The organism is Hathewaya limosa (assembly GCF_030815255.1).
Lineage (GTDB): Bacteria > Bacillota > Clostridia > Clostridiales > Clostridiaceae > Hathewaya > Hathewaya limosa.
This window is the reverse complement of the sequence record NZ_JAUSWN010000004.1, coordinates 57,672-145,066: the sequence shown is the minus strand read 5'-3', so window position 1 is coordinate 145,066 and position 87,395 is coordinate 57,672. Positions and strand designations below refer to the sequence as shown.

The 87,395-nt window shown below is 28.0% G+C and carries 92 protein-coding genes and 1 riboswitch (1 of these 93 only partly in view); of the genes, 5 read left to right on the top strand and 87 right to left on the bottom strand.

The genetic code is table 11. The features are described 5' to 3' along the window. Positions 1-121: 121 nt before the first annotated feature. The 20 genes from QOZ93_RS03770 to pta all read right to left on the bottom strand — a co-directional run bounded on the left by QOZ93_RS03770 (position 122) and on the right by pta (position 17,448). Positions 122-928 carry a ribonuclease HII gene (locus QOZ93_RS03770; protein ID WP_111942704.1) on the bottom strand — a complete coding sequence of 269 codons (807 nt, stop codon included), beginning with the start codon at positions 926-928 and terminating at the stop codon, positions 122-124. A gap of 15 nt (positions 929-943) precedes the next feature. After that, positions 944-1,786, bottom strand: a complete 843-nt coding sequence (gene ylqF, locus QOZ93_RS03765) for a ribosome biogenesis GTPase YlqF (protein ID WP_111942706.1) — start codon at positions 1,784-1,786, stop codon at positions 944-946. 77 nt (positions 1,787-1,863) lie between these two features. Beyond that, positions 1,864-2,208, bottom strand: a complete 345-nt coding sequence (gene rplS / locus QOZ93_RS03760; protein ID WP_111942708.1) for a 50S ribosomal protein L19 — start codon at positions 2,206-2,208, stop codon at positions 1,864-1,866. Between the two features lie 104 nt (positions 2,209-2,312). Then, on the bottom strand, positions 2,313-3,035 hold the full coding sequence (gene trmD / locus QOZ93_RS03755; RefSeq protein WP_111942710.1) for a tRNA (guanosine(37)-N1)-methyltransferase TrmD: 723 nt from the start codon (positions 3,033-3,035) through the stop codon (positions 2,313-2,315). Continuing rightward, positions 3,035-3,529 carry a ribosome maturation factor RimM gene (gene rimM, locus QOZ93_RS03750; protein WP_111942712.1) on the bottom strand — a complete coding sequence of 165 codons (495 nt, stop codon included), beginning with the start codon at positions 3,527-3,529 and terminating at the stop codon, positions 3,035-3,037. The genes trmD and rimM overlap by 1 nt, the downstream gene beginning before the upstream one ends. Before the next feature lie 62 nt (positions 3,530-3,591). Next, positions 3,592-3,819 (bottom strand): KH domain-containing protein, encoded by a 228-nt coding sequence (locus tag QOZ93_RS03745; RefSeq protein WP_111942714.1) that lies wholly within the window; start codon positions 3,817-3,819, stop codon positions 3,592-3,594. Between the two features lie 20 nt (positions 3,820-3,839). Continuing rightward, a complete protein-coding gene (gene rpsP / locus QOZ93_RS03740) occupies positions 3,840-4,085 on the bottom strand; it encodes a 30S ribosomal protein S16 (protein WP_111942716.1) in 246 nt (81 codons plus the stop codon). A 32-nt stretch (positions 4,086-4,117) separates the two neighbouring features. Beyond that, the gene (gene ffh, locus QOZ93_RS03735) at positions 4,118-5,464 is read right to left on the bottom strand and encodes a signal recognition particle protein (RefSeq protein WP_111942718.1); all 1,347 of its coding nucleotides are present in this window, start codon (positions 5,462-5,464) and stop codon (positions 4,118-4,120) included. 9 nt (positions 5,465-5,473) lie between these two features. Beyond that, entirely contained in the window at positions 5,474-5,818 is a 345-nt protein-coding gene (locus QOZ93_RS03730) for a putative DNA-binding protein (protein WP_111942720.1), read from the bottom strand. Between the two features lie 81 nt (positions 5,819-5,899). Further along, positions 5,900-6,805: a signal recognition particle-docking protein FtsY gene (gene ftsY / locus QOZ93_RS03725; protein WP_111942722.1), complete on the bottom strand. Its 906-nt coding sequence runs from the start codon at positions 6,803-6,805 to the stop codon at positions 5,900-5,902. A gap of 15 nt (positions 6,806-6,820) precedes the next feature. Then, a complete protein-coding gene (smc, locus tag QOZ93_RS03720; RefSeq protein ID WP_307355149.1) occupies positions 6,821-10,387 on the bottom strand; it encodes a chromosome segregation protein SMC in 3,567 nt (1,188 codons plus the stop codon). 244 nt (positions 10,388-10,631) lie between these two features. Then, entirely contained in the window at positions 10,632-10,898 is a 267-nt protein-coding gene (locus QOZ93_RS03715) for a stage V sporulation protein S (protein WP_111942726.1), read from the bottom strand. A 41-nt stretch (positions 10,899-10,939) separates the two neighbouring features. Next, positions 10,940-12,058, bottom strand: a complete 1,119-nt coding sequence (locus tag QOZ93_RS03710; protein ID WP_307355148.1) for an elongator complex protein 3 — start codon at positions 12,056-12,058, stop codon at positions 10,940-10,942. Further along, positions 12,051-12,752, bottom strand: coding sequence for a ribonuclease III (gene rnc, locus QOZ93_RS03705; RefSeq protein ID WP_111944387.1), 702 nt, complete (start codon positions 12,750-12,752; stop codon positions 12,051-12,053). Before rnc ends, QOZ93_RS03710 begins: the two co-directional genes overlap by 8 nt. Before the next feature lie 68 nt (positions 12,753-12,820). After that, positions 12,821-13,054 (bottom strand): acyl carrier protein, encoded by a 234-nt coding sequence (gene acpP / locus QOZ93_RS03700; protein ID WP_111942730.1) that lies wholly within the window; start codon positions 13,052-13,054, stop codon positions 12,821-12,823. 146 nt (positions 13,055-13,200) lie between these two features. Then, positions 13,201-14,208, bottom strand: a complete 1,008-nt coding sequence (plsX, locus tag QOZ93_RS03695; RefSeq protein ID WP_111942732.1) for a phosphate acyltransferase PlsX — start codon at positions 14,206-14,208, stop codon at positions 13,201-13,203. A gap of 102 nt (positions 14,209-14,310) precedes the next feature. Further along, the gene (gene rpmF / locus QOZ93_RS03690; RefSeq protein WP_111942734.1) at positions 14,311-14,493 is read right to left on the bottom strand and encodes a 50S ribosomal protein L32; all 183 of its coding nucleotides are present in this window, start codon (positions 14,491-14,493) and stop codon (positions 14,311-14,313) included. Positions 14,494-14,541: 48 nt separating this feature from the next. Further along, a complete protein-coding gene (locus tag QOZ93_RS03685) occupies positions 14,542-15,060 on the bottom strand; it encodes a YceD family protein (RefSeq protein ID WP_307355147.1) in 519 nt (172 codons plus the stop codon). 139 nt (positions 15,061-15,199) lie between these two features. Next, positions 15,200-16,390, bottom strand: coding sequence for an acetate/propionate family kinase (locus QOZ93_RS03680; protein ID WP_111942738.1), 1,191 nt, complete (start codon positions 16,388-16,390; stop codon positions 15,200-15,202). A gap of 53 nt (positions 16,391-16,443) precedes the next feature. Beyond that, positions 16,444-17,448, bottom strand: coding sequence for a phosphate acetyltransferase (gene pta, locus QOZ93_RS03675; protein WP_111942740.1), 1,005 nt, complete (start codon positions 17,446-17,448; stop codon positions 16,444-16,446). A gap of 145 nt (positions 17,449-17,593) precedes the next feature. Here pta and QOZ93_RS03670 point away from each other — a divergent pair, with 145 nt between their 5' ends. Next, on the top strand, positions 17,594-18,802 hold the full coding sequence (locus tag QOZ93_RS03670) for a nucleotidyltransferase (protein WP_307355146.1): 1,209 nt from the start codon (positions 17,594-17,596) through the stop codon (positions 18,800-18,802). Between the two features lie 67 nt (positions 18,803-18,869). Next, positions 18,870-20,000, top strand: coding sequence for a sporulation integral membrane protein YlbJ (ylbJ, locus tag QOZ93_RS03665; protein WP_307355145.1), 1,131 nt, complete (start codon positions 18,870-18,872; stop codon positions 19,998-20,000). Here the strand turns inward: ylbJ and QOZ93_RS03660 are convergent. From QOZ93_RS03660 to QOZ93_RS03635, 6 genes are all read right to left on the bottom strand, one after another. Beyond that, positions 19,993-20,517, bottom strand: a complete 525-nt coding sequence (locus tag QOZ93_RS03660; RefSeq protein WP_111942746.1) for an ATPase — start codon at positions 20,515-20,517, stop codon at positions 19,993-19,995. The genes ylbJ and QOZ93_RS03660 overlap by 8 nt on opposite strands. A 14-nt stretch (positions 20,518-20,531) precedes the next feature. After that, positions 20,532-21,017: a pantetheine-phosphate adenylyltransferase gene (gene coaD, locus QOZ93_RS03655; RefSeq protein WP_111942748.1), complete on the bottom strand. Its 486-nt coding sequence runs from the start codon at positions 21,015-21,017 to the stop codon at positions 20,532-20,534. 1 nt (position 21,018) lies between these two features. After that, a complete protein-coding gene (gene rsmD / locus QOZ93_RS03650) occupies positions 21,019-21,579 on the bottom strand; it encodes a 16S rRNA (guanine(966)-N(2))-methyltransferase RsmD (protein WP_307355144.1) in 561 nt (186 codons plus the stop codon). Positions 21,580-21,649: 70 nt separating this feature from the next. Next, complete coding sequence (gene recG, locus QOZ93_RS03645; protein ID WP_307355143.1) at positions 21,650-23,683, bottom strand: ATP-dependent DNA helicase RecG; 2,034 nt, start codon at positions 23,681-23,683, stop codon at positions 21,650-21,652. Between the two features lie 63 nt (positions 23,684-23,746). After that, positions 23,747-25,390 (bottom strand): DAK2 domain-containing protein, encoded by a 1,644-nt coding sequence (locus tag QOZ93_RS03640; RefSeq protein WP_307355142.1) that lies wholly within the window; start codon positions 25,388-25,390, stop codon positions 23,747-23,749. Positions 25,391-25,403: 13 nt separating this feature from the next. Next, entirely contained in the window at positions 25,404-25,754 is a 351-nt protein-coding gene (locus QOZ93_RS03635) for an Asp23/Gls24 family envelope stress response protein (RefSeq protein ID WP_111942756.1), read from the bottom strand. 194 nt (positions 25,755-25,948) lie between these two features. On the opposite strand from QOZ93_RS03635, the gene rpmB reads away from it, so the two are divergent. Next, positions 25,949-26,137 carry a 50S ribosomal protein L28 gene (rpmB, locus tag QOZ93_RS03630; RefSeq protein WP_111942758.1) on the top strand — a complete coding sequence of 63 codons (189 nt, stop codon included), beginning with the start codon at positions 25,949-25,951 and terminating at the stop codon, positions 26,135-26,137. A 49-nt stretch (positions 26,138-26,186) separates the two neighbouring features. Here rpmB and spoVM read toward each other — a convergent pair whose 3' ends face one another. The 60 genes from spoVM to QOZ93_RS03335 all read right to left on the bottom strand — a co-directional run bounded on the left by spoVM (position 26,187) and on the right by QOZ93_RS03335 (position 85,959). Beyond that, the gene (gene spoVM / locus QOZ93_RS14060; RefSeq protein WP_111944388.1) at positions 26,187-26,258 is read right to left on the bottom strand and encodes a stage V sporulation protein SpoVM; all 72 of its coding nucleotides are present in this window, start codon (positions 26,256-26,258) and stop codon (positions 26,187-26,189) included. Between the two features lie 190 nt (positions 26,259-26,448). Next, complete coding sequence (locus QOZ93_RS03625) at positions 26,449-27,087, bottom strand: thiamine diphosphokinase (RefSeq protein WP_111942760.1); 639 nt, start codon at positions 27,085-27,087, stop codon at positions 26,449-26,451. Further along, entirely contained in the window at positions 27,088-27,738 is a 651-nt protein-coding gene (gene rpe / locus QOZ93_RS03620; protein ID WP_307355141.1) for a ribulose-phosphate 3-epimerase, read from the bottom strand. Positions 27,739-27,740: 2 nt separating this feature from the next. After that, the gene (rsgA, locus tag QOZ93_RS03615; RefSeq protein ID WP_111942764.1) at positions 27,741-28,607 is read right to left on the bottom strand and encodes a ribosome small subunit-dependent GTPase A; all 867 of its coding nucleotides are present in this window, start codon (positions 28,605-28,607) and stop codon (positions 27,741-27,743) included. A gap of 20 nt (positions 28,608-28,627) precedes the next feature. Next, positions 28,628-30,412, bottom strand: a complete 1,785-nt coding sequence (gene pknB, locus QOZ93_RS03610; protein ID WP_307355140.1) for a Stk1 family PASTA domain-containing Ser/Thr kinase — start codon at positions 30,410-30,412, stop codon at positions 28,628-28,630. Further along, the gene (locus QOZ93_RS03605; protein WP_111942768.1) at positions 30,402-31,133 is read right to left on the bottom strand and encodes a Stp1/IreP family PP2C-type Ser/Thr phosphatase; all 732 of its coding nucleotides are present in this window, start codon (positions 31,131-31,133) and stop codon (positions 30,402-30,404) included. The genes pknB and QOZ93_RS03605 overlap by 11 nt, the downstream gene beginning before the upstream one ends. Before the next feature lie 14 nt (positions 31,134-31,147). Further along, positions 31,148-32,182 (bottom strand): dual-specificity RNA methyltransferase RlmN, encoded by a 1,035-nt coding sequence (gene rlmN / locus QOZ93_RS03600; protein WP_307355139.1) that lies wholly within the window; start codon positions 32,180-32,182, stop codon positions 31,148-31,150. Between the two features lie 12 nt (positions 32,183-32,194). Beyond that, a complete protein-coding gene (rsmB, locus tag QOZ93_RS03595) occupies positions 32,195-33,520 on the bottom strand; it encodes a 16S rRNA (cytosine(967)-C(5))-methyltransferase RsmB (RefSeq protein WP_307355138.1) in 1,326 nt (441 codons plus the stop codon). 30 nt (positions 33,521-33,550) lie between these two features. Then, the gene (locus QOZ93_RS03590) at positions 33,551-34,240 is read right to left on the bottom strand and encodes a zinc metallopeptidase (protein ID WP_307355137.1); all 690 of its coding nucleotides are present in this window, start codon (positions 34,238-34,240) and stop codon (positions 33,551-33,553) included. Positions 34,241-34,273: 33 nt separating this feature from the next. Continuing rightward, positions 34,274-35,206, bottom strand: a complete 933-nt coding sequence (fmt, locus tag QOZ93_RS03585) for a methionyl-tRNA formyltransferase (protein ID WP_307355136.1) — start codon at positions 35,204-35,206, stop codon at positions 34,274-34,276. A gap of 16 nt (positions 35,207-35,222) precedes the next feature. Then, complete coding sequence (gene def, locus QOZ93_RS03580; protein WP_307355135.1) at positions 35,223-35,663, bottom strand: peptide deformylase; 441 nt, start codon at positions 35,661-35,663, stop codon at positions 35,223-35,225. Between the two features lie 75 nt (positions 35,664-35,738). After that, the gene (gene priA, locus QOZ93_RS03575) at positions 35,739-37,940 is read right to left on the bottom strand and encodes a primosomal protein N' (RefSeq protein WP_307355134.1); all 2,202 of its coding nucleotides are present in this window, start codon (positions 37,938-37,940) and stop codon (positions 35,739-35,741) included. A 58-nt stretch (positions 37,941-37,998) separates the two neighbouring features. After that, positions 37,999-39,189 carry a bifunctional phosphopantothenoylcysteine decarboxylase/phosphopantothenate--cysteine ligase CoaBC gene (gene coaBC, locus QOZ93_RS03570; RefSeq protein ID WP_307355133.1) on the bottom strand — a complete coding sequence of 397 codons (1,191 nt, stop codon included), beginning with the start codon at positions 39,187-39,189 and terminating at the stop codon, positions 37,999-38,001. 2 nt (positions 39,190-39,191) lie between these two features. After that, positions 39,192-39,416, bottom strand: coding sequence for a DNA-directed RNA polymerase subunit omega (gene rpoZ / locus QOZ93_RS03565; RefSeq protein ID WP_111942782.1), 225 nt, complete (start codon positions 39,414-39,416; stop codon positions 39,192-39,194). Then, complete coding sequence (gene gmk, locus QOZ93_RS03560) at positions 39,409-40,026, bottom strand: guanylate kinase (protein WP_111942784.1); 618 nt, start codon at positions 40,024-40,026, stop codon at positions 39,409-39,411. The genes rpoZ and gmk overlap by 8 nt, the downstream gene beginning before the upstream one ends. Beyond that, positions 40,027-40,299, bottom strand: a complete 273-nt coding sequence (gene remA / locus QOZ93_RS03555) for an extracellular matrix/biofilm regulator RemA (RefSeq protein WP_111942786.1) — start codon at positions 40,297-40,299, stop codon at positions 40,027-40,029. A gap of 19 nt (positions 40,300-40,318) precedes the next feature. After that, complete coding sequence (locus QOZ93_RS03550; RefSeq protein WP_307355132.1) at positions 40,319-41,200, bottom strand: YicC/YloC family endoribonuclease; 882 nt, start codon at positions 41,198-41,200, stop codon at positions 40,319-40,321. 231 nt (positions 41,201-41,431) lie between these two features. Continuing rightward, a complete protein-coding gene (locus tag QOZ93_RS03545; protein WP_307355131.1) occupies positions 41,432-42,790 on the bottom strand; it encodes an NCS2 family permease in 1,359 nt (452 codons plus the stop codon). Positions 42,791-42,886: 96 nt separating this feature from the next. Further along, a riboswitch (purine riboswitch) is annotated at positions 42,887-42,986 on the bottom strand. A gap of 84 nt (positions 42,987-43,070) precedes the next feature. Further along, the gene (locus QOZ93_RS03540) at positions 43,071-44,054 is read right to left on the bottom strand and encodes an asparaginase (protein ID WP_111942792.1); all 984 of its coding nucleotides are present in this window, start codon (positions 44,052-44,054) and stop codon (positions 43,071-43,073) included. 181 nt (positions 44,055-44,235) lie between these two features. Then, on the bottom strand, positions 44,236-45,714 hold the full coding sequence (gene spoIVA, locus QOZ93_RS03535; protein ID WP_111942794.1) for a stage IV sporulation protein A: 1,479 nt from the start codon (positions 45,712-45,714) through the stop codon (positions 44,236-44,238). A gap of 313 nt (positions 45,715-46,027) precedes the next feature. Next, positions 46,028-47,032 (bottom strand): NAD(P)H-dependent glycerol-3-phosphate dehydrogenase, encoded by a 1,005-nt coding sequence (locus tag QOZ93_RS03530; protein WP_307355130.1) that lies wholly within the window; start codon positions 47,030-47,032, stop codon positions 46,028-46,030. After that, on the bottom strand, positions 47,025-48,353 hold the full coding sequence (gene der, locus QOZ93_RS03525) for a ribosome biogenesis GTPase Der (RefSeq protein WP_111942796.1): 1,329 nt from the start codon (positions 48,351-48,353) through the stop codon (positions 47,025-47,027). The genes QOZ93_RS03530 and der overlap by 8 nt, the downstream gene beginning before the upstream one ends. 2 nt (positions 48,354-48,355) lie before the next feature. Next, positions 48,356-49,690: a DUF512 domain-containing protein gene (locus QOZ93_RS03520; protein WP_307355129.1), complete on the bottom strand. Its 1,335-nt coding sequence runs from the start codon at positions 49,688-49,690 to the stop codon at positions 48,356-48,358. Positions 49,691-49,804: 114 nt separating this feature from the next. After that, positions 49,805-50,623 carry a substrate-binding domain-containing protein gene (locus QOZ93_RS03515; RefSeq protein WP_307355128.1) on the bottom strand — a complete coding sequence of 273 codons (819 nt, stop codon included), beginning with the start codon at positions 50,621-50,623 and terminating at the stop codon, positions 49,805-49,807. A 54-nt stretch (positions 50,624-50,677) separates the two neighbouring features. Next, on the bottom strand, positions 50,678-51,334 hold the full coding sequence (phoU, locus tag QOZ93_RS03510) for a phosphate signaling complex protein PhoU (protein ID WP_111944391.1): 657 nt from the start codon (positions 51,332-51,334) through the stop codon (positions 50,678-50,680). A 32-nt stretch (positions 51,335-51,366) separates the two neighbouring features. Next, positions 51,367-52,116, bottom strand: a complete 750-nt coding sequence (gene pstB, locus QOZ93_RS03505) for a phosphate ABC transporter ATP-binding protein PstB (protein WP_307355127.1) — start codon at positions 52,114-52,116, stop codon at positions 51,367-51,369. 19 nt (positions 52,117-52,135) lie between these two features. Beyond that, positions 52,136-53,023 carry a phosphate ABC transporter permease PstA gene (pstA, locus tag QOZ93_RS03500; RefSeq protein ID WP_307355126.1) on the bottom strand — a complete coding sequence of 296 codons (888 nt, stop codon included), beginning with the start codon at positions 53,021-53,023 and terminating at the stop codon, positions 52,136-52,138. Beyond that, a complete protein-coding gene (gene pstC / locus QOZ93_RS03495) occupies positions 53,024-53,914 on the bottom strand; it encodes a phosphate ABC transporter permease subunit PstC (RefSeq protein ID WP_111942806.1) in 891 nt (296 codons plus the stop codon). Positions 53,915-53,937: 23 nt separating this feature from the next. Beyond that, positions 53,938-54,819: a phosphate ABC transporter substrate-binding protein PstS family protein gene (locus QOZ93_RS03490; RefSeq protein WP_111942808.1), complete on the bottom strand. Its 882-nt coding sequence runs from the start codon at positions 54,817-54,819 to the stop codon at positions 53,938-53,940. A 199-nt stretch (positions 54,820-55,018) separates the two neighbouring features. Further along, positions 55,019-56,710 (bottom strand): two-component system histidine kinase PnpS, encoded by a 1,692-nt coding sequence (gene pnpS / locus QOZ93_RS03485; protein WP_307355125.1) that lies wholly within the window; start codon positions 56,708-56,710, stop codon positions 55,019-55,021. A 2-nt stretch (positions 56,711-56,712) separates the two neighbouring features. Further along, complete coding sequence (locus QOZ93_RS03480; RefSeq protein ID WP_307355124.1) at positions 56,713-57,408, bottom strand: response regulator; 696 nt, start codon at positions 57,406-57,408, stop codon at positions 56,713-56,715. Between the two features lie 30 nt (positions 57,409-57,438). Continuing rightward, positions 57,439-58,146: a peptidoglycan editing factor PgeF gene (gene pgeF, locus QOZ93_RS03475; protein WP_307355122.1), complete on the bottom strand. Its 708-nt coding sequence runs from the start codon at positions 58,144-58,146 to the stop codon at positions 57,439-57,441. 171 nt (positions 58,147-58,317) lie between these two features. Then, positions 58,318-58,779 carry a transcriptional regulator NrdR gene (gene nrdR, locus QOZ93_RS03470; protein WP_111942816.1) on the bottom strand — a complete coding sequence of 154 codons (462 nt, stop codon included), beginning with the start codon at positions 58,777-58,779 and terminating at the stop codon, positions 58,318-58,320. A gap of 98 nt (positions 58,780-58,877) precedes the next feature. After that, positions 58,878-59,183 carry a YlmC/YmxH family sporulation protein gene (locus QOZ93_RS03465; protein ID WP_307355121.1) on the bottom strand — a complete coding sequence of 102 codons (306 nt, stop codon included), beginning with the start codon at positions 59,181-59,183 and terminating at the stop codon, positions 58,878-58,880. Between the two features lie 97 nt (positions 59,184-59,280). Continuing rightward, complete coding sequence (sigG, locus tag QOZ93_RS03460; RefSeq protein WP_111942818.1) at positions 59,281-60,054, bottom strand: RNA polymerase sporulation sigma factor SigG; 774 nt, start codon at positions 60,052-60,054, stop codon at positions 59,281-59,283. A gap of 75 nt (positions 60,055-60,129) precedes the next feature. Then, positions 60,130-60,837 (bottom strand): RNA polymerase sporulation sigma factor SigE, encoded by a 708-nt coding sequence (gene sigE / locus QOZ93_RS03455; RefSeq protein ID WP_111942820.1) that lies wholly within the window; start codon positions 60,835-60,837, stop codon positions 60,130-60,132. 17 nt (positions 60,838-60,854) lie between these two features. Beyond that, the gene (spoIIGA, locus tag QOZ93_RS03450; RefSeq protein ID WP_162630395.1) at positions 60,855-61,655 is read right to left on the bottom strand and encodes a sigma-E processing peptidase SpoIIGA; all 801 of its coding nucleotides are present in this window, start codon (positions 61,653-61,655) and stop codon (positions 60,855-60,857) included. 329 nt (positions 61,656-61,984) lie between these two features. After that, complete coding sequence (gene ftsZ / locus QOZ93_RS03445; RefSeq protein WP_111944393.1) at positions 61,985-63,097, bottom strand: cell division protein FtsZ; 1,113 nt, start codon at positions 63,095-63,097, stop codon at positions 61,985-61,987. 32 nt (positions 63,098-63,129) lie between these two features. After that, the gene (ftsA, locus tag QOZ93_RS03440) at positions 63,130-64,392 is read right to left on the bottom strand and encodes a cell division protein FtsA (RefSeq protein WP_307355120.1); all 1,263 of its coding nucleotides are present in this window, start codon (positions 64,390-64,392) and stop codon (positions 63,130-63,132) included. 337 nt (positions 64,393-64,729) lie between these two features. Continuing rightward, on the bottom strand, positions 64,730-65,785 hold the full coding sequence (locus QOZ93_RS03435; RefSeq protein WP_307355119.1) for a type IV pilus twitching motility protein PilT: 1,056 nt from the start codon (positions 65,783-65,785) through the stop codon (positions 64,730-64,732). A gap of 53 nt (positions 65,786-65,838) precedes the next feature. Continuing rightward, positions 65,839-66,543 (bottom strand): RNA polymerase sporulation sigma factor SigK, encoded by a 705-nt coding sequence (gene sigK, locus QOZ93_RS03430; protein WP_307355118.1) that lies wholly within the window; start codon positions 66,541-66,543, stop codon positions 65,839-65,841. Positions 66,544-66,612: 69 nt separating this feature from the next. Beyond that, the gene (locus QOZ93_RS03425; protein WP_307355117.1) at positions 66,613-68,322 is read right to left on the bottom strand and encodes a penicillin-binding transpeptidase domain-containing protein; all 1,710 of its coding nucleotides are present in this window, start codon (positions 68,320-68,322) and stop codon (positions 66,613-66,615) included. 64 nt (positions 68,323-68,386) lie between these two features. Further along, positions 68,387-69,016 carry a uridine kinase gene (gene udk / locus QOZ93_RS03420; RefSeq protein WP_307355116.1) on the bottom strand — a complete coding sequence of 210 codons (630 nt, stop codon included), beginning with the start codon at positions 69,014-69,016 and terminating at the stop codon, positions 68,387-68,389. Beyond that, a complete protein-coding gene (locus tag QOZ93_RS03415; RefSeq protein WP_307355154.1) occupies positions 69,016-70,242 on the bottom strand; it encodes a peptidase U32 family protein in 1,227 nt (408 codons plus the stop codon). The genes udk and QOZ93_RS03415 overlap by 1 nt, the downstream gene beginning before the upstream one ends. 4 nt (positions 70,243-70,246) lie before the next feature. After that, positions 70,247-70,906, bottom strand: coding sequence for an O-methyltransferase (locus QOZ93_RS03410; protein ID WP_307355115.1), 660 nt, complete (start codon positions 70,904-70,906; stop codon positions 70,247-70,249). A 40-nt stretch (positions 70,907-70,946) separates the two neighbouring features. Continuing rightward, on the bottom strand, positions 70,947-72,773 hold the full coding sequence (gene typA, locus QOZ93_RS03405; protein ID WP_307355114.1) for a translational GTPase TypA: 1,827 nt from the start codon (positions 72,771-72,773) through the stop codon (positions 70,947-70,949). A gap of 149 nt (positions 72,774-72,922) precedes the next feature. Then, complete coding sequence (locus QOZ93_RS03400) at positions 72,923-74,590, bottom strand: ribonuclease J (protein ID WP_111942840.1); 1,668 nt, start codon at positions 74,588-74,590, stop codon at positions 72,923-72,925. 57 nt (positions 74,591-74,647) lie between these two features. Beyond that, positions 74,648-75,109 (bottom strand): Fur family transcriptional regulator, encoded by a 462-nt coding sequence (locus QOZ93_RS03395; protein WP_111942842.1) that lies wholly within the window; start codon positions 75,107-75,109, stop codon positions 74,648-74,650. A 150-nt stretch (positions 75,110-75,259) separates the two neighbouring features. Continuing rightward, a complete protein-coding gene (locus tag QOZ93_RS03390) occupies positions 75,260-75,511 on the bottom strand; it encodes a DUF1292 domain-containing protein (protein ID WP_111942844.1) in 252 nt (83 codons plus the stop codon). 51 nt (positions 75,512-75,562) lie between these two features. Next, positions 75,563-75,973 (bottom strand): Holliday junction resolvase RuvX, encoded by a 411-nt coding sequence (ruvX, locus tag QOZ93_RS03385; RefSeq protein ID WP_111942846.1) that lies wholly within the window; start codon positions 75,971-75,973, stop codon positions 75,563-75,565. A 91-nt stretch (positions 75,974-76,064) separates the two neighbouring features. After that, entirely contained in the window at positions 76,065-76,304 is a 240-nt protein-coding gene (locus tag QOZ93_RS03380) for an IreB family regulatory phosphoprotein (RefSeq protein ID WP_111942848.1), read from the bottom strand. 124 nt (positions 76,305-76,428) lie between these two features. Continuing rightward, the gene (gene alaS, locus QOZ93_RS03375) at positions 76,429-79,068 is read right to left on the bottom strand and encodes an alanine--tRNA ligase (RefSeq protein ID WP_307355113.1); all 2,640 of its coding nucleotides are present in this window, start codon (positions 79,066-79,068) and stop codon (positions 76,429-76,431) included. Between the two features lie 152 nt (positions 79,069-79,220). Beyond that, complete coding sequence (locus QOZ93_RS03370; protein WP_307355112.1) at positions 79,221-80,243, bottom strand: AI-2E family transporter; 1,023 nt, start codon at positions 80,241-80,243, stop codon at positions 79,221-79,223. Next, on the bottom strand, positions 80,227-80,721 hold the full coding sequence (locus QOZ93_RS03365) for a PRC-barrel domain-containing protein (protein ID WP_307355111.1): 495 nt from the start codon (positions 80,719-80,721) through the stop codon (positions 80,227-80,229). The genes QOZ93_RS03370 and QOZ93_RS03365 overlap by 17 nt, the downstream gene beginning before the upstream one ends. A gap of 130 nt (positions 80,722-80,851) precedes the next feature. After that, positions 80,852-81,265, bottom strand: a complete 414-nt coding sequence (nifU, locus tag QOZ93_RS03360) for a Fe-S cluster assembly scaffold protein NifU (RefSeq protein ID WP_307355153.1) — start codon at positions 81,263-81,265, stop codon at positions 80,852-80,854. Between the two features lie 60 nt (positions 81,266-81,325). Next, a complete protein-coding gene (gene mnmA, locus QOZ93_RS03355; RefSeq protein ID WP_307355110.1) occupies positions 81,326-82,405 on the bottom strand; it encodes a tRNA 2-thiouridine(34) synthase MnmA in 1,080 nt (359 codons plus the stop codon). 82 nt (positions 82,406-82,487) lie between these two features. After that, a complete protein-coding gene (nifU, locus tag QOZ93_RS03350) occupies positions 82,488-82,913 on the bottom strand; it encodes a Fe-S cluster assembly scaffold protein NifU (RefSeq protein ID WP_307355152.1) in 426 nt (141 codons plus the stop codon). 5 nt (positions 82,914-82,918) lie between these two features. Next, complete coding sequence (nifS, locus tag QOZ93_RS03345; protein ID WP_111942860.1) at positions 82,919-84,103, bottom strand: cysteine desulfurase NifS; 1,185 nt, start codon at positions 84,101-84,103, stop codon at positions 82,919-82,921. Between the two features lie 52 nt (positions 84,104-84,155). Next, the gene (locus tag QOZ93_RS03340; RefSeq protein ID WP_111942862.1) at positions 84,156-84,602 is read right to left on the bottom strand and encodes an RrF2 family transcriptional regulator; all 447 of its coding nucleotides are present in this window, start codon (positions 84,600-84,602) and stop codon (positions 84,156-84,158) included. 94 nt (positions 84,603-84,696) lie between these two features. Beyond that, on the bottom strand, positions 84,697-85,959 hold the full coding sequence (locus QOZ93_RS03335) for a replication-associated recombination protein A (protein WP_111942864.1): 1,263 nt from the start codon (positions 85,957-85,959) through the stop codon (positions 84,697-84,699). Positions 85,960-86,244: 285 nt separating this feature from the next. On the opposite strand from QOZ93_RS03335, the gene QOZ93_RS03330 reads away from it, so the two are divergent. Beyond that, a complete protein-coding gene (locus QOZ93_RS03330) occupies positions 86,245-86,388 on the top strand; it encodes a hypothetical protein (protein ID WP_162630396.1) in 144 nt (47 codons plus the stop codon). A 267-nt stretch (positions 86,389-86,655) separates the two neighbouring features. Then, entirely contained in the window at positions 86,656-87,075 is a 420-nt protein-coding gene (locus QOZ93_RS03325) for a GtrA family protein (RefSeq protein WP_111942866.1), read from the top strand. A gap of 93 nt (positions 87,076-87,168) precedes the next feature. Here QOZ93_RS03325 and QOZ93_RS03320 read toward each other — a convergent pair whose 3' ends face one another. Continuing rightward, on the bottom strand, positions 87,169-87,395 hold the 3' end of the coding sequence (locus tag QOZ93_RS03320) for a DUF3867 domain-containing protein (protein ID WP_111942868.1). 334 nt of this gene lie beyond the right edge of the window; the window shows 227 of its 561 coding nt (coding positions 335-561); the start codon falls outside the window, past its right edge; the stop codon is at positions 87,169-87,171.

The window sequence follows — 87,395 nt, the reverse complement described above, 5'->3', positions numbered from 1 at the left end:
CCAATGGAACTTAAATAAGATGACTCCTGTTCAATACAGAAATCATCTTATCATATAGTCTTTTTTAAAACGTCCTTGACAAAGGGTACATTTTAATATTAAGTTCTTAAGAGTCTTTTTTTCATTCATTTAATTTAGTTAAAAAAGTTTTTCTATGTATAGGACATATACCATATTTTCTTATAGCACTTACATGCTCCTGTGTCCCATATCCAACATTTTTCTTAAAATTATATTGGTGATATTGTTCACTGTATTCTTTCATTAAAGCATCTCTATATACCTTAGCTATAATTGAGGCACATGCTATACTAGCACTTTTGGCATCGCCTTTTATAACATGTTTATTTTCAATAGCATTCCAATTTTTAATTAAATATCCATCACTTAAAACTAAATCTGGCTTTATTTTTAAGCCTTCAACAGCCTTTATAAAAATTTGATTATTACAAAAACCTATACCTTTACTATCAATTTCCTCATTAGACATTTCTGAAATATTGTAATCTATAGCACATCTTTTTATAATTTCACTTAACTCTTCTCTTTTCTCTTCAACTATTTTTTTAGAATCATTAATATACTCTATAACTAAGTTTAAATCTAAAATAACAGCTGCAGCTACTATAGGTCCTGCTAAAGGTCCTCTACCAACCTCATCTACTCCAGCTATATATCTTACATTAAAGGATTTATCAAAGTCATATAATTTTTGTACCCTATTAAGTTCTTTGATATAGTGATCCTTTAATCTAAAAAGCTTTTTATATGTATCCTGTACACCTTTTCTTTCATCCTGTTTTAATATAGTTAATACTCGATTAAATTCTTCGTCATCACAAAAATCTTTTATATTATTTTCATATTTACTACATAATTCTTTAATTTTCTTTATACTTAATGAATTTATTTGGCTTATATCTAACATAAACTTCTTTCCTTTCTATATTCTATCTAAAGAAATTCCACCAAGTCTACCTGCCCTAAATTCATCTAATAACATAATTGCAACTCTATTATAGTCTATGTTGCCACCATGCATTACACATCCACGTTTTTTAGCTATAAGTTCCATATTTTCAAGTGGTGTTTCACACAATTCTTCTATTTTATATCTTTCTTTTAGATTTTTAGGATAATGTTCCTGAAGAGTTTCTATTAATTTTAATGCTAATTCTTCAATATCCATAATTTCATCTTTAATTGCTCCAGTAAAAGCTAAATTTAATGCAACTTGTTCATCTTCAAATTTAGGCCATAATACTCCTGGAGTATCTAATAATTCTATACCCATTTTAGTTTTAATCCATTGATTACTCTTAGTAACCCCTGGTTTATCACCTGTTTTTGCCGTTTTGTTATTTGCCATCTTATTTATAAAAGAAGATTTTCCTACATTAGGTATACCAACTACCATTACTCTTATCACTATATTCTTAAGACCTTTTGAACGTAATCTTTCTAATTTTTGTTCTAATAATAAATTAAGCATTGGTTTAATCTCTCTTAATCCCTTACCAGATAAACTATTTGTTTTTATAACCTTTACGTTTTCCTTACTTAGGCTCTTTATCCATTTATCAGTAATGGCTTCTTCACTTAAATCACTTTTATTTAATAAAATAAGTCTAGGCTTATTTTGACATATATTATCTATATCAGGATTTGCACTAGATTTTATTATTCTTGCATCTCTTATTTCTACTACTGCATCTACTAACTTTAAATTTTCAGTTATAGCCCTTCTTGTTTTAGCCATATGACCAGGATACCAGTTAATTTGCATAAACTTATACTCCTTTATTTCAATTTATAATATATAATTTTTAATATAAAAAAAGGGACTTTAACAGTCCCAATTTATTATAATCTTTCTTTAACTTTTGCAGCCTTACCAACTCTATCTCTAAGGTAGAATAATTTAGCTCTTCTTACTTTACCTCTTCTTGTAACTTCGATTTTTTCGATTACAGGAGAATTCGTTGGGAATGTTTTTTCAACTCCACAGTTATAAGCTACTCTTCTTACAGTGAAAGTTTCTCTAACCCCACCATTTTGTCTCTTAAGAACTGTACCTTCGAAAATTTGGATTCTTTCCTTATTTCCTTCTTTGATTTTGATGTGAACTTTTACAGTATCACCTACACAAAATTCTGGTAGATCATTTCTTAATTGTTCAGCTTCGATTGATTTTATTATTTCTAACATATGTACACCCTCCTTATATATATTTAGACGTTCATAATCGCATTCTGCAACAGAGGACCGCCCGGTATGCACGATTATGATTTTATCACACTATTATTTGCTAATCAAGTATTTTCATTAAATTTTTTTAGAAGTTTTTTATCTTCACCGGAAAGTTCATACTTAAAATATAAATCTTTTCTATACTTTTTAGTGATTTTTAAAGCTTGAACCTTTCTCCATTTTCTTATATTTTCATGATGTCCAGAAAGAAGTATGTCCGGTACCTTTTCTCCTTCAAAGACTTCTGGTCTAGTATATTGAGGATATTCAAGCAATCCATTATAGAAAGATTCATCTTCATAACTTTCAGATGTAGAAAGCACACCAGGAATAAGACGACATATACTATCAACAATAGGAACACATGCTGCCTCTCCTCCTGTTAAAATAAAATCTCCTAAAGAAATTTCTTCATCTATGTATTTTCTTATTCTCTCATCTATTCCTTCATAATGTCCACATAAAAATATAAGTTGATCACTTTGAGCTAATTCCTTTGCTTTTTCATGATTAAATTTATTTCCTCTAGGTCCTAAAAAAATAACTTTCCCTTGGTTACTTTCTTTGACTTTTCTTATACAATCTACAATAGGTTGTGGAGTCATGAGCATACCTGCTCCCCCACCATAGGGATAATCATCAACTTTCCTATGTTTATTTTTAGAAAAATCTCTGATATTATATGTATTAATATATAAAATCCCTTTTTCTCTTCCTCTGTTAATTATACTATGATTAAATACCTCAAAATACTCTGGAAATAAAGTTAAAATATCTATTTTCATTACATCCACTCTTTCACCGGAAGAATAGTTATTTTACTATTTTGTATATCGACTTTTCTAACAACACTTCCTATTGCAGGTATTAAAAGTTCTTTTCCTTCATTTTTAATCCAGTACACATCATTACTGCCTGTTTCAATAACATCAAACATCTTGCCTAAATAAGTTTCTTCTGTATCATAAACTTCACATTGTAGCAAATCTGCAATATAATAATGATCCTCTGGAAGTTTTACAGCATCTTCTCTTCTAATTTTAAGTTGCACATTCTTATATCTTATAGCTTCATCTATAGAATTTATCTTATCAAACTTTAAGATAACTCTATCATTTTGAAGCTTACAACTTTCTATTTTAAATTCTTCATCATTAATTATTACATAATCTAATTTTTTAAACCTTTTTATATCATCAGTTAAAGGAAATACTTTTACTTCACCTTTAATACCATGTGGTTTTGAAATTTGTCCTACAACTAAAAATTCCTTTAGCATTTCTCCACCTCTTTTAAAAAAAATTATAAAATAAGAGTTAGGATCCCCTAACTCTTATGTACTTAAATTATTTCTACAACAACTCTTTTATTTTCTTTTATTGCTGCAGCTTTTACTACAGTTCTTATTGCTTTTGCTATGCGACCTTGTTTACCAATAACTTTTCCCATATCTTCTGGAGATACTTTAAGTTCCAAGATTATTGATTGTTCGCCAGCTACTTCATTTACTTGAACTAAGTCTGGATTATCTACAAGTGATTTGGCTATTACCTCTAATAATTGTTTCATATGAGATACGCCTCCATTTATTATTTGCAGATACCTGCGTTAACAAATAATTTTTTAACTGTGTCTGAAGGTTGAGCACCATTTTGAATCCATTTTGTTGCTTTTTCTTCATCAACTTTAAAAGTCATTGGTTCAGTTGTAGGATTGTAGTATCCGATTTCTTCGATAAATCTACCATCTCTTGGGCATCTTGAATCAGCTACAACAACTCTATAGAAAGGAGCTTTTTTAGCACCCATTCTTTTTAATCTTATTTTAACTGCCATTACATTTCACCTCCTTAAAAATTAAGCTTTATTTAAAAAGGGAGTTTTCCAAAAAGACCTTTTTTGGATTTTTTTTGCATCCCTTTTGCTTTTTTCATCATTTTTCTCATAGTTTCAAAATCTTTAACAAGTTTATTAACCTGTTGAATAGTAGTACCAGATCCATTAGCTATTCTTCTTTTTCTAGATCCTTGAGATAACAGACTAGGATTTTTTCTTTCCTGAACCGTCATAGAGTTTATCATAGACTCTATTTTAGACATTTCTTTTTCACCCTGGCTTAAATCTACTCCCTGTAACTGTTTGGAATTAACCCCTGGTATCATCTCAATTATTTTATTTAATGGTCCTAGCTTTTTCATTTGACCCATCATACTTAAAAAGTCTTCAAAGTCAACATCTTCATTAAGCATTTTATTACCAAGTTGCTTAGCTTCCTCTTCATCTATAGCTTGTTGTGCTTTTTCTATTAAGGATAAAACATCACCCATCCCTAATATTCTTGAGGCCATTCTATCTGGATAAAATATTTCAAGATCAGACATTTTTTCACCAACACCTGCAAACTTAATTGGTTTACCTGTAATTGATTTTATAGAAAGAGCTGCGCCCCCTCTTGTATCGCCATCTAATTTTGTTAAAATTACTCCTGTTACATCTAGTTGTTCATTAAAACTTTCAGCTACATTAACAGCATCCTGTCCTGTCATAGAATCAACTACTAAAAGAATTTCTGATGGTTCTACTTCTTTATTTATATCTTGAAGTTCTCCCATTAATGCCTCATCAATATGAAGTCTTCCAGCTGTATCTATAATAACTACATTATTACCATTTGATTTTGCGTGTTCTAAGGATGCCTTGGCAATATCTACTGGAGACAATTTGTCTCCCATTGTAAATACAGGTATATCTATTTGCTTTCCTACAACCTGTAATTGCTTAATAGCTGCCGGTCTGTATACATCACAAGCTACTAATAAAGGTTTCTTATTCGCTTTTCTAAGATTCAAAGCAAGTTTTCCACACATAGTTGTTTTTCCTGCACCTTGAAGTCCTACAAGCATAATTACGGTTAATCCTTTTGAAGAAAATTCTATTTTACTTTCTTGGCTTCCCATTAAATTAGTAAGCTCATCGTTAACTATTTTTACAACCTGTTGACCAGGTGTTAAACTTTCAAGAACTTCTTCACCCATACACTTATCGGCAACTGTCTTTACAAAACTTTTAACAACTTTATAATTAACATCTGCTTCTAAAAGTGCAAGTTTAACCTCTCTCATAGCCTCTTTTATATCTTTTTCAGTTAACTTTCCTTTTCCCTTAAGCTTTTTAACAGCCTCTTGTAACTTTGAGGATAAACCTTCAAATACCATAGAAACCTCCTAATTTATCTCCTTCAACTCTTTATAAATTTTTTGTACAATATCATTAACCTCTTGATTATCTAAAAAAGTTAATTCTTCTAACAAATCATTTACTTTACTTTTAGTTTGTTCTAAAATATAATTTTTCTTTAAAAGTTGAAGTTTTTCTTCATATTCATATAACAACTTTTCACACCTTTTTATAGTGTCATGTATAGCTTGCCTACTGATGTTACTATTTTCGCCTATCTCGGATAAAGATAAGTCATCATTATAATAATAATCCATCACATTCTTTTGTTTTTCTGTTAATAAATTACCATATATATCAAACAATATAAGTATTTCTGTTCGCTTTTCCATAACATCACCTTAAACACAAAAATAATAATATCAGATTAAAATATATGTGTCAAGTATTTTTCCTTAACACATATATTTTTTTTAAAATAATGCCTCAACAAATGCTTCTGCATTAAATTTTTGTAAGTCTTCCATTCCTTCTCCAACACCAATGTATCTAACTGGTATATTTAAAGATTCTTTGATGGAGATTACTATACCACCTCTTGCAGTACCATCTAATTTAGTCAATATAATTCCATCTATATTACAAACTTCCTTAAACTGCTTAGCTTGTTGTACTGCATTTTGTCCTGTAGTAGAATCTAATACTAAAAGTGTTTCTACATTTTCTGATCCAAATTCCCTATCTATTATTCTATTTATTTTTGCAAGCTCATCCATAAGATTTTTTTTATTATGAAGTCTTCCAGCTGTATCACAAATTACAACTTCTGAATTACGTGCCTTAGCAGCTTGAATACCATCAAAAACTACTGCACCTGGATCAGCCCCTTCTTGATGTTTTACAATATCTACTCCAGCTCTTCCACTCCAAATTTGAAGTTGATCTATTGCTGCTGCTCTAAATGTATCTGCTGCAATAAGTAGAACTTTTTTTCCCTGTTCTTTATAAGAATAAGCTATTTTGCCTATAGAAGTTGTTTTTCCAACTCCATTAACTCCAATTATTAATAACATTTTAGGAAATTTCTCTTCTGTTTCATCGGTATCTTGTAAAATCTCCTTTAATACTTCTTTTAAACAAGGTTTAACTTCAGCAGTATCTTTAATCTTTTTTTCTTTTATTTTTGCTTTTAATTTTTCAATTACTTCTAATGTAGTCTCTACACCAAGATCAGAAGTAATAAGAACTTCTTCTAATTCTTCATACATATCATCATCAATTTTTACAGCTAAATTAAGTACATCTGTTACTTTATCAGCTAAATTATCTCTAGTCTTTGTTAATCCTTCTTTTAGTTTGTCAAAAAATCCTCCAAACATAGGAACACCATCCTTCTAATCATTTTTATGTTTATTTAAATCTACAGAAACTACTTTAGATATTCCTTTCTCTTCCATAGTTATTCCATATAATGCATCACTTACTTCCATAGTTCCTTTTCTATGAGTAATTACTATAAATTGAATTTTATCCGAAAACTTTTTCAAAAAATCTGCATACCTTTTAACATTAGCATCGTCTAAGGCAGCTTCTATTTCATCTAAAATACAAAATGGTGTTGGTTTCATTTTTAAAATTGAAAATAAAAGTGCAATAGCAGATAATCCTTTTTCTCCACCGGACATTAAATTTATATTTTGAAGTTTCTTCCCCGGAGGCTGTACATTTATATCTATTTTACCATCTAATTCATCACCTTCTGATAAAATTAGGGATGCACTTCCACCTTTAAATAATTCTCTAAAAGTTTCATGAAAATATTCATTTAATTTCTCAAAATTTTCTCTAAAAACCTCTTTCATTTTTAAAGTCATCTCTTCAATAACTTTAATTACCTCTTCTCTCGAATTCTCTAAATCAATTTTCTGTTCACTCATAAAGGTATACTTTTCTTTTAGTTCTTTATATTCTTCTATAGCCCCAACATTAACTATGCCTAAAGAACTAATTTTTTCTTTTAATAAAGATATTGTCTTTTTCAAATCAGTATGATCCAAATTTTCTTCTTTATAATCTAAAGCTTCTGCATATGTAATATCATACTCCTCATTAAGCCTATCTATAATACCTTGTTTCTCTGTCTCTAACTTAGTCAAATTTACTACAATTTTATTGACATCTTTTTCAACTTTTTCTTCTTCCATTAAAACTTGCTCAAAATCAGAATTTACCTTTTTTACTTGTTCCTTTAAAGTTATTCTTTCTTGCTCTTTAAGATTAAATCTATCTTCTAAAGAAAAAATTTCTTTATTTAAAGTTTCTAAATCCATTTTAAAGTTTTCTATCTTTTCTTTATATACTTTAATAGCCTCTATATTTTCCTTTTGTTTATGTTCAAATTCTTTTATATTATTCAATTTATCCTGAATAGCTATGTCTAAATTACTTAATAAATTATTTTTATTCTCTACCTTTTCATTTACCTTAGCTAATTCAATTTTATAATTAACTAAAATTTCTTTTTGAGCCTCTATTTTAAAAATAAAATCTTGTAATCCACTTTCTATATTTTGTATTGAAGTATTTAAATCATTTTTTTCTTTATCAAATTCTTCAATTTCTTTTATCAAAAGTTCTTTTTGTCCTTTAAAAAACTTAATTTTAGAAGTTCCATCTGATAAATTTTCTTTTAAAGTCTTAATAGAGTTGTTACATCTTATTTCCTCATCTTTTAGTGAATTTATTTTTTCCTTTAACTTTACAAGATCAATATTTTCTCCATGAATAGTATCCCTTAAATTTAAAGTTTCCTCATCTAAAAAGCTAATATTCTTAGTATGTTGTTCTATAAGCTTTGTTATATCATTTAACTGTTGTTTTATAGTATTAATTTTTTCTTCTGTATCTTTTATTTCCCTTTTTCTACTTATAACATTAGAACTTTTACTATACGTACTTCCCCCTGTAAGAGATCCACCTACATTAAGAACTTCTCCACTTAAAGTAACAATTCTATTACTATAATTTATTCTTTTAGCAATTTTTAAAGCACAATCCATGTTTTCAGCAATAATTACATTACCCAAAACAAATTCTATGGCCTTTTTGAACTTTAAAGGATAATGTATAAGTGAACTTGCTACTCCCATAAATCCATTCATACTTTTTATAGACTCAAATACACTTAAATTCTTGCTTCTAATAATGTTTAAAGGTAAAAATGTCGCTCTCCCTAAATTCTTTTCTTTTAGATACTCTATAAGAATTTTAGCTTCATTCTCATTCTCTGTAATTACATTAGATATAGCTGCACCTAAGGCAATTTCAATAGCTTTTTCATATTTTTCAGGAACATTTATTATTTCACCTAAAACATAAGATTCTTTAACATCTTTAATAAAGTTCTTATTTATATGATCCATTAAATTTTTAACAGCTTTTGTATATCCCTCATGTTGTTTTTCTAAATTTAAAAGCAAATTATACTGTGCCTCTTCTTTGCTTAAATTTATATTTATGCTTTTTTGTTTATTTTCTTCATTTCTAACCTTAGTTCTTAGAATACCAATATTTTTTAGATTTTCTTTTAAAGTATTCTCTAATTGAGATATTTTATTCTTTAAAATTTCACATTGATTTTCTAATTCTAATCTGGTATTATTATTAATTTTTATAATATTAAGGGTATTTTCGAAATTAAATTTTATATCCTCTATTTTTTCTTCTAAAGCCTTTAGTTCCCTTTTAAGATTTTCAACTTCTTGTTGTTTTTTATTTTCGTTTTCATTTAAAACTTTAAGTTTCTGTTTTAATTCACTTGTTTTTAAACTATCTTCTTCTATACTTTTTTGCAGTTTTTCTAAACTTTCATTACCCTTATGTATAGACTCTTCATAAATTAAAAATTCTTTATTTATTTCTTGAATTTCTTTTTCAAGAATTTCTTTTTTTAAAGATAAATTATTTAATTCTTCTTCGTTTCTTTTCTTTTCTTCGGAAAAACTTTCTAAAAAAATATTTAAACTTTTTATCTTTTCTTCTATAAGTTTAATTTGGTTTTGTATATTATTTATTTTTTCTTTAGAATTATAATATTCTTCTCTATTTTCTTTATTAGCAATTTCATATTCTTCTAAAGTTTTATTATATTGTTCTAAAATTTCTTTTAACCTTTGTTTTTTATGTGAATATGTTTTTAGAATCTTTTCTTTACTTATATTATCATTATTTACAAGCTTAATCCTATCATGGATTCTTTCTATGATATCTATAGTTAAAGCTAAATCTTTATTTTTTAATTCTGTAGATAAGGTTAAAAATTCTTTAGCCTTTTCCATCTCTGATTTTAAAGGTTCTAATCTTTCACCATAGGTATTTAATATATCCATAATTCTAATTAAATTTTGTTCCGTACTTTCAAGCTTTCTTTCCGCCTCTTGTTTACGAGTTTTAAATTTAACTATTCCAGCCGCCTCTTCTAAAAGTGATCTTCTTTCCTCTGGTCTACCACTTAATATGGCATCTATCTTGCCTTGTCCAATTATTGAATATCCTTCTTTACCTATACCCGTATCCATAAATAATTCCTGAATATCTTTTAATCTGCATTTAGTATTATTTATAAAGTATTCACTTTCTCCCGAACGATATAGCCTTCTTGTAATTTTTACATCAGAATATTCAACATTTAAATCATGATCATCATTGTTTAAAACAAGAGAAACTTGAGATAATCCAACAGGTTTTCTAAATTCTGTACCTGCAAAAATTACATCTTCCATTTTTGCCCCTCTTAAACTCTTTACACTTTGTTCCCCCAAAACCCATCTTACAGCATCGGAAACATTACTCTTACCACTACCATTAGGGCCAACTACTGAAGTTATGCCTTTTTTAAAATTCAACTCAGTCTTATCTGCAAAAGACTTAAATCCTCTAATTTCTATAGATTTAAGGAACATACACTAATCTCTCCTAAATTTATCTAATTATAACTGAAAGAAAAGTAACCGCTACAAACACTACTAATATAGCTACAGCCATAATTTTTGTAACCTTTTCTCTTTGCTTTTTTCTCATAAAAACAACACCTCGTTTTTGTTAATATATCCATTTTATTAGTTTATTATATTTACATCAAAATATCAAGTAACTTAAATTTATGTATATATAAAAATTAAAAACCGTGCAAACACGGTTTTTAATTTAGCCCTTAGTTGGTTCTACAATAAATTTAATTGCTGTTCTCTCTTCACCATCAATAGCTATTTCTGAAAAAGCCGGAATAGCCACTAAATCAATACCATTGGGTGCTACATATCCTCTCGTAATAGCAATAGCTTTTACTGCTTGATTAACTGCCCCTGCTCCTACAGCTTGAACTTCTGCTGATTGATTTTCTCGTAAAATTGCTGCTAAAGCTCCCGCTACGGATTTAGGCTGAGATTTTGCTGAAACTTTTAATATATCCATGATATACCCCCTATAGAATATTATGGTAATGACTATATATTCTACAAAAGATATTTATTTCCTTCTTTACTCTTTATTTCAAGAAATTTTTTGAACGACATGGTTTTACAAGTTTCCTGGATCTTTATTTTTATTTCATCTTTTTCTACATTGAAATCTTGTATTACTTCTATATTTCCATTGTAATATTTATGATTATATTCATTAAAATAATACTTTTTATTAGAATATAATTTAGAAACATTTTTAGGATTAATGATTATTTGAATTTCTTTTGAATTTATATCCTTTAAAAATTTAAAAATCATTTCATTTAAAAGTGAACTTTCCATAAGCTCTCTAAAAGCCGGATGAAAGGGTCCCGTAACAACCTCTGCCCCTTCATTGATATCTTCTGTAGGTTGAAGTCCTACACGTATAACATTAATATCATTGGATATAAACATACTATATACTATTTTACAAATTTCAATAGTTTCTTTTAAACTATATGGAGTATATTCTCCTTTTTTAAACATAGTTTCCATTGGAGTATCTTTTATAACTAAAGAAGGATATATTCTACAAATGTCTGGTTTTATCTCGCATACTTCCTTAGCCGTCTTAATATCTTTTGCAAAATTATCACATGGAAGTCCTAACATAACTTGTATACCTAAAGTAATATTAAATTCTTTTATAAGATTAGATGCCGTTTTAACAACATCACTTGAATGGCCTCTACCAGAACATTTCAAAACATCATTGTCTAAAGATTGAACACCTAATTCTATTATATCTACACCATATTTTTTTAAAATATTTAGCTCACTAATATCTATATAATCAGGTCTTGTAGATAATCTTATAAAATTAATTTTTTCCTTACATTTATATTCATACGCTACTTCTAATAATTCAATTTGCTTCTCTAGCGGAATGGCTGTGAATGTTCCTCCAAAAAAGGATACTTCTATTACTTTTTCTTCATTGCCATATTTATTTATAGTGTTTAAATATTCTTCTATTATATTTCTACAACTTTTTTTAGTAATTTCTTGTACATTAGAATCTTTAATTTCTTTTTTGCCTGTAATTGTATTTTGATTACAAAAAACACAATTATGAGGACATCCTATATGTGGAACGAAAATTGGAATTATATAATGGCTTCTACTCATTTCTATTCCCCATACTTAAAATTACTTCTTTAGCTGCATTTTGTTCAGCTTCCTTTTTACTATATCCCTTACCTTTTCCTTTAACCTCTCCATTAATACAAACCTCAACATAAAAAGTTGGTCTATGAGGTGGACCTTCACAAGAAATTAAATCGTACACTATAGAAACTTCTCCATTTTTTTGCAGAATTTCTTGTAGCTTAGTTTTATAATCTAATATTATTTCATTACTTATAGCTTTTTTTATAATTTCCATGAAATTATCTAATATAAATTTCTTAGCTACTTCTAATCCCTTATCTAAGTACACGGCTGCAATAATAGCTTCTACACAATCTGCTAAAATTGAATTTCTCGTTCTTCCTCCAGTTTGTTCTTCACCCTTACTCATTATAATAAACTTACCTAAATTCCACTTTTGCGCTATTTCATAAAGAGAAGTCTCACATACAATTGTAGCCCTTATTTTAGTTAGTTCCCCTTCTAACTTATCCTTATAATTTATGAATAAATATTCGGATATAACTAATTCTAAAACAGCATCTCCTAAATACTCTAATCTTTCGTTATAAGCTACATTCTTTCTTTGATTTGCGTAGGAACTATGTGTTAAAGCCGTCCTTAATATAGATCTATCTTTAAATTCGATTGCAATTATTTTTTCTAATTCATTAATTGCATTTTCCTTTTGCATCATAATTTAACTCCTTTTTATTCTTTATTTAAAGAATTTAAGTCCCGCTTATCTGCGCGGGACTTATATTATTCATCTACACGTGATTTTATGTATTCAACAACGTCTGCCACAGTAACAACCTTTTCAGCTGCCTCATCTGGAATTTCTATATCAAATTCTTCTTCTAGAGCCATTATAAATTCAACTACATCTAGTGAATCTGCTCCTAAATCATCAACAAAAGAAGAGTCCATTAAAACTTCATCTTCATTTACACTTAATTGATCAACTATTATCTGTTTAACTTTTTCGAAAATCATACCTTCGCCTCCAATTAATAGCATGGTTTTTAATATTTATAAATAAATATTAATCGTTTTATTTATTTTTAGCAACTATTTTTTTGTATTTTTTATAATTTATTTTATAATTCCTTATATTATATGTAATAATTTAATTTTTATTTCTATTTTTCTTCTAGTTGTTTTAAACTTTCAAGTTCTTCCTTTATTGCATCAACAATTTTATTATCATAAAAAAACTTGGCTTGTTTTATTGCATTTTTAAAAGCTGTTGAATCTGAACTTCCATGTGCTTTTACACATATACCCTTAGTACCTAAAAAAGCCGCTCCACCATATTCTTTATAGTTAAAGTCTTTTTTAAATTTTCTAAATATAGGTTTTAATAAAATTCCTCCTATTTTAGTTCTAAAAGAAGACATTATTCCTTCCTTTAAAACTGAAAAAATAGTACTTGCAACACCTTCATACATTTTTAAAATAGTATTTCCTACAAATCCATCACACACTAAAATATTCGTATCACCTTTTGGTACATCTCTAGGTTCAATATTACCAACAAAATTTAATTCTGTTTCTTTTAATAACTTAAAAGCTTCCTTAGTAAGTTCATTACCCTTTTCTTCTTCTACTCCTATGTTTATAAGTCCTATACTTGGATTGGAAATCTTTAAGACCTTCTCAAAATAAACTTTTCCCATAAGAGCAAATTGAAGTAAATTTTTAGGTTTACAATCTACATTTGCACCTACATCTGTCACCATAAAGGCACCATTCTTTCCTGGCATAACCGGAGCAAAAGCTGGTCTATCTATTCCTCTTATTCTTCCTACAATTAATGTAGCCCCTGTTAAAAATGCACCTGTACTACCTGCAGATACAACTGCATCTGCCTTTCCTTCTCTAACTAAATATAAAGCTTTACATAAAGAAGAATTTTTCTTTTTTCTAATAGCCATAGCAGGATGCTCATTATTAGAAATTATTTCTTCGGCATGTAAGACTTCTATCCTACTTTTATCATAATTATACCTACTCAATTCATTATTTATAAGTTCTTCTTTACCTGTTATTATAATATTAATACCTGAACATTCTAATGCTTCTATACATCCTTTTACAACCTCTTGTGGAGAATTATCCCCACCCATTCCATCTACAGCTATAATCATATAATAACCTCTCTTTTACTTATATTTTTTGTAAAATTATTATATCATATTTTTACAAAAAATATAAACTTAAAAATAAAAGAAAGTCTTTCGACTTTCTTATTATTTATCATCAGATACTACCTTTGTACTATTGTAATATCCACAATTCTTACATACTCTATGAGCTAGTTTGAATTCATGGCATTGAGGACATTCCACTATACCAGGCATGCTAAGCTTAAAGTTTTGAGCTCTTCTTTGATCTCTTCTTCCTTTTGATGTTTTTCTCTTTGGATGAGCCATTAATAAACACCTCCTTAACCTGTGAATGAAGTTTATTATAACTTATTATCATTTTAATAAGCTTTTTAGCTTTGCGAATCTCGGATCAAGCACTTCCTCTTGTTCTTCTTCTTGTTCAAAATTTAAATTACATTTACAAATATTCTCATTCAAATTTATCCCACATGAAGGACATAGGCCTTTGCAAGATTCCTTACATAATCTTTGAATTGGGATGTTTAAAAACAAACTTTCTTCTATAAGTTCATATAAATCTACTGAATTTCCTTCTATCTTTCTTATTTCTTCACTTTCAGGATTTCTTGAATATGTTTCATTTAACTCTAAATGAAATTCTTGTGGAAATTCCTTAAGACATCTTGAACAAGTAAAATTTAAAACAGTATCATACTTAGCTTTAAAGAAAAATTGTTCTCCCTTTCTGCGAAAAGAACCATTTAAACTTATAGGAGACAAATATTTCATATCTTCTCCATCAAACTTCAAACTTTCTTTTTCAATAACTGTATGTACTTCAATTTTATCTTTTTTGCCATTCATTAACTCTATTAAATCAAATTTCATCATACATACCTCTTAGCTATTTATATTGTTAAACAAGAGTTATTATATAAATAATAAGAGAAAAAGTCAAGATTATTTTTTAAATAAAAATTTGGAGCAAAATAAATTTACTCCAAATTATATAATTTTATACTATATAATACTATAGTAAAGCTAAAGTTTCTTTTGCAATCATTAGCTCTTCGTTAGTTGGAATTACAAATACTTTAACCTTTGAATCATCAGCACTTACTTCTACTGCTTTTCCTCTTACATTGTTCTTTTCTTTATCTAATTTAACTCCTAAATATTCCATGTTTTCACAGATTATTTCTCTTGAAGAGATAGAGTTTTCACCAAGACCAGCTGTAAATACGATGCAATCTACACCATTCATTATAGCAGCATAAGCTCCTATATATTGTTTAACTCTGTAGTGGAATACATCTAAAGCAAGTTTTGCTCTGTGATTTCCTTCTTCTGCTGCATTTTCGATATCTCTAAAGTCAGAACTTACACCAGATATTCCTAAAACACCTGATTCTTTGTTCATTAATTTATCTATATCTTCAACTGAAAGATTTTTTTCTTTCATTAGGAATGGAATTATAGCTGGATCTATATCTCCACATCTAGTTCCCATTACTAATCCTTCAAGTGGAGTGAATCCCATTGAAGTATCTATAGATTTACCATTTTTAACAGCAGTTAAACTTGCACCATTTCCTAAGTGACAAGTAATTATTTTTAAATCCTCTATATTTTTACCCATCATTTCAGCTGCAACACCTGATACAAACTTATGAGATGTACCATGCATTCCATATCTTCTTACTGAATTTTCTTCATAAACTTCATATGGAAGAGCATAAATATAAGCTTCTTCTGGCATTGTTTGATGGAATGCAGTATCAAATACAACACTCATTGGAGTATTTGGCATTAATTTTTTACATGCATTAATTCCTATAATATTTGCTGGGTTATGTAGAGGAGCTAATTTAGCACACTCTTCTAAACTTGTCATAACATCATTATTAATTAAAACAGATTTAGCATATTTTTCTCCACCATGAACAACTCTGTGTCCAACAGCTGAAATTTCGCTCATATCACTTATTACACCATATTCTTTATCAGTTAAAGCACCTAATACTAATTCTATAGCTACTTGATGATCTTTCATTGGAGTTTGGATAATATGTTTATCTTTTCCATCTGCTTTGTGAGTTAATATAGAACCTTCTATTCCTATTCTCTCAACTAATCCTTTTGCTAAAGCCTTTTCACTTTCCATATCAATTAATTGATATTTTAATGAAGAACTTCCACAGTTAATAACTAAAATTTTCATTTAATTTCCTCCTACATATAAATCTATATATATTAATATTATTTATAGCTGTATTAATTATGTTGTGCCTGTGCTTGAACTGCAGTTACAGCTACTACATTAACTATATCTTCAGGAGAACATCCACGTGATAAATCATTTATTGGTTTTGCAAATCCTTGATTAATAGGTCCTATTGCCTCTGCTTTAGCAAATCTTTGTACCAATTTATACCCTATGTTTCCTGACTGAAGATCTGGGAATATTAATACATTAGCATTACCTGCTACTTTACTTTCTGGTGCTTTTAAATCAGCTACTTTTTTTACTATAGCCGCATCTAATTGAAGTTCACCATCTATCTCTAAATCTTCTCTTTGTTCCTTCGCAAGTTTTGTAGCAATCTGAACTTTTTCTACTAATTCATGCTTTGCACTTCCCATTGTTGAGAAAGATAACATAGCAACCTTAGGATCTATTCCGCAAAGATTCTTAGCTGTGTCTGCTGTTGATATAGCTATTGATGCTAACTGTCCTGCATCGGGATTTGGATTAACCGCACAATCTGAGAATAATAAGAATCCATCCTCTCCGTATTCACAATTTGGAATACTCATTAAAAAGAAACTAGATACTACTTTTATTCCTGGTGCTGTCTTTACAATTTGAAGTCCTGGTCTTAAAAGATCTCCTGTTGTGTGTATGGCACCTGATACCATACCATCTGCATCTCCAAGTTTAACCATCATAGTTCCAAAATATAAAGGATCTAATACTACATCTTTAGCTTTTTCCAAAGTAATTCCCTTATGTTTTCTTAATTGGTAAAATTCACTTGTATAAGCCTCTAACTTATCTGACTTTTCAGGATCAATTATGTTTATATTTGAAATATCAACTTTTAGTGATTTAGCCTTTTCAATAATATTTTCTTCTTTCCCAATTAATATTACATTTGCAAGACCTTCATTTTTTATTTTTTCACTAGCAATAATTGTTCTCTCTTCGTCACCTTCTGGCAAAACAATTGTTTTTTTATCTTCTTTTGCCATTTTCCAAATTTTATTCATTAATTCCATATCCCTTCCCCCTTTGAGATATATCTTTAATTAGAAAATTATATACACACATTAATAATATAACCTTTTTATTTAATTTATTCAAGTTTTACTTTAATAAAATTTGATTTATAATATATAATAAAGTTTAAAATGAGGTGTTTTAATGAATATAACTGGTATTATTACTGAATATAATCCTTTTCATAAAGGACATTTGTATCATATAAGAAAAACTCGTGAAATAACTTATTGTGATTGTATAGTTTGTGTAATGAGTGGAAATTTTGTTCAACGAGGTACACCTGCTATTTTAGATAAATGGCAAAGGACTGAAATAGCACTTAAAAATGGTGTTGATTTAATTTTAGAACTCCCTATGGCTTATTCCATTTCTTCTGCTGAGTTTTTTTCCTTTGGAGCCATAAGCTTGTTAAATGAATTAAATATAATAAATAATTTATGTTTTGGATCTGAACTTGGAAACTTAAATTTATTAAGTAAAATTGCAGAAATGTTAATAAAAGAACCTATAGAGTTTAAAAATTTTTTATCTTATCATTTAAACGAAGGTTTATCTTATCCTAAAGCTAGAAACAACGCCATCTCAGAATATTTTTATTCATTAAATTATTCTATAGAAAACTTAGATGAAATTTTAAATTCTTCAAATAACATTCTAGCCTTAGAATACTTAAAAAGTTTAATTCGATTAAATAGCAAAATTAAACCTTTTACCATTAAAAGAGAAGGAGGAACATATAATTCTACAGAGCTTTTAAAATTTTCTAGCGCTACTGCCATAAGAAAATATCTTAAATCCAATTTACCTATGTCAGATTTGAAAAATTATTTACCTTATGAAACCTTCAGGACATTAGAAAAATTTTCTAATGATAATTTTGTATTTGAAGATAAAATGATCCCTTATCTAAAATATAAGATTTTATCAAATCCTAAAAGTTTAACTAAATTACCTGATGTTAAAGAAGGTTTAGAAAATAGACTTATAGACGCCATTATAAAAAAGAATTCTTTCCAAGAGATTTTAGAAGAATCTAAAAGTAAACGATATGCACTTACAAGACTTAGTAGAATTTTATGTCAGTATTATGTTGGATTCGATGAATTTGATATAACCACTATGAGAACTTCTAAGGTGCCCTATGCTAGAATATTAGGTTTTAATTCCAAAGGTAGGGAGATACTAAGAGAATTGAAGAAAAACTCTAACATACCACTTATAACAAAATTACCTAAAATCAAAAATAATTTTCTAAATCTAGATATTCAAGGTACAAAAATGTATAGTCTATTAAACAGTTCAACAAAGTATAATGATGATTATTTAAGAATGCCTATTATAATTAAATAATAAGGAATTAATTTGTATAAATTAAAATATACATATTATGTAATCACTTAAAAGGTAGGTTTAAAATTTGAGTAGTAAAAACATAATTGGAGAAAAGAATATAAATAAAAATTCAAACAAAATTTTTATTTTTCTCTTAAGTATTTTAATTGTAAACATATTAATTTTTCCTAAACCATGTATAAATGGTTCTTTAAATGGCTTAAGACTTTTTATTACAGCACTTTTTCCATGCTTATTTCCTTTTTTAGTTATTTGCAATTTAATAGTAGCCTTTAATGGAGCATATATTTATGCAAAACTTTTAGGACCTATTTTATGCAAACCTTTAGGACTTCCATTACAATCTTCTGTAGTTTTAATTTTAAGTGCTCTATGTGGTTACCCAATGGGAGCAAAATATACTGCAGATTTATACGAAGCAAAAATTATAGATTTTAATACTGCAGAAAAACTTTTAAATATAGCCTCTAATGCAAGTCCTCTTTTCATAGTAGGTTCTATTTCTTTAACAATGCTGAAAAATAAATACTTCGGATATATATTACTTTGTTCTAATTATTTATCTTGTTTTTTAATGGGTTTATTACTTAAGGATAAAAGAGATAATAATTATAACTCCAATAATTATTTAAATAGTCATCCTTATATTCCTGTAAAAAACTTCTCTACGGCTTTTTCAAAAAGTGTAGAAGATGCCATTAGTGTAACTTTACGTGTTGGTGGATTTGTTATTATTTTTTCTATGCTTATGGAAATAATAAAAAGCAATACTTTTTTTAGTATCGCTTTTTTAAATAAAGAATTTACTGGGCTAATTAGTTCACTATCTTTAGGTATTTTAGAAATAACTAATGGATGTAATAGTATTTCGTTGTTAAATATACCTATGTTTCTAAAATTAGGTTTTATAAGCTTTTTAATATCTTTTAGTGGCATATGCATAATTCTACAAGTATATTCTTTTCTTTATAAGTTTAATTTTTCTATTAAAAAATATATATTAAGAAAATTTTTTCAAGGTATCTTAAGTTCATTACTTACTATAAGTATTTATTTTATAAGTTTTAATACTTTACCAACCTTTAGTTTAAATCATACAATAAATAATTTAGATTTAATATCCTATGTTCTTATAATAAGCATTTTATTATTAATTCCTATTATCATAAATAAAATAAAAAAATTATTTATTTAACATTCTTTAGTTCTTCTATGTTTTCATTGAGAATGGAGGTAGTTTCCTTTATATAAGAATCAATATTTATAGTGAATTCCTCCATTTCTTTTCTAAGATTTTGGGTAAACTGATCATGATTATACGCTATCTTTTTTTCTGTATCCTGTAAAATTTCTAATGCATAATCTCTAGCCCCATTTTTTATAATCTTAGATTTTTTTTGAGCCTGCATTATCATTTCATTTCCTTTAAGTTGAGCTTCTCTTACATAATCGTGACTTTCAACTCGTCTTTTTGCCATTTCCAAGCTCTCTTTTTTAATACTTTCTGCTTGTTCCTGTGCATCCCTTAAAATTTTTTCTTTTTGTTCGCAAACCCACTGCGCCTTTTTAAATTCATCCGGTAAAAAATTTATAATTTGTTCTATTATATCGGATATTTCTTTTTTATTTACCATAATTTTATTACTCATAGGTATTTTTGATGCTGTATCCAAAACTTCCTGAAGATAATCTAATAATTTTATAACATCCATTTTCAACCCTCTCCTTATTTAGTTTCTTGTATCTTACTTTCAACTATTTCCACAATCTCTTCTGGAACTAGATCTCGTATACATCCCCCAAATTTTGCTACTTGTTTAACTGAAGAAGAACTTAAATAAGAATACTTAGCATTAGTCATCATAAAAACCGTTTCCTTAGTAGGATCTAACTTATTATTCATCAACGCCATCTGAAATTCATATTCAAAGTCTGAAACTGCTCTTAATCCTTTTACTATAACATTAGAATTATGCTTATTCATAAAATTAATTAGTAATCCGTTAAAACTCTCTACTTTAACATTTTCATAAGGTTCTATTACTTTTTTTATTAATTCAACTCTTTCTTGTGCACTGAAAAGTCCTGTTTTATCTGGGTTAACCAATACCCCTACAATCAGTTCATCAAATACCTTTGAGGCACGTTCTATTATATCTAAGTGACCGTTAGTAACAGGGTCAAAGCTCCCTGGATAAACTGCCTTTTTCATTTTATTCCTCCCTGTACTTATAGAAAAGTACTGTAGTATTTCCATATTTTCTTTTATCTACTAATTCTATCTTTTCTCCACCTTCATATATTTCTTCTGAAGAATCTATTTTACATACAATAATCCCATCTCTTTTTAAAGATTCTTGATCTTCAACAATACTTATTGCCGGTGGAATCATTTCTTTAGCATACGGCGGATCTATAAATATTATATCAAACTTTATGCCCTTTTTTCCTAATTTCTTTAAATTTTCGTAAGAATCCCCATTAACACATGTACATATATCTTCAAACTTTAAATTTTGTACGTTTTGAGAAAGATAGGAGAACGTCACCTTATTTCTATCTATAAGATAACATTTTTCTGCCCCTCTACTAGCGGCTTCTATACCTAAGCTACCAGTTCCTGAAAATACATCTACAACAACAGCATCCTGTATATAATTTTGGATTATACTAAAAATAGATTCTTTTACTCTATCTAAAGTTGGTCTTGTAACCGCATCACCTTCTGGTCCTAAAAGTTTTCTTCCTCTTGCTATTCCTGCTATTACTCTCAATTTACTTCCTCCTTTGATTTTAACTCTAATTGGTATTATATTTTTTTACTTAGATAAATTCAATATATTTTTAATTAAAACAAATATAATTAGAAGATTTTTTAATATATTCATCTATGTAATTTTTAAAACTATTATATTTTTCATCTTCACTAACTAAAATTTTCTTAGCTTCTTCATTAGCTACTTGTAATACTTTAACATCTTCTATTGGATCTGAAATTATGAGTTCATTTTCACCATGCTGTTTATACCCAAAAAGTTCACCTGTTCCTCTTAATTTTAAATCTTCTTCCGCAAGTATAAACCCATTATTTGTATTTTGCATAATTTCCATTCTTTTTCGGGTCTTTTCACTTTTAATATTAGCTACTAGTACACAATAAGATTTATGTTCTCCTCTACCAACTCTTCCTCTTAATTGGTGCAATTGTGAAAGTCCAAACCTTTCTGCATTTTCAATTATCATTAACGTTGCATTAGGCACATTAACTCCAACTTCTATTACTGTAGTTGATACCAAGACTTTAACAATACCTTTCTTAAATTCATCCATAATAGTTTCTTTTTCTTTTGCATTCATTTTACCATGTAAAATTCTAACTTCTATATCTTTAAAGTATTTTTTCTTTATCTCTTCATATAACGTAGTTACAGAACTTAAATTCATGTCTTCTACTTCTTCTACTAAAGGACATACTATATAAACTTGTCTTCCATTATTTATTTCTTTTAATGCAAAATTATAGACCCTATCCTTTTCATTTTTAGAAATATAATAAGTTTCAACTGATTTTCTATTTGGTGGTAATTCATCTATAATAGACTTATCTAAATCTCCATAAAAACATAGACTTAAGGTCCTTGGTATAGGAGTGGCGGTCATAACCAACATATCTGCACTTTTACTTTTATTTGAAAGCCTACATCTTTGATTAACTCCAAATCTATGCTGTTCATCTGTAATTATTAACCCTAAATTTTTAAACTCTACATCATCTTCTATTAGTGCGTGAGTTCCTACAACAATATCTATCTCTCCTGCCTTTAATTGTGATTTTATTCTTTCTTTGTTTTTAGGTGTAGTACTACCAACTAAAAGTTCCACATTTAAATTAAAATCTTTTAGCAGCATCGATATTTCTTTTAAATGCTGTTTTGCTAAAATTTCTGTAGGTGCCATCATAAGTGCTTGATGTCCATTCATAACAACATTAAACATAGCTATAATAGCTATTACAGTTTTTCCGCTTCCAACATCACCTTGCACTAATCTATTCATAGGTACCTTTTTGTTTTGATCTACAATAATTTCTCTAATTACCCTACTTTGTGCATTAGTTAATTGAAAAGGTATTTTTTCTTTTAAAACCTTAAGTTCCTTACTTATAGGTATACTAATACCTTCACCACTTTTATATCTTTCTTTTAAAGATAATACTTTTAAAGAATATGTAAATAACTCTTGAAATTTTAATCTGTGTCTAGCTTGTTGTAAATGCTCAAAAGAATCTGGACAATGGATATATCTTAAGGCATTATTTAAATCTATTAATTTATATTTTTCAATAAGTTCCTTCGGAAGATTTTCCTCTACTTTAAAATCACATAATAAATTCGTAATTATCTTATTTAAAAAATTATTAGTTATTTTTCCTTTCAAGGGGTACTTAGCTACTATTTTTTCTGAATCTTGAGAAGAATTTCTTATTAATCTGGGATTTTGAATAAAAATATTTTTTCCTTCAATTTTACATTTTCCCGATATTAAATACGTTCTTCCTATAGAAAAACTATTTTTTACATATGGTTGATTAAACCATATTCCTTTAAATTTCTCCCCATTAGATTCAAATATAATAGAACTCATTATTTTTCCTGTTCTAGTTCTTATATCCCTATTAATTTTAGCTACATTGCCATATATATAAATTTTTTCATCATTTTTACATTGTGATAAATTACTAACAAATCCTATATGCTCATAATCTCTTGGAAAATATAATAAAAGATCTAATACTGTAAAAATTCCAATCTTATTCAATTCTTCACTAGATTTAGGCCCAACACCCTTTACATATTTTACACTATTATCTACATTCACGTTAATTCACTCCTAGTATTTTCACCTTTAAAACACTTCTAAAGAAAAAAAGCCCTAAGGCTTTTATTCTACAGAGACTATAAAATAGTATAAAGGTTGTTTTCCTTCATAACATTGAATATCTAAATCCTCATATTTTTCTTCTAATTTTTCTACAAGTTCTTTAACCTTTGTTTCTTCACAGTCTTCACCATAATATATTGTAATAAGTTCACTGTCCTCATTAACCATTTTATCTAATACATTTTCACATACTTCATAAATGTTATTACCAACCTGTGATATTTTTTCTTGTACTAATCCTAATATATCATCTTTTTTTATTTGCATTCCATCTGCCTCTGTATCTTTGATAGCGTAAGTTACAGAACCAGTTGATACATTGCCAATTACTTCTTCCATATTTTGCAGATTTTCTTCTATAGTATCTTCTTCATTGAATACTGTTAAAGCTGTTATACCCTCAGGTATAGTTTTAGTTGGTAATACATACACTTTTTTATCTGTTAAATCTACAGCTTGTTTTGCTGCCATAATTATGTTTTTATTATTAGGGCATACTATAATATGTTCTGCATTTAAACTTTCTATTTTTTCTAGAATATCTTGAGTACTTGGATTCATAGTTTGACCACCCTCAATTATTCTATCTACACCTAATTCTTCTAAAATAGAAACTATACCTTCACCACGAGCTACAGATATAAATGCATATTTCTTTTGTTCTTCTTCCTTTGGTTGTTCTTCTATGTTTTTATCTACTTCTTTTTCGTCATATATTAAATGTCTATGTTGTTCTCTCATATTATCAATTTTAACTTTTGATAATTCACCTAATTTTAATGCCTTAGATAAAATTAGACCTGGATCGTTTGTATGAATATGAACTTTAACGATATCTTCAAGTCCAACAACGACCATAGAATCTCCATATTTTTCTAAGTCCTTTTTAAATGCTTCTACATCTACATTATTGCATAAAACAAAAAACTCTGTACAATACCCAAATTTAATATCTTTTACATCAATATTGCTTTGAGCTTTATTCTCTACAACTTTAGTTTCTTTAAAATCTTTATTTACTTCTACATCTACTCCAAATTTTAAAGCTTCGTACATACCTTTTATTATTAATAAAAGTCCATAACCTCCCGCATCTACAACCTTAGCTTCTTTTAATTGAGGTAACATTTCTGGTGTTTTATTTAACATTTCTTCTGTATTCTGAATAACTTCTTCAAAAAGTTCGCATAGTTCTGTTTTATTACTATTTACAGCTGCCTCTCCTGCAGTTCTCACTATAGTTAATATAGTTCCTTCAGTCGGTCTCATAACAGCTTTATATGCAAATTTGGCACCTTCTTCAAGTGCTCTTGCTAAATCATCTTTAGAAATTTCATCTTTTTCTTCCAATCCTTTTGCAAAACCTCTTAGAATTTGAGATAAAATTACTCCAGAGTTTCCTCTAGCACCCATTAAAGCACCTCTTGCTAAAACCCTTGCAATATTACCAATAGATTCATCTTTTAATCCTTTAATATCTTCTACTGCAGAACTAAAAGTCATCCACATATTTGTTCCTGTATCACCATCTGGTACTGGGAAAACATTAAGTGCATTTACATGTTCTTTATTTTCCCCTAGTTTATTTGATGCATTTATTATCATATTATAAAAATTATGCCCATCAATTTTTTGATATTTCAATTGTTATACCTCCTTAAACTCTTACACCCTGAACATTAACTGTGATACAAGCAACCTTTAATCCAGTTAGATTTTCTATGGTATATTTAACTTTTTGAATAATGCTATTTGCTATAACAGAAATTTTAATACCGTACTCTACAATAATGAACAATTCTACATTTAATTGATCATCTTTAGTATGGATTTTTACACCTTTATTTAAATTTTCTTTTCTTAACAATTCCCAAAATCCATCTTTTGCATTCTTGGAAGCCATACCAACAACTCCATAACACTCCATTGTTGATAAACCTACTATATTTCCTAAAACTTCATCAGTATAGTGAACTATACCTAATTCAGTAGTTATCTTTCCGTTCATACTTATTCCTCCTTCATTTATACCATATAAATTATTTTATATTATATACCAAATTTATTCAAGGTAATAAATTTTATTATAAGATTATTTAATAATTTTATAATATACTTGCACATTATATACATTTTGTGATAAAATAAATCATGTTTGAACTCATAGATTTCCTATATAGTTTAAAGAGGAGGTGCTTTTACATGTCAAGAGTATGTGAAATATGCAATAAAGGCGTTGTTTATGGTAGACAAAGCAGCCATGCTGAAAATAAAAGTAGTAGAACTTGGGCTCCAAACCTAAAAAAGGTTAAAGCTATAGTTAACGGAACACCAAAAACAATAAAAGTTTGTACTAGTTGTTTACGTTCTGGTAAAGTTGAGCGTGCATAATAATTATAACATATAATATAAAATAAAAATGCAGTTAATAACTGCATTTTTATTTTTTTTGCATAAATAACTTAATTAAATTAGATAAAAACTTAGGTAATTTGATAGTAACTATCTTCATATTTTATCTCCTTTATAATAAATACAATATTATAACAATATTATTTATATGTATTTTAATATTGTATATTCCATATTTTAATAAATATTAAAATTATATTTAAATTAAAACTTTGCTACTAATATTATATGTTATATAAAATTTTAAGTTACAAAAATAAAAACATGACTAAAAAGTCATGTTTTTTTATTTAATCTTTAGGATAAATCAACAATAGATTCCCACTATTAAAAGTTATTTTTATATCTTTATCATTTAAAAACTCATTTGAAACCGTTAACGGTGAACCTGGTTCTAAATTATAATTTTCAAGTTCATATTTAGCCCCTCTTATGGATAAATTACTTACTGTTTCTTTAAAAGCTTGTACAGAAAATAATTTTCCTTTTTCTCCTTTTATAGATAAGCTTTTTTCGCATACCTTAACTTCATTGTTATCATCAACTAATTTTATTTTATATCCCTTCTTATGATAATCAATAAGGAGTCCTAAATTTGCTAAAACATGGTCTAATCTAGTTCCTGTACATCCAAGTAAAATAATTTCATCTATATTTTTTTTAGTAATTTCTTTTATAGCAAGTTCTGTATCTGTAAAGTCTTTTTCAGGATTAAATTTTATAAACTTACATCCTTGATTTGAATAATATTCCTTAACAGATTCTTTAATAGAATCTAAATCTCCCACTATAATACTTGGACATAGTCCATACTTATATGTAACATTAGCTCCACTATCACTTGCGATTAAAACATACTTTCCTTTTAAATTATCCTTTAATAATTCCAAAGAAGGTTCAGTACCTCCTGAAATAATTATACCCTTCATTTATAATAGAGCCTCTCTTAATACCTTTATGTTTTTTTCTATTTCCCCATTTTTAAATACTGCTGAACCTGCAACTACTATATCTGCACCACTTTCACATATTTCTTTTATATTATGGCAGGTAACTCCTCCATCAACTTCTATTAAAAGCTCTTTATTTAAATTTTCACTAAGTTCTCTAAGTTCTTTAATTTTGTTTGTACAATATGATATATATTTTTGTCCACCAAACCCTGGATTTACAGACATAATAAGTACCATATCTAAACTTAGAATTAAATCTTTTATTAAAGATACAGGTGTTCCAGGATTTAATGCAATGGCAGCTTTTACATTTTTAGATTTTATATAATTTATTGTTCTATCAATATGTCTATCTGCTTCATAATGAACTGTTATAATATCAGCTCCTACATTAATAAATTCGTCTATAAATTTTGAAGGTTCTTCAATCATAAGATGAACATCAAATAAAAGATTTGAATAAGATCTTATACTTTTTACCACTGGAATACCAAATGTTATATTAGGAACAAACTTTCCATCCATTACATCAATATGGACTAAATCAGCTCCATATTTTTCAATCTTGTTAACATCTTCTCCTAATTTTGCAAAGTCGGCCGATAATATAGATGGTGCTATTTTCATAACTAATACCTCCTTAAATTTTGTAACTCCTGTAAAAGTCTTATATAAAATTCATATCTATATTTATGAATTTTTCCCTGATCAACTTTTTCTTTAATAACACATCCTGGTTCTTTAAAGTGCATACAGTTTGAAAACTTGCACTCCCCCATAAATTCATTGAACTCTGGAAAACATTCTTTTAATTCTTCTTTTTCTATAAAATCAGTGCTTATAGAGGAAAATCCAGGGGTATCTACCAAGAATCCCCCTTCAAAATCTATAAGTTCTGCATGTCTTGTAGTATGTTTTCCTCTTTTTAATTTTTCACTAATTTCCCCTGTTTCCATATGTTCTTTTCCTATAATACCATTTAAAATAGTAGATTTACCTACTCCTGAAGGGCCACAGAATACAGATATATTGTTTTTTAATTTCTCTTTTATCTTTTCGATTCCAACTCCATTTTTAGCATTTAGATATAAAATATCATAACCTGTAGATTCTAACATATTAAATATTTCACTATATTCTTCCTTATCTACTAAATCCATTTTATTTAAACACAAATTTATCTTTAAACTATTATATTCGCATAAAACCAAAAATCTATTTAAAAGATCTAAATTTATATCTGGATTTTTTAAAGTAAATACTACAAATGCTTGTGTTATATTAGAGACAAAAGGCCTTATAAGTTCACTGGTTCTATCATAAATTTTTTCTATAACAGCACTATCATTTTTTTCTAATTTAATTTCAACCCTATCCCCAACCATAGGAGTATACTTATTAAATCTAAATTTTCCTCTTGCTTTGCAACTATAATATTTATCTTCAACTTTTACTGTATATAATCCACCTACACCTTTTACTATAATTCCTTCCATCTCTCCTCCTACATTTATGCTTATTTTTTATTTTTAAATTCTAAACTTAAATCAAACTTATAATATGTTACATTTACATAAGTACCTTGTTTAACTTCACTATTTTTTTCAAAACTCTGATTTATAATTTTTCCATCTAATTCTTTTTTAGGAGTTGGTACTGTGGTAGTATTTCCTAATTTTAAATTAGCTCCTTTTAAAAGTGCTTGAGCTTCTTGTATCGTTTTATTGGTTAAATCTGGGACTCTTGTAGATTTACTTTCCGGTCCATTACTAACAACAAAATCTACTGAAGAATTTTCCATAACCTTTGTATCAGGTTCAGGATTCTGACTAATTACTTGACCTTTAGGAACTATGTCATTATATTGTTCAGTTACATTACCTACTTGTAACTTCTCACCTTTAATCATTTCTTTAACTTCTTCAAAATTTATACCAACAAAATTCTTTAATACAATTTCTTTTCCTTTTCCCTTACTAATAATAACTTTAACATCAGAATCTTTCTTAACCTTTTCTCCTTCTGATGGATTACTTTTAATTATAGTATCTTTAGGTTTTTCATTTTCTTCTTCGCCTTCAATAACAAAGTTAAGACCTAATGCCTCTATTTTATTTTTTGCCTCATCCTTATTAAGACCTATAATAGTTGGCACTACCACATCTTTCTTTCCCTTTAAGCCTATCATTTTAATCGAGAAAGTTGAAATTATACCTACAATTAAAACCACTAGGGCTATAATGCTCCACTTTATGATTTTAATTTTTTTTCTTTCATCTTTATCTTGATCTTTATCATCTTCTACATCATCATCTAAGTACTCTATATCTTCATCTTCATCATAATCTTCATTTTTTACTTTATCCAAATTATTCACTGGAGTATGTATATTTGTTTTTCCTAGTTGTTCTTCCGTAATAGGATCCATTATTCTTGTAAAATCACCTGTATCATCCATACTACTTACATTGATATCTGTATTTTGATTAAACTGTATCATTTGCATATCTGATATCATTTCTTTTATGGTTTGATACCTTTTATTTGGATCCTTTTCCATAGCTTTTAAAATTAATTTATTCATGCTTTCTGGAATATAAGGATTTAATTGTATTGGTGGAACTACAGATTCCTGTATATGTTTTAAAGCAACTGACACAGGACTATCAGCATCATACGGAACCTTCCCTACTATCATTTCATATAAAACTATACCTAATGAGTATATATCAGTTCTAAAATCTACTACAGATCCTTTTGCCTGTTCTGGTGAGAAATAATGTGCAGATCCTATAATTTTAGTAGTATTTGTTATTGTGGCAGAATTCATTGCTTTTGCTATACCAAAATCTGTTACTTTTACTATTCCATCCTCTGTAACTAAAATATTTTGTGGCTTAATATCTCTATGGATAATGTGATTTTTATGTGCACATTCTAAAGCCCTAGCTATTTGCATTCCTTTATCCAAAGTTTCGTTAAAAGATAACCTTGTTCTATCTCTAATAACTTGCTTTAACGTCTTTCCTGTAACAAGTTCCATTACTATATAATTAATACCATCTTGGGAACCTACATCATATATGCTAACTATATTATTACAAGATAATGCTGCAGCTGCAGTTGCTTCTAATTTAAACTTTTCTACAAATTCATTATCCGTAGAGAATTCTTTTTTTAGTACCTTAATTGCAACATATCTATTAAGAACTCTACATTTAGCTTTAAATACTTCTGACATCCCTCCTTCACCTATTTTTTCTATAATTTCATATCTATTACCTAAGACACTACCTATCATTTTCATCAGCTCCTTTAAAAACAATTACTGATATATTATCTTTACTGCCATTTTTTTTACTAAGTTCTACTAGCCTTTTACATACTTCCTCTTCTGTATAAGAAAGAGTATATTCTAAAATTTCTTCTAATGAAACTACATTAGTAAGTCCATCGGTACATAATAAAATTCTATATACATCATCCACATCAAATTCATAAACATCCACATTTATATTCTCACTTGTGCCTAGAGCTCTAGTTATAATATTTTTGTTAGGATGATTAATAGCCTCTTCTCTCGTTATACTTCCACTATCAATTAATTCTTGAACAAGAGAATGATCCTTAGTTATTTTTTCTATAGTTTTATTTTTCTTAACAATAATACAAGAACTATCACCCACATGAGCAATATAGGCTTTATTTTTATAAATAAGACATACTGTAATAGTAGTTCCCATTCCTTTATACTTATCTTTTTCAATAGAAAGTGTATATACATGTTTATTAGCCTTATCAATTGAATTAACTAATGCGCCCTTAAAATCACATTTAGTATCAACTTGTTTAAAATAATTCATAACATTTTCTACAGCCAAAGTACTAGCAACCTCTCCTGCATTATGTCCACCCATTCCATCAGCAACTACATAAAATCTAAGATTTAAATCTTCAAAATATCCAACTGAATCTTCATTTATCTTTCTATAATTTCCAATATCCGAAATTATACCCACCAATTTAGTAGCCCCCTTTAAACTAATTTTTTGTTTTGAAGATAGCTTCTCCTTAATTGTCCACAGGCAGCATTAATGTCTGAACCCATTTCTCTTCTAACCGTAACTTCAATATTCTTTTTACTTAAAATATCTTTAAATCTTTCAATATTTTTTTTGTCCGCTCTTTTGTATTCTCTTTCCTTAACTTCATTTACTGGAATTAGATTAACATGACATAAAATATTTTTAAGTAAAAAACTTAATTCTTCGGCACATTCTCTAGTATCATTAAAATCCTTAATTAAAGCATACTCAAATGTAATTCTACGTCCAGTTTTACTTATATAATACGTACAAGCTTCTATAATTTCATCTATTGAGTATTTATTAGCTATGGGCATACTTTGTTTTCTTATATTATCATTTGGAGCATGCAATGAAATTGCCAAAGTAATTTGAAGATCTTCATCTGCCAATTGTTTAATTTTAGGTACTAATCCACAAGTAGATAATGTTATATGTCTTTGACCTATATTTAAACTATATTTCTCATTAACAAGTTTTATGAATTTAATTACATTTTCATAGTTATCTAGAGGTTCTCCACTTCCCATTAAAACAATATTAGATATTCTCTCTCCAATTTCTTTTTGAGCTACAAGAATTTGTGATATTATTTCTCCACAATTTAAATCTCTTACTCTACCATCTAAAGTAGATGCACAAAATTTACATCCCATTCTGCATCCAATCTGTGTAGATACACAGATTGAATTTCCATGAGTATATTTCATAACTACTGTTTCAATTAAATTTCCATCATCATATCCAAGTAAAAGTTTCACTGTACCATCTTTTTTAGATACAAACTTTTCTATTACTTTTGGTAATTCTATTTTAAAATTTAATTTTAAATTTTCTTTAGTGTTCTTAGGTAGATTTTTCATATCATCAAAATTACATGCACCTTTATAAAGCCAATCCATAATCTGTTTAGCTCTAAAACTACTTTCTTTGTTGTCTTTCATCCATTTTTGTAGTTCTTCTAAATTATAATCTAATATATTCATTAAATTAATCACCTACTGTTTTCTAATTTTACATAAGAAAAATCCATCCATATATTTATTAGGCAGTATTGTTAAATAGCCTTTTTTATCATAAAGTATATTATCACTTTTTCCTATAAACACTGGTTCAATTTTAAATTCGGGATTTTCTTTTATAAAAGAATTCACAATATCCTCATTTTCCTTTTTATTTAAAGTACAAGTTGAATATATAATTTCTCCTCCTGATTTTACATATCCTGCTGCATTTTGAAGTATGGTATATTGGATTCGAGTTAATTCATTTAATTCTCTTTCCTTTTTATTCCATTTAATTTCAGGTTTTTTTCTTATAATACCAAGTCCTGAACAAGGAACATCAGCTAATACAGCATCAGCCCATTCCTTATATGTTTCATCATATTCTTCTGCATCCTTAATGCTTGCCTTTATAATATCAATGCCCAGTCTTTTTGCATTTTGCTCAATTAACTTTATTTTATGTTCATGAATATCAAAGGCCAAAATCTCACCTTCATTATCCATAATTTCTGCCATATGAGTAGTTTTACCTCCTGGTGCACTACACAAATCCATAACTTTACTTCCCTTTTCTATATCCATTAAAGGTGCAGTTAACATAGCACTTTCATCTTGAACCGTAATAAATCCTTCTCTAAATAGTTTATTTTTTTCAATACTACTTCCTTTTTTTATTATTATGCCTTCAGGACATACATCACTTTCTTCTACGTCATATCCTTCTTGAAATAATTTTTCCAAAGTATCTTCATAATCTCCCTTTAGGGCATTAACTCTTACTGTTAATGCTGGTCTTTCGTTTAATCCTTTTAGAATTTCAATAGCTTGCTTTTCACCATATTGTTCTATAAATAAATTTATCATCCATTTAGGGAATGAATATTGAAGTGCAAGTTTTCCATCAATTGAACCATTAGCCTTTAGTCTTGGTTCTCCTTTTCTCATATAATTTCTTAAAACACCATTTACTAACTTAGATTCTTTAACTCCTCTATGTTTTTTACAAATATTTACTGCTTCATTTACAATTGCAAAATCAGGTATTTTATCTAAGTATTTAAATTGATATATAGATGTTCTAAGTATAGTTAATACATATGAATCTATACTTCCAACACCTTCTCTTAAAAAATAATTTAATATTTCATCTATAAGCCCTTTATATTTTAAAGTTCCATAAACTATTTCCGTTATAAGTGCTTTATCCTCTCTCTTAAAATCATATTTATTTAAATATGTATTTAATGTTATATTTGAATAAGCCTTTTTATATATTACTAAGTTAATAACCTCTATTGCTACTTCTCTACTATTCATAAACACCTCATATTTTTCTTATCTAATTTTTTAATCATTTCTATTATTGCTTATAGCAATTAATCTTAAAAGTTGAGCTATTGCTGTAATTGCTGCCGCTACATATGTTAAAGCTGCTGCCTCTAATACTTTTTTAGCTCCATATAATTCTTCTTTATATAAAATAACTTTCTCATCTAAAATTTTTATGGCTCTTGCTGATGCATTAAATTCTACTGGCAAAGTTATTAATTGGAATATTACTGCTCCTGAAAACAAAACTATTCCTAAAGTTACTAATCCTTTAATACTAAAAAAAAGTCCTAACATAAAAAATATCCAAGATGCACTAGAACCTAAATTAACTATAGGTACTATGGAATTTCTTATTTCCAAAGGCATATACTTATTTTTATGTTGAATTGCATGCCCTGTCTCATGGGCTGCAACTCCAATAGATGCAACTGAATTTCCATAATATACATCCCTTGATAATCTCATAACTCTATCTCTAGGATCATAATGATCTGTTAAGCTCCCTGATACAAGCTCTATTGGAACATCAAATAACCCTTCACTATCTAATAATATTCTTGCCACTTGTGCACCTGTTAAACCACTTTTACTATAAACATTTGAAAAATTTGCAAAGGTACTTTTAACTTTTATTTGTGCATACATAGCTATAATAAAGGCTGGTATTAATATAATCATAGTAGGATCCCAAAAGTAAAAACCCATAAATATCCTTCCTTTCTTATATTTTATTAGATTCTAATCTGTTAAAATAACATCTATATTTATAGAGTTCCCTTTTATATACTCTCCAACATTCATGGCTTTCTTACCTGGAAATTGTATAGATTTAATTAATAAAATATCTTTGCCACATGCAACTTTAATTCCGTCTTTTGAAACCTCCAATATCTTTCCTGGGGTATCATTACATTCTTTATCTATAACTTGGGATGAATAAATTTTCATCATTTTATCTTCATAATAAGTATAAGAAACTGGCCATGGATTTAATCCCCTGATAAAGTCATGTATTTTTTTTGCATCTTGATTCCAGTTAATTTTAGCCATTTCTTTATTTAACATAGATGCATACATTGAAGTTGTTTCGCCTTGTTTTATAGGAGTTATCTCATTTTTAGAAAGTTTATTTAAAGTTTCAATTAAAAGGTTTCCTCCTCTTTCCATTAAAACATCATGTAATTCTCCTGCTGTCATATTATCTTCTATATCTACTTCATCAACTAATAACATATCTCCAGTATCTAGTCCTACATCCATTAACATTGTAGTATTTCCACTTTTGTTCTCTCCATTTATAATTGCCCAATTTAAAGGTGCGGCACCTCTATACTTTGGTAAAAGAGAGGCATGTAAATTTATACATCCATACTTAGGTATATCTAAAACTTCTTTAGTCAAAATTTGCCCAAATGCTACAACTACAATAAAATCTGGTTTTATATCTTTAATAATTTGCTTTACTTCTTCATCCTTTCTTAAGCTCTTAGGTTGATATACAGGTATATCATATTTTAAAGCCATCTCTTTTATTGGAGACATTGAAAGCTTTTTACCTCTACCTTTAGGTTTATCTGGTTGTGTTAAAACCGCTTCTACCTTAAAATTATCTATAAGAGCCTGAAGTGATGGTACAGCAAACTCTGGTGTTCCCATAAAAACTACTTTCATTATTTCTCATTCCTTTCTAGTCTATAATCTTATCTATAAATAAAATTCCGTCTAAATGATCAATCTCATGACAAAAAGCTCTTGCTAAAAGCTCTTCTCCCTCAAAAATAGTTTCTTCTCCTTCTTCATTTAAACCTTTTACCTTTACATAATTGGGTCTTTCAACTCTACCTTGTTCACCTGGAACACTTAAACATCCCTCTATATCAATTTGACTCCCTCTTTTTTCTAGTATTTCTGGATTAATTACTGCAAAAGGTCCTTCCCCTACATCTATTACAATAATTCTTTTTAATATTCCTACTTGAGGAGCTGCAAGTCCTACACCATTTTCTTTATACATAGTTTCTTTCATGTCTCCTATTAGTTGAAGATCCCTAGGTGTAATTTCAGTAACCTGTTTACATTTTTTTCTTAAAACTTCATCGCCATTTATTCTCAAATTTCTTAATGCCATTTATATTCCTCCCATTTTTTCAACTTTTTGTTTATTATATCTAAATATCTAATTCTATTTAATTCCTACTCTTTATTATATAAAGGAATTAGGATTTATATCAATTCCTATTTTTATATTTTTAAAATTATTTTCATTTAAAGTTTTATATACTATATCTTTTACCTTAGATGCAAATTGATTTTTAAAATCTCCCTTAAAAATTATAGTCCATCTAAATTCTTTTTTTAATTTAAATACAGAAGAAGGACTTGGCCCTAACATATTTATTTTATCATATTTTGTCAAAATATCTTTTAAATTTTTCTCTAAAATAGTAACATATTTATAAACATTATCCTTATTCTCTGAACTTATATTAATTAAAAGTATTTTAGAAAAAGGTGGATAATCTAAAGCTTTTCTAAGACATATCTCTTCTTTAAAAAAATCCCTATAATTATTTTCCGATGCATATACAATACTATAATTATCTGGAGAATAAGTTTGGAGGATAACTTCACCTTCTTTTTCTCCTCTTCCAGCTCTCCCTGCAACTTGAGTTATAAGTTGATATGTTTTTTCTGTCGCCCTATAATCAGGATAATTTAAAGATAAATCTGCAGCTAATACCCCAACTAAAGTTACATTTTCAAAGTCTAAACCTTTTGCTATCATTTGAGTTCCTATTAAAATATCTGCTTTTTTGTTTTTAAACACATTATATAAGTTTTCATAAGAATCTTTTTTTCTTGTAGTATCATAATCCATTCTTATAACTCTACTATTTTTAAAATATTTTCGAACTTCACTTTCAACTTTTTCTGTTCCTATACCAAAATATTTCACATATTTACTTTTACACCTAGGACATACCGTAACAGAACTTTCAGTATATCCACAATAATGACACACCATATTTCCGTTATTATGATAGTTCAAACTTATATCGCAATTTTTACATTTAAAAACATATCCACATTTTCTACAAGATACAAAGGGTGAAAACCCTCGTCTATTTAAAAACAAAATAACCTGTTCTTTTTTTTCTAACCGTTCCTTAATTCCATTATATAATGCTCTACTAAATATAGAACGATTATTTTGCATAAGTTCTTCTCTCATGTCTATAATTGTAGATTTTGGTAATGGTTTATCAGACACTCTTTTATCTAAATTGATTAACTTTAATTCACCTTTTAATGCATTATAATAAGTCTCCAAACTAGGAGTAGCTGAACCTAAAACTACTTTTACATTTTTTAACTCACTTATGCAAAAAGCTATTTCTCTTGCATTATACTTAGGATCACTATCGGACTTATAACTTGATTCATGTTCCTCATCAATTATAATAAGTCCTAAATCCTCAAAAGGTAAAAACAAGGCTGATCTAGCCCCTACAGCTACATTTACCTTTTTTTCCTTAACTCTCATCCATTGATCAAATCTTTCTCCTTGAGAAAGTCTGCTATGAAAAATAGCCACTTCTTCCCCAAATCTTCCGTGAAATCTTTCTATCATTTGAGGGGTTAATGAAATTTCTGGTACGAGTATAATACTTTGCTTTCCCTTATTAAGCATATTTTCTACTAAGCTTAAATATATTTCTGTTTTTCCACTCCCTGTAACTCCATGTATAAGAAACTTGTTTTCTTCTGAAAACATTATAGAATTCAACGCATTTACTTGCATATTATTTAGAATCTTTTTATCATAATACTTGTAACTCCTATTACCAGTTCTCCAATCTATTTCAGGTCTTAACCTCAAAAATCCATTTTTAATTAAGGTATTCACAGAACTTATAGATAGATTATATTTACTTTTTATTTGACTTCTTTCTAGGGATTCTTCTTCCACATATTTCATAATACTTATATATGGCTCTTTGTTATATCTTCCTTCTAGTTCTTTAATTTTATATAAAATTTCTTTTTTCTTGAACTTCATGCCTTTACTAATACCACTAGGCAAAAATAATCTTATACATTCAATATATGTACAAAGATATTTTTCACGCATTATTTTAATAAGTTCTATATCACTTATACTTAATAAAGGTTCTTTTTCGCAAATTACTGAAATTTCTTTTATAGAAAAAGAAAAATCTATATCTTCTTCCTCTATAAACTCTACTACATATCCTTCTACTTGTTTATTACCCTTTCCAAAGGGAACCATAACTCTATGTCCTATCAACAAATCTTCTAAAAAACAATCTGGTATCTTATAAGTAAAAGGTTTATCTATAGCATTCGTTAAAGAATTAATTATAATTCCTGCATATTCACTCACTTTATCACCTTTTCAAAACTAAATGTAATTTACTATAATAAATAAAGAAAAAAGCGCATTAGCGCTTTTTGTTTATTAAATTAAATAATTCACTTGCAAGTTCTCGTTTTGTAATTCTCTCTGTTTGAACTTTTAATCCATCCTTAGATAAAATAGTAGCTTTATTATACTCTGATTTAAATCCAGTATCAGAATTTAAAATACAATTAGCAACTATATAATCTAAGTTTTTCTTCTTTATTTTTTTCTCAGCATTTTCTATAACATCATGACTCTCAGCTGCAAATCCTACTAAGACTTGGTTCTTTTTATTTTGTCCTAAAGTATATAAAATATCTCTGTTTTTTACTAATTCTATAGTAAATTCTTCAGAACCTTTTTTTATTTTCTTATCACTATACGCCCTAGGTCTATAATCAGCAACTGCTGCATTTTTAACTACAATATCAGCCTCTTCATAATATTTCATAACTTCATTATACATTTCTTCATTAGTATTAACGGAAATGTATTCTACTCCATAAGGAGGTTTTAAATTTGTAGGTCCTGAGATTAAAACAACATGGGCACCTCTATCTCTAGCTTCTTCCGCTATAGCATATCCCATCTTACCAGAAGAATTATTAGTTATTATTCTTACAGGATCTATTCTTTCTATTGTAGGTCCTGCTGTAACAATTACTTTTTTATCTTTTAAGTCTTTTACATCATATAATTTACTACAAATAGCTTCTTCTATTAAACTTGTATCTGCAAGCTTTCCTATTCCTTCATCTCCACAAGCAAGTCTACCTTTGACTGGTTCTATAAAATCATAACCATGTTTTTTTAATTTAGTTATATTTTCTTGAACTATTGAATTATTGTACATGTTACAATTCATAGCTGGAGCAAACACAACTGGAGCGTTAGTTGCCATTATTGTAGTACTTAACATATCATCTGCTATGCCATTTGCAATTTTTCCTATAATATTAGCTGTAGCAGGAACTACAGCTAATAAATCAGCCTTTTGAGCTAAAGATATGTGTTGAATCTCCCATGCTTTAGGTTCTGCAAACATATCTGAAATAACCATGTTTTGACTTAAACTCTGAAAACTTAAGGGACTTACAAATTGTGTTGCAGATTTAGTCATAATAACATGAACAGTAATATCACGTTTTCTTAACCTACTAATAAGATCTAAAGCCTTATATACTGCAATTCCACCTGTAACTCCTAAAACCACGGTCTTATTTTTAAGCATGGTTATTTGATACCATCCTTTATTCTTTGAACTGTTATAACGCCTTGATTAATCTCATTTATAGCAACTGTAAGTGGTTTTGTAGATTTTGTATTTACAAGTACTTCTTCGCCATCAATAATTTGTCTAGCTCTTTTTGAAGTAGAAATTATTAAAGAGTATCTATTATCTACCTTTTTTAATAAATTTACCACTGATGGGTTTATCATTGCATCTGAATTAGTCATTTTCATAGCCTCCTATTATATCTTCACAAAAATCTTTTTGTCTATCTGCTCTGCATTTTTCGGCCTTTATTATAGCCTCTATTTTTTCAGCAGCATTGCTTACTATATCATTTATTACCATATAGTTATATTTTGATACATAATTTAATTCTTTAAACGCCGATTGGAATCTTAAATTCAAACTTTCTTCAGTTTCGCTTCCTCTACCTAATATTCTATTCTTTAGTTCTTTCATAGATGGAGGCATAATAAATACAAATACACCTTCTGGATAGATCTCCTTAACCTTCAATGCACCTTGAATATCAATCTCTAAAATTACATCTATACCTGCATCGATCTTTTCCATTATTTTATCTTTAGGAGTTCCATAATAATTTCCGTATACCTCTGCATACTCGAAGAATTGGCTATTCTCTATCTTTTTTATAAATTCTTCTTTTTCTAAAAAGAAGTAACTTTTACCATTAACTTCACCTGCTCTAGGTGTTCTTGTTGTTGCGGAAACTGATAACCAATAAGCTTCATTCTTTAGTATTTCCTTACAAACGGTACCCTTTCCTGCACCTGATGGACCTGATATTACTATTAATAACCCCTTTTGTTTCATTTATTCATCCACCTCATCCATAGCTTCTTCATCCTTAACAGATAATCTATGAGCTACAGTTTCAGGTTGAACTGCTGATAAAATTATGTGGTCACTATCTGTTATAATAACCGCTCTTGTTCTTCTACCATAAGTAGCATCTATAAGCATTCCTCTATCTCTAGCTTCTTGAATTATTCTTTTTATAGGTGCTGATTCCGGACTTACTATAGCAACTAATCTATTAGCTGATACAATATTACCAAATCCTATATTTATTAATTTTATATTCATAAAACCCTCCTACATGTAATTATTCAATATTTTGTACTTGTTCTCTAATTTTTTCAATATCATTTTTAAGTTCTAAAGTATAATTTAATATTTCTAGGTCATTTGCTTTTGAGGCAATAGTATTTGCTTCTCTATTCATTTCTTGTACAATAAAATCTAATTTTCTTCCAATGGATTCATTTAAATTTAATGTAGATTTAATTTGCTCAACATGACTATATAGTCTTGTTATTTCTTCATCTATACTAGCCTTATCAGCAAATATAGCTATTTCCATAGCAACTCTACCCTCATCATAATTCTTCACTTCATCCATTAAATCCTTTAATCTTGCACTTAATTTATTTTTATATTCTAAAACCACTAGCGGTGATCTTTCTTTTACAGAATCTACCAATTGTGTTATATGAGTACATTTGTTTAAAAGATCCTCTTCTAATTTTTTACCTTCTTGTTTTCTCATAGAAAGTAAATTTTCAATAGCTTGTTGTAAAGCTTTTTCCATAATGCCCCACACTTTTTCTAAATCTTCTTCTTTTTGTTCTAATGAAATAACTTCAGGGTATCTTGAAATAGATCCTACAGTAACATCATCTCTTAATCCAAATTTTTCGCTTAAGGTTTTAAAACACTTTAAATAACTTTCAGCCAAACTAATATTTAAAACAGCTTCAGTAGATTCTTTTTCGTAATCTTTCTGAGTTATGTATATATCTACTTTTCCTCTTTTTAAAGAATTCTTAACTTGTGTTCTTATCCTGTCTTCTAAGGACATAAATGTTCTTGGAAGTTTCACCGATACTTCTTGAAATCTATGATTTACACTTTTGATTTCTATTATAAAGGTTTTACCACCATCTGTGCTGGTACCTCTACCAAACCCAGTCATACTATTTGCCATACTATTCACCTTCCAATTATGGTCTATAAATATACTATAAATTATACATAAAAAAAAATACTTATTTCAAATTTTATTCTTATCATATTATTTAAAACATATTTTCATAAAAAAATCAACTATTTTACACAAATAGTTTACAATTTATCAAAATAAAAACTCTCTTTATTAAATAAACCTACTAAATAAAGAGAGTTAATTTTATATTTTATTTTAACATAAATTTTAATATTATAGGAATATGAATTTTAATATAAATAAAATTGCTAAAATATAAATTACAGGTGAAACATCTTTTCTTTCTTGCCCTTTTATTTTTTGCATAATATTATATATTCCATTTATAAGTGCATAAGAAAATAGTCCAATTGTTAATCCATCGCCTATACTATATGTCAATGGCATAAGTGCTATAGTTAAAAATGCTGGTACACCCTCTGTAAAATCATTTAAATCAATTTTAACAATATTTTGCATCATAAAAAATCCCACCATAATTAGTGCTGGGGCTGTAGCACAAGCAGGTATACTTGTAAATAATGGTGAAAAGAACATTGCAATAAAAAAAAGTATTCCAGTAACAATAGATGCTAATCCGGTCCTAGCCCCTTCTGCAACACCAGAAGAACTTTCTACAAATGTTGTTACTGTAGATGTACCCAAAACAGCACCAAAAGTTGTACCTATAGCGTCTACTAAAAGCGCCTTTCCTGCATTTTTCACATGTCCATCTTTATCTACCATACCTACTTTTGAAGCTACACCAACTAAAGTTCCAACCGTATCAAAGAAATCTACAAATAAAAATGAAAATATTACAACTATAAAATTTCCTAACATTTTTGTATCCGCCATATATGAAAAATCTAATTTGAATGCAATTGGTTTTATACTTGTACACTCAAATATTTTATTTGGTACAAAAATCATATGCTTAGCTGCCATTTCTGGGAGTACTAAAGCATATATCCATGCTACTATAGTACTACTTAATATACCAAGTAAAATACTTCCTTTTATATTCTTTACACTGCATATTACAATAACTAAAATTCCCACTAAAGCTATTAATACAGTAGGTGAAGTTAAAACACCAATAGATACTTTTGTTGATTTATTTGCTACAACTATACCTGCATTACAAAATCCTATAAAAGCTATAAATAAACCTATCCCAGCCGTTACGGCTAACTTCATATTTTTAGGAATACAATTAGCTACTTTCTCCCTGACATTAGTTACTGATAACACTATAAATATGATACCTTCAACAAACACTGCTGTTAAAGCCACCTGCCAAGGTATATTCATACCATCTTTAGAACAAACTGAAAAAGCAAAATAAGCATTTAATCCCATACCAGATGCCAAGGCAAAAGGTAAGTTAGCATATACCCCCATAAAAATAGTGATAATTGCCGCTGTTATGCATGTTACTGTAACTAATGCTCCTTTATCCATACCTGTCACACTTAAAATACTAGGATTTACAGCAATAATATACGCCATAGTTAAAAAAGTTGTAATCCCCCCTATTATTTCTTTCTTAGTATCTGTACTATTTTCCCTAAGTTTAAAAATTTTTTCCATTAACATACCCTCCATAAAATAATAAAAACCTTAAGATAGTCCTATCTTAAGGTTTTTTATTTATATAAATTTAATTATTTACAAACAAAATTTATATATTACCAAAGACAAGCCTATAGTCGAATATTTAAGGTATTCGGTAGAAACTACTGAACCATATTTTCAGTATTATATAAGCAAGTTATTCGCTTGTTTTATTAATTAAATCTTATCAAATTAATATTACGTTGTCAATGGATTTTCGAACATTTATTTTTTTATCACTTATATTGTTCGTATTTTAATATATATCCTGCTCAAATATTTTCCTTATTTCTTCTTTATCTGTAGTTCTACCAAGGGCTACCATTAATTTTATTCTTGCTTTTTGCCCTGGAAGCCTGTCTCCAAATATAACCCCAGCATTTCTTAATTCTTTTCCTCCACCTTTATATCCATAACTATCTAGTACCCTTCCTTTAAAACATCTAGACACCATTACTACTATTACATCCTTTGCCATGGCTCTTTCTACAGCTTCAGCCATTTTAGGAGGTAAATTTCCTCTTCCCATAGCTTCTATAACTATTCCTTTGCTTCCTTCACTTACAGCAAAATCTATGAACTTACCATCCATCCCTGCAGCGGCTTTAATCAAATCTACCTTAGTTTCTATTTTGTCTGTTAAAACTTTTTGTTTATTAAGATTATCTCTGTAGAATATGGCCTCATTATTATCTACAATACCTACTGGTCCAAATTCAGGACTCTTAAATGTATTTAAATGCATAGAATGTTCCTTTGTAACCTCTGATGCACAATTTATTTCATCATTTAAGCACACTAAAACCCCTCTACCTTTGGCTTCTTCCGAAATAGCGGTGCATATAGATGCAGCTAAATTAGCAGGACCATCATATCCTAACTCTGAACTATTTCTCATAGATCCTGTAACAATTACCGGTTTATTAGAATTTAAAGTTAAATCTAAAAAATATGCTGTTTCTTCTAGGCTATCTGTTCCATGAGTAGTTACAACTCCTACAATATCTTCCCTATTTAAAAGTTTTTGTATATAGGCTGATAACTCCATCATAAGCTTTGGAGTAACATGTGGGCTTGGTAAACTTGAAAAAGTATATGTTTCAATTTCCGCATATTCTTCAATTCCTGTTACCATTGACATTATTTGTTCACCATCTAAAGTAGGTACTGCTGCTTGAAGTTTAGGATCAACTCTCATGCTTATAGTTCCCCCATTAAATACTATAGCAACCTTTTTCATACCTAAAATCCCCTCCTGTTTTTCAATTATTAATTTCATACAATCTAATTATATATCTACCTTTTAACTATGTCATGGAATAAAATTAAATTTTTATTCTTTTTTGATACTTTTCATCATTTTCATACTTTTTTTAAAATAATAAAACACTTTGTAAAAACAAAGTGTTTTATTATTAACTTTATAAAATTATACAAATTAATCCGCCATTACCTTCATTAATAATCTTTTCTAAAGTTTTTTGTATTTTAGTTTGAACATCTTCTGGCATTTTATATAATTTCTTTTGTAATCCTTCTTTTACTAATACTTCAAGAGATTTTCCAAACATATTACTTTGCCAAATTTCTGATGGATCATTCTCAAATTGTTCTAACAAAGATTTTACTAATTCTTCACTTTGTTTTTCTGTTCCCATTATTGGGGATACCTCTGTCTCTATATCGGCCTTAATTAAATGAAGAGAAGGTGCACTGGCCTTTAACTTAACGCCATATCTATTACCTTGTTTCACAATTTTAGGTTCTTCTAATCTCATTTCTGAAAGTTGAGGTGCTACAAGACCATATCCTGTTTCTTTAACATCTCTTAAGGCATCTTTAATCTTATCATACTCAACCTTCGCCTCATGAAATTCTTTTATTATACCTAACAAATCACTTTCTCCATTAATTTCACATTGACCTACTTCACTTAAAACTTTGTAAAACAAATCCCCCTTAGGATTAAGTACCATTGTTGCCGTACCATCTCCCATATTAACTTCTTTTAAAAGATTATTTTGAAGAAATTCACATTGTTCTACACTTTTAAATGATTCTTTTATATCCCTTAACTTAAATATATTTTTACACATACCCTTTACTACATTTAAAAAGTCTATTTTTAACCAATGTTCTGGAGATAATTTTTCAATCCATGATGGCATGTTTATTTTTATCTCTTTTACAGGGAATTCTTTTAATACTTTAGCAAAAATCTCTTTTATATGTTCTTCTGTCATATTTAAAACATCTATAACTTGTACTGGAATATCATATTTTTCTTCCATATTTTTTTTCAATTCTAAAGTTTCAGGTGCAGTACTATTTTTACTATTTAATACTACTATAAAAGGTTTATTAATAACTTTTAACTCATTAATAACTCTTTCCTCAGCCTCTAGATATTCTTCTCGTTGTATACCTGTTATAGACCCATCTGTAGTTACTACTATACCTATAGTAGAATGTTCATTTATAACTTTTTTAGTACCAATTTCAGCGGCTTCTTCAAAGGGAATTTCATAATCATACCAAGGTGTATTTACCATCTTATGACCTTCCCCTTCTTTATAACCTAACGCCCCCTTAACTATATATCCAACACAGTCCACCATTCTAACTTTTAATTTTGTACTTTCATCAAAAGAAATTTCTACAGCTTCATTAGGTACAAATTTAGGTTCTGTTGTATGAATAGTTTTTCCTGAAGCACTTTGAGGAAGTTCATCCTTAGCACGTTCTTTTTTATGAGGATTTTCTATGTTCGGTATTACCATAAGATCCATAAATCTTTTGATAAACGTTGATTTTCCCGTTCTAACGGGACCAACTACACCAACATATATGTCCCCCTCGGTTCTTTCTGCAATATCTTTATATATATCAAAATTCTCCAATATATACACCCTCCCATTTGCTTTTTATCAATATATATATATTGAAGAATAAATTTATTTATAACCTCTTTAAAAAATATTTTTATTTATATTAAAATATAGCAACGTATATTTCTAGTATTGTATTAAAGAAATTATTTTATATTAACATTTTTTAATTGATAAAAGTTTAATAAGAAAAAACCTCCTTGTGTTTAAATGGAAGTGACCAAACAACCATTAACAAGGAGTTTTTCGTATGTTATCTAATAAAAATAATAAACTAGTTTTTCATATCAATGATAGTATAATATTTATTAGGAGATCTTATAATTTAAAAATCTATAATTTCATCTTTTTTTTCTCTTGTCATTAATTCTTGTATACATTCCTTTACATTAGCTCCTTTATACAATACATCATATAAAGCCTCTGTAATAGGCATAGAAACATTTATTTGTTCTCTTAATTCATATATAGCTTTACAGGCTTTTACTCCTTCTACAACCATATTAACCTCTTTACAAGCTTCTTCCATACTCATACCTTGTCCTATTAAAATTCCTGCCCTTCTATTTCTACTATGAACACTAGTACAAGTAACTATTAAATCTCCCATACCAGTCAAACCATAAAAAGTTTTTAAATCACCACCCAATTTAACACCTATTCTGATAATTTCACTCATACCTCTTGTCATCAACGCAGCTTTAGCATTATCCCCATATCCCATACCATCTAAAATTCCTGCGGCTAATGCTATAATATTTTTAACAGCACCCCCTAATTCAACAGCTACTAAATCATCATTAGTATATACTCTTAAATCTTTATTCATAAAAAGATCTTGAACTTCTTGAGAGTACTTTTTATCTTTAGAAGATGCTACAATAACTGTTGGAATACCTATACTTATCTCTTCGGCATGACTTGGTCCTGATAATATAACTACAGGATTATTAGGAACCTCCTCTGAAATTATCTCGGACATTCTCTTTAAAGTTCCTTGTTCTAATCCTTTAGCAATACTAATAATAATTGTATCTTTAGATATAAAAGGTCTGATCTTTTTACTATATTCCCTTATAACATGAGATGGAAGAGACAAAATTAAAAATTTTGCACCTTCCACCGCAGTTTTTAGATCTTTTTGGCCTTTAATTTTACAAGATAATTGAATATTTTTTAAATATTTAGAATTTTCATGTTTTAAATTTATATCATTAATTACATTTTCATTTCTATCCCAAATAACAATATCTAAATCATCTCTTTTAGCTAATACAGTAGAGAGAGCAGTTCCAAAACTGCCCCCTCCGAGAAATGTAGCTTTAATCATTCTTATCATTCCTCTCTCTGAATATAAATTTAATTCCTGTACCTTTAAAATCAAATCCGTCTCTTAATTGATTTTCTAAATATCTTCTATAAGAGAAATGTACAAGCTCCGGATTATTTACAAAGAATACAAATGTAGGTGGTTTTACACCAACTTGAGTTACATAGAATATCTTTAATCTTCTACCACAAATTACTGGTGGCTCTTTCATCATAAGCGCTCTATTTATTACATCATTTAAAAGACCTGTTTGAACTCTAAATGAATAGCTCTCATAACATTCTTTTACTTTTTGTAACACTCTATTTACTCTTTGACCAGTTTTAGCTGATATAAATAGGTACTCTGCATAGTTCATAAAGTTTAATCCTTGTTTTAATTGTTTTGTGTATATATCTAAGGTCTTATTATCTTTTTCAACTAAATCCCATTTATTTACTACAACTAAAATAGCTTTATTTTGTTCATGAGCAAATCCAATGATTTTTTCATCTTGATCTGTTAGTCCTTCTTCTGCATCTATAACTAATATACAAACATCAGCTCTCTCAACAGAAGCTAAACTTCTGATTACACTATATCTTTCTATCTCTTCTTTTACTTTACTCTTTCTTCTAATACCAGCTGTATCTATTAAGACAAATTTTCCTTCTTCTGTTTCAACATAGCTATCAACAGCATCACGAGTAGTTCCTGGTATATTACTTACTATATTTCTGTCTTGGCCTAAAATTCTATTTATTAAAGAAGATTTTCCTACATTAGGCTTTCCTATAACAGCAATCTTAACAATATCCTCTTCTTCCTCTTCTAAAGCTTCTATAGCTTCAAAATGAGAAACTACTTCATCAAGCATATCTCCTAAACCTAGTGCCTGATTAGCTGAAATTGGTATAGGCTCACCTAAACCTAAATTATAAAATTCATACATACTATCTTCTAACTCTACTCTATCAACCTTATTAACAACTAAAACTATAGGTTTTTTACTTTTTCTAAGCATTTGTGCAACTTCATTATCTGAATCTGTTAGACCTTGCTTTCCATCAACTAGGAACATTATAACATCTGCTGTTTCTATAGCCATTTCAGCCTGTCTTCTCATTTGTGAGAAAATTATATCCTCTGATTTAGGTTCTATACCACCTGTATCAATCATTGTAAATTTGTGATTTAACCACTCTGATTCTGCATAAATTCTGTCTCTTGTAACTCCTGGTGTATCTTCTACTATAGCTATTCTTTTTCCTGCTAATTTATTAAATAATGTAGATTTACCTACATTAGGTCTTCCTACAATAGCAACGATAGGTTTTGCCATATTTATTCCTCCTCACTATATTCATTAATTATATTAATTAAATCTTCTCCTGTATAATCACATAAAATTATCTTTCTATCAAGTTCTTTTTGTAAGTCCTCAATAGTATAATCATCTAAGAGAATTTGTTTATTATCATCACTAAGTTCGTAGCCTTTTCTAATTACATTATTAGGCAAAATTATATTATCCCCAATTTCTCCTTTTTTAAGCTGTTCCATAATATCTTTCCCTGTTAATAATCCTGCTACCGTAATAGTTTCTCCAAAAAAATAATTTATAATTTTTTTAACTTCAATTTTTATATTAGGATTTCTATCCTTAATACTCTTACATATGTTATTAATTTCATTATAAGCGGAAACTCCAGTTACTACAGTAAAGCTTCCTTTTTTGTTTAGATTTAAATTATCTAAACTATTATGTATATTATGTCTAAGAATTCTTATCATACCAATTCCATCTTCTAATTGTCCAAATCCATTATAGAAATCATAATTTGGTACCTCTTCACCTGCCAAAACATAAAACTCATCAGAAAGTCTAACAAAAGGAGTTTGTATTTCCTTCATAAATTTTTCTTGCATAGGCTTTAAATCTTCAATTTCTTTCTTAGCACTTTCTTTTGTATAAGTTTTAAGTTCAAACAATCCTTCTCTAAACTTAGTAACCCCTACTGGAACTGCTGCTATATCATTCACATAAGGATATAACTTATATAAATCATTAATTGTTCTATAAAACTCTTCTCCATTATTAATTCCAGGACAAAGCACTAATTGACAATTCATAATTATTCCTGCTTCTGCAAATCTCTTCATATAATCATAAGCTTTACCTGCAAATCTATTATTCAACATCTTTTTTCTTAATTCGGGATTTGTAGTATGTATAGATATATTAATAGGACTAATTTTATATTTTATGATTCTTTCTATGTCTTCCTCTTTCATATTGGTAAGAGTAACAAAATTACCTTGTAAAAAAGATAATCTTGAATCATCATCTTTGAAATATAGGGTTTTTCTCATTCCTTTAGGCATTTGATCTATAAAGCAAAAAATACATTTATTCATACAGCTTCTAGCGCCATCCATAATACTTTTCTGAAACTCAATACCTATTTCTTCATCATAATCTTTTTCAATTTCTATATCCCAAATCTCACCATTAGATTTTTCTATAGTAATAACTAGTTCTTCATCTGTAGTTAAAAATTTATAGTCTATAATATCTTTAATCTCTGTATCGTCTATACTAATAAGAAAATCTCCGACTTCTATTCCTACTTCCTCAGCAATACTATTAGGTTTAACTTTGCTTATAAGATTTTTCATTTAAACCTCCTCTGATAAACAACATACATCACTTTATATTACCCTAATTCTCTTTTTTAGTCAATCTATTTACTTCAAACCTAATAAAACCCTCCTTATATAGGAAGGTTTTCATTAAGTTCCAACAGCAAAGTTTTCTATAGTTCTTTTTCCTTGAATGCTTTTAAGATAATTTATAAATTCTTGAGATTCTTTTTTATATTTTTTATCATAGATAACATTTAAATTATATGTTAAAGGATAAGTTAGTGTCTTAATACTATCCTTTGAAAAATGAACTCCATTAAGTTTTAAAGTTTTTATTCCATTACTTTTTCCATATTGCAAATTAGTATATCCGATATATCCTTCTTGTTTTACCTTACTTATCATCTCATCCATTGTATTAACAACTTCTACTTTGGAATCATACATAATTTTAGAAGGAAACTCCATAACTTGCTTATTAAATTTTTTTCTTAAAGTGTTATTATCATCGAACATTACAAATTTTATTATATTTTCTTTATTAGGATTATCTTCAAATCTATTTACTTTACCACTATATATATCTCTTAAATTTTCAAAATTTATATTTTCTAATTTAGAACCTGCACTTGTAATAATTCCTATACCATCTTTCCCTATAGTTTCTATTGCAATATTTTCTGTCTGTCTTTCTTCAAACCCCATAAAAACACATGCTTCTTTCCCTTTTTTTAATATAGAATCCACTTCGGCTTCATCTATAGTTTTTATTTCTATTTTATATTTACTATTTAGATTTACATCTTTAACTATACTATCAGCCATTGGTTTTATTACATTACTACAATAAAGAATGAGACTATTATTTTCTTCATTTTTAGCATTATTAAATTTTAAAGGTAATGTGGAACATGCTGCAAAAAATAGACAACTTATAATACACAAAAAAGCCAAGAATTTTTTCATTTAAATCCCTCGAATCTTTTAATGTTTTTCTTAGTTTTTCTCATATTATTTTTTTTATTCATTTAAATCAACTTTTTCACCTGTAACTAGATATATAGTCCATTCACATATATTAGTTATATGATCTCCTATTCTTTCTAAATATTTATAGGCTAAAAGTATTCTGTATATAGTATCTATATCTTTACTTTTTTCATTTATGGAATCTATAATTTTGGTAAACGCAAGACCATACAATCTATCCACTTCATCATCCATTGCACATACTTCATATGCCTTTTTTACATTGCCCTCAACATAAGAATCCAATGATTCTCTGAACATATTTAATATAATTTCTACTATGTCGTTTATCAAAACTAGTTCTTGTTCCATATTACTATTTTTAATTTTTATAGTCATTTTACTAATATTCACTGCATGATCTGCTATTCTTTCTAGGTCAGTTACTATTTTAGTTGAAGTAAAAATATTTCTAAGATCTCCTGCTAATGGTTGTTGAGTTGCTATAAGTTTTATTGCTTTATCTTCTATATCTTTTTCAAAATCATCTATTTCATCATCTTTTTTAATTATTTCCTCGGCCATAATAGAATCTTTATTTAAAACAGATTTAACAGCATTATATAATTGTTTTTCTACCATTGACCCCATTCTTATTATATCGTTGTGAAGTTCTTCCATAGAACTTTCAAAGCTTACTCTAACCATTTCATTCATCTCTCTTTCTTAGTACTTATAATCTATCCAAATCTTCCTGTTATATAATCCTCTGTCCTTTTATCTTTGGGATTATAAAATATTTCATTAGTCTCTCCAAATTCAATAATTTCACCATTTAAGAAAAATGCAGTTTTATCCGAAATTCTTCCTGCTTGCTGCATATTATGAGTTACAATTACCACTGTATAATTCTTCTTAAGCGTTTCCATTAATTCCTCGACTTTTAAAGTTGAAATAGGGTCCAATGCTGAAGTAGGTTCATCCATTAATATAATTTCGGGTTTAACAGCCAAGGTTCTAGCTATACAAAGTCTTTGCTGTTGTCCCCCTGACATACCTAAAGCACTTTTATTTAATCTATCTTTTACCTCTTCCCAAATAGAAGCACCTTTTAAGCTTTGTTCCACTATTTCATCTAGAATCTTCTTATTCTTAATTCCATGTATCCTTGGTCCATAAGCTACATTATCATATATACTCATAGGAAACGGATTGGCCTTTTGGAATACCATACCCACTCTTTTTCTTAAATCTATTATATTGTAACTTTCCGAATAAATATTTTTATCTTCAAAAATTACCTCTCCTTTAATCTTTACACTATCTATTAAATCATTCATTCGATTTAAACATCTTAAAAAAGTTGACTTTCCACAACCAGAAGGTCCTATTAATGCTGTAACTTTATTTTTATCTATCTCTATATTTATATTCTTTAAAGCATGATTACTTCCGTAATAAAGATTTAAATCTTTCGATACAATTATCATATACTTATTCTTCTCCTTTCTAGTGCCCTTCATATGATCTGCTCATTTTCTTTCCTATTAACTTAGCTATTATATTAAAAACTATAACCATAACTATTAAAACAGCAGCCGCCCCACTAGCTATCTTTCCACTATTGGACATCATTCCTTCTGAATTAGTTTTCCATATGAATACCGATAAAGTTTCCGCAGGTCTAAAAATATTTAATGCTCCATTTTTAGAAAATAATTCTGTTACCTTAAAGCTTATATTCGGTGCGCTCATACCTGCAGTATATAATAAAGCCGCTGCCTCTCCAAATATTCTGCCAGCCGCTAATATAATAGCTGTTAAAATTTGTGGAATAGCCCTTGGAAGAATTACCTTTTTTATAGTTTGCCATTTTGTAGCCCCTAATGCCAAACTTCCTTCCTCTACACCTTTTGATGAGGTGCTAATAGCATCTTCACTTACCCTTACTAAAGATGGTAAATTTAATATACTCAGCACTAATGCTCCTGAAAATAATGTAAATCCCCATCCTGTTTTATTTACAAATACTAAAAGTCCAAATAATCCAACTACTATAGAAGGAAGGGATGCCATAGCTTCAATTGAAATTCTAAGAATTTTTATAAACAAACCTTTCTTAGCATACTTTGCTAAATAGATTCCTCCTCCTATACCTAAAGGCACAGAAATTAATAAAGATAAAATTAGTATATATATTGAATTAAATAATTGTATTCCTACTCCTCCTTTACCATCAACGGTAAAAAGAGATGTTCCAAATAAAAATTTAGGATTTAATCCATGTATTCCATTGATAATAATATATCCTATTAGAAAAGCAAGTAATATTAATACAAAAATACTTATGCAATATAAAAATCCTGTAAATACTTTATCCTTAAACTCCCTATTCATTTATTTTTCCCCCTTTTTTCCTATAAATTTAATAATCAATATAAATAAAAAGGAAATTAAAAGAAGTAATAATGCTAAAGACCAAAGAGCATCATTCCACGGAGTACCATTTAAGGTATTTGCCATATCCATAGTCAAAACAGATGTTAAAGTAGTTGCTGGTTTTAATAAACTATCTGGATACTTTAGAGTATTTCCTATAACCATTTGTACTGCTAAAGCTTCTCCAAAAGCTCTTGCTAATCCTAAAACTATACCTGTTAAAATTCCAGTTTTTCCTGCCGGAAGCAACACTTTAAATATTGTTTGACTTCTTGTTGCCCCCATTCCATAAGAAGCTTCCATATACTCTTTAGGAATATTTTTTAATGTGTCTAATGTAAGACTTGTTATTGTAGGTAGTATCATTATGCTTAATACAATAATACCTGCAAATAGACTAAATCCTATTCCTCCAAAAATATTTTTTATTAAGGGTACTAATAAGGTTACTCCAAGCCATCCGTATAAAACTGAAGGTATTCCAACAAATAATTCTATTGCAGGTCTTAAAATTTTTTTGCCAATGTTTGGTGATATATAGGTTATAAATAAAGCTAAACTTATACTAATAGGAGTACTTATTAGTATTGCTCCTAAAGATACTAAAGTAGATCCTAAAATAAACTTAGCACTTCCAAAGGAAGGTATATCTCCTTCTGGAGACCAATGTCCCGAAAAAACGAATTCTTTTACAGATACACCATTGTTAATAAAACTTTTCACTCCCTTACTAGCCAAAAATAAAATAATAGAAAAAGTTATTATAACTATAAATACTCCACAAAAAGTAGCATATATGTTTCCTAAATATTCATTTTTTAACTTATTAAAAAAATTCTTATTTTCCATTTTTAACACTGCCTATCTAAAAATTATTTTAAATTTTTAACAGGAATATATCCCATTTTTTCAATAGTAGAACTATTTTCTTCACCGATAGTATAATCTATAAAATCTTTTACTACTCTCTTTCCTTCACCCTTTGTATACATGTGTTCATATGACCAAAAATCATACTTATGTTCTATAATATTTTCAATTGTTGGTTCTACTTTATCTATTTTCAATAAATTAATATCTTTTTTAACCTCTTCTGTTATATAAGGTAAAGCTAAATAACTTATTGCCCCTTTTGTACTTTGAAGAGCCGTCTTTACAGCACCACTAGAATCTTGAGTTATTCCCAAACTTTCTTGTTCTTTTTTGCCTTCCATAATTTTATCCAAAAAAGCTGCTCTAGTTCCTGAAGAAGAACTTCTATTAATTACACTTATTTCTTTATCTTCTCCTCCAACTTGTTTCCAGTTAGTTATTTCTCCAATAAAAATTTTTTGAATCTGCTCTTTTGTTAGAGAATTGACCTTTACATCTTTACTAACTACCATTGCAAATCCAATTCCACATACCTTGTTATCTATTAATTCTGCTAACTTTGTTTTATCTTTTAATTTCTTTTCTGCTAACACATCGGAATTCCCTATATCCGCTGTTCCTTCAGATACTTGATTTATACCAGCTCCACTTCCACCACCTTGTACATTAATTGTAACTTGAGGATTTTTAATTTTAAAATTCTTGGCTGTTTCTTCTACTAAAGGTTGTAAAGCTGAAGATCCAATGGCTGTAATAGTCTGAGCATTATTATTTTCTTTTTGTGCTTTAGTTGTTTCTGAACTTCCACATCCTACAAATGTCCCTATTATCAGTGTACTTGCTATTAATAAACTTATTATTTTAGTAAAACTGTTTTTCATATTTTATACCTCCAAAATTAATTTACTTTTATCCTTTAGCATTTTAATCTTTAATATAAATATACTAATTTAAAGTTAAATCCAAATTACTTAAAAGTTAAGTTAAGTTTTTTACATGTTAATTAAATTTTACAAAAAATAAACCTAAAGATTATCTTAAAATAATCTTTAGGTTTATGTTTCCTTTAATTTATAAATTTTATCCCTCTTCATATGGAATCTTTACTATAAATAAACTTCCCTTACCTAATTCACTTTCCACAAAAATTTCACCATTAAATAAGATGATTATATGTTTTACTATTGCAAGTCCTAATCCTGTTCCCCCGTTGGCTCTTGATCTTGCTTTATCTACTCTATAAAATCTTTCGAACAATCTTGATATTTCAGATTTTGGAATTCCCACGCCATTGTCTTTTACTGTTATAGTAAAGTACTTATCATAACTTTTACAAAGTATTTTAACATACCCTCCTAAGTGATTATATTTAACTGCATTATCAATCAAGTTAATAAGCATTTGCTTAAATTTATCACCATCACCTAATATGTTATCTATCTTATCTCCTTCTAAAGTTAATTTTATTTTTTTAGACTCCGCCTGACTTTTTATTAATAAAAATACATCATTTATAAGATCATCTACATTAATATATTCTTTTTTAATTTCTTTTTTATTTTCAATATGAGAAAGTATTAATATATCATTAATAAGCCTAGTTAATCTTTCTGCTTCATTATTTATTATGTCTAAAAATTTTTCTCTATATTTTACATCATCCACTTCTTTTAATGTCTCAGCAAAACCTTTTATAGAAGTAAGAGGTGTTTTAAGTTCATGGGATACATTTGCAACAAATTGAGATCTCATATTTTCAAGTTTTTTAATATCAGTAATATCCTGAACTACAGCTACCTTTCCTATATGTTCATTTCTATTTATTATATCTGTAGTCTTTATCCTAAGATCTCTTTCTTGAGGCCACATTATCTTAAATTCTTTATATTCATTATCATTATTTAAAAGAATTTTTTCCAACTCATAATCTTTAATATTATTTAAAAGAGATTTACCCATAATATCTTCATCAATTCCAAAAATTCTTTCTGCATATGGGTTTATCATAATAACATTAAAATTCCTATCTACTGCAATAATTCCACTATCCATACATTTTAAAATAGCCTCTAATCTATTTTGATTATCCAATGCTTCATTTATTGTTTTTTGCAATTTATTAGCCATAGAATTAAAATTTTTACCTAAAGCACCTAATTCATCAGCAGAAGTTATATTAACTCTTCTATTTAATTCTCCCTTAGCAATTCTATCAGTAGCAAAATCTAAATCTTTAATAGGCTTTACTATTATATACGTTATCTTATTACAAATCCATAAAGTAAATATTAAAATAACTACAATAATAATTAAATAATAATTTAGAAATTTATTATTTAAAAGCGAAATACTATCCATATAAATTGAACTTCTAATAATGTCCCCATTTTCTAACTTTGTAGCTAAATATAACATTTTTTTATTAGAAGAAACTGATTTTCTTAAACTTATTCCTTCTCCTTTTTCTTTTGCTCCCTTTATCTCATTTCTTTCATTATGATTTTCTAATTTTCCATCATTTAATTCTGTATCAAATAAAACTTTTCCTCTAGAATTAATATAAGTTACCCTAATTTCTTTCTCTTTTATATGATCTTTTTTAAGCCCTTTATTTTCAGATAAAAACGATCTCATAAGATCATTATTTGCTCTCAGATAATTAGTAACTAATTCTTCTTGTTTATACTCAAATACTTTAGATATTAAAAATATAACTATACCTACGACTATTGTAATAGACAAAAACATAGATATCATTATCTTTTTTTTCATCTCTAATCTCCTATACTAAATCTATACCCTATCCCTCTAACTGTTTGGATATATTTTGGATTTTTATCATCATCTTCAATCTTTTTTCTTAAATGTCTAATATGAACGTCTACTGTTCTAGTTTCTCCTATGTATTCATATCCCCAAATTTTATCCAATAAAAATTCTCTGGTCATGACCCTACCTTTATTTTTAATTAATATCTCTAAAAGTTCAAATTCTTTTAATGTTAAATCTATTTTTTTATTTTCTTTGCTTATTTCATGTTGTTCAAAATTTATAAGTATATTTCCAAATCTATATGACTTATCTTCATTTTGCATTACTATTCTTCTTAAAATAGCTTTAACCCTAGCCATAAGTTCTCTTATTGAAAAAGGTTTTGTTATATAATCATCAGCCCCTAATTCCAACCCCAAAATTTTATCAAATTCCTCTCCTTTAGCTGTAATCATTATAATAGGAATATTACTTAAGCTAGAATCATTTCTTATTTGCTTACAAACATCATATCCATCCATACCTGGTAACATTAAATCTAATAAAATTAAATCCGGAATTTCTTCTTTTGCAACTTTAATAGCATCTAGACCATTCCCTACACAAAAAGCCTTATATCCATTTTTCTCCAAATTAAATTTTATTAATTCTTGAATATGTTCCTCATCATCAACTATAAGAATTCGAGCATTTTTCATACCTTACACTCCTTATTTTAAAATATAAATTTATTTTATAAATACAAATGAAAACATTCTTCCATAACCATCTTTTTCTTTTCTATAAGAATGTAATTTAGTATCTTTATTACAATACGTACATAAATTTTCAGTACAAATATTTTCTCTTTTTATTCCTTTATTAATTAAGGTTTCAACTATGTATGCTTCTAAATTAATTTTGCCATTTACATACATACTTTCATTAAAACATTTTTTCTCTCTAAATAATTCTATAACATCTTCACCTACTTCATAACAACATTTTTTATTATGAGGACCTATATAAACATTTATATTTTCTTCTTTGGAATTATATTTATTCTTTAATTCTTCTATAGTATTCAAAACTATATCTTGTACAGTTCCTCTCCATCCACTATGTACTGCTGCTATAGCTTTATTTTGTTTATCTACAAGTAAAATAGGAACACAATCTGCTGTAAATACTCCTATAATTCTATTTAATTCATTGGTAATTAACGCATCTCCATCATACACATTATCATCTGCAATTAACACTTTATCAGAATGAGTTTGATTTAAATAAGATACATAATCAACATTAAACCATCTTTTTAAATTATTTAAGTTTTCAATACCCTTAGGAAAATTCTTATTAAAATCTAGATTTCCCTCAGCCGTTGAAAAAAACATATACACATTATCATAATTAAATTTTATAAACTTATAATCTTCTATATATTTAAACTCCATATTACACCTCTATATGTTTTTCAATTTATTTTATCATTAATTATACTTATTTTAAAATTTTCAGAACATATTTAACCTAATTTTAACCAATACCATAATATTTATTTTAATAAAAACTTGGGCTATGTTATAAAAATATTATAACATAGCCCTCCACTAGTACTTAAAATTTTATGATTTTTTTCTTTCCATGAGACTTTTTATCTCTTCCATAAAAGTATTAATATCTTTAAACTGTCTATAAACCGAAGCAAATCTTACGTAACATATTTCATCAACATCTTTTAACATATCCATGATTAATTCTCCTATGTACTCTGACCTTACTTCAGTTAACATTTCATTGTATAATTTTTTTTCAACTTCTTCAGCTATTGACTCTATTTTAGCTCTTGATACTGGTCTCTTCTCACAAGCCTTAATTAATCCATTTATGATTTTATTTCTATTAAAATATTCTCTACTTAAGTCTCTTTTTATAACGGAAATAGGTATATCTTCTACCTTTTCATATGTAGTATACCTTTTAGCACAGTTTAAACATTCTCGTCTTCTTCTAATAGCTGAATTGTCATCTGTAGATCTTGAATCTACAACCTTACTTTCATTATAATTACAGTATGGACATTTCATTTTTCAGCATCTTCCTTTAGAATTTATAAATTGTCATTCTCATATTAACATTTTTATTAAAAAATTTCCATACATAATTTCAAATTTTATCAAATTTATTAAAAAAATTTGTTATTTGTATTATTTTCTTTAAAATTTTCTGCATTAAATTTAAGTTCTGCATGTACTAAGATAACATCTATACCAATTTTATCAATATTATTCCAAGGAATTTGTAAGAAATTTTCCTTTCCAAACCACGAATTTTTTTCTTGTGGTAATAAAATATAATCTATTTTATATTCCTCACAATCAACAACTAAATCCTTAATATGTCCTAATCTTCTTCCAGTATCTATGTCAATAACCTCCATGGTTTTAAGATTATTTAAAGAAAATAATTCTTCCTGTATTACATTCTCCAAGCTTCCCCCTCCTAACATTAATATAGTCTCATCTCTAATATAAATATGCTGTTTTTTCATAAAATATGTTAAAAAAATAAGGCACTAAGGCCTTAATTTAAATAAATTTTCTCATATGCTTCAATGCAGATTTTTCTAATCTTGATACTTGAGCTTGAGAAATTCCTATTTCATCTGCAACCTCCATTTGAGTTCTTCCATTAAAAAATCTCAAATTTAAAATAAGTTTTTCTCTACTATTAAGCTTTTTCATTGCTTCATTAATACAAAGATCTTCAATCCAATTTTCATCTGCATTTTTATTGTCACTTATTTGATCCATTACAAAAATTGCATCTCCCCCATCATGATATATAGGTTCAAATAGAGATACTGGATCTTGGATAGCATCTAATGCAAATACAACATCTTCTCGATCAATTTTTAGTTCCTTTGCAATTTGAGATACAGTTGGTTCCTTATTATTTTTATTAATAAAACTATCTCTAACTTGCAATGCCTTATAGGCTATATCTCTAAGGGAACGACTTACTCTTATTGAGTTATTATCTCTTAAATATCTTCTAATTTCTCCAATTATCATAGGAACTGCATAAGTTGAAAATTTAACATTTTGAGATAGATCAAAATTATCTATGGATTTAATCAATCCAATACATCCTACTTGGAACAAATCATCTACATTTTCTCCTCTATTATTAAATCTTTGAATAACACTTAATACTAACCTTAAATTTCCTTGAATAAATTTTTCTCTTGCTATTTCATCACCATCTTTAAGCTTCAACAATAATTCTTTCATTTCTTTTTCTTTTAAGATAGGCAATTTAGATGTATTAACACCACATATCTCAACTTTATTACTCATCATAAGGTCATCCATCCCTTCAGTATAGTTGCATTAAAATTTTCCCCTTATGATTAGATTTTTATACATAAGACAACCTTATAACATTTTATTAATTTCTTTTTTTAATCTTTTTATTATTCTTTTTTCTAATCTAGAAATATAAGATTGAGAGATTCCAAGCATATCCGCAACTTCTTTTTGCGTTTTTTCTCCTTTACCATTTAATCCAAATCTTAATTCTACAATTTCTCTTTCTCTATTATTTAATTTTTTCATAGCAAGTATCAAAAGTTGTTTATCAACTTCATCTTCTATCATATTATATACCATATCATTATCAGTACCTAAAATATCCGAAAGTAGAAGTTCATTTCCATCCCAATCTATATTTAATGGTTCATAAAATGATATTTCAGCTTTTACCTTGCTGTTACGCCTTAAGTACATTAAAATTTCATTTTCAATACATCGAGAAGCATACGTCGCTAACTTAATCATCTTATTAGGATCAAATGTATTAACAGCCTTAATAAGTCCTATAGTTCCAACAGAAATTAAATCTTCAATATTAACACCTGTATTTTCAAATTTTCTTGCAATATATACAACTAATCTTAAGTTTCTTTCAATTAAAATAGATCTAGTTTCTTCTTCTCCATTTAAAATCTTGTTAACAAGCTTTTCTTCCTCATCCTTTGTCAATGGAGGTGGTAATGCATCATTTCCACCTATGTAAAAAACATTCTTTGTAAAAACCTTAAATTTGCAAAGAATCTTATTTAAAAATATCTTTAACTTAGTCATAATCTTTCCTCCTATTTTTATAAAATACCTCTAGATAAAAGAGCTTTATATTCTCCACTTTTGCTTAAATTAGTATTGCAAAATGCAATTATTCCCTCCTTAATTTCAAAAGATTTACTTTTGCTGAATAATTTAATACTAGTAGCCTTCACTCCTTTTAAAGTATCATTTTTTCCATTTACAACCTTATAGGGAATTAAAAATTCATCTTCTTTTTTTAAATCAATTTTATTAAATACATTGTCCTCCACAATAATAACGGGTAAATTCGTAACAGGTTCTCTTAATTCATTTCCTGTATCCAAAAAGGCTGTTACAGTTTTTTTATTTCCCTTTAAATTTATTTCTATATCATAAATCAAACTATTAAAGGTTATCCTGTCTTTAATATATATAACTACTCTATTTACTAATAAATAAGCAATCATCATCACTATAAGGAGTTTTTTATAAGGAAAATTTATTATATACGTATTTTGTGGAAGCACTCCTTTTTCTGTATAAATAAAAAATATACAAATTCCTGCAAGTACCATAGAATATACTAATAAAGTAAAGAACCCTTTAATCATATTGCTTATTTTATTTTTCATAGCTATAAAAATCATTAAAAATGCTATTAAGAATTTTAGTATTCCTTGTACAATCACAGGCATATAAAAAAATATAAAAAAGGCACATGATAAGCTTCCTATTAAAGCTGCAATAATATTTCTTAAAATACTATATTTTATATTTATAGTTTTGCAACTTAATGTTACAAGAAAGTAATTTACTATAAAATTCTCTAATATAAGCATGTCCAAATATATAGCCATAAGCATTCCCCCTTTATTTATATATTATATACTTATGAATTTCAAAATTTTGTCAATTTGTATAAGAAAAATAATTTTTTCAAATAAAATCATTCCCCTTCTTAATACAATAATCTCTATTTTTTATTTAAAAATAAATAAAAGCGATTTATAAAATAATTTTTTAATCATCTTATAAACCACTTTTATTTAAATTCAACACATTATTTTCCAGAAAAATATTTTCATAAACTTTTTATACAATTTTAGATAATAAATTTATAAAAAAGCTATCTCTCCATAGAAATTTAACTTCTATTTCGAAATAGCTCCTTACATAAAAACTTCAATTATCTACTTTGTCTTCTTAAGAAAGCTGGAATTTCTAATTCACTTTCTTCATAAGGCACCTTTGTTGCTGCTACCTCTTCTTTGGAAACATTTGCTTTTACTGGTGTTTCCTCTACAACAGTTTTAGGTTGTTGATCTATGATCTTCATGCCTGATTCTTTACTTTTATTTCCTTGTCTATCTGTATCAAATCCTGTTGCTATAACTGTAATTTTTAGTTCTTCTCCTAAACTTTCATCGATCACAGCACCAAATATAATATTTGCATCTGGATCTGCTGCTTCTCTTACAATTTCACAAGCTTCATCTAATTCTAATAATCCAATATCTTCTCCACCAGTTATGTTTAATAACACTCCAGTAGCACCAACTATAGATGTTTCTATAAGTGGACTTGATATTGCTTGTTTTGCAGCCTCAACCGCTCTATTTTCTCCTGATGAATATCCAACGCCCATATGTGCTAAACCTTTATCTAACATAATAGTTCTTACATCAGCAAAGTCTAAGTTTACAAGTCCCGGAACAGTAATTAAATCTGCTATACCTTGTACACCTTGTCTTAATACATCATCAGCATATCCGAAAGCTTCCATTAATGAAGTTTTCTTATCTACCATTGTTAACAATCTTTCATTTGGTATTGTAACTAGGGTATCTACCTTTTCTTTTAATTCCTTTATACCAAGTTCAGCTTGTAACATTCTCTTGCGACCTTCAAATGGGAATGGTTTTGTTACCACTCCTACAGTTAAAATATTCATAGACTTAGCTATTTCTGCAACAACTGGAGCAGCACCTGTTCCAGTTCCACCACCCATACCTGCCGTTATAAATACCATATCTGCGCCTTTTATAGCTTCAGATATTTCTTCTTTACTTTCTTCAGCAGCTTTTCTTCCAATTTCAGGGTTAGCACCTGCACCTAATCCCTTAGTAAGTTTGTCTCCTATTTGAATCTTTTGGGAAGCTTGAGATAAAATTAAAGCTTGTTTATCTGTATTAATCCCTATAAATTCTACATTTCTCAATCCTTCTTTTATCATTCTGTTAACGGCGTTATTTCCTCCACCACCACAGCCTATTACCTTAATCTGAGTAAGATCTCGCATATCAATATCTATCACAGTACTACCTCCTTATATTAGAAAAAATCTGCAAAAAACTCTTTAATTTTACCCATAATTCCTGAACCTTCATAATTTTGTTCTAAGTCTTCCTCATCGATACTAAAGTCTAGTTCTTCTTCAACTACTGGATTAGTAGTTTTTTTAGGACGGTCTAACTTTATACTCTTAGCTACATCACTAACTATTCCAACTGAAGTTGCATATAAAGTATTTGACGCTCCGATATATTGAGGTATACCAATTCTTACAGGTCTTTTTAATATATTTTCACAAAGTTCTACAATACCTTTTAGGAAAGAAATTCCCCCTCCTATAAGAACTATATTGTAAATTTCTTCATAATAACCACTTTCTTTTATAAATGCTTTTATAAATTTTAAGGTTTCATCTACTCTTGCATTAATAATATCAACTAAAGTATAATAATTTACTTCATATTCTTCTCTTTGAGACGTATATATTCTTATTTTCTCATCTTCAACTTTATCTTTAATAACAGAACCATATTTCAACTTAAGTTTTTCTGCCTCTTCATAAGAAATATTTAAACATAAGGATAAATCCTTAGTAATATTATCTCCTCCAAGAGGTATAAAAATAGTTTTACATAATTTCTGACCTTTAAATATAGAAATATTTATTGTATCATATCCTATATCAACAATAGCTATTCCCTTTTCCTTTTCTTCTGATGATAAAAGTGCAGATGCCAATGCAATAGGTTCTAGTGTAATTCCTAACACTTTTATACCTGCATTATTAACACTTTTAATAAGATTATTTATTATGGTACTTTGAGATAATGCTATTTTAGCATCTACTTCTAATTTTACTCCACACATACCTATAGGATCTTTTATATTATCGTATCCATCTATAATAAATTGTTCTGGTATAGCTGTAATAATTTCATTATTTCCTTCAACTGAAATCATCTTAGCTGCCTCTAATGCTCTATTAACATCACTTTTTGTAATTTCCTTATCTTCACTTTCTACAGCAACTATGCCTTTATTACTACAAAAATTACAAAGCCCACCTTGTATGCTAATATAAGCTTCATTTATTTTAAATTGTACGATCTTTTCTAAGTTAAAAATACACTTTTCAATAGCTTCTGATGTTACATCAATGTCTACTACAGCGCCTTTTTTAAGACCACTACAAGAAACGGAGGTGATTCCCATAATTTGCATTGTCCCTTCGCTGTTAACCTTGCCCATTGAAGCACAAATCTTTGAAGATCCTATATCTAGTCCTACAATATACCTATACATGAATTTAACCTCCTTAAGAGAATCCTCAAAATTATATATTCAACACAAAACTTATTTTTCCTTTTATTTTAACTATGTTTTTTGTAATAAAATGCTTTTTTTTTAGTAAAAAATTTTTAAACAAATAAATTAAGGTACGAAATCTCATCTATGTATATTTTAAAACCCTGATATAATTAATTAATTATATCACATAATAAGAACTTTATATACTTTATATTATAATATAAAAGAACCAATTTTAGCAATATTTCTTTAAAATTAGCTTATATTAATGAATTTATTATTTAAAAAAGATAAGATAATAGTACATAAAACTATTATCTTATCTTTTTTATTATAACATAAGCATTCTTAACATAATTTCCTTATCCATAGCATAAGTCAATGCTATATCTTTAGAAATTTCGCCTTGTTTATATAACTCTACTAAAGACATATCCATAGTTTTCATCCCAAGTTTATTACCTGTCTGGATTATAGATTCAATTTGTTGTATTTTTCCCTCTCTAATTAGGGTTTGTATAGTAGGATTTACTGTCATTAATTCCATAGATAGAATTCTACCTTCACCATTATGTCTAGGAATTAACTGTTGAGACACCACTCCTTGTAATACATTACTCAATTGTATTCTAACTTGTTCCTGTTGGTATGGAGGGAAATATTCTATAATTCTTTCTATAGTTTTGCAAACTCCCATGGTATTCATTGATGATAAAACTAATCTTCCATTTTCTGCTGCCGTAAGAGCAATAGATATTGATTCCTGGGTATTAAGTTCACTGATAAACACTACATCTGGATCTTCTCTCAAAAGAGTTTTTAAAGCTGTTTCAAAATTTTCACTATCTCTACCCATTTCTCTTTGATTTACAATAGATCTATTATGTTTATATAAAAACTCAATAGGTTTTTCTAAAGTTATAATATGTTCTGATCTTGTATTGTTTATTTCATTTATAAGAGCAGCAAGAGTTGTACTTTTTCCACTTCCGGTAGGACCTGTAACCAAAATTAATCCCCTATCTTTTAATGCAAACTCCTTAACTACTGTAGGCATATTAAGTTCCTTTAATGTTGGAATTTTACCTCCTACAATTCGTATGGCTAAAGTATCACTACTTCTTTGTTTATATATATTTACTCTAAATCTTCCTAATCCCGCCAATGAATAGGTAGTATCTATTTCACCTATTGTTTCATATGTTTTGTAGTCTTCATTTAAAATAGCTATGGCAAAATTTTTAGTATCATCTACTGTTAATTTTTCATTATACACTTTGCTAAGTTCTCCATTTACCCTTATATATGGATAAGCACCAACTGTTAAATGTATATCAGAAGCATTTTTTTCTACCGCTATTTCTAATAAGTCGTCTAACTTAATCATTCTAAGTTCCCCCTAAGTTCTTTATTTTCTTATACGTAAAATTATTATATAATTTAAACTATTTTTTTACAGTTTAAAGATTTATAAAGTTTTTTTAATGCTCTTTTTTCAATTCTAGAAACATATGATCTAGAAATACCCAAATATTTTGCTATTTCTCTTTGAGTTCGAGGTTTTCCATCTTGAAGACCATAACGCATTTTAATGATAATTTTCTCTCTTTCCGTAAGATCTTTATTAATTTTTTCATATAGCTTTCTAGTTTCAATCTTATTTTGTACAATTTCTATTATAGAATCTTCATCACTACTAAGTACATCCATTAGAGAAATTTCATTTCCTTCTTTATCTACCCCTATAGGATCTTGTAAATAAACCTCATTTTTTGTTTTCTTGTTATTCCTAATTAACATTAAAATCTCATTTTCTATACATCTAGCGGCATATGTCGCTAATCTAGTACCTTTTGCTATATCAAATGAATCTATAGCCTTTATAAGTCCAACTGTACCAATAGAAATTAAGTCATCCATATCCTTGCCTGTATAAGTATACTTTTTAACAATATGAGCAACCAATCTTAAATTTCTTTCAATCAAAACCCCTTTTGCTAATTGATCTCCTCCCGCAAATTTCGTTAAATATTCCTTTTCCTCCTCTTCTGTTAAAGGCTGGGGAAATGAATTATTTCCTGAAATATACGCTGTAAAAAAAGTCATACTTCCTACAATCTCTAATAAGCAATGTATAAAAATCACAGCAGTTCCTCCCAATATTGCTTATTATTATCATATGAATTATTTCCCCAAATGTTACTAATTCTTTTATTATTTTAACATACTATTTTCTTTTAAGTTAGTAATAATTTGTGAAAATATTGGTGCAGCTGTACTACCTCCATCTTCTTCTTTTCCTCCTTGGGATATTTTTACCCAATCAATATCCCTCACTAATACGACTGCAGAATATTTTTTTTCATTTAACTTGAAAAATCCTACAAACCAACCATCTGAATGTTTTTTTCTTTTCCCATTATTAACCTCATAATATTCAGATGTACCGGTTTTCCCTCCAACTTTAACTCCTTTAACCTTAGCTTTAGTGCCTGTGCCCTCTTTATCTTCCACCACATCAATCATCATATTTTCTAACAATTTTGCGGTACTATTCTTTATAACCTTTTCTTTTTTAGTCTGTATATTCTTTATTTCTTTATTATTATCATCAACAATAGCATCAATAATGTATGGTTTTACTAACTGACCTTTATTAATAATTACATTAGGTATATTAAGAGCCTCTAATGGGGTTATTCTTATCTTTTGACCAATAGCCGCATGTTTAATTTCATCTCTATGTATTTTATTACTAATTTCAAATTTTCCACTTACCTCATCTTGTAATCCTAAAATTGGATTTGTTAAATTAAACTTGTTAGCATATTTATATATGTTATTAAACCCAACTTCTTCTCCTACCTGATAAAACACGTCATTGGAAGACATAATAAATCCTTCCCTTAATGTCATTCTTTTTTTATTATTATGTTCTTTAATATTAGAATTACGCTTATACATCTTATCTACCCACACTATATTATTATCCAAAGCCGCCGCTGAAGTAACTACCTTAAAAATAGAACCTGGAAAATAACCACTATTAGAACTAGCACCTATATTAATATTAGGATGTCTATCATCTTTATTAGCCATGGCCAATATTTTTCCCGTATCACTTTCCATTAGGAGTACGCCAATATCTTTATATGAATTATACTTTTCATCTCTAATTATTTTTTCGACTGAAGTCTGAATTTCTTTATCTAATGTAAGTCTAAAATTTAGATTGTCATTTCCTTTAATATCTTTATTAAAGGTATCTTCTGATGTTAGATTTTTTCCTATAACAACCTTATCAACCTGATTATTTTTTCGAATATTTTCCATTGTCCTTTCCAATGTTCCTTCTTGCTTCATAGAACTATCTTTTAAATTATTTGCTCTATCCATAACACTAATTATATTCCAATTTTCTTTTAAATTAGATTTATCATATAAATATACATAAAATCCTTTTATATCTTTTAAACTTTTTAACTTATCATAGCAACTTTTATCTATTTCATATTTTATTTTTCCTGTATATTTATATTCTTCAACTTCGTCTGGGAAAATATAATTTTTATTACATTCCCTTAAAATATATTTAGCCTTTTTAATATTAAACTCGTCTTTATTTATATTATATCTCATATAAAAAGCTGGATCTATTACTGCATAATAATTTCTTGAATACTTAAAAAACTTTTCACCATTTTTATCGAAAAGCTTATAATTTTTATCTTTTAAAGTTTCAACATAATAATATTGTTTATTTAAAATATCTTTTAAATCTCCCTGTTTAACAAACTGGATATAAAAAAACTTTCCTATAAGACTTATAAAGATAAGCACTATACCAATGTAAACTCCCTTTATTCTTCCACTATATTTTCTTGAAGATAAAAAAGATAATATAGTTTTTTTGTCTTTCATCATAAAAAACAAACACCTCACTTTAGATAAAATTATATCCAAAATAAGGTGTTATATACAAAATACATTAATTTTCCGTATTTTCTAAAATGCTTCTAACTTTTGAACACAAACAATCAATAGCAACTTCATTATGTCCACCTTCTGGTATAATAATGTCTGCATATTTTTTAGTTACTTCTGTAAATTGTGAATGCATAGGTCTAACTACATTTAAGTACTGTTCTATTACTGATTCAATAGTTCTACCTCTTTCTTCTACATCCCTTAAAAGTCTTCTTATAAATCTAACATCGGCATCTGTATCCACGTAAAGTTTTATATCCAATAAATCTCTTAATGACTTTTCTTGAAGTACAAGAATCCCCTCTACGATAATAATTTTCCTTGGGTTAACTATTACAGTTTCTTCTTTTCTTGTATGTACTTCAAAATCATATATAGGTTTTTCCACCTCTGTTCCACTTATTAAATCTTTAACATGTTGTATTAATAACTCCATATCAAAAGCATCAGGATGATCATAATTAGTGAGAATTCTTTCCTCAAAAGTTAAATGGCTTTGATCTTTATAGTAACAATCCATTTCTAACACAGAAAGACAATCTTCTCCAAATGTTTTACAAATTTCTTTTGCAATAGTACTTTTCCCAGAGCCAGATCCTCCAGTAATTCCAATAACAAGTGGTTGCTTCATTATTTCTCCTCCTTAGACTTTATAAGGATGTCTTTTTCTTTTAGTTCCTTATCTACCTTTACAGTGAAAATCATTTTAGCTGCAGCACATGCTTCTATGTCTTCACCTTTTTCATTTTTCATTTGGCCTAATGTTATTTCCACATTATCGCCTTGTGCTCTTAATACTTCAACTTGCTCACCAACTACCGCTTTATTTTTTTGTTCTAAAGTAGCAGTCATAGTTTTCCTATCAAAATTCTTAACAACACCAATTACATCATATGACTTTTCATAAGCCGAACTATTATATACCTGTTTTTCTTCTTCGTCAAAATAAAAACCAGTATAATATATTCTATGACTTGGTTTCATTAAATACTCTAACCATTTGTTTTCAAATTTAAATTCATCCGGATTATCGAAATACGCATCAATTGCCTCTCTATAAGCCTTAGTAACTGATGCAACATAAAATACGCTTTTCATTCTTCCTTCGATTTTAAATGAATCTATGCCTGATTGAACTAGTTCTGGAATATGTCTAATCATACATAGATCCTTTGAATTCATTATATAAGCGCCCTTATCATCTTCTCTTACTTCGTATAATTCTCCTGGACGTTTTTCTTCCATTAAATAATATTTATATCTACATGGCTGAGCACATTGTCCTCTATTAGAATCTCTTCCAACTATGTAATTAGATAGTAAGCATCTACCTGAATAAGACATACACATAGCCCCATGAACAAAGGCTTCTAATTCTAAACTTGCAGGAATTTTTTCTTTTAACTCAGTAATTTCTTTCATAGAAAGCTCTCTTGCTAAAACTACTCTCTTTATTCCTTGATTATGCCAAAAAATTGCTGACTTCCAGTTAACATTGTTAGCTTGTGTACTTAAATGTAATTCTAAATCTGGAACAACTTCTCTTGCAGTTAAAATTATTCCTGGATCTGACACTATTATTGCATCTACATGAAGTTCATATAATTCTTTTAGATAATCTTCAAGTCCTTCTAAATCATCATTATGAGGAAATACATTTAATGTTACATAAACTTTCTTTCCTCTTTCATGAGCATATTCTATTCCTTTTTTAAGATCTTCATTGGTAAAGTTATCAGCAAAAGCTCTTAGGTTTAATTTACTTCCACCTAAATACACTGCATCTGCTCCAAAATCTATAGCAGTAATTAACTTTTCTAAATTTCCAGCAGGAGCTAATAATTCTGGTTTCTTAATCAAATTAATCCCTCCTTACAGTTACAGCTATGCCATCACCCATTGGCAATACTGAGGTTATAAATTTCTCATTATCATTAACTTCTTCAAGATAAGTTCTCATTCTTTTAACTATAGTTATTTTTCTTCTAACTAAAAGTTCATCAGAAGGTACCATACCCCTAAATAATACATTATCTGCAACTATAACCCCATCTTTATTTAAAAGTTCTAAACAATAAGGAAGAAAATGATTATAATGTCCTTTACCAGCATCCATAAAGATTAAATCATAAGGAGGAACCTTTGTATCACAAAGGTTCTTTAAAATCTCCTCACATTCACCTTCTTTAATTTCTATAGCCTGTTCAAATCCATATTTCTTTAAATTCTCTTTGGCCTTTGAAATCATATTTGGATCTCTTTCTATCGTAGTAATATGTACATTTTCTTTAGAAGCTTGCTTCATTAATATCGAAGAATAACCTATTGCTGTTCCTAATTCTAATATTCTCTTAGGTCTTTTAAGCTCAATCATCAGTTTAAGAAAATTGGCTGTTTCCTTTTGAACTATAGGAACTCCATTTTGTTTTGCATATTCTTCCATATCTAAAAGAATTTCATTATCTTCCTTTATTAAATTCCTAAGATAATTTTCCATGTAATCATACATTATTCCACTCATATTTTAATTCCTCCAAATTTCCTTAAGAAGGATTAGATATTTATTTATTTCTCATTGCTGTTCTCTTTCTTTGAGCAGTATCTAAAATTTTCTTTCTCATTCTTATGTTAGTTGGAGTAATTTCAACTAATTCATCAGATGCTATAAATTCTAAGCATTGCTCTAAACTCATTTGTCTTGGTGTTATAAGTTTTAATGCATCATCTGAACCAGAAGATCTTGTGTTACTTAAATGTTTTTTCTTACATACATTAACTTCTAAGTCTCCAGGTCTTGAATTTTCTCCTACTATCATTCCTTCATATACTTCTATTCCAGGATTAATGAACAATACTCCTCTTTCTTGTGCATTATATAATCCATAAGTTATTGAAGTACCAGCTTCAAATGCAGTTAATGATCCTTTACTTCTTTCAGGAATTTCTCCTTTAAATGGTTCATATCCAATTAATACATGGTTCATTATACCATTTCCTTTAGTATCAGTCATAAACTCATTTCTAAATCCTATTAATCCTCTTGATGGCACGTGGAATATTAGTCTAACGTATCCATTTACTGCAGAAGTCATATTTTGCATTTCCGCTTTTCTTGGTCCTAGTTTTTCCATAACTACTCCCATAAATTCTTCTGGTACGTCTATTGTTAACTCTTCTATTGGTTCACATTTTTTTCCATCTTCTATTTTGTATATAACAGATGGCTTAGAAACTTGGAATTCATATCCTTCTCTTCTCATAGTTTCTATTAGTATTGATAAGTGTAATTCTCCTCTACCACTTACTTTAAATGAATCAGCTGAATCAGTTTCTTCAACTTTTAAACTTACATTAGTTTCAAGTTCTTTCATTAATCTATCTCTTAAATGTCTTGATGTTACAAACTCTCCTTCTTGACCTGCAAATGGTGAGTTATTAACAATAAAGTTCATGCTTAATGTAGGTTCATCAATTTCAACAAAAGGTAATGCCTCTGGATTATTTATATCTGCTATAGTTTCTCCTATATTGATATCAGGTATACCAGATACAGCAACTATATCACCTAACATTGCTTCCTCAGTTTCAACTCTTTTTAAACCATCGTATACATAAACATTAGAAATTTTAACATTCTTTTGAGAACCATCTTTTCTCATTAAAGCTATTTGTTGATTCTTTTTAATACTTCCTCTAACTATTTTACCTATACCAATTTTACCTACAAAGTTATTGTAATCAATACTTGATACAAGTAATTGAAGAGGTGCATCTAAATATCCTTCTGGAGATTTAACATTCTTTATAATAGTTTCATATAAAGGAATCATGTTTTCTCCTTCTTCTTCTACTTCATACTTAGCTATACCAGCTTTAGCAGAACAATAAATTATTGGGAAATCTAATTGCTCATCATCTGCACCTAATTCAACAAATAAGTCAAATACTTCGTTAATAACAGCTTCTGGTCTAGCATCTTTCTTATCAATTTTGTTTATAACAACCATTGGCTTTAAGTTTAATTCTAAAGCTTTTTTAAGAACAAACTTAGTTTGTGGCATTGGTCCTTCATAAGCATCTACAACTAAGATAACACTATCAACCATTTTTAGTATTCTTTCAACTTCTCCACCAAAATCTGCGTGGCCTGGAGTATCAATTATATTAATTTTTACTCCATTATACATAACAGATGTATTTTTAGAAAGAATTGTAATTCCTCTTTCTTTTTCTAAATCATTAGAGTCCATTACTCTTTCTTGTACTTTTTGATTTTCTCTAAAAACATTACTTTGTTTTAAAAGAGCATCAACCAAAGTAGTCTTACCATGGTCAACGTGCGCTATAATAGCTATGTTTCTTATATCATTTCTTTGAAATATATTCATCTAAACTCCTCCAAGTTATTTCATCTAGTCTATTTTTGATTTTCTACAAATAAAAATTGGATACATTCTAGTACCCAATTTAAAATTTAAATCTTATTTTATTCTAATATCATGTATTAAAAATGTCAAATAAAACAGTATAAAAGATTTTAAACTTCCACTATAATTGGTAAAATCATTGGATTTCTTTTTGTTCTTTCGTATAAAAAATTTCTTAAAACATCTTTTACACTAGATTTTATTGTAGCCCATTCTTTAATTTTATTTTCTTCACAATTTTTAAGAACTATTCTTACTTGTGCTTTAGCCTCTTCAATTAAATCTTCAGATTCTCTTACATATACAAAACCTCTAGAGATAATATCTGGACCAGCAACTACCTTACCAGTTTCTTTTTCTATAGTTACAACAACTGTTAAGATACCATCCTGTGATAGATGTTTTCTATCTCGTAAAACTATATTTCCAACATCTCCAACACCTAAACCATCAACAAATACCTGACCAGAAATTACTGAACCATTTTTTCTTATACACTCTTTGGAAACTTCAATAATTTCTCCGTTATCACCTAAAATAATATTTTCTTCTGGTGTGCCAAGTTTCATAGAAAGTTCACCATGTTGTTTTAAATGTCTATACTCACCATGTACAGGAATAAAAAATTTAGGATTTACTAAAGTATGCATAAGTTTCAATTCTTCTTGACATGCATGCCCTGATACATGAACATCTGCTAATGCTTCATATATAACATCTGCACCTTTTTTAAATAATTGATTTATAACTTTAGAGACTAACTTTTCATTTCCTGGTATTGGTGTTGCGGAAATAATAACCATGTCACCTTTTTGAATATTTACTTTTTTATGTTCTGATGCAGCCATTCTAGCTAAAGCTGACATCGGTTCTCCTTGGCTTCCTGTAGTTATTATTATAATTTTATCATTAGGATACTTATCTATTTCATCAATAGTAATTAATCTATCTTCTGAGATACTTAGATATCCTAGCTCAATGGCCACAGAAACTATGTTTTCCATACTTCTTCCTGAAACTGCAACTTTTCTATTGAATTTTTGTGCTGCTTCAAAAATTTGTTGAATTCTATGAATATTAGAAGCAAAGGTAGCCACTATAATTCTTCCTTTTGCTTTAGTGAACATACTCTTGAATGTTTCACCAACAGTACTTTCTGACATAGTATATCCTGGTCTTTCTACATTAGTACTATCTGCCAACATAACAAGAACACCTTTTTTACCTAATTCCGCAAACCTTGCTAAATCCGCTACACAACCATCAATTGGTGTAAAATCGATTTTAAAATCCCCAGTATGCAAAATAATACCTACTGGTGTGTGTATTGCAATAGCAACTGAATCCGCTATACTATGACTAGTTTTTATAAATTCAACGGAAATAGTATCTAACTTTACAATATCTTTAGGATTTACTCTTCTTAAACTAACAGAACTTAAAAGACCATGTTCTTTTAGTTTAGATTCTACCATACCAATTGTCAATTTCGTTCCGTATACTGGTACGTTTAATTGTTTTAAAACATAAGGTAAGGCCCCAATGTGATCTTCGTGTCCGTGAGTTAAAAATATACCTTTAACCTTATCTTTATTCTTTACTAGGTAAGTTACATCCGGTATAACTACATCAATACCTAGCATTTCATCATCAGGAAACTTAAGTCCACAATCTATTACTACTATTTCGTTTTTGTACTCAAAAGCAGTTAAGTTCTTACCGATTTCATTTAATCCCCCAAGAGGAATTATTTTTATTTTATCCTTTTCTTTACGCAAAGTCCTACCCTCCTTTTAACCTATTTTACGTTTATATATAAATAAAAGGTTTACCCTTTATTCATGCATATTTTTTTTACAGTCTTTGCATATTCCATAAAATTTAACATTATGATTTAAAATTTTAAATTCATAATTATCTTCTATATTCTTTTCTAATTCCCCTAATAGATCACCTTCAACTTCTATAACTTTTCCACAAATATTACAAATTAAATGATGATGATGATGTTCTTCATTCTCATTTACAAGTTCATATCTACTACATCCTTCATCAAAATCTAACTTACATATAAAACCAACTTCTTCTAAAAGTTGAACTGTTCTATATACTGTAGCAAGCCCTATTTCTGGACAATCTTTTTTTACTTTTTCATATAACTCTTCTACTGTTAAATGATTCCCATTATTCTCAATAATAGAATTTAGGATTGCTCTACGTTGAGGTGTTAACTTATATCCCTTATCTTTTAACACTTCTTTCAATTGTAATATCTTCTCAGGAGATAATTTAGACATTTTAATTTCCCTCATTTCTTCTAAACCACAATATATTAGATTACTGCGAATATTTTAACTTGAATCTTAAATATAGTTTAATATAATGAGTATCTATTGTCAATTGATAATGTATAATTATTTTCCAATTTATAGATATTATTTAAAATTTTATTCTTCAAGAAGTAATTCTTCATATGCCTCTTCAACAAGTTTCAATTCCTTTGAATCTTCCACAGGTTTAAAATAACATTTTCCATCTTCTTCTATCATAGATAAAGCTAAGGCCTCATCATCATTGCCCTCTAACGGAGTTACAATTAAATATTTTTTATCTTTTACAAGAACTTTTTCTACTACTTCAAATTCTACATCATTATTACTTTCATCAGTTAATATAATTGTTTCCATGTCATTCTTCACAAATCATCTCTCCTCTATTTATTTTGTATATTTTTATTTTCTTTATTCTACTTATTTCTTATAATCTAAATATCCTTGAAGTATATATGTAGATGCCACCTTATCAACTATAGTTTTCCTTTTCTTTCTAGACAAGTCCGCTTCTAACATAGCTCTATGAGCTGCCACTGTTGTTAATCTTTCATCCCAAAAAATAATTTCTAAATTTAAAAATTCTTTTATTTTTTCTGCAAAATTAACCACTTTTTCCCCTTGAGGTCCTAATGTTCCATTCATATTCTTAGGAAGTCCACATACTATTTTTTCCACCTTATACTCATCACATATTTTTTTTAATTCTTCTAAATCGTAAGTTTCATTTTTTCTTCTAATAGTTGTAATACCTTGTGCTGTAAAACCTAAAGGATCACTTATAGCAACTCCTATAGTTCTATCTCCAACATCTAATCCTAAAATTCTCATACTTTCATCTCCTTTAATAAAAATTAATTTATATGTACAAAATCAACATCTCTCTTTTATTTAAAAATAAAAATGCCCTAAAAGGGCATTTTTACTTAATTTCTAAATAATGTTTTAAAACTTCTTCTAGAATTTCATCTCTTTCAAGTTTGCTAATCATAGCTCTTGCACCATTATAATTGGTAATATAAGTTGGATCACCTGAAATAAAATATCCAACTAATTGATTTATAGGATTATATCCTTTTTCTTCTAAAGATTTAAAAACTTGATCTAAAATTTCCTTGGTAACAGCACTTTTATCCCTAATACTATTAAATTGTAAGGTCATATCGTTGTCTACCACCTAGATCACCTCTATTCTTAAAATAAATATATTAAATATTTGATATATATTGTAACACAAAGTGGCAGTTTTTAAAATTATTTTTTAATTAACTTTAAACCTTATATTATTATTTTACCATACTTTCTACTATAGTAGGGACTTTTTCTATAGCTTCTTTTAATTTTTCTGGAAGTTTACCACCTGCTTGAGCCATATCCGGTCTTCCACCACCGCCACCGCCAGCTATTGTTGCTACTTCTTTTATTATCTTGCCACAATGTACTCCTAAAGATACAACATCTTTAGTCGCCATAGCTACAAACATAACTTTTCCTTCATTTTCACTACCTAAGATAACCAGACCTGAACCTAATTTTCCTCTAAGTCTATCTACAAGTTCTCTTAATGTATTACCATCCATATTTTCAGTAGTAGCATAAATTGCTTTAACACCTTTAATTTCTACTACATTTTTAACTAAATCTTCTTCTATAGATTTAGACATTTCGTTTTTAAGACCTTGAAGTTCTTTTTCTTTATCTTTAATCTCTGATATTTGATTTTGTATTTTATTTAACAAATCTTTTTCTGAACATTTTAATACTGCACATGCTTCTTTAATTAAGTCATTTTTTTCTTCCATATATTTTAGAACTTCAGAACCTGTAATAGCTTCTATTCTTCTAACCCCTGCAGCTACTCCAGATTCAGAAATTATTTTAAAGCTACCAATTTCTCCAGCATTTTTCAGATGAGTTCCTCCACATAATTCTTTACTAAATTCACCTACTGAAACAACTCTAACCTCTTCTGCATATTTATCATCAAATAATGCTATGGCACCACTATTTTTAGCCTCTTCAATGCTCATTACATTTGTAGAAACATTTGTAGCTTTCATAATTTCTTCATTCACAACTTTTTCAACATTTCTAATTTCTTCTTCAGTTAATGCTGCAAAATGTGTAAAGTCAAATCTTAATCTTTCAGGTGTTACATAAGAACCTGATTGATGAACGTGGTCTCCTAATACTTTTCTTAATGCTGCATCAAGCATATGAGTACCTGTATGGTTTTTGCATATGTTCTTTCTTCTATCTTCTTTAACTTCTAATAAAACTTCTTCTCCTGCAGATACAGTTCCTTCTAAAACTTTTATCATATGCATTATTTTGCCTGAAATATTCTTTTGACAATCTAATACTTCTGCCTTAAATCCTTCTTTAGAAATTATTCCTATATCTCCTATTTGTCCTCCCATTTCTGCATAGAAAGGTGTTTTAGAGGTTATTAAAATACCTTCTTCTCCAGCTTTAATACTTTCTTTAAATTCATCTCCATTTATTATTAATTCAACTTTAGATTTTAAGGAAGTATTATCATATCCACCGAATTCGGTTACTAACTCTTTTGGAATTTGATCTATTATTGAAAGATCTTTTCCCATATAGTTTGATTCACTTCTAGCCGCTCTTGCTATATTTCTTTGATTTTCCATTTCTTTCTTAAATGCTTCATAATCTAAAGAAAGCTCTTTTTCTTCTAAAATTTCCTCTGTTAGCTCAAGTGGAAAACCAAATGTATCGTATAATTTAAAAACTTTATCTCCTGATAAAACTTTTTCATTTGCTTCTTCTAATTCATCTATGTATGATTTTAATATTTCTATACCTGAATCTATAGTTTCAGCAAATCTTTCTTCTTCTAATTTTATAACCTTTTTTATGTAATCTTGTTTTTCTAAAAGTTCTGGGTAAGCCCCTTTAGAATTTTCAATAACTACATGACAAATTTCACTTAAAAATAATTTATTTAATCCTAAAAGTCTACCATGTCTTGAAGCTCTTCTTAATAATCTTCTTAAAACATATCCTCTTCCTTCGTTAGATGGAAGAATACCATCACTTATCATAAATGTAACACTTCTTATATGATCTGTAATTATTCTTAAGGAAATATCCTTAGTTTTATCTTGCTCATAAGTTACTCCAGCTTTTTTACAAACTTCCTCTAGTATACTATTTATAGTATCTATTTCGAAAATAGTATTAACTCCTTGCATAATTGTAGCCATTCTCTCAAGTCCCATACCAGTATCTATATTAGGATGAGCAAGTGGAGTATATGATCCATCTTCTTCTCTATTAAACTGTGTAAATACTAAATTCCAAAATTCAACTACTATATCTTTATCTGAAGCTTCTAAGAACTCTTCAACCGTAGTTAAAGTTCTATCTCCTCTATCAAAATGAATTTCTGAACAAGGACCACAAGGACCAGTTCCATGTTCCCAGAAGTTATCTTCTTTTCCTAATCTAAATATTCTCTTTGGGTCTATATCTGTTTTAGTAGTCCAAATATCAAACGCTTCATCATCATCTAAATAAATAGTAACATAAAGTTTATCTTTTGGAACCTCTAAAACCTTTGTTATGAATTCCCATGCCCAAGGTATAACATCTTTTTTAAAGTAATCTCCAAAAGAGAAGTTTCCTAACATCTCAAAAAATGTACCGTGTCTTGAAGTCTTCCCTACATTTTCAATATCACCAGTTCTTATACACTTTTGACAAGTTGTAACTCTCTTTCTTGGTGGTACTTGAAGCCCTGTAAAGAAAGCTTTCATTGGTGTCATACCAGCATTTATAAGTAATAAACTTTTATCATTTTGAGGAACCAAAGAAAAACTTGGTAACCTTAAATGCCCTTTACTTTCAAAAAAATTTAGATAGGATTCTCTTATTTCATTCAATCCCATTTTCTTCATCTCAATCTCCTCCAAACTGTAAAATGAGCCCAGTATTTTATTTTGATTATAAAAAAAATCATAACTTATGTCAATATTGCTGTATAGTTATAAAGAGTATCTAATAGAAGAATTTAAATTAAATTTAACTTTTTCAGTAACTTTAGTCAGTTTTAATAAAAATAATAATCTATATCTTGTATAATAACTTTTATTACAACTGCCATTGGTATAGCAAGAATCATTCCCATAAATCCACTAATTTCTCCTCCTATTATAAGAAGTATCACAACTAACAGTGGATGTATATCTACAGATTCTCCTATAATTTTAGGTGATATCAAATTTCCCTCTATTTGCTGTATTAACATCAACCAAACTGTAATCCATATACCTTTATGGGATGAGGTTAAAAACGCCACTACAATGGCTGGTATAGCCCCTAAAATAGGTCCAAAGTAAGGAATTATATTAAATATCCCATTAAATATTGATAAAAGCAGAGCATTATTTATACCATATACTATTAAAACGAAAAAACTTAATATACTTATTATAAAACTAAGTACTACCTGACTTAAAATATATTTACTAAGAACTATATCTATGTTTTTAGCAATTTTTTTTATTATTTTACGTTTTTTCGAAGAAAAGAAAAATAATATACTATTTATAAATGTTTCACCATCTATTAAAAAATAATATATAAAAATAGGTATAACTAAATATGTCAGAATGTTTTGCCCTAAGGACATAATAGAAAATATCATATTTTCTGTAACCTTACTACTTATACCATATATCTTTTTTATTATATTATTAAATAAATAATTGTTTTGCATTACTTGTATGTTGTTTAAAAAATTATTTATATAACTAAAAAGATTGTTTAAAATCTCTCCTATGCTATTAGTTTCATTAAGTAAACTAGGTATCAAAATTATTATCCAGACTACACTAAAAAACACTAATAAAAATACCAATATCAAAGCAGCCAGATATTTTTTTACCCCTCTATCTATCATACTAATATACACAGGTTTTATTATATAACTTAAAAATAAAGAAATTAATGTAACCTTAAAAAGAACTTTAATAAAAGGAATTTTTAATAGTAAATAAAAGAAAATAACCAAAATCACAATTAACGTATATTTTAAAAATTTATTTTTTTTAATCTCATTTCCTATTATCATTTTCTTCAACTCCGTGAATTTTACTATAAAAATAATAATTATTTTCTTTAATATAAATTACACTTTCTTCTCCCACTATTAAATCTTCTAACAATACAATTCTTTTTCCCTTAGTATAATTTTTAAAAAATCCTTCTGTTAATATTAGACTTTTTATAGAAAGGTCTTTATATGAAATAAAAAGATCTTCAACTATACCTATGATACTTCCTTTTAGATCATATACCTCCATCCCCCTAATATCTTTAAAATAAAAAAATTTTCCTTTTGTTCCTCCGTTAATTATGATTCTATTACCAAAATAAATTATATTATCTTGAAGAATATAAAATTCTTTTTTCAAAAAGCTATTTTTTTTAATTTTAAATCCCTTTACTGTTTTATTATCTAAATCAATAATTAGGTCTTGTACTACTCCTAAAAATTTTCCTTTTTCATCAATAACTTTTTTATTAATAATATCTCTTTTTTTATACACATTATCACTCTACTTTTAAAATTTACTTTAGTCATATTACTAATGTGCATCTTTTGCTAAAAATTTATACTATAAAATTTGATATAAAAAAACATTTACCTTTATAAAATAAAAGTAAATGTTTTTTGATTTATTCTTCAATTTCTTCTTTTAGATTATCTTCCCAAGGTTGTAATCCCTGAGAGATTCTATAATTATTAATAGCTTTATGAATAGTTTGTTCTGCCAATACTGAACAATGTATCTTAACACTTGGAAGTCCATCTAAGGCTTCTATTACTGATTTATTAGTAAGTTCAAAAGCTTCTTCCAAAGTTTTATTTTTTATAAGTTCAGTTGCTATACTAGCAGATGCTATAGCTGAACCACACCCAAATGCTTTAAATTTTACATCTATTATCTTATTTTCTTTTATTTCTAAATAAATTTTCATTACATCCCCACATTTAGGATTTCCTTCTTCTCCAATACCATTTGCATTAGGTAATACTCCTACGTTTCTCGGACAGTAAAAGTGATCTAATACTTTATCACTATATTCCATCATTATGATCATCCCCTTAATATCTTCAATTAGAAAATATAAATTATATATGTATAATAATTATAATATTTCTTCTATTATTCCCCCACCTACAACAAAATTATCTTTATAAAAAACTACTGATTGACCTTTTGTAATAGCTCTTTGTTTTTCTCTAAACACAGCTTTTAATTTACCATTTTCTAAAGGATATATAGTAGCTGGCGAAAGTTTAGCACTATATCTTACCTTTCCCAACACCTCCATAGGTTCTTTAAGTTCATCCATATATATTAAATTAACATCTTTAGCTATAAGTTCGGTTTTGAATATTTCTTCTTCATCACCTATTACTACTTGGTTTTTTTCTGGAATAATATCTGTAACGAATACAGGCTTACCAAGTGCTAGCCCAAGGCCTTTTCTCTGCCCTATAGTGTAATAAACAATACCTTTATGTTTTCCTAAAATCTGGCCATTTTTATCAACAAAATTTCCTGGTTTTACTTTATTTTTCTCTACACTTTTTTTGATAAATTCACCATGATTATTATCAGGAATAAAACATATTTCTTGACTATCTTTTTTTCTAAACACATCTAATCCTATTTTTTCTGCTATGGATCTAATTTCAGTTTTCTCATATTTTCCACATGGCATTAAAATATGTGCTAATTGATCTTGTGTTAAATTATACAACATATATGTTTGATCTTTTCTTTCATCTTCTGATCTTTTTAGAAGATATCTTCCATTTTTTTCGATAACTTCTGCATAATGTCCTGTGGCAATATAATCTGCACCTAATGCTTGAGCTTTTCTTAAAAACTCATTAAATTTAATAGTTTTATTACATACTACACATGGATTAGGAGTTTTTCCCCCTAAATATTCTGAGATAAAATTGTCTATTACATTTTCTTTAAAACTTTTTTTAAAATTCATTACATAAAAAGGTATATCAATTACATCAGCTACACGACGTGCATCATTAGCGGCAGATAAAGAACAACAACCGCCTTCATTTTCCACATAATCCGGGTCATCTGGAGACAACTTCATCATAATTCCAATAACCTCATATCCTTGTTCTTTCAAAAGATATGCAGCTACTGAAGAATCTACTCCTCCACTCATTCCAATAACAACTTTTTTCTTCATATTCTTCTCACCTTTAATCTACGTATTTAAAGAAATAAGCTCCTTAAATTTAAATTTAAAGGAGCTTATTTCTTTTTATAATTTATTCACCATGAACCTGTTCGTGAATATCATCATGTTCTTTATAATCCCAAGGATCTAATCCAGCTTTTACTCTATAATCATTAATAGCTTTATGAATAGCTTCTTCTGCTAAAACAGAACAGTGCATTTTAACTGGTGGAAGACCATCTAATGCCTCTGCCACTGCTTTATTTGTAAGAGTCCAAGCATCCTCAACATTCTTTCCTTTAATAAGCTCAGTTGCCATACTTGATGATGCTATAGCTGAACCACAGCCAAAAGTTTTAAACTTTACATCTTTTACTATATCATCTTCTATTTTTAAGTATATTTTCATTATATCGCCACATTTTGGATTTCCAACTTCGCCAATACCATTTGCATCAGGAATTTCTCCAACATTTCTTGGATTTGTAAAATGATCCATAACCTTTTCACTGTACATCATAATTATTTTTCCCCTTCCTTTAAAAAGTCATCCCATAATGGTGACATATCTCTTAATCTTTGTACCACCTGTGGCACTACTTCTAATACGTGTTTTATATCTTCTTCAGTATTTTCATCACCTAAAGATAGTCTTAAAGATCCATGTGCTATTTCATGAGGTAAACCTATAGAAAGTAATACATGTGATGGGTCTAAGGAACCTGATGTACAAGCGCTTCCACTAGATGCTGAAATTCCTTGAGAATCTAAAAGCAATAACACTGATTCACCTTCTATAAATCTGAAACATATATTAACGTTTCCAGGTAATCTCTTATCTCCCATTGGTCCATTTAATCTTGAATAAGGTATTTTTAATAGGCCTTCTATTAACTCATCTCTCATTTTCACAAGCTTTGCATTATTCTCTTCCATATGTTCACAAGCAAGTTCTAAAGCTTTACCTATACCAACTATTCCTGCTATATTCTCTGTACCAGCTCTTCTTCCTCTTTCTTGTCCTCCACCATGTACTAAATTAGCAATTCTAATTCCTTTTTTTATATAAAGAACACCAATTCCTTTAGGTCCATAAAACTTATGTCCGGCCATAGATAATAAATCTATATTCATATCTTTAACATCTACTGGTACATGTCCTACTGCTTGAACTGCATCTGTATGGAAAAATATTTTCTTTTCTCTACATATTTCTCCTATTTCTTTTATAGGTTGGATAGAACCTATTTCATTATTTGCAAACATTACAGTAACTAATATAGTTTTATCTGTAATAGCATTTTTCAAATCTTCTATATCTACGATTCCTTCTTCATTTACATCTAAGTAAGTTACTTCAAAACCTTGTTTTTCTAAAAACTCACAGGTATGTAATATTGCATGATGTTCTATTTTTGTAGTTATAATATGATTTCCTTTATTTTTATGAGCAAAAGCAATACCTTTTAATGCCCAGTTATCTGCTTCTGAACCACCACCTGTAAAGAAAATTTCACTTTCATCAGCATTTATACATTTAGCAATTCTAGCTCTTGATTTATCAATCGCCTTTTTAGTTTCTCTTGATAAAGAATATATAGATGATGGATTTCCAAAGTATTGTGTAAAATAAGGTATCATTTCATCTAAAACTTCTTTTTTAGTGTAAGTTGTAGCTGCGTGATCCATATATACGTGCTTATTCATTGATATCCGCTCCTTTATGTAATAATTTTTCCCAAAATTTTATTTTTATTATTTATCTTTTTAATTGTGTAGTATCAATGGTAATCTTTTTCATATCTTTATAATCATTAACCATATCCTGAAGAGTTATAGAATGTGTCACTTCTTCTATACTTTCCTTTATCTTTTTCCATAATAATCTTGTAGGACATGCCTCAATATTATCGCACGATTCTTCTACGAGACAATTTGAAATTTCTATGGGTCCTTCTAATAACTCTATAACTTCATGTATAGTAATTTCTGAAGGATCTCTATTTAAAACATATCCACCCTGTGCACCCCTTATACTTTTTATAATGCCTGCTTTTCTTAAAGTAGCAAAAAGTTGTTCTAAATAATATTCAGAAATATTTTGTCTTTCTGAAATTGATTTAATAGACACAGGTTCATCGCCATAATTTATAGCTAAATCTACCATGGCCTTTACTCCATATCTGCCCTTAGTAGACAACTTCATTCAATCACTTCCTTATTGTTGAGTGTTTTACTCTGATTTCATATTAGCAAATCAGAGTATTCTTGTCAACAATAATTTTTTCTCATTTTATAAGTTAAATATTTATCTTATTTAAATATGATTTAATTGCATTTTCCATCTTATTTTCTCCAGGTATATAATACTTTTCATTTTTTAAAGTTTCTGGCAAATACTGTTGTTTTATATAATTATTTTTATAGTCATGTGGATATTTATAGGTTTTTCCTCTTTCCAAAGCTTTAGCTCCTTCATAATGTGCATCTTTTAAATAATTGGGTATTTCTCCTATATTTTTTGTTTCTAAATCATTTATAGCCTTACTAATAGCCATATATGCTGAATTTGATTTAGGTGAAGTAGCCAATAGTAACGTGGCTTGTGCTAAAGGTATTCTTGCCTCTGGAAATCCTAACTGCATAGCTGAATCAACACAGGTCTTTACCATTGTAATTGCATTGGGATATGCAAGCCCTATATCTTCCGATGCAATTACTAAAAGTCTTCTGCAAATAGATACTAAATCTCCTGATTTTATAAGTCTTGCAAGATAATGTACACTTGCGTCGGGATCACTACCTCGTATAGACTTTTGAAAAGCACTTAAAATATCATAATGACTATCTCCATCTCTATCATAATCAAAACTTTTCATTCCACTACATTCCTCAATAACTTTTAAATCAATAAAAATATCACCATTTTCATCTTTAGAAGTATATAATATTGCAGTTTCTAAAATATTTAGAGCTTTTCTAAAATCTCCTCCACACACTTTAGCTATATGGCACATAGCATCTTCTTCACATTTAATAAATTTTTTTCCTATATCTTGTTCAATTTTATTAATAGCTACCTTTATACCTATTAATATGTCTTTTTCTAATAAAGGCTTAAATTCAAAAACTAGTGCTCTACTTAAAATAGCTTTATAAACATAGTGATAAGGATTTTCTGTAGTACTGGCAATTAACGTTATCTTTCCATTTTCCATAAATTCCAATATAGATTGTTGTTGCTTTTTATTAAAATTTTGTATCTCATCTATGTACAGAACTATACCATTTATATTTTCTATAGTATTTAATTCTCCAATAATAAGTTGAATATCCTTAACAGACGCCGTAGTAGCATTCAGTTTATAAAATTTTTTATTAGCTGTATTTGCTATAATATTGGCTACAGTAGTTTTTCCCACTCCTGGAGGTCCATAAAAAATCATACTACGTATATTTTTACTTTTTGCCATTCTATTTAGAATTTTATTTTCTCCTAAAATATGCTCCTGACCTATTACCTCTTTTAAAATTTTAGGTCTTATTTTATCAGCTAGTGGCATAGTTTCATCTCCTTACTATAATGCTATTTTTAACATTAATTGACTAATTTATATGATAAATAGATTTACATCATAAATATACTATACCAAAACTCTCCATGTAAACCTACTAAAAATCTTTAATACTTTTTAAATATGAAATATATCCATATTATTTCAACTTATATTCTAATTTATTTAATAATTACAAAATTTTTATAGCATTAAACTTTATACTCTGCACATACTATTATTGAACCAAATAACTCTTGTAATAACTGCAAGATAAAATCGGAGGAGAATACTATGAGTAAACAAAAAAAAGAATTGCCACTTAATGAATTCTCTCATTTTCATGCTTTTTTAGAAAAGCAAAGGGATAGTTTAAACTCTGTAAACGGTTATAAATCAAGAGATTTGCAAGTTAGTACAAAAGTTAACAAAAAATAAGGTTTAACTTATATGTTTTTTAATTTATTTTAATTAATTCTACCTAAATTACCTTAATAATAAAAAAGAGATTTTCAAATTAATTTGAAAATCTCTTTTTATTATATCCTTTTATACTCTACTTTAATATATACATAATTTATGTTAATTATTTTTAATCTTTTAATATAAGTATATTCTTATAATATTTGTATATTAAGGAATATTTATGTATACTGATTATATGCGTTAAATAAGTTTAATTTTTAAGTTAAGGCGATGAATACAATGATTAATAATTTAAAAAATAATGAAAATATAAGACAACTTATTACCTATGCATTAGTTGGAACTTGTAACTTTATTTTAGATATAGCAGTGCTAAATTTATTAATGTTTATTTTTAAAATATATAAAGGTCCTATTTTAATTATCTTTAATATACTCTCATTTATTACGTACTCTATAAATGGATATTTTTTTAACAAAAGATTCACGTTTAAATCTAATAAAAATTCTTATTTCAAGTATGCTTCAGTTTTAGGAATCTTTATGTTAATTAATGGTGTTATTTTTTCTTTTCTAAGTTTGTATAACATACCAAACATATCTCAACTATTATGGGCTAATATTAGTAAAGCTATAGCTTCTATTTTATCTGGATTTTTAGCTTTTTTAGTTAATAAATTTTTTGTTTTTAATCATTAATTTTTTTATAACTTTACTTAAAATAATAGCTAAGTATAATTTTTTATACCTAGCTATTATTTTAAAATTTTAATTATATTAAATAATCTTTTATTAATAATTATATGTTTTACAAAACTCACATATAGAAATATTAAGTTGTTTATTTTCAACCACTTTTTTATATGAACATAGAAATTCACTTAATTCATTATCTTGCAAGTCAATTGATTTCTCACTTTTTAAAAGTACATTTTCATTTTCTAAATGAATAGATAAATTATTTATGTCATTTTTTATTGAATAAGTAATAACCATAGAATTACCTATTCTACCCTTAT

What these genes read in the sequence shown, in the direction of transcription:
- QOZ93_RS03660 (WP_111942746.1), bottom strand. Translation starts at nt 20,517, where the DNA reads ATGGATGTTATAAAATTATTAGATTATCTTCAGGAAGTTTTGGATACA.
- QOZ93_RS03685 (WP_307355147.1), bottom strand. Translation starts at nt 15,060, where the DNA reads ATGATGAAATTTGATTTAATAGAGTTAATGAATGGCAAAAAAGATAAA.
- QOZ93_RS03380 (WP_111942848.1), bottom strand. Translation starts at nt 76,304, where the DNA reads ATGACCTTACAATTTAATAGTATTAGGGATAAAAGTGCTGTTACCAAG.
- rsmB (WP_307355138.1), bottom strand. Translation starts at nt 33,520, where the DNA reads ATGAATAGTAGAGAAGTAGCAATAGAGGTTATTAACTTAGTAATATAT.
- phoU (WP_111944391.1), bottom strand. Translation starts at nt 51,334, where the DNA reads ATGGTTAGAGTAAGCTTTGAAAGTTCTATGGAAGAACTTCACAACGAT.
- nifU (WP_307355153.1), bottom strand. Translation starts at nt 81,265, where the DNA reads ATGGAATATAGTGATAAAGTATTAGATCACTTTTACTGTCCGAGAAAC.
- QOZ93_RS03480 (WP_307355124.1), bottom strand. Translation starts at nt 57,408, where the DNA reads ATGAAAAATGCTCGAATTCTTATAGTTGATGATGAGGAACATATTCAA.
- QOZ93_RS03540 (WP_111942792.1), bottom strand. Translation starts at nt 44,054, where the DNA reads ATGAAAAAGGTTGCTATAGTATTTAATGGGGGAACTATAAGCATGAGA.
- QOZ93_RS03335 (WP_111942864.1), bottom strand. Translation starts at nt 85,959, where the DNA reads ATGCCACTAGCTGATAAAATAAGACCTAAAATTTTAAAAGAGGTAATA.
- fmt (WP_307355136.1), bottom strand. Translation starts at nt 35,206, where the DNA reads ATGAAAGTAGTTTTTATGGGAACACCAGAGTTTGCTGTACCATCACTT.
- def (WP_307355135.1), bottom strand. Translation starts at nt 35,663, where the DNA reads ATGGCATTAAGAAATTTGAGAATAAATGGCGATGAAGTTTTAAGAAAA.
- typA (WP_307355114.1), bottom strand. Translation starts at nt 72,773, where the DNA reads ATGAATATATTTCAAAGAAATGATATAAGAAACATAGCTATTATAGCG.
- QOZ93_RS03370 (WP_307355112.1), bottom strand. Translation starts at nt 80,243, where the DNA reads ATGATAATAGGAAATGAGATTAAAAAAAATAAATTTTTAAAATATACG.
- QOZ93_RS03395 (WP_111942842.1), bottom strand. Translation starts at nt 75,109, where the DNA reads ATGTCTAAATTATCTCCTGAGAAGATATTACAATTGAAAGAAGTGTTA.
- pstA (WP_307355126.1), bottom strand. Translation starts at nt 53,023, where the DNA reads ATGAATAGGGAGTTTAAGGATAAAGTATTTACAGGATTTTTATATTGC.
- QOZ93_RS03625 (WP_111942760.1), bottom strand. Translation starts at nt 27,087, where the DNA reads ATGAAGGGTATAATTATTTCAGGAGGTACTGAACCTTCTTTGGAATTA.
- QOZ93_RS03680 (WP_111942738.1), bottom strand. Translation starts at nt 16,390, where the DNA reads ATGAAAATTTTAGTTATTAACTGTGGAAGTTCTTCATTAAAATATCAA.
- smc (WP_307355149.1), bottom strand. Translation starts at nt 10,387, where the DNA reads ATGTTCCTTAAATCTATAGAAATTAGAGGATTTAAGTCTTTTGCAGAT.
- ffh (WP_111942718.1), bottom strand. Translation starts at nt 5,464, where the DNA reads ATGGTATTTGAAGGTTTATCCTCAAAGTTACAAGAGGCTGTTAAAAAG.
- ftsZ (WP_111944393.1), bottom strand. Translation starts at nt 63,097, where the DNA reads ATGCGAGATCTTACTCAGATTAAGGTAATAGGCTGTGGTGGTGGAGGA.
- rpmF (WP_111942734.1), bottom strand. Translation starts at nt 14,493, where the DNA reads ATGGCTCATCCAAAGAGAAAAACATCAAAAGGAAGAAGAGATCAAAGA.
- QOZ93_RS03515 (WP_307355128.1), bottom strand. Translation starts at nt 50,623, where the DNA reads ATGAAAAAATTCTTGGCTTTTTTGTGTATTATAAGTTGTCTATTTTTT.
- QOZ93_RS03770 (WP_111942704.1), bottom strand. Translation starts at nt 928, where the DNA reads ATGTTAGATATAAGCCAAATAAATTCATTAAGTATAAAGAAAATTAAA.
- QOZ93_RS03435 (WP_307355119.1), bottom strand. Translation starts at nt 65,785, where the DNA reads ATGATTAAGTTAGACGACTTATTAGAAATAGCGGTAGAAAAAAATGCT.
- remA (WP_111942786.1), bottom strand. Translation starts at nt 40,299, where the DNA reads ATGAATATAAAATTAATAAATATAGGATTTGGTAATATTGTATCAGCT.
- QOZ93_RS03590 (WP_307355137.1), bottom strand. Translation starts at nt 34,240, where the DNA reads ATGGGTTTTTACTTTTGGGATCCTACTATGATTATATTAATACCAGCC.
- rsgA (WP_111942764.1), bottom strand. Translation starts at nt 28,607, where the DNA reads ATGGAAGGAATTATAGTAAAAGGTGTAGGTGGATTATATACAGTAAAA.
- pgeF (WP_307355122.1), bottom strand. Translation starts at nt 58,146, where the DNA reads ATGGAGTTTAAATATATAGAAGATTATAAGTTTATAAAATTTAATTAT.
- sigG (WP_111942818.1), bottom strand. Translation starts at nt 60,054, where the DNA reads ATGATGAGTAATAAAGTTGAGATATGTGGTGTTAATACATCTAAATTG.
- QOZ93_RS03410 (WP_307355115.1), bottom strand. Translation starts at nt 70,906, where the DNA reads ATGAGTGGAATAATGTATGATTACATGGAAAATTATCTTAGGAATTTA.
- coaBC (WP_307355133.1), bottom strand. Translation starts at nt 39,189, where the DNA reads ATGCTTAAAAATAAGACCGTGGTTTTAGGAGTTACAGGTGGAATTGCA.
- trmD (WP_111942710.1), bottom strand. Translation starts at nt 3,035, where the DNA reads ATGAAAATAGATATTTTAACTTTATTTCCAGAGTATTTTGAGGTATTT.
- alaS (WP_307355113.1), bottom strand. Translation starts at nt 79,068, where the DNA reads ATGAAGAAAATGGGATTGAATGAAATAAGAGAATCCTATCTAAATTTT.
- gmk (WP_111942784.1), bottom strand. Translation starts at nt 40,026, where the DNA reads ATGAAACAAAAGGGGTTATTAATAGTAATATCAGGTCCATCAGGTGCA.
- mnmA (WP_307355110.1), bottom strand. Translation starts at nt 82,405, where the DNA reads ATGAAGAAAAAAGTTGTTATTGGAATGAGTGGAGGAGTAGATTCTTCA.
- coaD (WP_111942748.1), bottom strand. Translation starts at nt 21,017, where the DNA reads ATGAAAAAGGCAGTTTATCCAGGGAGCTTTGACCCTGTTACTAACGGT.
- rnc (WP_111944387.1), bottom strand. Translation starts at nt 12,752, where the DNA reads ATGCAAAAGGAAAATGCAATTAATGAATTAGAAAAAATAATTGCAATC.
- QOZ93_RS03710 (WP_307355148.1), bottom strand. Translation starts at nt 12,058, where the DNA reads ATGAGTAGAAGCCATTATATAATTCCAATTTTCGTTCCACATATAGGA.
- rlmN (WP_307355139.1), bottom strand. Translation starts at nt 32,182, where the DNA reads ATGAATATATTAGATTATAATTTAGAAGAACTACAAAAATGGATGAAA.
- ftsA (WP_307355120.1), bottom strand. Translation starts at nt 64,392, where the DNA reads ATGTATAGGTATATTGTAGGACTAGATATAGGATCTTCAAAGATTTGT.
- QOZ93_RS03325 (WP_111942866.1), top strand. Translation starts at nt 86,656, where the DNA reads ATGATTAATAATTTAAAAAATAATGAAAATATAAGACAACTTATTACC.
- pstB (WP_307355127.1), bottom strand. Translation starts at nt 52,116, where the DNA reads ATGATAATTGTATCGAAAGATTTAAATCTTTATTACGGAAGTAATCAT.
- udk (WP_307355116.1), bottom strand. Translation starts at nt 69,016, where the DNA reads ATGAAGCAACCACTTGTTATTGGAATTACTGGAGGATCTGGCTCTGGG.
- QOZ93_RS03340 (WP_111942862.1), bottom strand. Translation starts at nt 84,602, where the DNA reads ATGAAGTTGTCTACTAAGGGCAGATATGGAGTAAAGGCCATGGTAGAT.
- QOZ93_RS03670 (WP_307355146.1), top strand. Translation starts at nt 17,594, where the DNA reads ATGAATATAACTGGTATTATTACTGAATATAATCCTTTTCATAAAGGA.
- QOZ93_RS03745 (WP_111942714.1), bottom strand. Translation starts at nt 3,819, where the DNA reads ATGAAACAATTATTAGAGGTAATAGCCAAATCACTTGTAGATAATCCA.
- rplS (WP_111942708.1), bottom strand. Translation starts at nt 2,208, where the DNA reads ATGTTAGAAATAATAAAATCAATCGAAGCTGAACAATTAAGAAATGAT.
- QOZ93_RS03550 (WP_307355132.1), bottom strand. Translation starts at nt 41,200, where the DNA reads ATGGCAAATAGTATGACTGGGTTTGGTAGAGGTACCAGCACAGATGGT.
- rpmB (WP_111942758.1), top strand. Translation starts at nt 25,949, where the DNA reads ATGTCAAGAGTATGTGAAATATGCAATAAAGGCGTTGTTTATGGTAGA.
- sigE (WP_111942820.1), bottom strand. Translation starts at nt 60,837, where the DNA reads ATGACTAAGTTAAAGATATTTTTAAATAAGATTCTTTGCAAATTTAAG.
- QOZ93_RS03715 (WP_111942726.1), bottom strand. Translation starts at nt 10,898, where the DNA reads ATGGATATATTAAAAGTTTCAGCAAAATCTCAGCCTAAATCCGTAGCG.
- pnpS (WP_307355125.1), bottom strand. Translation starts at nt 56,710, where the DNA reads ATGAAAAAAAAGATAATGATATCTATGTTTTTGTCTATTACAATAGTC.
- QOZ93_RS03520 (WP_307355129.1), bottom strand. Translation starts at nt 49,690, where the DNA reads ATGAAAAATCTTATAAGCAAAGTTAAACCTAATAGTATTGCTGAGGAA.
- nifU (WP_307355152.1), bottom strand. Translation starts at nt 82,913, where the DNA reads ATGTACAGTGAAAAGGTTATGGATCATTTTACAAATCCAAGAAATGTT.
- QOZ93_RS03545 (WP_307355131.1), bottom strand. Translation starts at nt 42,790, where the DNA reads ATGGAAAAAATTTTTAAACTTAGGGAAAATAGTACAGATACTAAGAAA.
- acpP (WP_111942730.1), bottom strand. Translation starts at nt 13,054, where the DNA reads ATGATTTTCGAAAAAGTTAAACAGATAATAGTTGATCAATTAAGTGTA.
- rpsP (WP_111942716.1), bottom strand. Translation starts at nt 4,085, where the DNA reads ATGGCAGTTAAAATAAGATTAAAAAGAATGGGTGCTAAAAAAGCTCCT.
- pta (WP_111942740.1), bottom strand. Translation starts at nt 17,448, where the DNA reads ATGGAATTAATGAATAAAATTTGGAAAATGGCAAAAGAAGATAAAAAA.
- spoIIGA (WP_162630395.1), bottom strand. Translation starts at nt 61,655, where the DNA reads ATGGCTATATATTTGGACATGCTTATATTAGAGAATTTTATAGTAAAT.
- nrdR (WP_111942816.1), bottom strand. Translation starts at nt 58,779, where the DNA reads ATGAAATGTCCATACTGTAATTATAATGAAAGTAAGGTTGTAGATTCA.
- QOZ93_RS03730 (WP_111942720.1), bottom strand. Translation starts at nt 5,818, where the DNA reads ATGGAAAAGCGAACAGAAATACTTATATTGTTTGATATATATGGTAAT.
- QOZ93_RS03530 (WP_307355130.1), bottom strand. Translation starts at nt 47,032, where the DNA reads ATGATTAAAGCTACATTTCTCGGAGGGGGCAGTTTTGGAACTGCTCTC.
- pknB (WP_307355140.1), bottom strand. Translation starts at nt 30,412, where the DNA reads ATGATAGGTAGTGTCTTAGGTAATAGATATGAAATTATAGAAAAAATA.
- ftsY (WP_111942722.1), bottom strand. Translation starts at nt 6,805, where the DNA reads ATGTTTGGAGGATTTTTTGACAAACTAAAAGAAGGATTAACAAAGACT.
- ylqF (WP_111942706.1), bottom strand. Translation starts at nt 1,786, where the DNA reads ATGCAAATTAACTGGTATCCTGGTCATATGGCTAAAACAAGAAGGGCT.
- rpoZ (WP_111942782.1), bottom strand. Translation starts at nt 39,416, where the DNA reads ATGACTAATTCAGATGCAATGATAAACCCATCAGTGGTAAATTTATTA.
- rimM (WP_111942712.1), bottom strand. Translation starts at nt 3,529, where the DNA reads ATGCTAAAGGAATTTTTAGTTGTAGGACAAATTTCAAAACCACATGGT.
- ruvX (WP_111942846.1), bottom strand. Translation starts at nt 75,973, where the DNA reads ATGAGAATTTTAGGATTAGATGTTGGAGATAGAACTATAGGAGTTGCT.
- pstC (WP_111942806.1), bottom strand. Translation starts at nt 53,914, where the DNA reads ATGGAAAATAAGAATTTTTTTAATAAGTTAAAAAATGAATATTTAGGA.
- QOZ93_RS03425 (WP_307355117.1), bottom strand. Translation starts at nt 68,322, where the DNA reads ATGATGAAAGACAAAAAAACTATATTATCTTTTTTATCTTCAAGAAAA.
- der (WP_111942796.1), bottom strand. Translation starts at nt 48,353, where the DNA reads ATGGCAAAACCTATCGTTGCTATTGTAGGAAGACCTAATGTAGGTAAA.
- rpe (WP_307355141.1), bottom strand. Translation starts at nt 27,738, where the DNA reads ATGAAAATAGCACCATCTATATTATCGGCCGACTTTGCAAAATTAGGA.
- QOZ93_RS03635 (WP_111942756.1), bottom strand. Translation starts at nt 25,754, where the DNA reads ATGAACGGAAAGATAACTACTGAATTAGGTATAGTTCACTATACTGAT.
- plsX (WP_111942732.1), bottom strand. Translation starts at nt 14,208, where the DNA reads ATGATTATAGCTGTAGATGGAATGGGTGGGGATAATTCTCCACAAGAG.
- QOZ93_RS03330 (WP_162630396.1), top strand. Translation starts at nt 86,245, where the DNA reads ATGAGTAAACAAAAAAAAGAATTGCCACTTAATGAATTCTCTCATTTT.
- QOZ93_RS03490 (WP_111942808.1), bottom strand. Translation starts at nt 54,819, where the DNA reads ATGAAAAACAGTTTTACTAAAATAATAAGTTTATTAATAGCAAGTACA.
- nifS (WP_111942860.1), bottom strand. Translation starts at nt 84,103, where the DNA reads ATGAATAAGCACGTATATATGGATCACGCAGCTACAACTTACACTAAA.